We start from the raw sequence: 109,492 nt of genomic DNA, 5'->3' as shown, positions 1-109,492 counted from the left end.
CTCGATGTTTGATCCTGTCTGTTCTTTGACGGGAGGCCAGCATGATCGCGCGATTGAGTCCAATCATCCGCTACGAACGAGAGGTTAGCGACACACCGTGGACAGCCCTGCAGAGGTCTGCGCACCGAATGGACACCGAGCTTCCTCATGGCACCGAACTGTCCGCAACGGGCCTGTACTTGCCCGAAAAGCTTGATGTTGATCAGTGGACCAATGTTGGCCGAAAGCTGATGGCAATTGAGAAGGGTATTCAGTGGGCGCTCGGCGATTGGTGGGCATACGGACATCACGCCTATGGCGAGCGAGTGGCAAAGGCAAAGGGCCTTCCATATGCGACGGGGACTCTAATGAATTACGGGCGGGTCGCCCGCAAGGTGCCAACCTCATTACGAAATGAGGCTTTGAGTTTTAGTCACCATGAAGTGGTTGCGATGCTAGAGCCTGATCAACAAAAACGTTGGCTGCACCTAGCAGCCAGGAAGAACTGGCCCGTCGCTAAATTTCGGCGCCAAATCGACGAAGGCACAAACGACGGCGAGTCTGATCCTGCCCAAAACGCACGCATTTGGGCCATCCAATTCATTGATGAAGCCTCTCGCCCAATCATAAGTCGCTCCGCAATTATCAGGGATGCCGGCAACACCTTGCAGTCCCTCTCTGATGGCACTCTTGAACAGATGTCCAACGCAGCCCGAGACTCGGCCCAGCAATGGAGTTGTGTCCATCAAGCAATCGAACAATATCGCTTCTCGCGACGTGAAAAACCTGGTGTGCGCGAGCGTCTTCCAGGTGACAAAGTGAACAAGGCCCGTCGTCTCTCCGGGTGCCGGGAAGCTTCGGAATGACGACGGGCCTGCCTGGCGCGTCAGCGAAGGTCAATTCTGACCCCAGGCTCTGCGCTGTTTTCTCTACGCGGACACCTGCGCAGTGGCCCGCTGCTGGCCCCGGACGGGATCAAATTTAGGCCAGCACTATGCCCTCCCGGATGCAGCTAACGGGAGGGAAACTCGTCATGCGGCTGTTGCCCTGTTTCGGTCGACGACAAGGCCGAGTATCGCCCTCGGATCAGCTGTCGGACGTCGATCAATCGTCTGTCCCTGTTCTTCGGCCAATGAGATCAGGGCCTCTTCCTCGGTCTCCCGCTCGTAAAGCAGGTCTTTGATCTCTCGGAGCCGTTTGCCCTTCTGCTCTGCCGACAAGCTGAGTCTTGGCTTGGGCATTTGCTCAATGGCTTCATCGATCCGTTTCGTCAGCTTCTCCGGATATAGAAACGCCATGATCGCAGCTATGTCGGGCATCGGAACCGATGCATTTTCGTCGTAGACTTCGAAGCTGATCGCAAACTCATTATGTGTCGCGGTGATGCGCGGTCGCGCCGTCTGTGCATGACGGGCAATCCAATCCCGAGCCTTCGCGCGGATTTCCTCGACCGGGAGCCCGCACTGCTGAACCTGAAATCGTTCGGAAACAAGGTTCGCGATGTCACGTCGGACGCGGTCGACGGCTGCGACGAAGCTCTCGCCTCCTCTAGGACGAACCTTGATGTTTTTTGCGTCTGACAAGACTGCGTTGGCCGGGAGCATTCCGAGGTATCGACGGATTGCCGCGTTCACATCGCAGCATGAGCGATGCCGATCGGTATGCTCGTCTTTCCTCTCGCGAAGTAACGCAATCTCCTCCCGGACAGCATCGCCCCTGTCCCCGTCTGGATTGTTCATGATGATCCGTTCCAGCTCGCCAATCCTGCGAACCGTGGATGAGATCAGCGTCTGTGCCTGCTGCTCCGCGTCCTCCAATCGGAGGATTTTGAGCTGGGCTGCTTTTGGTAGTTTCGATCCGTCAGCCATATGGCCCCTCCTGTTTAGGCCCACCGCGCCGAGACGCGGCAGGCTTGTTGCTAGCTCTTCCAAGCGTTCTCTAGACGTCGGTTTCTCTGCTCGATCGCGTCATCCACCGACGCCAAGCGAGCTTGCTTCTCCGTGGTTTCCTGATCAGGATGACGCCAGGCATCCTCCATCCGGGAGCAACGGGCCTGATAGGCGGCGTCTAATTCCTCTTGTGCCGGAGGTGAGTCACCTTCCGCGTCACGCAGGGTGACGACGGATGGTGATGCTGGTGCGGCATCCATCAGGCGCATACCAACGACTAGCCGGTCGCCGTCCGCGATAACGCCGTCGAGGCGACGAACGCGTTTGCCGTTCCTGTCGTAAAGAATAGAGTCCTTAGTCATCGTATGCCTCTTAAGGTTAGAATGTTGCTGAGCATCTGAGCACTACGGCTCTGCACGGGATCGAGTTTGTCGCCGACGGTCGAAACCCAAGAAAGGTCGGCGATATATTTGTATTTGCGGATGCCCATGGACGTGAGGACGCCCGCGACCGCGTTGGCTACGTCGTCGTGACCGTTGGGGGCATGATCAATGCTGTCTTTTCCGGATCGGGCCGTGCGTCTCTCAAGCCCGCAGAGTTGGTTGATCAGCCGCTGACTATCGAGGAGATCGCATTTCTTCGACATCATCAGGGGCAGGAATTCCGAATAGATCGCGCTTTTCGGTTTCGCGGAGTGCTCGAATGTGATCCCGTGCCCCAGGAATTTCTCCCGGGCCCATTCGCCGGCGTAACGGTCTCCGGACAGATTCGCGATGCCATACGATTTCAGGAGGGTTGAATACTGCTCAACGATCGTCTCCGGTGAGAACGGAGGCTTGGCCTCTCGGATGACATCGAGGACGGATGTGCCCTTTTCCACGTGACCAATGGCCAATGTGAAGCTGTCCGAGCCCGATCCGCCCGCCGCATCCGCGAATGCGCGATACTTGAATTCCGGCATATAAGGCCGTTCCCGCTCGTCCGAGGTGACGGCTTCAACGGCTTCACGTGCAATGAAAGCTTCGACGTCGGAGCGGAATTGAGCTCCATATTCGGCAGAAGCCGAGACAGCATCGTCCTCGAAGGCTTGGGCCAGAAACGCAGGATCAATCTCGGGGTTCATGACGTCAGTGGCAGCCTGCCAGCTTAAGACACGAGGATCGTCCTTCCCGTGGTATTGCCGATGCATGTTGTACAAGACGCCCCGTCGGGCGTACGGGCTGGAAGCCAGCAACAGCATAGACGTCGGGATCGTTGCCATTCCGGGCTTGATCGCATTGACGACCTCGGCGTCCGGATTGGCCGAGTCGTCCGATTGCCAGAACGCAATTTCATCGCAGAGGGCTGCAACAACGGTGCGGCCCCGGACTGCGCGATATGACGAGGTGGTGATCTCGATTGAGATCGAATTGGACAATTCAAGCCCAACGTTGGTGTCTCGCTCGATCATCCGCGCGAGCATAGGGACCTTCTTGATAAAGCCCTTCACGTACCGGAGGATTACGCGGGCCTGCTCTTTATCTGCTGCGAGAACCTGGACGACGCCGAGCTCCCCTTCGTCGAGGTACTGGCGATAATCGTGGAAGCAGGCCAGCCAGACTGCAATCAATGCGAGGATGCGGGACTTACCTCCTCGACGCCCGATGACGAGCACAAGCTCCCGCATTTGCTGTGTCGGAGCATCCTTCCGTCCCGTGCAAGCCCGGTAGATCACGAGTTCCTCGCCAGACATGGGCAGACCGAACGCGGCTGCGATGAATGCACGCCACGCGATCCATGATGCTGGATTTTTAAAGAAGGGCTTGAAGAGCTTGGGGTCCGCGATCGCGTCTAGGAGTGTGAGACGATTTGATCTTGGTTGAGGCTTGAGGCGTGGTGCGGGTCTGGCATCCAGACGTTCCCGCACCAGCCTCTGCTTCATTCAAGCCGTTCCCTGTGTAGACGCGAGCCCCCGCGTTCAGCATACGCAAGAGGATCGTCGTGCTCGTCGCCATCCCGATCAGGGGACGCGTTGAACAAGCCGATCTTTTTCATCAGCCGAGATTGGGTGTTGCTGAGCCGTTGGTATTCGAGACGCTCATCCAACGTGGTCGAGCCCGTCTTGACGTAATCAGCTTCCGCATCCTCGAGCACACATTGCAGGAACGCGATACGTCGGATGTGATTTCGCGTTGCTTCGGAGACACGATCGGCTCCTCCGCAATCGTCGGTGTATCGATTGACAAGATCGACGAAACGACGTCCGCGCGGGGAGTCTGCCGGGACGCGTTCAGCAAACATCCTTCGGCCGGAAGAAACAGCCGATCGATTACGTCTCACACTGTGCTTCAGAGTCCCGTGCAATCTGCTCGTCCCGTGCCCGCAAAGACGCACGTTCCCACGTCGCGCGCTTGCATCGATTTTGGGCACGAAACGTAATCTCAGACCTGATCTCGTTGCAAGGGGGATGCCCAAATCGCCTGTTTTACTGCGCGGGCGAAAGCCACAACGTGATAACGAGTCATGAGAACTGCGCTCACTCGTCTCAAATCAGCATCCGGACGGATCGCGGAACAAATAAGATCAGGATACGAGTGCGGGTCTGCGTGCCGATTTGGACGTCATTCAATATTGCTTTTCGACGTCGTGGTTCGGATATAAAGGCGATCACGCTTGCGTCTCCGTCGCGAAAGATCATCCGGATCGACGAGAGCCAGATCGGGCTTTTGAAGTAGCCGCAGGACCTCGCGCATGTCTCTCCTCAAATTGGCGATTGTAGTGAGCGAGACGAAGTATCCCTCGCGTTGCAATGCATCTCGTATCTCCGCAGGCTTGATATCGACATGATCGATGACGAGGCGACGTATGATTTCCTTGATGTCGTTCGGATTGTCGTTCGGGCCAGCCGTGCCCTTTGTGGGCTGCTTTGATAGCTGGCTCTTCTTTCGGGCTGGATCGATGGGCTTGAATGTCGATCTCCTCAAGCCCACCTCCCCATGCTGTCGTCGTCGTTTGGCTCCCTTGCCTGCGAAGTCATAAAGTCCCTCGTCGTCACGTCCTCCCATTTTAGGCTCCTCTTCGGTAAGCTCTCAGCCGACTGGGGCTGGAGAGCAGGGATGATTTGGCTGGAATTATCTAAGGCGGTCATTGCGGGCTGGATCGCGTACGGTCTCGCGACCAGAACAAGCAGCCGATGGGCCTGGGCTGCCATATTCGTTTTGGCTGTAATTCTGGGACAACTGGCTGCGTTCGAGCTGGGCTATATCCTTGTCTCGGCTGAAATGTTCGCTTTGAAAGCTACTGACGTAGCTAGGACCGTGGTTATCCCATGGTCCTCAGCCATTTCGGCAGGCGTCGGATTGGGCTTTGCTCGTTCGCGTGTCAGCCGTTGATTTTCCGCTCCTTGGCGGGCTGTGGGGCGGCTTTCCCTTCCTCCGAGAATGATCCATCCCCTGTCCTTTCAAAAATCGCCCACGGACCCCAGCTTTCCGGCTGGCCGCGAAACGGGCTCAAGCGCATACTGTTGCATCATGAGTCGGATGGATCACAGGTCCTGCCGGTGTGGCGCCGTCTATCGCCGGACGGAGGCCATGGCTCCGTGTCGGGAGATCGCGAGCTTTGAATGCTCCATCTGTGGTGCGACGCTCGAAACGTGGAACTCCGCTTGGGTCCCGGTATACCGGCTTATCGTGGGGCCGATCATTAGCCTTGGGAACGATAGTTAAGCGGGCGCATTTCTTGGCATGCAACGTTACTTTTTCGATATCCGAGACGGCCGGACACTGGTTGTTGACGAAGAGGGCTTAGAACTGGCGGATGATCAGGCCGCCGAGGCCGAGGCTGCACGATCCCTAGCTGACATGGCCCGCGACAAGGTGCTGGCCGCAGCCTCTCATGTGCTCACGATCGAGGTCCGCACTGCGAAGGGCCCGGTGGCGACTGCACGTCTTCAATGGGAACTGCAGAAGCATCAGCGACCAAATTGACTTCCTCGTCATTCAACGAGGGCACATGGAACACTTCGAGGAGCTGAGACACAAAAGAGAGATGGCGAGGCGTCTGGCCTCTCGCGTTACTGATGTGACCACGTCCCAGCTGCTGACGGCGTTCGCGGAGGAAATCGGGCACAAGCTACAGGAGCTTCTATCGAGGGACCGACGCGGGCAAATCCACGCGAGAGCTCAGCAATTGTGGGAGGAAGCTGGTCGGCCTGAAGGACGCGATGTGGAATTTTGGCTCCAAGCCGAGCGCGAATTGATGGACAGGGGCGAACCTACAATCTCTCCCGAATAATGGATGGACGTATCGCAGGCTTGATTTTCCTAGGAGGGGGTAACAAAGAACGCAATTCCCGCACTGCATCATCGCATGCAACATCAGCAGAGGCCCAATTCAGGTCCCTCTCGAAATCTAAGCAATCCCATTTTTCCAGACGATCAAAACGATCCGGATAATGCTTCGCGTAGACAGAGACGTGATGTAGCCCAATCCGTCTGCTTAGTGCGCGGACGCGCATTTCAATGTAGGACGGGGCATCATCAGCATAGTTTTCGCACGTTGATGTAATTCCGCGCAGTGTGATCTCCTCCAATTTTGCTCGATGATCTTTGACGACGCAGTATTGCGTGAAAATCTGTTCGGGCTTGATGCTCAGGACGTCGATCGGCTCGAATATGCCCGCAGCTTGGACCGAGCGCTTTCGTTCCAGCCTGATCTCGACATGAATAGCATTGTCCTCCCCCGTGATGCTCGACGGTTTTGTGTTGTAGACGCAGAGATTGCGATAAGGCCGAGATTTGCGGCGTGAGATATAGATCGAATACGTTGTGCCCCCGTATTCGTATATCCAGTCCGAATGCCTCCGATGCCGGAGGTGCAGCAAGTTCTTCAGCACTTCGACGGCTCCGTCGTACGTACATCCGGTATAGAGCTGGATCAGATCGAATGCGATATGAAGTCGATAGAGCGAGAGATTGCGATCGATCTGAGCATACAGCTGCAATAGTTCGATGCAGAAGCGTGACGGCTGATTGATGATCAGTATGTGTCGCCAAACCAGCTCGGGATTTTTCCGATCCTTCTTTCTCTTCGGAAAGGCACTCCCGCTGTTGGCCTTGATCGCGCGGATGAAGGCAGGATGAAATTTGCGCGTTGACGACACTTCGATCGTGTCAACGTATGGAGCTGCAAGTCCGATCTTGAGGGCATTGTTCCTAAGCACTATCTGTGATAGAATGTCTGACATCGACGATCTTTCTTGATCGCTCGTTCATGAGCATGAGCTTTCGATGGCTTGGGTTCGTGATTTCATTGCGCAAACGAATGGCCTCGCGCTGCTGGCACAGTGCGGGGCCTTTGGCTTTTCTATTGCGCGCGCGCGTTTGCGGGGCTGCGAGGGGCAGCTATCGTCATGACATCGGCAAGGCGGTAGTACACACTGCGAGCAGCAGGATGCAGCCGTTTAACTTCGAGCGGCCCGCCACGATGATTTTCGAGCTTCTTCACGGTATCGACGTGACATCCGAGGATCGCGGCAGCTTCCTTGCGCGTGATCAGCTCGCGCTCCTCGGTGATTGGTCTGGGCCTATTGGGACCGCGTCGGCCCAGCCTTTCGCGGACAATCCTTCTCGAATTTTTCATGACGACATCCAATAGCTACCGCACCGCGCGTCGGAGAGACGCAACGCAATCGATGCACATTGCAGTACAGCGAGATCGTCCGAGGGCGATTAGATGCCATTGTCGGCGTGATCAGGCGATTATCAGTGTGATTGAACTATTCGACGCGATCAACAGGCTAAAGCCCTGACAATGCGAAGATATCGGGAATAAACGATGGTGGCAGATTTGCCGATTTTGCGGTAGAGAATTGAAAAATCAGGAAATTCCGCATTCGAGAGACGGCCAGAAAACTTTTTTGGAAGCAGATCGTTAGCTGGGCGCGATATGGGGCGGCTGGCTAGACGCGGGGGATCATCTCCCCTACGGCCGGGATCGAACGGCTCAGGAACCCGCCCCGCCGTGCTATGATCGTGTCGTACATATGAGGGGGACCACGTTTCCGGCCTTCGCCTCCAGAATGCGTCCGATCAAGGCTGCTAGTGTCGTGAGGGCTTGAGCCCGCTCCAGATCGTACGCATGCCGGTCGTAGACGCCTTGGACGCCGGGAATTGCGTGCCCCAGGACGCGCTCTGCAATGTCCGGACGGACTTTCGCGCGGGACATCAAGGATCGCGCGGTCCTTCGCAAATCGTGCAGAGTCCAATGAGGAATGTTGGGCATAATGTCGGCCATTGCTTTGTCTAACGCGGCCTTGCCGTCTCCGAACGCACTAAAACTCCCATGGTGCCTCGTCGGATCGGTTCTCTTCGTTTTGAACGAGGCCGGAAACACATAATTGTTCGTCCGAGTCTCTAGCTGGGCCTCAATGATTGCGATGGCCAACTTGGGGAGCTTTAGACGCGCAGCGTTCCCCTTCTCCCGTTCTTCCGTCGCAATCGTCCAGACGTCTCCCGAAAGATCATCCCAGCTCATGGTGGCGACTTTGATCCGACGTTGGGCCGTCAGGAGGAGCATCTTGGCAAGATTGCCGAACACGCCCTGCCCCTCACACGCTCTGAACAAGGCCCGGATTTCCTCGTCCGAGAGGATGCGATCCCGTGCCCGCTCGGAAGGGCTCTCGATGCGGGCCATGCCCTCTCGGATGGGAGAGGAATAGTCGTCATGGCCTACGGCATATTTCGACATCATCCGGCGCAATGTGGCCAGTGTAACGTCTGCGGCTCTTGGCCCGCGCGTCTCCTCAATGTCGTCGAGGAGACTGGAAACATCAGACCTCTTGATCGACTCAAAGGGCTTCTTTCCCCAAACAGGATAAATTTTCTCGACCATTTTGCGAATTTGAGGCCCTGATCGTCTTTTACCGTCCACATATCGTTTCAGATACCGTTCGGCGGCAACTTCAAACGTATCCGAACGGGCTGCGGCATTTTTCGTGCGCTCAGCGAGGATGGTCGTCCTGTTCGCCCTGAAATTGTCTGCTGCGTCCCGAGCGGCCTTGAGGCTGACGTGATCGGACGAGCCGGGCCGGAACTCACCCAGCTTTTCCGTCCGCATCGTGCCGCGCGATTTGTCATAGAAGGACACGAGCCAGGACTTCCGGCCAGTGCCGTTGATACGCAAGATCAGCCCTTGCTTCTTTTTGTCACGAAACGCGACCTGTTTCTCGCCCGGCCTCAGCCTGAGCTTCGCAATGCTGATCTCGGTGAACAAACGATGCCGATCGGCTTCGCCGGAACGATCCCGTTTCGCGGGAGATGGGCTTTGTGGATCGAGCATGCGGCCCCTGAGATTAGGTCTGAGATTAGGTTTTCGCGACGTCTGGACGATCACCGACGTTCGGTCCTAATCCTCAAGATCGTAATCTAAGGGCTTGATAAGGTGAAGGATTTGGTTCCAGCAATCATCGCTGATCATCGACCTTCATCGATACGCGATAGGACTTTTAATCACGGGGTCCTGGGTTCGAGCCCCAGCGCGCTCACCAAAGCAACAAGCATATCAGCGAGTTATGGGTTGCGCCCTAAGTGATGCGTCCCACGAGTTTCATATGGGACGACCTTCGAGAGAGCCACTTTCTTCTTCTGGTAAAATGGCTCTGCAGTCGGATGAAAGAGATCGAGGGAGACGCGCCAAGCGGATCCGCCAACCGGACAGCAAAGGCCATCGGCAACACTAATCAAAATCCGAAGGTGCTTTCGATCGACGGCGTCGGACCGTGCTTAACGAAAGCCAGGGCTGGCATCACGACGCGATTGCGGGGCAGCTGGCACAAAGGACAATGACGAGGTCAGCTTCGCTCACGATTCGGCTCAGCATTGGGGTGAACGGATCGCCTTGCCGCAAGGACGGACGAAGGTCGGTCGACGATCGACGGCCCAACATAGCCGTTCCGAGAAACTGCCAGATGGGTATTCGCTCGCGTTCTCAATATCTTAATTCGCTTCAACGATGCTGGCAGACAGAGGGAGCATAAGCGGAGCGCAGTTGTTCACAACGAGGCGCCTTTCGTAGCAGTGTCGAGACGCTAAAATATCCGTATAGGTTGTCCATTATGGCCAAGAGCGATCTCCTAGTCTCCCTGGTGCGCGCGGGCATTGCCGGCGATAAGCCCATGCTGCGCTCTACCGTCGAGGCGATCGTCGCTGACGAGCGCGCCAAAAGCCATCACGCGTATGCTGATCGGCTGGAACGCGCGTTGCAAACGGTTGCCGTTACTCCGCCCAGCTTGGCAACGTCATCGTCTCAACGCCAGACTACCGTGGCTGGGCGGGATACGATCCTCGAAGTCACACCACGTATATCTCTCGATGAATTGGTCCTGCCCTTGCCTGCTAGGGCGGAAGGCCTTCAATTGATTGAGGAGCACGTGCGCGCTGACGTGCTCCGAGCAAGTGGATATGAGCCGCGACATCGCATTCTTCTGTCTGGTCCACCTGGCAACGGCAAGACTTCCTTCGCAGAGGCGATCGCTGAAGGTCTTGCATTGCCGTTCTTCGTCGTCCGATACGACGCGCTAGTTGGAAGCTATCTAGGCGAAACGAACGCGCGCCTTCGTGCGCTGTTCGATTACGCACGTACTCAGCCCTGCGTTCTTTTCTTCGATGAGTTTGACGCGATCGGAAAGGAGCGTGGTGACGACCACGAAACCGGCGAAATAAAGCGGGTTGTCTCATTTTTGTTGATGCAGATCGACAAGCTCCCAAGCTACGTCGTCGCCATTGCCGCCACCAACCATGCCGAATTGCTTGATCGTGCAGTGTGGCGCCGCTTCCAGCTGAAACTTTCATTTCCAGCGCCGCAGATTGCGGAGATCGCACATTTCATCGAACGAATTTTCGTTAGTTGGCCGGACCGACCGTCGCTGACGGCCGAGGAATTGGCGAGGAAGATTGATGCGACATCGTATGCTGAAGTGCTCGACTTCTGTCAGAACGTTCGACGCAGGCAAATTCTCGGCCTCGGTGAGGTTTCCATCAACTCGGCGATAACCGCTGAACTCGAGAATTGGTCATCGAGAGTGAAACCAGAGAACATTTATGGCGGGCGATTCAACCAAACCATTGCTGCAGCTGACGCCAAGCAATCAAACCGCAAGGCCAAGAGGCAAGCCGCTAAAAATTCCGAGGCCGACTAAGTATTCTGTCGCCGCTCAGAACGCAGCCTTCGGGCCGCGCTTTCGACGCCTGGAGGAGGTGCTCGGTCGTGATCCGTTAGGCCTCACGCTTCGCGCGGATCCTTCCGCACTTGCCCCCGAGCGCCTACTCGTTTTTGAAGTCAGAGGCGCCGTAGCGAATTTTGCCAACGCAATTCGTAAAGTGCCGGGCCTCGAATTGATCGACGAGGAAGAGCTTGAAGGTGACGCTGAGGACGACACTCCTGAAGCCTATCTCCTGGTTCCGGATGCTGAGGCGTTAGCGAATATTTTGTCGCTGTGGACACGGTGGTCAACCAAACGAGAGTTAGGCACTGGGTTTACACCGTGGCGGGACGTCTTCGCAACGCTTCGCGAGATAAGAACCTGGGGGCCGGGCGATCGCGTTCAGGACGGCGATCAGGTCATCCTATTAGAAGAAATCGAAGGAACAAGCGATGACGCGAACCTAATCATCGAGATCGAGCTTGTGCTCCCGAAGAACTGGCGACTCGGGCTGAGCAAGCCGTGATCGATGCCATCGGAGCATCTGGCGGTACTATGGTTTCAAAATGCCGCATCTCGGACATTGCCTATCATGCGATTTTAGCTCGATTGCCCGTATCCGCTGTTCGCCAGATTGCGGAGCGATCAGAGCACGGCATTAGCGGCATGGACGCAGTAATGCACGTGCGACCGCAAAGCATCGTACTGCCTGAACCAGCGCAAGATGCCGCGCAGCCACCTGTTGACCGCGAGCCGACGCCAGCTAATGGCGAGCCCATTTTAGCCATACTCGACGGCGTTCCGGTTGCTCAGCACCCTCTGCTCCGTAATCGCCTCAACGTTGATGATCAGTTTGGCCTTGAGCCAGGCGCTCTAGTCGCCGACAGAGTCCATGGAACGGCGATGGCTTCTCTGATTGCCCATGGCGATCGTAACCTTGCTGAACCATCGTTAACACGCCGTTTGCACGTCGTTCCCGTCCTAGGAGCCGGCGATCAATTTCCCGAAGATCGATTGGTCGTCGACCTCATATACCAAGCCGTCACAGCGATGCGCCGTGACGCCGACCCGACCGCTTCATCAGTCCTAATCGTCAACTTATCACTTGGGAATGCACGAAAACCGTTTCAAGGTAAGCTATCGCCGTGGGCACGGCTACTGGATAGGCTCTCTCACCGATATGGAATTCTCTTCTGCGTAAGCGCTGGCAATCATCCGCAGCAGTTTGACGTGCCGCCCCATATGACGATGGCGGACTACGAAGCTACTTCTCAACCGCAGCGGGCCACACAAACGCTCACAGCTCTTTCGCAGCTCATCCCTTATCGGAGGCTGCTATCTCCTTCAGAGACCGTCAACGGAGTTACTGTCGGCGCGGCCAATATTGACGCGGTTACTTCAATAGATCGGCGACGCGGCGCGGCGGGCAAAGTTGACCCGTTCCATCCGATGCTCACGGCAAATCCATCAAGTGGCCTGGGCCCCGGCTTCGCGAACAGCGTAAAGCCGGACATTCTGATGCCGGGCTCGCGCGAGCATCTGACAATGGTTGCTAGCGGAGCAGGACTTTCCGTGCGGCCAACAGCTGGAGGGCGCCCGCATGGGCTGAAGGTGGCTGCGCCGCCGAATGGCGGTGTAACTAACTGGGAGCATTACACCTGCGGAACGAGCGCAGCGGCGGCCTTAGCGTCGCGTACCGCTCACAGAATCCACGATGCGTTGGAAGAAGAGTACGGCGAGCAATTCCTGTCTTTGACGCTTCACCAGCGCGCGGTCGTCATCAAGGCGCTTCTCATCCATACAGCGACTTGGCCGACGGACAGCGCATCACTCATCAAAAACGTGCTCGGCCCTCCCGATCCCAAGCAGCACGTACGTCAAAAAGATAATATTCGGCGCTTCTTGGGTTTCGGAATTGTCAGCGCAGAAGACGCAGTTTATTGCGCTTCCGATCGAGCGACCTTCTGGACAACGGGTACGTTGGGCTCCGAGAAACGTCGTTCGATCACCGTTCCCTTGCCTGCTTGCATGGGCGGGAAGGCTCGACCGCACGCCATACAGGCGACGCTCGCTTGGTTCACGCCAGTTCTCCCCGGTCGACAATCGTATCGGTCAGTTAAACTGTCACTGCTCGCTTCCGACGAACTAGGCGGGTTCCGTGTCGACCCGAGCAAAATTCAACCAGACACCAATCAGGCAGGTAAAGGTACTGTGTATTCCCGCCGCTGGGATGGAGAAAGAGCGCCAGTTTTGACCGCAACCTCGTCAGTTGAATTCATCGTTCAACGCGAACCCGATCGCGGAGCCAATATCGATGAATCGGTGCCTTTTGGGCTAGCGGTCACGGTCACGATGCCCGGTGTTGTTGAAATCTACGATCAAGCAAGAGCACGCATCGCACCGGCTGTGGCGGTTCGTCCGCGATAGGAACAACTGACTTGTCTACACCCCGCGACAAGAAGGTCTGTGGGGCCTTCTGGGAGAACCCGTCGATGCCGCCCTGTTCGCGGCGACGATGGGTCCTCAAAGATGATGTCATAGTCCCCCTGATGAAGATGTTGCCGATCGCCGTGCGGCTCACCTTGTCGCAAAAGCGTGCCAAATTCCGATAAACCCCAGTAGTCGCCCCGAGATGAACTCCCCGCAGCATCCGCCTATTGTGCCGTATCCCTCCAGGCATTTTGGCGATGGTTTGCGTAGCGAAAGACAGCCCGCCCGTTCTGATCTGCTCCAAGTGCGGACAGCCGATGACGTTTTTGGCCACGCTTCCCGCCATCCTCAATCTGCCTGCAGTCCATGCTTTCCAGTGCCGCCCCTGTCTGCGCGTCGACACCATTCCGCTGGCATAGCACTCGGCGCGTAAGTCGGTTTGAGCTCTTGCGAAACCCATCACTCGTTGCGATCACTCCGCTGCGATCCGCGATCGATTATCAGAGCAATCCTCAAAAGCCCGCGAAGTGACCGACCGACTTGCCTGCGATGGGTTTCGCAAGTGCTCAACGCGCTAATCTGAATCTCCCGAAGCTCAAGCAGTGCAACGCGTGTGCAACGCGAAGATTATCCCCGGCTTGGGAGGCGGGAACGGCACCATCTCTGCCAAGTTATCCCGCTACCGGAGGTAACTGAAGGAGGTAGACATGCCGGTATTCATACTCTGGGCCGTCCCTACGGTGCTCGTCATCGGCGGCGTCGGCTACTATTTTCTTCGCGTAGTTCACTAGTTGAGTATTTCGGCCACGCTCGAATGCTGATGACGGTTGCCAAAGTCTAGCCGGCATTGGCATTGCCGGAAGCCTAGCGTCGAGATCATTGCCCGACGCTGGGCGGCCGCGCGAGGCGCCTCTTTGGCCGATCGGATTTTGCCGACGATGATTTGAGTTTAGCTGTCCGGTGGATTGGTGCGGCCGGTTTGCGATCGGCGCTACGCATCTTTTGCATTTGCTCGGCCGCGATCACGCGGGAGCGCAAATTCTCTAACTCGGAAAGCCCGGAAGCAAGCTCGTCGAAACGCTGTTTCAGCACAGCGGTGTGATCACCAGTGCCCATTGTACGCCCCCTGGGCTACTCGAAGACCGACCGAGACAACCGGGAAAACCATGCAAGTCGGAAATGCGGTGGCGAAGGGACAGTTCCTATTGAAAATGCCGCGCCATAGTCGCAGCGGCGTGCACCTCAAAATGGCCGAGCGTCCCCATATCGCGAACGCGGAGAAGATCAACTTCACGGGATATGATCGATCGGTCGGGCTATCGCCAGTGACGGCCCCGGCCGTGGGGGGCTTCTGGGGTGGGGAGGCCGGGGCCGCTGGAGGTGCTTGTGACCTTTTTTGGGGAAGGCCAAAGCCACCGTAGACTAGGAAAAAGCGGCGATCATTTCTGTTCGCTTTCGTACATTGCCTGTACCGTTCCATTTGCGGGGAACGGAGCAATTGCCCAATGAAGGACTATCTGGCCCAGATCGAGAAACTTCGGAAAGATGCGGCCGAATGCGCCCTGATCCGCGATTTGGCAACCGATCCAGGCAAGCGCGAAGTGTTCGACCGGCTTGCAAGCCACCTCACGGTCCTGGCTGACCAAGTTGAAATGGCCATGCTTGAGCGAAAGACCGCGACTGCCGCGTCTCGGCCCTAGAAAGGCGCGCCGCTTATTGAAAGACGTGCCTGCGGAAGGCTGCGCCTGCCGATGCTGCGAGATTTTCCGAGCTTGCCGCTCGCCCAGCCCGATTCCAAAAACCCGCTGACAACCCGCCGGAAACGTGTAGGATTCACCAAAACCGGAGGAACGGCATGTTTGAAATCAACGGTTTCGACACGGCGGGCATCGTCAGTCTCAAGCGGCTGTCACTCGCCGCCGCCCTTAAGAAAGCCAAAGAGCTTACAGAGGACGGGTGCTGGGACGTTCAGGTCGTTGATCCCTCCGGCCGGGTCTACACTTCGTTTGAAGAGCAGGCCGCCTAGCCGCCCCGCCCTTCCGGGCCATTCGAACCATCATCAGCGCCCGTTCCGCGGCTATCCGCCTCGGCCGACGTTTGACGAGGCGTTGTTCAGCCAGCGCAGCGTTGCATCGTCGCTCCAGCCAGGGACGGCAAAGCGCGCCGGCGGACCAGCATTCGCGCGGGGCCGGTCCACCGCAGGCTGGCGTGCGCGAGGGTGATGCACCGGCGCGGCATTTGCGGAGGTGCACAGCGCCAGCAACAGACCCATGGCAAGCAGAGCGCGCATCGCAGCAACTCCAATCGAGCAATCGCCCGCTGTCATCTGATGCGCCGATCGGCTCACCACAACCGATTGCGGCTTCACAAGCAGGAGAGAAGCGCGGGCACCTGCGCTGGTGCAGGCAGCTCGCAACTGCCGCGCGCCATGCCATTGCCAGTCAACTCGTTTGGGAGCAGGCTCTCTCAAGGCGCTCAAGACGCCGCACAGGAGCGAACCATGAAGGAACACGGCCTGGATGGCCGCCACCGCGACAAGGATGGCGCGATCGGCAAGAAGCACGGCAACACGCTGGTCGGCACGTTGCGCAAGATTTACGGAAGGGGTTTTGCGGCCGGCTATCCCGATACGACTGAGCTCAGCGAGGTCCTGCTTCAGCTGAACGAGACGTCGCTGAGCCAGTTGCGTCGCGATCACGACACCGGGCATCTGCAGCACAAGATCGACCACGCCGCGAAGTGACGGACTGTCAGACCTGACGGCCAATCCCGGGGCAACCTCGGTCAATCCGGAAGTTGCGGTCGTCAGCTTTCCGGAGCGGCCGTCGCAGCCGGCACCGTCAGCGGAGCGCCTCCGACCGAAACGGGACCCAGGGGCTGTGCTTCGCGAACCATCCGCTTGCGCATCGCGGCGGACAGTCCGTAGCGCGCATGCGCTCTTCGAATGGACGAGGTGACGTCCGACGTCATCGCATTTTGCAGCGCATCGATCTTCGCCATCAGCGTGGATAGCTGCGAGGAGATCTTCCGCACGTCGACCCGTTCGTCTGTGATGCTCTGCCGCAGCGACAACAGCACCATTGAATCCTGCTGCAGCAAAACCGAGTTCTGGTCCGTTGCCTGATTGGTCTGTTGCAGCAACGCGGTGTGTTGCTGCTGGGCCGCCTGAATGTCCTTCAAGGCCGCGACGACCGGATCGGGTTTCGGCACGGACGCTTCCAGGCGCGGAAGCAGTTCCGCCAGGCTGCCGACGTTCAGCGACCGAAAATCGGACGGCGACGTGTAGATCGCCGCCGCGCCGTTGATGGCCAGGGCGCACACCGACAGGGCCAGGACCGATTTCCGGCTGGACTGCTTGATCGGAACTGAGGTTTCCTGGACCGCGGGTTCCTGCTCCGCTGCGGCAGCTGCAAGGGCTGCAGCGTCGAGCTCTTCAGCGAAGCTTGTCGTTTCGAAAGTCGCGGTCATTTGCATTGACCCCAGTGAGCGAGCAACAGGAAGCCGCCCCTGAACCGTCCTCGCGACGACCCCTTGTACGCAGCACCCTTACACAACTGTCTAGAATTGTGAGCATTTTGGATTAATTCCACGTTAGCGGCACGGCCGGCGGAGGGGCGCGGCGCCCCCCGCCGATTACGGGGCGGTCGCATATGGCAGCGATGACGCCTGCGGCCATCCTTCGACACGCCCGCCCTTGGCGGGCTCTCAGGATGAGGACCGGGTACGCGGCACTCGTTTTTTGCGAGCACCGGTGCAGCTGAGCCTCATCCTGAGGAGACCGCGAAGCGGTCGTCTCGAAGGACGAGGCGCGCGCGCAAAATGGTTGCGACCAGCGGTGCCGCCGGATTCAAAACACCTTGTGCCAGCAGCACTTAGCTACTGTGCATGGGGTTGTTTTCGCATTTTGATGCGCTCTCCCCCTCATCCAGCACTCCGAACAGCTCCTCCATCCGCTCGCAGATTACAAACCTCGTCCGATCGGGCTCGTAGCGCGTTTGCGCGACACAGTCGTTCGCCGCTCGACCTGGGCCTTGGCATCGAGCACCTTGTCTCCAGCTCGTGCGGCTCGCTGGTCTGAAAGGCTCGAGCCTCTCCCTGACTGAACATCCGAGCCAACGCCGGTGTTTCCCTGAGCCTGTGTTGCCGGCCGTAATCTGTTTTGGGAGGACGCCGAACCAGTGGCCTTTTGATCCTCGTTGCTCGTGCCGCTCCCAATCGCGCCGATCGGCAGGCCATTTTGAGCGTGACCAGCCCCGGCATTTCTCGCGGCCTGAGCTGCCGCCCGCGACCTCGCGGGCGTGGCGGGCTGAACGTTCGGATTGGTCGGTTGGCTGTTGGTGCCCAGATCTCCGCCGGGGGCAGTGTCCTTCGTCCCCATCCCCGCGGGTGCGGAAGGACCTGCATTGCCCGCACTCGTCCCCATTCCAGAGGGCGCCGAGCCGCCAGCGCCACCCGGCGCCGTTCCCATGCCCGCCCCTGCCGACCCGGCATTTGCGCCGCCTGCTTGCACCAGGGCCAACAGACACGAGCTTGCGACAATCGCGACAATAATCGAAGGAATGGCATGTGACATCGGACAATCTCCTTCGCCACGCCCCAATTAACTATAATGGTGGAACAGGGACTCCGCTACGAATTCGCAGTTGTTCGCGCTGACGAACGCGCGAGCCCTCACCCCTCGTCCAGCAGTTCGAGCAGCTCCTCGACCCGCTCGAACGGCGCGTCCTGCATCTTGGCATGATGGACCACGCGATCGCCATCGCGTTGCAACGACCGTCCCTTCGACTTCCGCAGGCGCCCGGGCAGGAACGTCGCGGCCGCAGCCTCGGGGCCAACGTCGAGGCGGATGATACCTCTGCGCTTGCACTCGAGCCTCAGCCTTGCTGCAGCGAAGAAGTCGCGCGCGACCTTCGGCTGCGGGCCGAAGCGGCGGGAGGTTTCCTCCTCGAGGTCTTCGAGGTCGTCCTCGTCCGTGCATCTTGCGGCGCGCGCATAGAGTTCGAGCCGCACCGGCTCGGACTGCACATAGGTCTCGGGCAGCATGTCCGCGACCGGCAGGTTCAGGTCAGGCACCCACACCGCCTGCCCCTCATCGAGCTTCTCAGAAGCCATCTTCAGGAGGTGGCTGTAGAGCACGGGCCCGAACACCTGGACGTGGCCGGATTGCTGCTCCGAAAACAGGTCGCCGGCGCCTCGCAGATCGAGGTCGCGCTCGCTGATGGCAAAGCCCGCGCCGGGCCGGCTGAACTCTTCGAGCACGGCCAACCGCTTCTCGGATTGTCCGGACTGCGTCTCGGTCAACAGATGGGCGAAGGCGCGGATGCCGCCGCGGCCGACGCGCCCGCGCAGCTGGTGCAGCTGGGCGAGGCCGAACTTCTCCGGCCAGCAGACCACGATGGTGTTGGCACGGGGAATGTCGAGGCCGCTCTCGACGATGTTGGTCGCGAGCAGCACGTCGGCCCTGCCCTCGACGAAACTCATCATGCGGTCGTCGATCTCGTCGGCCGCTAGTCTCCCGTGCAGGCAGACAATGCTTAAGTCAGGCGCCACCGCCTGCACCCGCGCCAGCATGGGATCGAGATCCTGGATGCGCGGACAGATCAGGAAACTCTGGCCGTGGCGGCGCTGCTCGCGCAGCAACGCGGAGGCAATCGCCGCGTCCGACAACGGCGCGATCCGGGTTGCGACCGGCAGCCGGTGCACCGGGGGCGAAGCGATCACGCTCAGATCGCGGAAGCCGGCCAGGCCCGCGGCAAGCGTGCGCGGGATCGGCGTCGCGCTCATCATCAGCACATGGACGTTCTTGGCGAGGCCGGAGAGCTTGGCCTTCTCGGCCGCGCCAAAATGCTGCTCCTCGTCGATGATGACGAGGCCGAGATCGTCAAACTTGACGTCCTTGCCACCGAGCGCCTGCGTGCCGATCACGACCTTGATCCGGCCGCTGCGCAGTCCCTCCTTGGTCTCGCGCAGCTCCGCGCCCGAGGTCGCCCGCGACAGATTTCCCACCTCGATGCCGAACGGTGCAAAGCGCTTCTGGAACGTTGCGACGTGCTGCCGTGCCAGCACTGTCGTCGGCACCGCGATCGCGACCTGCTTGCCCGACAGCACGACGGCGGCCGCCGCACGCAGCGCCACCTCGGTCTTGCCAAAGCCGACGTCGCCGCAGATCACCCGATCCATCGGGTGGCCGGAGGCGAGATCGTCCAGCACGTCGGCGATCGCCTTGGCCTGGTCGGTCGTCGTGAAGTAAGGGAAACGCGCGACGAACTTCTCGTAGGCCGATCCCGGCGGAACCAGCTTGTCGCCGCGCCGCTTGCGGCGCTGGCTGATGTGCTTGGCCAGCGCCTTGCCTGCCACCTGGATTTCGCGCTCGGCCTCACCGCGGCGGGCCCACCACGTGCTGCCGTCCGCCTTGTCGAGCGAAAGCTTGCCGAGCTCGGCCGCGTAGGGCCACATCAGGGCTAGATCGGGCGGCGGTACCAGCACCGCATTGTCGCCGGCGAACTTCAGGCGGATCATCTCCCGCATTGCGCCGCCGCCGGTGTTCACGGTCTGCAGGCCGTCGAGCACGCCGAGGCCGCGCTGGAGATGGACGACCACCGTCCCCTGCTCGGGCACATCGGCATGGTCAAACGCCGCGCTCCAGGCGCGCGCCATCGGCTGCGGATGATGCGCTCGGCTGCCGAGCACGTCGGACGCGGTCACGACAACGAGAGGCTTCTTCCCCGGCATGACGAAGCCTGCATCGAGATCGGCCAGCAGCGCCGCCTCGCCGCTGCGCCCGCGCGCCGCGTCGTCCCAATCTTCGCAACGCTGCGCCTTGAGGCCGCTCATCCGCTCCATCACGCGCAGATCGTCCTCATGCGCTGCGGCGAGGATCAGTCGCGATCCGGCCCGGCGCGTCTCCTCGACGAAAGCACGCAGCGCCTTCCTGGAGGATGTCAGCTTCGAAAACTCCGGGATGGTCTGGAAGGACGATGCGCGCGGCAACACCTTCATCCCCCGTGAGAGCTGCTTCCAGTCGCGCCGTCCGAGATATTCGCGCTCACGCTCCGCACGCGGCGCGGCCTCCTCGATCGTGTCAAACCAGCCGTCGGCATGCACCGGCACGCCCGCATCGGCGATCCATTTGGCGCGTCCGCAATAGTCGAACAGGCTCGCGCGCTTGCCGCGCTTGCCGGCAAGGCCAAGCCGCTCCGACATGGGATCGACGACAAGCTCCTCGGTCTCGAAGATGATCCTGTGCTCGTTCGGGTCGAACGCCACGATCCGCCTGATCGCGCGATCCGAATGCTCGATCCGGAACGGCCCCAGCGCCCCGGCTGGAAATATCTCGAAGGTCTGGCCGTGAAACAGCGCCCCACCCGGATAATCCGGCTCGTCGTCGAGGTCGTATCCGAGCGCTTCGAGGTGCGTCTCGAGATCCTGTTCGGAGAATGTGCCGCCCACCTTCAGGCTCACGCTCAGACGCGACAGGCTCGCCGGCGGCGGCAATCGCTCCATCACGGCTTCCGCCGTCGAGACCAGAAACAGCGGCTTCTTGGATTTCGCGAGGCGCCTCAGGACAGAGGCTCTGCGCCCTGCGAGTTCGTGCGACGGCTCGAGCTGATCGAACGGCAAGGTGTTCAATCGCGGAAACACCAGGACCTCGCACGACGGGTCGAGCGCGTGAATGACACTGCCGAGCCGCTCCGCCCTGTTCTCGCTCTCGGCGAGAAAAACGATGCCGCTGCGTCCGGACTGCGTCCATTGGGCAAGCAGATGGAGCGCCAGCACGCCGAGCGGCGACGAGGACGAGATCGCAGTGCGCTGCGCCTCTTTGCTCTTCCTTGACGACGTCTTGTTTGGCAGCGCCTTGCGTGGCGACGTCTTGTTCGCCGTTGTCTTGTTCGGTGACGTCTTGTTCGGTGACGCCTTCTTCGGCGGCGTCTTGGCCACCCGCGCCTTTTTGGTAAGCCTCACTTGAATCCGTTTCTGGTCGTAAGCCGTCGTCAACTGAACGCCAGCCGCCCTCATTCCGATTCGGCGACTTCTCGCCATGCATATGGGATTTGCCCGGTGAACGCACGCCTGGTGGCAACGTTCGGCGCGGCGCCGCGATCCCGACAATTTGGCTGTTGATCGAGCTCGGGCCGGAACTAGCGCGGCGCGAGATCTGCGTCTGTCGATGCGACGCTTGGCGCGATTGTAAACATTCTGCGCCCGGAGAGAAACGAAAAACCCCAGCGCTTGGAGCCACGCTGGGGCGTTTCGAGCAAAATGAACTGGTCAAGCAATGACGTCTTCATAGCAGCGATTTCACCGCGCGCTTGTGAACTGGTTCACACACGCCAAACAAACGACCTCGGTGAGACCGAGGTCGCCAACCTTTGTGGGGAAGGTTTACTCCCGGCCTGGGGGTTTTGGGGCTTGGGGATGGGCCGGGAGCCAGGATTCGACGTTTGTCGTGCCAAGTCGTTCCAAAGTCGCCGGCGGAGGTTCGCCCGCGCGGCCAATCACGCCGGAACGGGGTACCGCATTCCCCGGTTTGAGCGCGCACCCGTCGCGCGCTAGGATGCCTTCTTTTACGGAGGCTCATTTGAGATCACTCTTTTTCATCGCCGCCATTGCACTGCTTGCGACGGCTCCCGCACGCTCACAGCCGCTGGTCGATCCCAACAAGGTTGCTCCCGAATTCCGCGAGGCGGCCGAGAAGCGCCGGGCCGAGCAGTTGCGCCAGCGCGAATGCGCGCTGAAGGCGGATCTCGAGAAAGTGCTGCCCAGGGATCGCACCGCCTTTCTCAACCAATGCCTGGACACGATGGCGGCTAAGCAATAGCGGCGACCGTTTTCCAACCGGCTTGTTCCGCCACCGGCCTCGGCCGGCCGATGGCGCTTGCCCGCGCGGTCTGCGAGCATTTCGCCACGAAGGCATTCAAGCTTTCTTCAGACATTTGGGATCATCTGACGATCCATTTCCCAAAGTCATTGTTGTCCGCGCATGAGTTCAGTCCAGATTCAGTGCACGCGGTGCAAGAACGTGTTTCGCGATCGCGCCGGGCGGTTGCAGGACGGCTATTCCAGGCAATGTCCGAGCTGCGAAGTGGTGCTGTTCTTCGCCGAGGATTCCCAGCATCCCTTCGTCAAGCGCGCGATGCGCGATGCGCGCAAGGTCCGCAAGGAGATGCGCGAGGCCGACGCAGCGAAGTTAACTGCGCCCGAACCGCAGGGGCAGCAGTCGAGGAGGTTCGCCGGACGGACGCGATCGGCGGGACGCGAGGACTAGCTCACCTTCCGCCTCTGCTTCCTCGGAAACAGGCGGTCGCGGATATAGCGCGAGGTCGGCGTCAGACGGATGCCGCGCGGCTTCTGCCAGGCGGCGCGGTCGATCTCCTTTTTGTCGCCGATCGCCAGCCTGCCTTTGGCCGTCTTGGCAATGAAGATCGCGTCGCTCATCTTGCGACCGGAGCGCTTGTTCCTCGCCGTCACTTCCTTCCAGAGGCTGATCCTGCCGAGCTTCAGCTTGGGCAGCTCCTCCCTGATCTCCCGCCGCAGGCAGTCCTTGTCGGACTCGCGCGCGCGCTTGCGGCCGCCCGGGAACATCCACAGGCCGTCCGACCGGCGTCTGACCAACAAGACCTTACCGCGCCGCGCGGCAACCAGTTTGGAAGACTTCGCCATTGCTGCCGTCATTGAAACCAGAATCGTCCCAATCGTAACTTGTCTAGTCGAACAGACAAGTTCCCGGCACGTTTTGATCACAGGCCGCGATCCTTCGGGTCCTGGCGCGACACGGCGGAAAGATCGCGCCGATCGAGGCAAGATCAGCCCTCGGCCGTTCCCGCCCGATCCTCGGTCCTGATCCAGGCCATCATCATCTCCCAGGCCACCGACAGGATGATCGGCCCGATGAACAGGCCGACGATGCCGTGGGCCAGCGTGCCGCCGATCACGCCGACGAAGATCACGATGGTCGGCGTGGTCAGGCCACGCCCCATCACGAGCGGCTTCAACATGGTGTCGAGGAAGCCGACCACGACGAGAAACACGGTGAGCAACAGCGCCGTGGTGACGTCCTTGGCGGTCCAGATCCAGATGATGACAGGCAGCAGCACGAGGAAGGCGCCGATCTGCACGATCGAGAGCAGCAGCACGATGAAGGCGAGAAGGCCGGCGCTCGGCACCGCGGCGAGCTTGAAGCCGATGCCGGCGAGCAGCGCCTGCACGATCGCGACGCCGATCACCCCCTGCGCCACGGCGCGGATGGTCGCGCCCGCGAGCGACAGGAAATGCTCGGTCTGCTCGGGCACGATGCGAAACAGGAAACCGCGGCTGGCCGCGACCAGCCGCGGTCCATGTGGAAACAAAAAGCCGGCCACGAACACCGACACCAGGAACTGGAGCGTGCCGACGCCGGCATCGCCCGCGAGCGAAAGCAGCGGGCCCGCCAGCGGCTGGAGATACGGCGCTACCTCGCGTACCACCGCGCGGACGTTGGTGTAGGCCTGGTCCCAGAGCTCGTAGAGCAAGGGGCCGACCAGAGGCCACGATTTGAGCTGCTCGGGCGCGGCCTGAAGCGCCAGATCGCCGGTGCCGAGCTGATGCGCCAGCTCACGCACGCCGTCCACCGCGCTGATGCCGAGCCAGGTGGCCGGGCCAATGACGATGCCGAGCGTGATCAGGGTCAGGATCACTGCTGCGGTCTTGGGCCGGCCGCCGAGGATTTTTGCGACCCAGCTGAAGGCCGGATAGAACGCGACCGCGAGCACGCCGCTCCAGGCCAGGATCGGCACGAACGGGCGGATGATCAGGAAGGTCCAGATGATCAGCAGGGCCAGCAGGCCGAGCCGGATCACGAGCTGGATGACATCCTCTCCCGTCAGGAGCTGACGGAGACTTTTCACGGGCACTGCTTTCCTTGCGGCATGAACGCAACTTCCGGTGCTTGCGAGGTCTAGCCGTTATTGCCAGCAACGCATCCGGCGTCAAGGCGACTGGAACTGCCGGGGCCCACGATTAGGAACACATCGGGGCCATCCCGCATTCGAAAGACGATGACAGACCCTCCCGGAGAATCCGATGCACGCGCGGGAATGCACCGCGGCATCCGCTATTCCCTGAGGCCGAACGCCGCGCCGGGCTATTGGCAATATGCCTATGCGATCGGCGCCAGGGTCCGCTCCGGACGGGTGCAAGGCAGGCTGCGGCAGCTCGCGGTCAGGCGGGTGCAGATGCGCATCGACCGGGATATGCGGATTGGCAGTTGATCCGGCTGCGAGGCCGCGCCGATCTCGCATGGCCCGCCACGCGGCCGGGCTTGGCTAACGCCCGTTAACCGGATTTCCCCGCCCCGGTTTACGCCGCTGCAAACGCCCGTGACTACCGTGGGTCGAGGTCAACAAAAAGCATTCCGTCAAATGGCCAACAGCATCTGGACGATCGAAGAATTTACCTGTGCAGGTTGCGGCATGAACTACACCGCGACCAGGGAAGAGCACAGCGATTCCCACGCCGGCAGCTTCAAATGCAGCATCTGTAGCGGCGTGGTGCATGCCTGGTCGGGCAAGCATCATTTCTTCGGCTGGCAAGCCGTGAAGACACGGCCGCCCGTGTTCGGCAGGCGCTGGGCCGACGTCGAGTGGTAGGCTGTCCAGCCCTCTGATTGCGCCGTGCCGGTCATCCGGGGTGGAGGATCGGCCGAATTGCACCGGTACCGTTTGGACTCCGTTCACCGATCGCCGCTAGATCAGGACGGATCTTCCGCGCCGAACAGCAGACATGGCCGACCTCAACGCCGTCCTTACCAGGCTCAACGACCGCCTGCTCCGCCTCGAGGGCGAGCTGTTCGTGCTGCGCTCGCTGGCGCGCGCGACGCTGACGGCGGGCGACGACCATGCGGCGCGGATGCGCAAGCTGGTCGAAGCCGCAAAGATCGCGCTCGACGACGAGGCCAAGCGCCCCCTCGATAAGCCGACACGCAAATATGTCGATGCAGCCACCGCGCTGGTGGAGGAATTGCTGGTCGAGCCGACCCCGGCTCGGCCGCTGTTCACGGTGATCGACGGCGGCCGGCGCGACTGAGCACGCCCGCCTCAGCACGGCGATCGATTACCGCCCGTACATACCGGGAGCGCGTGCGCCGTTCGGAAAGCACTGTCCGCGCGAATAGTTGTAATCGTAGCCGTCGGGACAGAGCCCGCCGCGTCGTCCGTAGGCTTCGGAACGCCCGTAAGCGCCGGGCCCGTGCGCCCCGTTCGGATAGCAGCTGCCGTTCGAGTAATTGTAGTCGTAGCCGTGCGGACAGAGGCCGCCGCCGCGTTGGCGTCCGTAGTATTCGTGCGGCCCGGGATTCCGCGTGTAGACACCCGGCGCATGATAGTCGTTGGGGTAGCAGCGGCCGTTCGAGTGGTTGAAATCATAGCCGTCCGGGCATCGTCCGCCCGGAGCAGCCCTGAACTGAACTTGCTCCACCATGGGCTCAGGCGATGCCGCAGGCACGGTTGCAAATGCCAGCAGGCCGGCCAGCGCAAGCTCGATCATGACGTCTCCTCCAAAATCACGGGGACAAGCCTAGCAGGATTCGTGTCCCACGAAACGACCCGGGGATTGAGACATGGCCGGCCTGAACCATGCATGAACCGGTCTCGGACTGCGACGATGCGTCGTCCCCAATGCTCGCGAGAGTTCGCCTCGCCGCCTTCGCTAGACCGTTTTGGAATTTTCCGCCTTGAGCCGGCTGAGCCCGGCCTCGATGATCGCGATCTCCTCGTCGATCTGGCCGATCGGCAGACTGAAATCATAGCCGGACCTGCTCTTCAGATCGACCGCGAGCCGCTGCCTGTGCATCATCAACTCGTCGAGCCCGCGCCGGTTCTTCAGCCGCACATAGCTGTCGACGATCTGCTCAATTGCGCTCGGCATGAAATCTGTCCCGGCGAAAAAGGCCCGCGCGGCCCAAAAAGGCCGGCGGGACATTTTCGGTGTCGCGGTACGCAATACAAATCCGCGACGGATTCGTCGATACGCCAGGCTGGTTGAGATCGTGTTACCTTCGATGATTTCGTGATGCGTGGCACGAAAAGGCCGCTGGCGGTTACGCCAGCGGCCAAAGCCGGGTTCGAAAACGGATGCGGGTTGAAATGTCGCCAGCCCCGGTAGGCGCATATCTAGCAGCCGGCCGGAAATACCTCTGTTAAAAACCAAACACAGGAACCGGTTTTATCGCCTGCTTGCAGGCCCGTCGTGGCCGTGCGGCAACGCTAGTCCGTGACGCAGAAATAGGTGCGCGGATATCTGCGATAGGCGCCGTAGCGATAATACGGCCGGTACGCATAGCCGCGATAGAGCGCTGGCGGCTCCTCACCGTAATAGGCACCGTGATAGAAGTTGGTGACCGTCCCTCCGGCGCAACGATAGGCGTCCCAGGTCGGCCCCACGAACGGCGCGACCCCGGTCTCCGGCGGCACAGCAGGGTACGGCCCGCCGGCATGAGCCGGATGAGCTACGATCAGTGTCGCGAAAAGGAAAAGCCAGGCGCCTCGCATGCACTCGCTCCGAGCTGTGCAATGCACGTATGGAGCACCGGAACGGCCGCCTGCGCAATCGCGAAATCCGTCGCGCCCACGTCGGCACATTGTTGATAACCGGCGCAAACGCCGCGCGGGTGGTGACAGGGCGTCCGGACGTGTTATCGGGGGATGACGCAGTTGCGAGACCGGATTGGACACCCATGCGCATTACCCTCGTCGGCTCCCGCCATTTCGGCGTGACCACCCTGAACATGCTCCGGGAGCACGGCGTCTCGGTCGTCCGGGTCGTCGTCGCCGATGCCGAGGATCGGCTCGCCGCGACCGCCAAGGCGGCCGGCATCGAGGTCGCGGTCCAAGCCAATCCGAAGCTCGTGGTGGCCTCCGAGATTGCCCCCGATACCGACCTGATTATCACGGCGCACAGCCACGCCCGGATCGGCAAGGACGCGCTCGCCGCCACCAAGTTCGGCGGGATCGGTTATCATCCCTCGCTGCTGCCGCGCCACCGCGGCAAGGCCGCCGTGGAATGGACCATCAAGGAAGGCGATCCGATCGCCGGCGGCACGATCTATCATCTCGCCGACCGCATGGACGCCGGCGCCATCGCCGCCCAGGACTGGTGCTTCGTGAAGAAGGGCGAGACCGCCCGCGAGCTCTGGGAGCGCGCGCTCGCTCCGCTCGGCCTCAAATTGCTGGCCGACGTGATCGATTATGCCAAGGTCCACAAGGCGCTGCCGTCCAAGACTCAGGACGAGCAGTTCGCGACCTCTGCACCGAGTCTCGCCTGACGTTTACCCTTAACGTGAAGGGGTCTTGATTCCGCTTAGAAAATCGGAATCGGGAACGCAAATAAACCATTGTTTCCACAGGAACAATTTTCGATTTGGCATTGCAACAAATTTCCGTCACATTTCGTCCGAATAAGCGTCAGCATATCAGACAAATTCAAGGACGGAATTCATGCGTTTTGGTCGCATCGCGGCGTTCTGTGCCGCTTCAGTTTTGACCGGCACCCTCGCCGCTCCCGCCCTCGCCCAGAGCCCCTATGACGGCAACTGGCAGGTCGTCATCGTCACCAAGAGCGGCACCTGCGAGCCGACCGCAAGCTCCATGCTGACGGTTGCCGACGGCAGGATCACCGCGCCCGGCGCTAACGTTTCCGGCACCATCGGCAGCGGGGGACTTGTGAAAGTTTCGATCAATGGTGCATATGCCAACGGTCAACTCAGCGGCAACGCCGGATCGGGGAAGTGGAATGGAGCATCTGCAGGCATACCGTGCAGCGGGCGGTGGGAAGCATCGCGCCAATAAACCAATTGAGGCTCGCGCCCGGAACCGGCGGCTGCTGATCGCGGCCGCCGTTTTGTTTGCGGCAGCAATCGCCAACACCGAAAGCATGGCCCAGTCGGGCCCCTTCGCCGCGCTGGCGGGTACCTGGAGCGGCGGCGGCGTCGTCACCCTGGACGACGGCTCGACCGAGCGGATCCGCTGCCGGGCCAAATACGCCCCGATCGGACCGACCATGGAGATGTCGCTGACCTGCGCCAGCGACGCCTACAAGTTCAACCTCGGAGCCAACGTCAAGGCTGAGGGCGGCGCGATCGCCGGCAGCTGGTCAGAGGCCAGCCGCAACATCTCTGGCTCGCTTCAGGGCCGCGGTGCCAGCGGAAACTACGAGCTGGTCGCCTCGACCGCCGGCTTCAACGCCAACCTCTCGCTGAAGACGGCCGGCAACAAGCAGAACGTCTCGATCCGCGCGGACAGCCAGTTCCGCGGCGCCAACATCTCGCTGTCGAAGTAAGACCGTAGAGTGACACGGCAGTCGATCCGGCGAGCGCGCCGGGTCGATTTTTTTATGCGCCGGGCACGAACGCCGTGACCTCAATCTCGACCTTGGCCCGCTCGTCCACGAGGCCGCCGATATAGAGCAGCGTCGAGGGCGGGAAATTGCGGCCGAGCGTCTCCTTCCAGGCTGCGCCGATACCCACACCCGCGGCCTCGTATTCGCTGCGACTGGTCAGGTACCAGGTCAGGCGGACGATGTGCTCGGGGCCGGCGCCGGCCTCGGCCAGAAGCTTGATGATCCGCTTCAGCGCGGTCGCGACCTGCGCCGCCATGTCGGGCGCGTAATTGCCGGCCTCATCGCCGCCGGTCTGGCCGGCCAGAACCACCCAGCGGCCCGGCCCTTCCGTCACGACGCCATGAGAAAAACCGCGCGGCTTCTTCCAGTCGGCCGGCTGCAAGATTTGCATGAGCGAACATCTCCCTTTTCTTGTTGTTCAATGACGCCTTAGCACGCCGCCCTGCATCGCTGCATCCGCAGATTTGGCCGTTGCAAACGGCGGCGATGTCGTCGATACCGGCCGTCCTTTCACATTCCATCCTCCAGCACCCTGCCCCCAAACCCCTGCCCAATGAGCGCGACACCGTCCAAAACGATGGCTGCATTGTGGATGGCCGGCTGGCTGTCACTGATGCTGGTCATGGCGGTTGCCGGGCGCGAGACCACGCGCGAGCTCAACGTCTTCCAGATCATGGAGGTGCGTTCGGTAATCGGTTTCACGCTGCTCCTGCCGCTCATCTACCGCGCCGGCGGCTTCAAGGCGGTCGCGACCAAACGCCTGCCGCAGCATCTTGCACGCAATGGGGTCCACTATTTCGCGCAGCTCGGCTGGTTTCACGCACTGACGCTGATCGGAATCGGCCAGGTCGTGGCGATCGAGTTCACCATGCCGATCTGGACTGCGGTGCTGGCCGCAACGTTCCTGTCTGAACGCATGACGGTCTGGAAGATCGCCGCGGTCGTGCTCGGTATCGTCGGCGTCGTCATGATCGTGCGGCCCGCCACCAGCGAAATCAATCCGGGCCAGATGATCGCGCTCGGAGCTGCAATCGGCTTCAGCATCTCGATGATCCTGGCGAAGTCGCTGACTCGGACCGAGAGCGCCTTGTCGATCCTGTTCTGGATGATCATCGTGCAGATGGTTGTGGGCCTGCTGCCGACATTCGCCGTCTGGACCTGGCCGTCAGCCTACCTTTGGGGATGGCTCTTCGTCATCGGTATCTGCGGCACTTTCTCGCACTATTGCCTTGCCAGCGCGCTCCGATATGCCGACGCAACGATCGTGGTTCCCATGGACTTCCTCCGGGTTCCACTAACTGCGACGGCCGGCTGGCTGTTGTATTCCGAGCGGCTCGACGCCTGGACCGTGCTCGGTGCTGTGCTGATCCTGTGCGGCAATCTCCTGAATTTGAAGCCGGCGTCAGCGGTTCCTGCCCGCGCGCGGTGAACCTCGCGCTGCCTCGCGCGACAAAACAAAGCGGCCGTGTGATTTGGATCACGTTGGGAAGCATTCCCATCGTGCACATTCGGCCACACAGCAGCGGGTTGCACGCAACGGACCGCCGTTTCGGTGGCGCGAAGTCGGGCACTTCGTGTAGGTTCGTTGCCAAATCGTTGCTGCCTGCAATTCGATTCTGGGGATTTCAGAATGCGCTATCTCACCCTCCTCGCTTCGCTCATGTGCGTGGCACTGTCGGTCAGTGCCGCGAAGGCCGACCGTCGTGTCGCCTTCGTCGTCGGCAACGGCTCCTACAAGAACGTCGCACAATTGCCGAACCCGCCGATCGACGCCAAGGCGATGGCGTCGACGCTGCGCAATGTCGGCTTCGAGGTGATCGAAGGCTCCAATCTCAGCCGCGACCAGATGACGGAGAAGCTGCTCGACTTCGGGCGCAAGGCGCAGGGCTCCGACATTGCGCTGTTCTATTATGCCGGTCACGGCATCGCCGTCAGCGGCACCAATTACCTGCTGCCCGTCGACGCCGACATCAAGTCGGAGATGGACGTCAAGCTGGGCGCCGCCATCAACATCGACCTGACGCTCGAACAGACCATGGGCGATGCCAAGGTCAAGCTCGTCTTCCTCGATGCCTGCCGCGACAATCCGTTCGCCGCCAAGATCAAGTCGAACTCCGCGACGCGCAGCGTCAACGTACAGAGCGGTCTCGCCGAGATGAAATCCGGTGAAGGCACTCTCATCGCGTTCGCCACCGGCCCTGGCCAGACCGCGCTCGACGGTCAGGAGGGCAACAACAGCCCGTTCACCCGTGCGCTGATCGACAACATCACCAAACCCGGCATCGAGATCCAGCAGGCGATGACGTCGGTGCGCGCCCAGGTCAATGAAGAGACCCGCAAGGGTCAGCTGCCCTGGGGCCACACCAACCTGACCGGCTCGGTCTATCTCAACCAGGCTCCGACAACCCAGGTCGCCAACGCGGCGCCGACCGCTTCTGGCATCGTGCCGGCGGCGAGCGGCAGCTCGGACGGCGTCGAGCTCGAATATTGGCGCTCGGTGAAAGAGTCCAACAAGCCGGAAGAGCTCAACGCCTATCTCTCCGCCTATCCGAACGGTCAGTTCAAGGCGCTGGCGCTGGCACGCCTCGCGGCCATCAAGAGCGGCCCCTCGACCGCGACGCGCACCCTCAACGCCGGCGTAGATCCCGCGACCTTCACCGACGAGGCCACCCAGCTCACCGAGGATCAGATCGGCCTCGACAAGACCCAGCGCCGCGACGTGCAACGTCGTCTCACCGGGCTCGGCTTCGACACCAAGCAGACCGGCGTGTTCAGCGATGAGACCCGGACCGTGCTCAAGCGCTGGCAGGCCGCGCGCGGCTATCCCTCATCGGGTTACCTCAACAAGCACCAGCACAAGGCCCTGATCTCGGAGGTCCAGGCCGCCCCGCCGACCGCGAGCGACACCAGCCAGAAGGGGGCCCGCCGTGCCGCCGCGCCCGCAGGCAGCAGCGCACCGGCACCGGCTCCCCAGCGCAGCAATCCCGGCGATGCCGCCGGCGCGGCGTTCGTGGGTGGTGTCGTCGGTGGCATGATGGGCGGCATGTTCCGCCGCTGAGATGCGGTGAGATTGAAAACACAAAGCCCGGCTCGCGCCGGGCTTTTTCTTTGGTGCGAAGGTGTCGCTGCATGCTCCGTCGTTGCGAGGTTGGCTACTTCCCCGCGGCCTTGCGCAGCGCCTCGTTGATACGGTCCTGCCAGCCGGGGCCGCCCTCCTGGAAGAACTCCAGCACGTCCTGATCGATGCGCAAGGTGACCTGCTCCTTGATCCCCGGCGCCACGTTCGGCTTCGGCGGCGCCGCGGCGACCTTGGCCGTCACCTTCTTGAACGCCGCCTCGGCCTCGGTCCTGGCATCGCCGAGTGTGCGCGGGCGCCTCGGGGGTTGATCCGCCATGTCCTAGATTCCCTCAAACAGCGCTGTCGAAAGATACCGCTCCGAGAAGGACGGCACGATCGCCAGGATGGTCTTTCCCGCCGCTTCTGGCCGCTTGCCGATCTGGAGCGCGGCCGCGATCGCCGCGCCCGAGGAGATGCCGCCCGGAATGCCCTCGTGCCGCGCCAGCGCGCGCGAGGTCTCGATCGCCGTCGTCGAGTTGATCTTCACGATCTCGTCGATCACCGCGCGATCGAGGATGTCAGGGACGAAGCCGGCGCCGATGCCCTGGATCTTGTGCGGCGTATGCTGTCCGCCCGACAGCACCGGGCTCTCCTCCGGCTCGACCGCGACCACGCGAAGTGAGGCCTTGCGGGGCTTGAGCACCTGGCCGACGCCGGTGATCGTGCCACCGGTGCCAACGCCGGCCACGAAGAAATCGATATTGCCGCCGGTGTCGTTCCAGATTTCCTCTGCGGTGGTGCGGCGGTGCACCTCGGGATTGGCGAGATTCTTGAACTGCTGCGGCATCACCGAGTTCGGCGTCGTCTTCAACAGCTCCTCGGCGGCGGCGATCGCGCCCTTCATGCCCTGCGCCGCCGGCGTCAGCACCAATTCGGCGCCGAGAAAAGCCAGCATCTTGCGCCGCTCGATCGACATCGATTCCGGCATCACCAGCTTGAGGCGGTAGCCGCGCGAAGCCGCCACGAAGGCGAGCGCAATGCCGGTATTGCCGGAGGTCGGCTCGATCAGCACGGTGTCGGGCTTGACGATGCCCGCCTTCTCCATCGCGATGATCATGGCCGCGCCGATGCGGTCCTTCACGCTTGCGGCAGGACTGAAATATTCAAGTTTTGCCAAAATCGTGGCATTCACATCGTGCATGCCGGGCAGCCGGCGCAACCGCACAGTCGGTGTATTGCCGAATGCGTCGACGATCGAGTCATAGATCCGGCCGCGGCCGGGTTGGTGCGCTGCACTCGTGTTGGACGATGCGTCCATGATGAACTCCCTGTGACGACATTGCGCTTCTTACGCAGCTCATTCGCAGTTACGGATAGCCTGCGACGCCACGCAAGCGACAATTGCGGCACATGTTAAATACGCTGCATCGCAAAATCGCGTGAGCTTTAATTAGCAGAAAACCAACGCATTTGTGTTGCGACCTCGTCAACTGATTCTGCGTATGTTAGACTTAGGTCTCAAAGCAGAGAGGTCACCATGATGTCAGCAGCTGCTGAAGTGATGTCGACCGTAGCGCTAAGGCGTGATCCGCGTTGCAGCGAATTGCCGACCTGTCCCGTCTGCGCCGATTCCATGGTCGCCGCCGAAGCATCCGCCTACATCTCGGACCACGTCATCAGCTATCTCTGGACCTGCGACAATTGCGGCTACGGCTTCGTCACCAAGCACGCCGTGAAGCGTCGGTTCGTGTGCAACTAGCGCAGTTGCCCTAGCGCGGGGCGATATCGCCCCTCGCCCAGTCCGCACGCGTACGCTGATAGAACTCATCGAATTTTCCGTGTGCGATCGCGTCCCGGATGCCCTGCATCAGGAACTGGTAGTAAGCGATATTGATTTCAGACAGCAGCATCGCCCCCAGCGTCTCGCCCGCCTTGACGAGATGATGCAGATAGGCGCGCGCGCAGTTGCGTGCCGAGGGCCATGAGCTCTCCTCATCCAACGGACGCGGATCGTCGGCGTGGCGCGCATTGCGCAAATTCACCTGGCCGAAGCGCGTGAAGGCGACACCGTGCCGGCCATTGCGCGTCGGCATCACGCAATCGAACATGTCGATGCCGCGCTTGACGGCTTCGAGGATGTCGTCGGGCGTGCCGACGCCCATCAGATAGCGCGGGCGCTGTTTCGGCAGCAAGGGTGCGGTCTCGTCGATCATCGCTAGCATCACCGCCTGCGGCTCGCCGACGGCAAGGCCGCCGATTGCATAGCCATGGAAGCCGGTCGCGACGAGACCTTGCGCGCTCTCATGGCGAAGCTGCGGAATGTCGCCGCCCTGCACGATGCCGAACAGCATATTGCCGTCGGGGGCGCTCTCGAAGGCGCGCTTGCTTCGTTCGGCCCAGCGCAGCGACAATTGCGTCGCACGCTCGATGTCGGCGCGCTCGGCCGGCAGCCGCACGCATTCGTCCATCTGCATGGCGATGTCGGAGCCGAGCAAGCGCTGCACCTCGATCGAGCGCTCCGGCGACAGCTCCACCTTGGCACCGTCGATATGCGAGCGGAAGGTGACGGCGTTCTCGGTGACCTTCCGCAAGTCCGACAGCGACATCACCTGGAAGCCGCCGGAATCCGTCAGCATCGGCCCGTTCCAGCCGGTGAACTTCTGCAAGCCGCCAAGGGCTGCGATCCGCTCGGCGCTCGGACGCAGCATCAGGTGATAGGTGTTGCCGAGCACGATGTCGGCGCCGGCATCGCGCACCTCGCGCCAGTGCATGCCCTTCATGGCGCCGGCGGTGCCCACCGGCATGAAGGCGGGCGTGCGCACCACGCCATGAGGCGTGGTCAGGCGCCCGGTCCGCGCGGCGCCATCAGTGCCGAGCAATTCAAAGTGATTGGGAAGATCATGGTCCGGATTCATGGCCGTGCTTATTGCGTGTCGGCGAAGACCGATCAACCCACCCGCCGCACCCCGCAGCCGGCTATTGCCTCGGACTGGGACACAAATGGGCGCGAATATCGGCGTCGCCACCCTTGTTAAACAAAACGATACAGTGTAGTTTTATCTTGGGGGCTGGACGAGATGCCGCGGCGAATTTGCCGGCGGCGGTAAATGCGTGATCGCCAGCCACCGACAATGCCCTTCGCTTCCTGTTCGACTGATGTCGCCGGCCGCTCGCTTGACTGGATCAGGCAGACAGGCGGCCGCCCGGCCGGATTTCTGCTCCTGGCGTGCAGCCTGATGCTCGGCGCCTGTACCTCGCTGCCCCGCACGCCTTATACGGCCGCAGAAGCCAGCACCTCGCGCGTGCTCAAGATCGACGGCCTCAGGCGCTACGCCGACGAGCCCATCACCAAATTCAGCTTCGAGAAGGACACCAGCACCGCGACGAAGTCCTATCTGGCGCTCTCCGGCGGCGGCGCCGATGGCGCCTACGGCGTCGGCGTGCTCAACGGCTGGACCGCGGCCAGAACCCGTCCCACCTTCTCCGTCGTCTCGGGCGTGAGCACCGGCGGCCTGATCGCGCCGTTTGCGTTTCTGGGCTCGCAATACGACGACACGCTGAAGGAGGTCTATACCAGCGGCATCGCCGAGACCCTGTTGAATGATCCCAGCATCATGCGCGTGCTGTTCGGATCCGGCCTGTTCGGCAACACGAGGCTGCGCGAACTCGTCGCCCGCTATGTCGGGCCGGAGATCATGGCGCAAGTCGCGCGCGAGAATGCCAAGGGCCGAAAGCTCCTGGTGGTGACGACCGATCTCGACACCCAGCGCACCGCGATCTGGGACATGGGCAAGATCGCCGCGGTCGGCACGCCCGAGGCGCTCAAGCTGTTTCGCGACGTGATGGCGGCCTCCGCCAGCATCCCCCTGGTGTTTCCGCCGATCATGATCGACGCCGAGGGTCAGGGCCGCAAGTTTCAGGAGATGCATGTCGATGGCGGCGTGACCGCGCCGGTGCTGACGCTGCCGGAAGCCCTGCTTTTCCAGGGCAACCGCCTGCCCGGCAACGCGAAGATGGACATCTACATCCTCGTCAACAAGAAGATCGAACGCAATTTCGAGCTGGTCTCCAACGGCACCATCGATGTCGCCTCGCGCAGCCTGTCGGCGATCACCCAGTCGCAGACGCGCTCGATCATCTTCTCGACCTATGATTTCGCCAAGCGCAACCGCCTCGGCTTCCACCTCTCCTACATCGCGCGCGAGTATCCGGCGCCGCCGTCGGAAGGGTTCGACACCGCCTATATGCGGGCGCTCTACCAATACGGATATGAGAAGGCCGCTGCCGGTCAGGCCTGGAGCTCGACGGTGCCGTGAGCTTCCGGAGACGGAACGAGGCCCTGCCGAAACCGTTGACGATACGGCCAATTCGGCCAGATTCGCGATGACGCCTCCGCTCCTGCGCGATATAGAGCGAATGACGACCTTTAGAAACGCGCAGGAATCATTGGGCATGGGATTGACTGCGACCAGGACGAGACCAGCAGCGCCGCGGCGCGAGGTGCCGAAATCCCGCGGCGGCCGGCCGACGAAGACCGCCGCCATCGAGCGCGACCAGCGGCTGATCGAGGTCGCCACCCGCCTGTTCCTGGACCGCGGCTTCGACGCCACCTCGCTCGACGCGGTCGCGGAAGCGGCCCGGGTCAGCAAGCCCACGGTCTATTCCCGCTACGGCGACAAGCGCGGCCTGTTTGCCGCCGTGCTGAGGCGCGAGATTGCGCGCTGGCTTGCGCCATTGTCGGCCGCCGCCGAGACGCAGCTCTCCAGCGCCTCCGACATCTCGGTCGAGCAGCGCCTGGTCGAGATCGGGCGCGAGATGCTGACATTCACCTGCGGACCCGACGCCGTCGCCTTCAGCCGCATGATGACGTCGCAGGCCATCAACTTCCCCGACGTCGCCAAGCTCGGCAAGGAGGAAGGCTGGATGAAGGCCGTCGCCACCACGGCGCGCTTCTTCGAGCATCTGGTGGCGCAAGGTGCGCTCGACGTCGAGGACACCGACATCGCGGCGGAAGTGTTCCTCGACGTCGTCGTCGGTCACACCCACCGCATGGCGACGTTCGGGATGGCGCTCGAATTGAAGGTCGCCGAAAAGCGGATGCGCACGGCCATCAAGCTGTTCCTCGCCGGTGCGCTAGGGCCTGCCGACCGCGTCCAAAGCACCACCAAAGGCTCGCCGCGGCGACGCCCCCCGCGCTGACAATTCCGTGAGATTGCGCGCTTTCCCCATGGGAAACCGCCCGCGCCGTTGACCAAAATAAAACGATACGGTATGGTTTAGTTATAAGCGATACGGACCGCTTTTTTCACCAGCCCCAAAAGTGGCCCGTACCGCTGAGATCGCCGTACCGGGTACAGCCCGGTGCGGCGCTCCGCGGCCGGCCGATGCCCAAGGCCGGCCGCGAATTCTTTACGATCATCCGGCACACTCGCTGGCCGAGGGTTTCGAGCATGACGACAACCAAACGATGGACCTCGCGACTGTTTGTGATCGCCTTGCCTGCGCTGCTCATCGTCGCGCCTGCGCGGGCGATCGTGACCGCGGGTACGCCGACCGCCCTTCACAGCGACACAGATGGTGATGCCGAGGCCGACCGCCAAGCCGTCAGCCGTGAGATCGAGCGTTTCCGCAGCTCGTCGGTCTCGATCAGCCAGGCCATGTCGATCGCCGAAGCCCGGCACGCCGGCGCCACCACGGCGGATGTGAGTTTCGACGGGGCCGCCCGCGTGCCGGTGTATCGGGTGAAGACCCTGCACAACGACCGGATCTGGCGCCACACCATCAATGCTACGACCGGCGAGCTCGTCGGCGGCGAAGCCGCCCTCCCCCTCACTGAGCTCGACCACGACGATCGCGACAACCTCGCAGCGCTCGGTGCGATCAGGCACCGCCTCGCCGATGCCGTGCGCGTCGCCGAACGGGCCGCCTCGGGCAAGGCGATCAGCGGCGGGCTGGTGCGCGAACGCGGCCGGCTGAACTTTTCGATCGTCGTCGTCAGCGGCGACGACCTCAAGGAGGTCACCCTCGAGCCGCCGGGCGCCAAGACGAAATAGCGGCTGCCAAATAGCCGGAGTTCAGCCCGGCATCGACCGGGGCGAAAAGCCATTGACGGGCGCAAGACTCTCGCCCATAAGTCGCCGCCATGTTCACGACCACCAAACGCACGACCAAAACCACCACGGCCTCAGGGGCCCGGGGAGGCGTGCGCGCGTAGTCGTCGACTAAAACGCATCAGCTCTACCGAAGCCCCGCCCTCGATGGTCCGGGGCTTTTTTGTTGTCTAATTCGCAATTCAATGGAGGACAAAGTGAGTAACGATCCCGTCGTCGCGATTGTCGGCGTCACCGGTGCGGTGGGCGCCGAATTCATCGCCACCATGGACAAGCGCGGCTTTCGCGTCGGCAAGCTCAAGGCGCTGGCCAGTGCCCGCTCGGCCGGCAAGACGGTGTCGTTCCGCGGCCAGCCGGTCGTGATCAAGGAGCTGACCGAGCGCTCCTTCGAAGGCGTCGATATCGCCCTGTTCTCCGCCGGCGGCAGCATCTCCAAGAAGTATGCGCCGATTGCGGTGAAGTCCGGCGCGGTCGTGGTCGACAATTCCTCCGCGTTCCGCATGGACCCGAACGTGCCGCTGGTGATCCCCGAGATCAACGCGAACCGGATCCGCGACCACAAGGGCATCATCGCCAACCCGAACTGCGCCGCGATCACCGCGCTGGTGCCGCTGTGGCCGATCCACCAGAAGAACCGCATCAAGCGCGTCATCATCTCGACCTACCAGGCCGCTTCCGGCGCCGGCGCGGCCGCGATGGAGGAGCTCGTCGAATCCACCCGCGCCAATCTCAACGGGCAGGTCTATACGCCGAAGGTGATGCCGCACCCCTACGCCTTCAACCTCTTCAACCACAACACCGCCGTCGACCCTGACACCGGCTACAACGACGAAGAGACCAAGGTCATCAAGGAAACCCGCAAGATCTTCGAGGACGAGAAGATCGCGATCGGCGTCACCTGCGTGCGCGTGCCGGTGCTGCGCGCCCATTGCGAGGCCATCACCTTCGAATGCGAGAAGGAGATCACCGAGGATCAGGTCCGCGCCATCATGGCCGGGGCGCCCGGCGTGAAGGTGGTCGACGACCGCGTCAAGAACTACTTCCCGATGCCGATCGACGCCTCGGGTCAGGACGACGTCCTGGTCGGCCGCATCCGCAAGGACCTCAGCGATCCCTCAGGGCATTCGATCTCGATGTTCGTGGCAGCCGATCAGCTGCTCAAGGGCGCAGCGCTGAATGCGGTGCAGATCGCGGAGCTGTTGCCGCAGCGGGTGATGGCGTAGTCGATGTCTTAGCAACTGGTATCGTAGGGTGGGTAAAGGCGCGCAAGCGCCGTGCCCACCACTCTCACCCCCTATTCAAGAAAGACGTGGGCACGCTTCGCTTTGCCCACCCCACAGCGCCAGCGCTTAGCCGCGCGACCTGAAGAGCAAGCACGCATCGCCATACGAATAAAACCGATACCCGCTCGCAATCGCATGAGCATACGCCGCCTTCATCGTCTCCAGCCCCGAAAACGCCGACACCAGCATGAACAGCGTCGACTTCGGCAAATGGAAATTCGTCATCAAAATATCGACCGCGCGAAAGCGATAGCCGGGCGTGATGAAGATCGAGGTCTCGGCCGCGAAGGGCTGGATGGTGCCGTCCTCGCTCGCGGCGCTCTCGAGCAAGCGCAATGACGTGGTGCCGACGGCGATGATGCGGCCGCCGTTTTTCCGCGCGCTGTTGAGGCGCTCCGCCGTCTCGGCCGAGATCGTGCCCCACTCGGCATGCATCTTGTGGCCTTCGGTGTCGTCGACCTTCACCGGCAGGAACGTCCCTGCCCCGACATGCAGCGTGACCTGGTTGATGCCGACCCCGCGCGCGCGCAGCGCCTGCTCCAGCGCCGGGGTGAAATGCAGTCCCGCGGTGGGCGCCGCGACCGCGCCTTCGTTCACGGCGAACATGGTCTGGTAGTCGGCAAGGTCCTGATCGTCGGGCGTGCGCTTGGAGGCGATGTAGGGCGGCAGCGGCGGGCTGCCGAGATCGGCGATGGCCTGGTCGAGCGTGGGCCCGTGGAACGAGAACGACAGCGTCACCTCGCCCTCGAGGCCCTTGGCCTCGACCTCGGCGTCGAGATGGCCGAGCAGGCAGACCTTGCCTTCATTGCCGAAGCGGATGCGATCGCCAGCTGTGAGCTTCTTCGCGGGCTTCACCAGCGCCTGCCAGCGCGAGCCGTCGAGCCGCTTGATCAGCGTCGCCTCGATCTTCGGCTCGGTCTCGCGGCCGATGCGGCGGCCCTTCAATTGCGCCGCGATCACCTTGGTGTCGTTGACGACGAGCTGATCGCCCGGCTTCAGCCATTGTGCGAGATCGGCGATGGTCTGGTCGCGCAGCGCGCCGTTCTCCACGACCAGCATCTTCGCGGAGTCGCGCGGGCTCGCCGGGCGCAACGCAATGCGCTCGGCGGGCAGGTCGAAATCGAACAGGTCGGTGCGCATGTCGGGCTCAGCGCCGTGCCGTCACGCCTCATCCTGAGGAGCGCGGAACGCGCGTCTCGAAGGATGAAGGCCCGGCTGCATCAGCTCGGCCTTCATGGTTCGAGACGGCGCTTCGCGCCTCCTCACCATGAGGGAAAACGCTTACTCAGCGTCCGCCGCCATCCGCGCCTTGACGATCTTGTCGGGGTTCTGCACGGGCTCGCCGCGCTTGATCTTGTCGACGTTCTCCATGCCCTCGGTGACCTTGCCCCACACCGTGTACTGGTTGTCGAGGAAGCGGGCGTCGTCGAAGCAGATGAAGAACTGGCTGTCGCCGGAATCCGGGTTGGCGGCACGCGCCATCGAGGTGGTGCCGCGCACATGCGGCTCCTTGTTGAACTCGGCCTTCAGCTTCTTGCCCGAGCCGCCAGTGCCGGTGCCCTGCGGGCAGCCGGTCTGCGCCATGAAGCCGTCGATCACGCGGTGGAACACGATGCCGTCGTAGAATCCCTCCCGGACCAGTTCCTTGATGCGCGCGACATGACCGGGCGCGAGGTCGGGCCGCATCTCGATGGTGACCGGGCCCTGGGTGGTCTCGAGGATCAGGGTGTTTTCGGTGGCGCTCATGCTCGTCTCTCTTGAGTTGGAGGTGAAGTCTTGTCAGGCGTTTTGCGGCTGCGGAACTGGATCGCGAATGGACGTCCCGCGGCGGCGCCGGCCATTGCCTCGGTAAATGGCATCGGCGTGCAGCGTTGCAACGCCTCCATCACCGCGATCCGGTATTGCAGCCGGTCATTGTCGGAGGCCTCCGCGGATTCATAGGAGATCCTCGGATGGCCCAGAATGTCGCCGGACCGGTTAAAGCTCACGACGACGGTGATGTCGAGTGGGCGAGCCTTGGCGGCCGGCGGTGGTTTCCAGCAGGTGCGCAGATGCCGGAAGATATCCTGGATGGTATTGACCTGCCTATCCTCGGCGGCCGCACTGGACACGCCAAGCAACAGCACCGCAGCAACCAGCAGGAGCTTGTCGCCACAGCGCGCCATCGCCCTCTCCTATTTGATGTCGGAGGCGACCTGCACCTTCACCATCTTGTCGGGATCGGTCACGGCGCCGCCGGCCGAGCCTGGAGGAGCCTTCTTCAGCTTGTCGACGACGTCCATGCCCTGCACGACCTCGCCGATAACGGTGTACTGGTTATCGAGGCTGCCGCCGTCGGCGAACATGATGAAGAACTGCGAGTTGGCACTGTCGACGCTGTCGCCGCGCCGGGCCATGCCGACGATGCCGCGGGCGAAATGCACCTTGGAGAATTCCTGCTTCAGGTTCGGATATTTCGAGCCGCCGGTGCCGTTGAAGTTCTGGCCGTCGCCGGTCTGCGCCATGAAGCCGTCCATGACGCGATGGAACGGCACGTTGTTGTAATAGCCCTCGCGCGCGAGCTGCTTGATGCGCTCGGCATGCTGGGGCGCGATATCGGTGCGCAGCTTGATGACGATGCGGCCCTTGGTGGTGTCGATGACGATGGCGTTGGCCTTGTCGAGATTGGCCGGCAATTGCTGCGCCACCGCCGGCACCGCGAACAGAAGCGCGGCAAGGACTGCGAGAATTCGGATCATGACAACTCCGGATCAGAGAGAAAAGGAAACGCGCCGTTATGCGGCGAATTTTGCCTTGAGCTGGGCCGCAACCTGCGGCGGGACGAAGGTTGAGACGTCCCCACCCATGGCGGCGATCTGGCGCACCAAAGTGGCGGTGATCGGGCGGACCATGGGAGACGCCGGCAGGAAGACCGTATGGACCTCGGGCGCCATGGCCTCGTTCATGCCGGCGAGCTGCATCTCGTAGTCGAGGTCGGTACCGTCGCGCAGGCCCCGAATCATGATCGTCGCACCGTGCTTGCGCGCTGCGGTCACCGACAGATCGTCAAACGTCACGGCTTCGAGCACGCAGCCGGCCTGGGCCGCCACCGGCCCGCAGACGTCGTGGAGCATCTTCAGCCGCTCCTCGGTCGAGAACAGCGGCTTCTTGCCGGGGTGGACCCCGATCGCGACCACGAGCCGGTCGCACAAGGAAACGCTGTGCCGGACCACGTCCAGGTGGCCGTTGGTGATGGGGTCGAAGGAACCTGGGTAGAAGGCAATGCGCGGCATGACCCCCTCCTACCCCGCCCGGCCCGGCCCGGCAAGCCGGGCCGGTTCCCAGCCGTTTCCGGCGAAATATCCCGCCGGCCGCGTCGGCAATGGCCGGTTTGTTTCGTCCTGAGAGCGACCACGAAACAAAGCGGCGCGGACACGAAACCATTTCCCGTGCCGGCGAAGACGTCCGGAAACTGGCCATGGTTACTAATCCGGCCAACGAATGACGGGCCGCACACTGGGCGTAGGCGGCCGCATCACAGGGGACTGTCAAATGATCAAGGCTCTTTCAGCGATCGCTCTGTCTGCGTGTGTCGCCGCCGCCCTTACCCTCCTGCCCGGCTTTGCCCCGAGCGTCGAGGCCAGCGTGCCGCAGCCGCTGGCCAAGAGCGACCGGCTCGATATCCGCGCCATCGGCAAGGACTGCTCGCAGCAGGCCTGGCCGAATTTCGAAGCCTCCTGCCTGCGCAAGGCCGGCACCAAGGCGAATGTCCGCGAGGCTCGCCTCGTGACCGCCAACCGCACCCCGTAGGCTGGCCTGTCAGCTTCACGTCACATAATCCCGATGGAGTTTTGCGACGTCTCGTCGCAGACTGCGTTGCTCGCGCCCGCCGGAATGGCCCGTCGGGCGCGATCCCATCGGGGGGTTGCCATTGTCCAGTACGCCCGCTGTCGTTTCCGGCCACCATCCTGATCCGCTACCGCTTGCCATGACCATGGGCGCCCTCGGGGTGGTCTATGGCGATATCGGTACCAGCCCGCTCTATGCCCTGAAGGAAGCCGCCAAGGCGGCTGCCCATGGCGGCACACTCAGTCACGACGCTGTCCTGGGGATTGCCTCGCTGATCCTCTGGGCCCTGCTGCTGATCATCTCGCTGAAATATGCGCTGCTGATCCTTCGCGCGGACAATCGCGGCGAAGGCGGCATCGTCGCGCTGCTGGCGCTGCTCCATGCCCGCCACGCCCAGCCAGGCACATGGCGCGCCCACCTCCTGGTGGTCGGGCTCGTCGGCGCTGCCCTGCTCTATGGCGACGGCGCGATCACGCCGGCGATCTCGGTGCTCTCAGCCATCGAGGGCCTCAAGGTCGACGCCCCCTCGCTTGCGCCGGCCGTGGTGCCCGTGACCGTCGCCATCCTGATCGGCCTGTTCATGATGCAGAAGCAGGGCACCGGCTTCATCGGCCGCATCTTCGGGCCGGTGATGCTGGCCTGGTTCGTCGTGCTCGCGGCGCTCGGCATCCACGGCATCGTCAAGGCGCCGGCGGTGCTGGTGGCGCTCAGCCCGCTCTACGCCTTCGACTTCCTGATCCACCAGGATTTCCACATCTCGTTCGGAATTCTCGGCGCGGCCTTTCTCGCGGTGACCGGCGGCGAGGCCATGTACGCCGACATGGGACATTTCGGCCGCCTGCCGATCCGCCTCGCCTGGTTCGCCATCTGCCTGCCCGCGCTGGTGCTGAACTATTTCGGCCAGGCCGCGCTCTTGATCACCGATCCCACGATGATCGAGAACCCCTTCTTCCAGCTCTGTCCCGACGCCCTGCACTATCTGCTCGTCGCATTCTCGACGGTCGCGACCGTGATCGCCTCGCAGGCGATCATCTCCGGCGTGTTCTCGCTGACCCAGCAGTCGATCCAGCTCGGCTTCCTGCCGCGCATGCTGATCCGTCACACCACGAGCGACGCGATCGGCCAGATCTACGTGCCCCTGGTGAACTGGCTGCTTGCGGCTGCGACGCTCGGGGCGGTCCTGAGCTTCGGTACGTCGGACGCGCTTGCCGGCGCCTACGGCATCGCGGTGTCGCTGCTGATGGCGATCACGACGCTGCTCGCCGCGCTGGTCGCGATCCAGTGGGGCTATTCGCCCTGGCTCGTGGTGGCCGTGAACGGCGCCTTCTTCGTCATCGACGTGATCTTCTTCTCGGCCAACTCGATCAAGCTGTTCGAGGGCGGCTGGTTTCCGCTGCTGCTCGCCGGCCTCGTCGCCTTCATGATGCTGACCTGGCGCGCCGGCGTGAAGCTGGTCGAGGCCGCGAGGGGCCGGCTGCGGCAGCCCGAGGAAGATCTGATCGAGACCGCCGTGAACAAGTGCAGCGCAAGGCTGCCCGGCACCGCCGTGTTCCTGGCCTCCGCACCGCGCGGCGTGCCGCTCGCGCTCACCCAGTTCGTCAGGCACAACCGCGTGCTGCACGAACGCGTGCTGCTGGTCACCGTGCTGATCGAGGAGCTGCCGCACATCGCGGACGAAGAACGTGCCGAGGTAATCGAGATCATTCCCGGCATCACCCGCGTGATCCTGCATTACGGCTTCATGCAGAACCCGACGATCTATGAAGGCCTGAATCTCGTCTGCCGCCAGAGCAAGCTGCCCGGCATCGACCTCTCCGACATCACCTATTACGTCGGCCGCGAGACCATCATTCCCAGCGAGGACGTTCCGGGCATGTGGGTTTGGCGCGAAGGCGTGTTCGCCTTCCTCCAGCGCAATGCCGAACGCTCGGCTGCGTTCTTCGGCGTGCCGACCAAACAGGTGGTGGAGTTCGGCACGGAGCTGGAGATCTAGCGGCGAATGGCGAATAGAGCGTAGCGAGTAGAAATCACTCCATTCGCTATTCGCCACTCACCATTCGCACTATTCGCCGTTCGCTCCGTTCCCGCTCTCGGCCTCTTCCGTGATGTGCTCGACCGAGACGACGTGCTCGTCCTCGGCGGTGTCGAACACGATCACGCCTTGCGTCGAGCGGCCGGCGATGCGGATGCCTTCGACCGGGCAGCGGATCAGCTGGCCCTTGTCGGTGACCAGCATGATTTGATCGGCATCCTCCACCGGGAAGGACGCGACCAGATTGCCGTTGCGGTTGTTGACGCTCATGGCGACGATGCCTTTGCCGCCGCGGCCGGTGGTGCGGTACTCGTAGGACAGGGTTCGCTTGCCATAGCCGTTGACGGAGACGGTCAGCACGACCTGCTCCTGCGCCGACATCTCGGCGTAACGCTCCTGCGCGAGCTGGAAGCTGCCGGAGGTCTCCTCGGCCTCGGCGTCCGCGGCGGCATCTTCGCCCGCAGCTTCGCCGGCGACCGCGCGGCGCATCTTCAGGTAGGCCGAACGCTCATCCGAGGTGGTCTCGACATGGCGCAGGATCGCCAGCGAGATCACCTTGTCGCCTTCGCCGAGCGCGATACCGCGCACGCCCATCGAGGTGCGCCCGGTGAACACGCGCACGTCGGGGACCGGGAAGCGAATGCACTGGCCACCGGCAGCGGTCAGCAGCACGTCGTCGCGCTCGGTACAGATCTGCACGTCGACGATCGACTCGCCGTCGTCGAGCTTCATGGCGATGATGCCGGAGCGGCGGACGTCGACAAAGTCTGACAGCTTGTTGCGGCGGACATTGCCACCTGTCGTGGCGAACATCACGTCGAGCTCGCCCCAGGTGGATTCGTCCTCCGGCAGCGGCATGATGGTGGTGATGCGCTCGCCCTGCTCCAGCGGCAGGATGTTGATCAGCGCCTTGCCGCGCGCGTTCGGCGCGGCCATCGGCAGACGCCAGACCTTCTCCTTGTAGACCTGGCCGCGCGAGGAGAAGAACAGAACCGGCGTGTGCGTGGAGGCCACGAACAGGCGGCTGACGAAATCCTCGTCGCGGGTCTGCATGCCGGCGCGGCCCTTGCCGCCGCGGCGCTGGGCCCGATAGGCCGACAGCGGCACACGCTTGACGTAGCCGGCGTGGGACACGGTGACGACCATGTCCTCGCGCTGGATCAGGTCCTCGTCCTCGACCTCGCCTTCCTGCTCGATGATGACGGTGCGCCGCGGGGTGGCGAACTCGGCCTTCACCTCGGCAAGCTCGGTCTTGATGATGCCCAGCACACGCTCGCGCGAGCGCAGGATGTCGAGATAATCGGCGATCTCGCCGGCGAGCTTGTCGAGCTCGTCGCGGATTTCATCACGGCCGAGTGCCGTGAGGCGCTGAAGGCGCAGGTCGAGAATGGCCCTCGCCTGCTCCATCGACAGCCGGATCGTGCCGTCCGCGCTGATGCGGTGACGGGGATCGTCGATCAGGGTCAGCATGTCCTCGACGTCCCGGGCCGGCCAGTCGCGCGACATCAGGGTGTCGCGCGCAGTGGTCGGGTCCGGCGAGGTCCGGATCACGCGGATCATTTCGTCGATATTGGCCACCGCGATCGCCAGACCGACCAAAATATGGGCGCGATCGCGCGCCTTGGCGAGCAGGTACTTGGTGCGGCGCGTGACGACCCGCTCACGGAAGTCGACGAAGATCGCGAGCAGGTCCTTCAGATGCATGATCCGCGGACGGCCGCTGTCGAGCGCCACCATGTTGACGCCGAAGCTCGTTTGCAGCGGCGTGAACCTGTAAAGCTGATTCAGCACCACATCCGGCACGGCGTCGCGTTTCAATTCGATGACGACGCGGTAACCGTCGCGGTCCGATTCATCGCGCAGGTCGCCGATGCCCTCGATCTTCTTTTCCTTGACCAGCTCGGCGATGCGCTCGACCATCGTCGCCTTGTTCACCTGGTAGGGAATCTCGGTGATGATGATCGCCTCGCGCTCCTTGCGGATGGTCTCGATCGCGACCTTGCCGCGCATGACGACCGAGCCGCGGCCGAGGTGATAGGCGGCGCGGATGCCCTGCCGCCCGAGAATGACGCCGCCGGTCGGGAAATCCGGTCCCGGCACGATGTTGATGAGCTCGTCGATGGTAAGCGCGGGGTTGTCGATCAGCGCAACGCAGGCGTCGATGACCTCGCCGAGATTGTGCGGCGGGATATTGGTCGCCATGCCGACCGCGATGCCGCCGGCGCCGTTGACGAGAAGGTTCGGGAACTTGGCCGGCAAGACCGACGGTTCGGTCTCGTTGTTGTCGTAGTTCGGCTGGAAGTCGACGGTGTCCTTGTCGATGTCGGCCAGCAGAGCCAGCGCGGCCTTGGTCAGGCGCGCTTCGGTGTAACGATAGGCGGCCGGGGGATCGCCATCGACCGAGCCGAAATTGCCTTGGCCGTCGATCAGCGGCACGCGCATCGAGAAGTCCTGCGCCATGCGGACCATGGCGTCGTAAATCGACTGGTCGCCGTGCGGGTGATACTTACCGATGACGTCACCGACCACGCGGGCGGATTTGACGTACTTCTTGTCGGGCGTGTGCCCCTGCTCGTTCATCGAGAACAGGATGCGGCGGTGCACCGGCTTCAGACCGTCCCGGGCATCAGGCAGCGCCCGCGCCACGATCACGCTCATGGCGTAGTCGAGATAGGACTTCTTCATCTCCTCGAAGATGGAGACGGGGCGAATATCCGAGGGTTGCCCCGGCTGGTCGCCGGGCTTGTCGTCGTCGTCAGCCAAGGGGGAATCCGGTGAGGTTTTATCTGGGAATCATATAGCGCATCGAGCCCCTGATAACCACCCTTGCAGGCTTCAGGGAAGCGCTTTTTCCGCTTATTTTTCCAATAACTTACGGCCTTAAGGGGAGCGTTTCGGGGGGACCTGGAACAGGCCTTCCGAAATCGCCTCTGGGACCTCGTCAATCGCGCGACCAACGCGCCCCCTCGAGGTGTTTGGCCCGGCGCAATCCGAGTTCAACCCAAACATGAAGCGGGCCCGGAAATCCCGAGCCCTTTCTGCCGATTAGTAAGGCTTGCTGACACGAAATGGGAAGCGCCGCTCAGCCGGCCAGCGCCCCCCCCGATCGTCCGGTCCGTGCTCAGAACGGTAAAGTGTAGGAAGGACTGTCAACTGTGTGTGTTAGTCGTTGATATGACACCGAAAACCGTTCTTCGTCCAAGGGGTTTGTCAACATTGGCGGACTACGGACGGGCCGAATGCCGCATCAACTTCGGCTGAGCCGCTCGCGCAAAAACTCTATAAAGCGCTGCGTCTTCGCGGGCAGCAGTCGGGTCTCGGTGATCGCATAGATCGTGCTCGGCGCGCTGTGCCACCCAGGCAAAATACGCCGCAAGCGACCATCCGCCAGGTCCTCGGACACAATCTCTTCCGGCATGAAGATGATGCCCATATCCAGCGTCGCGAGACGGCGGATCATTCCGACGCTGTTGAGGCTGAAGCGACCATCGATATCGACCACCTCCGTCCGCGTCCCGTGGTGCAGCGTCCATGTGGTCGTCTTCATCATGCGCAGACACTGGTGACGCGAGAGATCCGCCGGCTCCTTGGGCTCGCCGCACCGCTCGAGATAGGCCGGAGAGGCATAAAGATTGGCCGACAAGCGCGCCAGCGGCCGCGCGATCAAATGGGACGGCTCGGACTCGCCTACCCGGATCGCAAGGTCGAACGGCTCCGTCACCAGATCGACGCGCCGCGGCGTGAGATCGAACTCGAACGTGATGTCGGGATATCGTTGGGCAAATTCTGTGATCAAGGGCGCGAGATAGGTGTTCGCGAAGTCGACCGGCAGCGAGACGCGCAACAGCCCGCTCGGTTGCGCCAGCATCTCGCCCAAGTGCTCATGGGCCAGACGGGCTTCCTCGACGATCCGCTTGCTGCGCTCGAAATAGATCTGACCGGCCTCCGTCGGCTCGATCCTGCGGGTGGTTCTGTGCAGAAGACGAAGCCCGATCTCCTTCTCCAGCAAGCCGATCCGTCGGGACAACGTCGAGTTCGGAATTCCGAGCGTTTCAGCTGCGCCGCGAAAGCTTCGCGCCTTCACGACCTCGACGAACAACGCCATGTCGTTGAGAAGTTCCATTCTATTATGCCACTAATGGATCAATCCTTTCCATTACATAGGATTTATTCCACTTAATGGAAGGCCCATTTCCTTATCACCCCATCGATAAGGAGTTTGAGATGACCCCGGTTTTCGACCCCGTTCGCGTAGGTGCCCTCGACCTTCCCAACCGACTTGTCATGGCGCCCATGACCCGTTCGCGCGCTGATGCGGCTGGCGTCCCCAGTGCGCTTGCAGCCGACTATTATTCCCAGCGGGCCGGCGTCGGCCTGATCGTGGCAGAGGGCACCCAGCCATCGGACGATGGACAGGGCTACATGACCACTCCGGGCATCTACACGGCCGAACATGTCGCCGGCTGGAAGAAGGTGACGGATGCCGTCCACGCCAAGGGCGGCCGCATCTTCATCCAGCTCATGCACGCCGGGCGCATGTCGCATCCGGACAACACGGCCCATCATCGCCAGGGCGTTGCGCCTTCGGCCATCGCGCCCGGGGCCCCGATGTTTACGCCGACGGGCATGCAGAACATTCCGACGCCCCGTGCCCTCTCGACCGAAGAAGTGCGCGCCACCGTCGATGACTTTCGGAACGCCGCACGGCACGCGATCGCTGCAGGCGCCGACGGCGTCGAGATCCACGGCGCGAACGGCTACCTCGTCCAGCAATTTATCGCGCCCAGTTCGAACGTCCGAACCGACGAATATGGCGGCTCGATCGAGAACCGCGCCCGGTTCGCCATCGAGGTCGCGACCGCGATCGCCGACGAGATCGGAGCGGACAAGACCGCGATCCGACTGTCTCCGGGCATCACGATGTGGGGGATCGACGAAGGCGCTGACGGCCCCGCCCTCTATCGCCATCTCGTCGCCAGCCTCGACAAGCTCGGCCTGGCCTACCTGCACGTCATGCACCAGGGCAACGACGACCTCCTGGCCGACCTGCGGAAGCTCTGGAGCAACAAGCTGATCGTGAATCGGCCGGGACGGCCGCGCGAGCGGATCGGCTCCGACATCTCCACCGGTCTCGCCGATCTCGAAGCTTACGGCCAGCTTGTCCTCGCCAATCCGGATTTCGTCGAGCGTCTGAAATCGGTTGCGGCCATGAACGAAGCTGACCGCAACACGTTCTTCGGCGGCGGCGCCGAGGGATACACCGACTATCCCACTCTCGACACCGCCGCGCTCGCCTTGAGCGGTTTTGGATCACACACTTAGAGGACAAGCAGCATGAAAAGCGCAGAACTCGACAAGAACCTGCCGTTGAAGCTGCCGCCGGCCGAAGGCCTGGAGCTCGGCGGCACGAACATCACGGTAATCGGCGGTACGGGCGGTATCGGCCGAGCGCTCAGCCGGCGACTCGCGTCCAATGGGGCGCAAGTGATCGTCGTCGGTCAAGCCTTCCGCGACCAGAACGTGCCGGGCATCTCGTTCGTCAAGGCGGACTTGAGCTCGATCAAGGAAGCGAAGCGCGTGGCGGCCGAACTCCCCGTCGAGTCCGCGGACATCGTGATTTTCACGACCGGCATCATGGCCGGACCGAAACGAGAGGTCACGGCGGAGGGCATCGAGCGCGATCTCGCGGTGAGCTATCTGAACCGCTTCGCCATGCTCGACGAGATCGCGCCCCGACAGGGCAAGGACCGCGCACAAAGCGGTGTGAAGCCGCGCGTCTTCATCATGGGCTTCCCTGGCACAGACCAAAAGGCCGTCGTCGAGGACCTGAATTCCGAGCGCGCATACAAGCGCTTCTCCGCGCACTCGAACACCGTCGCCGGCAACGAAGTCTTGGTGCTCCAAGCCGCCAAGCGCTATCCCCGCATCGACTTCTTCGGCCTCAACCCCGGCTTCGTGAAAACGAACATCCGCGCGAATCTCTTCGGGTCGCGGGCGCTCCTCGGCGTGATGGAATGGTTGACCGGGTTCATGACCATCGCTCCGGAGACCTACGCCGACCGCATGGCGCCCCTGCTGGTGTCGCGGGAGCTCGAGGGTCGCAGCGGCGCCATGTTCAACAACAAAGCCCAGGCGATCCTGGCAAGTCCATCCGCGAAGGATCCGAAGCATGCGGAAGCGCTGACCGCAGCTTCCCTGCAGTTGGTGGCTCGCGCGATCTCCAGCCAGGCAAAGGGAGGATAGCGATCATGACCAACTCCAAGGCTCGTCTGGTCGGCCTGAACCACATCGCCCTCGAAGTGGGGGGACGTCGAGGCGGCTCTCGAATTCTATGGAAGCATCTTCTCGTTCGAGCTCCGGGGCAGCCACAAGGACGCGCATGGACGCATGGACATGGCGTTCATCGACATGGGCGACCAGCTTCTGGCCTTGAGCGGCGGCCGGACCCAGCCTCCGGACACCGGTCGACATCCGTCCCCTTCGGGTTTTCGACCGCTTCGCCGTCACGTCCTTCTTCCAAGGACTCGATGCGTAAGCTGATTTTACCTTTGCGGTGGAATCGGCCATCCGGACCCTCGGCACGCGAACACCTACGGCACGCAACGATGCTAACCCGATGGTCGGCCTGATCCCCCCGGAATGCCCTCTGATTCCCGCAGAACGTCGTCGTCGCCTGCACGGCGGAAGGGCCGCGCAGGCCGAGAACCGAGTGCGGGATGGCTCGGCGCACGGTCGCCGATGCTTCAGCACGTCTCTACGCCGACGAGGGCGGGTACGAATGGCATCTCTGGATAAGTCCGCCGAGGAAACGGGGCCGGCGGGCACTTCGTGAGGATTGGGTCGACCAATGGAAGCCGGACTGCCCGGGTCTAATGGACCCGGATTACCCGCGCGACACTCGGTGACCGGGCGCGATCGCGGCCAGGAAGACGGGCTCCTCTTCCTTCTTCAGCCCCTCGTTCATCGGGTTGCTGCGAACCTTGATTCCGTCGGTCATGCTGACGACGAAGTCCGCCAGCCGTGCGCACATCTCCGGCAGGACCACGTCGTCGGGGCGCCGGCGCATGATTATCTTTACTCGACTCGTCGTGCGCAAGGCATTGAGTCCGCAAAGCAAGCGCGCTGGACTTTACGGGAATGTCTTCCTTGGTTCTAGCAAGCGGCGCGAGTTTACATCTCGGCCACTTGCAAATGGTGACATGCCATTGAAAGGACTGCTGAAAATCTGCCTTAGTTTACAGATTTTCGCTTCCTCAGTTCTAGAACGGGATGTCGTCGTCCATGTCGCTGTTGCGGCCACCGCCGCCGGCGGCCACGGGACGGCGCGGTGCGCTGCTGACGGGTCCGGAGGAGCCGAAATCGCCGCCCGGCTCGTCGCCGAAGCTGCCGCCTCCACCGCCGCCACTGCGGCCGTCGAGCATCGTGAGCGTCGAGTTGAAGCCCTGGAGCACGACCTCGGTCGAGTACTTCTCGACGCCGCTCTGGTCGGTCCATTTGCGGGTCTGGAGCGCGCCCTCGATGTAAACCTTCGCGCCCTTCTTCAGGTACTGCTCGGCGACCTTGCAGAGCCCTTCATTGAAAATCACGACGCGGTGCCACTCGGTCTTTTCCTTGCGCTCACCGCTGTTCTTGTCGCGCCAGGTCTCGGAGGTGGCGATGCTCAGATTCGCGATCGGCCGCCCGTCCTGGGTGCGGCGGATTTCAGGATCCTTGCCGAGATTTCCAACCAGAATGACCTTGTTGACGCTTCCCGCCATCGCCGCTCTCCACTCCGAATGCCACTGAATTTCCTAAGGCCGAGCGCGCTGCCCGCGTTCCTCTGCGCCCTGTTAAGGCGACCCTATACGCTTGCAGGGGCTGCTCAGCCCGTCACCCCCAAGGTTATCCCCACATATAGCACCGACCGGCGATCCGTTCCAGATTTGTTCCTGCAGAAATCGCCGCCAAATGTGGAGACGGGATGGCGTCTAAATGGCGCTGTGATGGCAATTGGGATGGAACCAAATCGGGTTCCCGTGAACGGTAAAAACCACTTAACATTCATTAAGTTAGAGGTAGGTCGATTACACCCAACTGTTGCACTCCGGGCACGGACTCTGCCGCAGAATCGAGCTATCGTCGTGCCTGGAATTGATGCAATGGGCCTCGCGCCTGATAGTCCGCCTTGGGGAACTCAAAAGGCGGACACGACTGGGGAGATTACAGTGAAGAAGATTCTGATTGGCTTTGCCGGCGCGGTTGCGCTGACCCTCTCGGCTCCGGCCGGTGCTGCCGACCTTGCAGCCCGTCCCTATACAAAGGCCCCGGTCGCGCCGCCCGCTCCGATCTATACCTGGACCGGCTTCTACCTCGGTGTGCAGGGCGGCGGTGCCTGGGGCCGCAGCGACGAAACCTTCTTTGGCGGTCCGAATACGGCGCTGTTTGCTGGAAGTCAGAACTACGACACCACCGGCGGCTTTGTCGGTGGCGTGGTGGGCTACAACTGGCAGGCGGCCAACTGGGTGTTCGGCATCGAGGGCGACTATCATTGGGCTGACATCAACGGTCGTTCTGCCGAGATCAATGCCGGCCTCGGCGACACCTATTTCACGAGAATCCGTGGCTTCGGCGACATCAAGGGCCGTCTCGGCTACTCGACCGGCCCCGCTCTCTTCTTCGTCAGCGGCGGCGCTGCGGTCGGCGACATTCAGCATCGCTACGATGGCATCCCCGGAAACGTCTTCATCCAGAACAACACCCGCTGGGGTTGGACCGTCGGCGCCGGCGCGGAATACATGTTCGCTCCGAACTGGTCGGCCAAGGTCGAATATAACTATATCGACTTCGGCAAGAGCACGATTCAGTACAGCCCCGTCGTGACCAACCGGTCCGAGTGGACCGATACCGTCCACACGGTCAAGGCAGGTGTGAATTATCACTTCAACTGGGGTGCGGCCGGCGTCGCGCGGTACTGATATCCCTCTGACATCGTTGAAGTCTAAGGCCGGCCTCGCGCCGGCCTTTTTCGTTTGGCGCGACATGAGTGGAGGCAATAAGTCAGTAACCATCACCTTTTCGACCGATGTGGCTTTTCGGAGACACAACTTGCGGCTTTAGTGGTGTAAGCACGGCGTTAGTTGGGCCGTTGAGTCCGCTGCCCTTCCGGTCAGGAAGGCAACAACAGAAACTGGGACTGGGATTAGTTGAAAATGAAGAAGGTTTTGTTGGCTTCGGCCTGTTTGTTCGCTCTCGCTGCGCCCGCTTCGGCGGCCGACCTCGCAGCCCGCCCCTACACCAAGGCTCCGATCGCTCCGGCAGCTGCCGTCTACAACTGGACCGGCTTCTACCTCGGTATCGTCGGTGGCGGCGCCTGGGAAAACGCGTCCGGCGACCCGAAGATGAAGGGTGGCTTCGTCGGCGGCACCGCCGGCTACAACTGGCAGGCCGGCAACGTCGTGTTCGGCATCGAGGCCGATGGTTCCTGGGCTGACGTCAGCGCCTCGGCGACCGCTCTCGGCATCACCGTGTCGTCCAAGACCGACGCGCTCGGCACCGTCCGTGGCCGCATCGGCTGGGCCGTCAACAACGTGCTGTTCTACGGCACCGGTGGTTACGCCTGGATCGACAACAAGGTCAGCGTCAGCGCGCTCGGCGTGACTGTCTCCGACAGCAAGTTCCACTCGGGCTGGACCGTCGGCGCCGGCGTCGAGGCGTTCTTCGCTCCGCAGTGGTCGGTCAAGGGCGAGTACCTCTATCGCAGCCTCGGCGGCGAGACCTACTTCTCCGGTCTCGGCGCTCCGATCACCACCGGCACGCTCAACTTCCACACCGTGCAGGTCGGCGTGAACTATCACTTCGGCGCCCCCGTGGTCGCCAAGTACTAAGCTACACTTCAACGCCTCGCGTTACGAAAGGCCGGCCTTGCGCCGGCCTTTTTGTTTTTTGCGCGCCAACCGGCTCGCTCGCGTTTTCGCAGAGATGTGGCGCCCGGGTGACACAACCTTTGGCTTTAATGGTGTAAACCAATGACATTAGTCGGGTCATAGGTCCGCTGGCTCTTCCGCTTTCCGGAAGGTCAGAACGAGGAACGGGAACTGGGGAATGGATATGAAGAAGCTTTTGCTGGCTTCGGCCAGCTTGTTCGCACTCAGCGCGTTGGCACCGGCCTCGGCGGCCGATTTGGCGGCCCGCCCCTACACCAAGGCTCCGGTCGCGCCGATCGCGATGTACAATTGGAGCGGTTTCTACATCGGTATCAACGGCGGCGGCGCCTCGAGCCGCAACTGCTGGGACGTCAACAATATCTTCGGTGTTGCGGGTCCGGACACGGCTGAAGGCTGTCACAATGCGACCGGCGGCGTCGTCGGTGGCCAAGTCGGTTATCGCTGGCAGTCGGCCAACTGGGTGTTCGGCCTCGAAGCTCAGGGCGACTGGGCCAACCTGAAGGGCTCGAATACGAGCTTGGTGCTTGGACCGCTGGTCAACCAGTCCAAGATCGATGCGATTGGCCTGTTCACCGGCCAGGTCGGCTATGCCTGGAACAACGTGCTCTGGTACGTGAAGGGCGGTGCGGCCGTCACGCACGCCAAATATAACGGCCTGCTGGGCGGCGTCGTCCTCGATAGCGCGAGCGAGACCCGCTGGGGCGGCGCGGTCGGCACCGGCATCGAATTCGGCTTCGCACCGAACTGGTCCGTGGCGATCGAATACGACCATCTGTTCATGGGCAAGCGCAACAACTCGTTCACGATCCTCGGCGTCAACGACCGCATCGACCGTATCAAGCAGGACGTCGACATGGGCACCGTCCGCCTCAACTACACCTTCGGCGGCCCCGTGGTCGCCCGGTATTGATCTGAAGTCCTGATCGCTACCGACGTCGCATCGTCACGAAAGGCCGGCCTCGCGCCGGCCTTTTTGTTTTCGCGGCACCTTGCCGCGAAGTTCCGCAAAGCCCCTGCTGCCAGATGCCGCCAGCGCGCCAACATTCCGTTGACGATTCGCAAGTCCCACTGGAAATCCGTCTCCGTTCTTCCTACGTTCGCTGACAACCCCATCGGCGCCGATCCCGGTTCCGGGCGAGCGCGCCTTTTTTATTGGCGCGGTCGCGCACCCATGGGATTCCTTGAGGGCAACTCGGATGGATGAAGTGATCAAGGCGAAGCGCCAACAACAGAACGCGGGCTCCAGCCTGCGCGCAATTACGATCCGTGGCGCGCGCGAGCACAACCTCAAGAACATCGACGTCGAGATTCCCCGCGACAAGCTGGTGGTGTTCACCGGTCTCTCCGGCTCCGGCAAATCCTCACTCGCCTTCGACACCATCTACGCCGAGGGCCAGCGCCGCTACGTCGAATCGCTGTCGGCCTATGCGCGCCAGTTCCTCGAGATGATGCAGAAGCCTGACGTCGACCAGATCGACGGCCTGTCGCCGGCGATCTCGATCGAGCAGAAGACGACGTCGAAGAACCCGCGCTCCACCGTCGGCACCGTGACCGAGATCTACGACTACATGCGCCTGCTCTGGGCGCGCGTCGGCGTGCCCTATTCGCCGGCCACGGGCCTGCCGATCGAGAGCCAGACCGTCTCGCAGATGGTCGACCGCGTGCTCGCGCTGCCCGAGGGCACGCGCCTGTATCTGCTCGCGCCCGTCGTGCGCGGCCGCAAGGGCGAGTACCGCAAGGAACTCGCCGAATGGCTCAAGAAGGGCTTTCAGCGCGTCAAGATCGACGGCACTTTCCATGAGCTCGCCGAAGCGCCGACGCTCGACAAGAAATTCCCGCATGACATCGACGTCGTGGTCGATCGTATCGTGGTGCGCGCCGACATCGGCCAGCGCCTCGCCGAGAGCTTTGAGACCGCGCTGAAGCTCGCCGAAGGCCTCGCCGTCGTCGAATTCGCCGACGCGCCGGCGGCGGCTCCCGCCGAAGAGAAGAAGAAGACCGCCAAGATCCACGACAAGAGCGGACCCGAGCGCATCCTGTTCTCGGAAAAGTTCGCCTGCCCGGTCTCCGGCTTCACCATTCCCGAGGTCGAGCCGCGCCTGTTCTCGTTCAACAACCCCTACGGCGCGTGTCCGGCCTGCGGCGGCCTCGGCATCGAGCAGCATGTCGACGAAGACCTCGTCATTCCGGACAAGGAGCTCGCCATCGGCAAGGGCGCGATCGCGCCCTGGGCAAAATCCTCCTCGCCCTATTACGTGCAGACGCTGACCGCGCTCGGCAAGCACTACAAGTTCACGCTGACCACCAAGTGGAAGGACCTGGCCAAGAAGACGCAGAACGCCATCCTCCACGGCTCCGGCGAGGACGAGATCAAGTTCTCCTACGAGGACGGGGTGCGCTCCTACGACACCAAGAAGCCGTTCGAAGGCGTCATCACCAACATCAACCGCCGCTACCGTGAAACGGAAAGCGAGTGGGCGCGCGAGGAGCTGGCGAAGTATTTCCACGACGTGCCCTGCGAGGGCTGCAAGGGCTTTCGGCTCAAGCCCGAGGCGCTCTGCGTCAAGATCGGCGGCAAGCACATCGGCGAGATTTCCGAGCTGTCCGTGAAGGGCGCCGGTGCATGGTTCGAGACCGTGCCTGAGGCGCTGAACGCGCAGCAGAACGAGATCGCCGGACGCATTCTCAAGGAGATCCGCGAGCGCCTGACCTTCCTGCTCGACGTCGGCCTCAACTATCTCACTTTGTCCCGCTCCTCCGGCACGCTGTCCGGCGGCGAGAGCCAGCGCATCCGCCTGGCCTCGCAGATCGGCTCGGGCCTGACGGGCGTGCTCTACGTGCTGGACGAGCCCTCGATCGGCCTGCACCAGCGCGACAACGCCCGCCTGCTCGACACACTCAAGCGGCTGCGCGACCTCGGCAACACCGTGATCGTGGTCGAGCATGACGAGGACGCTATCCTGCTCGCCGACCATGTTCTCGACATCGGCCCCGGCGCCGGCATGCATGGCGGCAACATCATTGCCGAAGGCACGCCCGCCGAGATCATGCGCAACCCGAAATCGCTGACCGGCAAGTACCTGACCGGCGAGCTCGAGGTCGAGGTGCCGGAGCGGCGCCCGCCGAACCACCGCCGCACCATCAAGGTGGTCAACGCGCGCGGCAACAATCTCAAGAACGTCACCGCCGAAATTCCGCTCGGCCTGTTCACCGCCGTCACCGGCGTGTCCGGCGGCGGCAAGTCGACGCTGCTGATCGACACGCTCTACAAGTCCATCGCCCGCAAGCTGAACAATGCCAGCGAGGGCGCGGCCCCGCACGACCGCATCGAGGGCCTCGAGCACATCGACAAGATCATCGATATCGACCAGTCGCCGATCGGCCGCACCCCACGCTCCAACCCCGCGACCTACACCGGCGCCTTCACGCCGATCCGCGAATGGTTCGCCGGCCTGCCCGAATCCAAGGCGCGCGGCTACGAGCCCGGCCGTTTCTCCTTCAACGTCAAGGGCGGCCGCTGCGAGGCCTGCCAGGGCGATGGCGTCATCAAGATCGAAATGCACTTCCTGCCCGACGTCTACGTCACCTGCGACGTCTGCAAGGGCAAGCGCTACAACCGCGAGACGCTGGAGGTCCTGTTCAAGGGCAAGAGCATCGCCGACGTGCTCGATATGACCGTCGAGGAAGCTGCCGAGTTCTTCAAGGCAGTGCCGCGCGTGCGCGAGACTTTTCAAACCTTGCACCGCGTCGGCCTCGATTACATTCACGTGGGCCAACAGGCGACAACACTCTCGGGCGGTGAAGCGCAACGCGTCAAATTGGCAAAAGAGCTGTCCAAACGCGCCACCGGCCGCACGCTTTACATCCTGGACGAGCCCACCACCGGCCTGCATTTCCACGACGTCAAAAAGCTGCTGGAAGTGCTGCACGAGCTGGTCGCGCAGGGCAACACCGTCGTCGTGATCGAGCACAATCTCGAAGTCATCAAGACCGCCGACTGGGTCATCGACCTCGGCCCCGAAGGCGGCGACGGCGGCGGCGAAATCGTCGCCTGGGGCCCGCCCGAAGACATCGCGAAGGCGCCGCGGAGCTACACCGGCAAGTTTCTGGAGCCGGTGTTGAAGAAGGCGAGGAAGCCGAAGCGAAGGAGCACGAGCGAGGCGGCGGAGTAGCAACGTTGGATCAAAGCGGTCGGGCGCGGATGAGTGAAGGTAATTGCGCCACTGCTCTTCCCGCGAGACCGTAAGTTACGCGTCGTAACCAACGAACTGGCAGACTCCAGAGAAGGACCGACATGTCCGCAGGCCTTGTGCAGACCTACCGCGCCTTCGCCCACAACAATGCCTGGGCCAACCATCGGCTGCTCTCGGCTTGCGACGCGCTGTCCCAGGCTGAATTCGAAGCCCACCGCACCGGCTTCTTTCCGAGCCTGCAGCGCACCCTGAACCATATCTATGTCATCGATCTCTTCTATATCGATGCACTGGAGGGTGGCTGGCTCGGACCGGCGGCCTGGAAAAACGAGGTGCCGTACCCTTCCCCTGCCGCGCTGAAGCCCGCTCAAGCTGCGATCGACAAGCGGCTGATCGCCATCTGCGATACGCTGACGCCAGCACGACTCGATGACATCGTGAAGATCAATCGCGACACGCAGGTGCAGACCGAGCGCCGCGACCGGCTCCTGATGCATCTCTTCCAGCATCAGATCCATCATCGCGGACAGGCGCACGCCATGCTGTCCGAGACGGCCGTCGCCCCGCCTCAGCTCGACGAGTTCTTTGCCGAGGGAGAAGCCCCGCTCCGGGCCGCCGAGTTCGCTGCGCTTGGCTGGACCGAGGAGACAGTGTGGAAGTCCTAGCGGCGTAACATCATCTTGGATCTCGACAGCGCTTGGCGACAGCTTTCCGCGGTTCCAGCTTGCATTTTCACGGAGCCAAGAAGCTCTAAGCCGCCCTTCCCTGGACGCCAGCGCAATTACCTCCATGTCACTCAGACTGGCAGCGAATTCGGCGACGCAAAGGCTTGGGCCGCCCGGATATCGTCAACCGTAAGCCGCGGGGGCTCCGACATGATGGCCTCGATGGTCATGCCCGCGCCCAGCTCGCGCAACACCAACTCGACCGGCACACGCGTTCCGCGGATCACGGGCTTGCCGTCCATGATCTCCGGGTTGATTTCGGTCCGCTCGTGCCGCATGGCTGTCCTCGAAGTCCGCCGAATAATAGTACGTCCGATCTTTCTTGTTAGCGAACTCCACCCTCAGCTCATGCCCTACGCCCTCGCCATCTTCGATCTCGACGGTACGCTGGCCGACAGCTTTCCGTGGTTCCTGCGCACCGTCAACGACATCGCCGACCGCTTCGGCTTTTGCCGGGTGCGGGATGAGGACATCGAGGAGCTGCGGCATGCCTCGACGCGGGAGATCCTCTCCCGGCTCGAGGTGCCGCTTTGGAAGCTACCGGCAATCGCGCGGCATGCTCGGCGGCTGAAGGGAGAGGCAGCTAGCGAGATATCGCTGTTTGCGGGCGTCGAGGCGATGCTGCGGACGCTGGCGGACAACGGCGTGCAGCTCGCGCTGGTGACGTCCGACAGCGAGGCCAATGCGCGCGAGAAGCTTGGCGAGGCCGCCGCGCTGTTCTCGCATTTCGACTGCGCAGCGTCGTTGTTCGGCAAGCCCGCAAAATTTCGCCGGGTCATCCGCCGCGCCGGCGTGGAGCTGGGCCAGGTCATCGCGATCGGCGACGAGGTCCGCGACATCGAGGCGGCACGCAGCGTCGGGATTGCCTGCGGCGCGGTGTGCTGGGGCTATGCGGCACCGGCAGCGCTGCGGGCGCTGGGGCCGGATCATGTGTTTGGGCGGATGGACGAGATTGCGGACGCGGTGTGCCGCCATCGTAGGGCGGATTAGCGAAGCGTAATCCGCCGATCGATCGTCGATGCAAGATGGCGGATTACGCTTCGCTAATCCGCCCTACACACCCTACTCCGTCCTCCGCAAGAACGCCCCGAACGCGCGCGGGCCGTCGCCGGTCTTGATCTCGCCGATCACCTTCAGATCAGTCGCGTCGATGATGTTTAGCGTGTTGCTCTCCCAGCACGCGACGACGACGCGCTTGCCGTCGGCGGTCGCCGCGATGCCTTCGGGATAGTCGCCGACATTGATGCGCTTGATCGGCTTCAGGCTCGCCAGATCGAACACGCTGACGGTGCCGCCATATTGGTCGGTGACGAAGCCGCGGCCTAGCGTCAGCGCCACCGCATAGGGCCGCATGCCGACCGGCACGCGGCCGATCTCGCGCGCTTCTGCAATATCGATCACGGAGACGTCGTCGGAGCCGACATTGGCGGTATAGGCGCGCTTGCCCTCAGCATCGATGGTGACGCCGAATGGTCGGGTGCCGACCTTGATCGTCGCCTTGCGCTGGCGTGTCGTCGTGTCCACGACCGAGACGCTGTCGTCGTCGCGGTCGGCCGAGAGCAGCAGCTTGCCGTCAGGCGTCACCGCAAGGCCCGACGGCGAGGCGCCGACCGCAATGCTGGCCATGACGCTGCGCGAGGTCGCATCGATCACCCGCACCGCCGCCGCGTACCAGTCCGCGACATAGACGGTCTTGCCATCGGGCGCCACCGCAATGCCGAGCGGTCCGCCGCCGACCTCGATCCGCCCCGTCACCTGCCGCGCGGCCGCGTCCACCACCGTCACCGCCTTGGCATCGGGGCTCGTCACATAGGCAAACCGCCCGTCGGCGCTGACGGCAACGCCCGCCGGCTTGCCGCCGATCGGGATGATCGCGACGCCGCGCGAAGTGGCGAGATCCACGACCATCAGATCGTCGCTGAGCTGGTTGGTGACGAACGCCTCCTCGGCAGCGGCGCTGCCGAGGCAGGCATGACAAAGGCTGGCGGCGAGCGCCGCCAGAACCAGCATCCGCACGATCAGCTACCGCTCTCGATCTTCTTCTTCAGGGCTTCGAGGCCGGTCTTGTAGAGCCCGCTCACGGCCTTCACCGAGGCCTCGTCGCTCAGCTCCGGCGGCGGATCGTTGTTGGGAAAGCCGCGGTAGAACGCCCCGGTCCATTCCAGCTTGGACTTGCCGTCGGAAGCCGGCGACACCGTCAACGTCGAGGAATAATTGGTCACCGGCAGCACCTTCACGTCGACCTTGGTAATCCGGTACGAATAGCTCATCATGTCGGGTTCGTATTTGTAGAGCTCCTCATCGACAGTCGCCCCGCCCGTCAGCGTCAGTTGGCGCGTTGCGCCGATCTCGTTGCCCTTCTCGCCGGTGGTCTTGGTGACAGGCGGAAGCCAGCCCATGTCCTGGAAGTTGCGGATCGCGGCCCAGACCTTGTCCTGCGGCGCGTTGATCTCGATGGATTCCCGCACCTTCTGCCGGGTCGGCCCATGCGCCCAGGCCGCCGGTGAAAAAACCGGACCCAAGGTCGCCGTCAAGCCTGCCGCCCCAACCACAGCCAGCGCCGCAGCCATGGCCGTGCGCCGTCCAATCGTCACCCTCATCTCGTTTCCTCATACGTCCAGTTGATCGTGCGCGACTTGGAATGCGCGCTGCGGCCATCCTAGCGTATTTTGGGGCCGAGGGGAGACCGGTTCGTGGCGCCGTTGCGGCGGAGCTTGGTACGCCCCACAAGCTGTTGCGCTTCCTGGCGGGCAAAACACCCATAGAAGGGTCAACGCCGCCGAATCGAAATATTTCTCTTTATCAGAACTTCGGATTATCGTATAGACGATTATCCCAACCCGGCCGAGGGGCGCATCGCGATCGTCACGACACGCGGGATGGGACGTGGTGGACGCAGGCGGCGTCGGCGCGAAGGTGGTTGCAGGGCGGGTCACACCGTGAGCAAGGACTAACGCGCACACGACCGGTGCAGCCTGCGTACGGCAAAATCGTGTGGTCCTGGCGCCCGGGGTCTGTGCGCCAAGTGTTGCGGTGATGTTGCGGCCCGACCGGGCGCGCGCATCAGCCATCCGCAAGGCGACGGGGGCAATAGTGCATCGCTCCCCGGGGAGAGCACGACATAAGCCGTAAAGCCACTGCGCAGGGAAGGCCGGATGTTTGGCTTCACCTGTATGCCGCTGTGCAGCTTTTTTAAAGCACACGCTTTCGCACAGTGGACCGCGGGTGCCAGCCGGCACCCGGCCTTCCCTGCGCCCTCGGCGTTCTCGAGGGCGGCAAGTGAAGCAAAAGCTCGGGCAGATCATGCCGCGAGAAGGAAAAGGTGTGCGTGTGATCTGGATCGGCTTGCGAAACGAATTCGACGCTGGTGGCCCGAACGCAGCGCAGCGCGCCGCGTCTTCGCGGCGTGGTGCGCTGCAGAGCCGGGGCCCCTTTCGCAGCGACATGCGCGGCTTCTGGGTCCCGGCTCTGCGCCGCAACGCCATAAGCGCGTTTACGCGCGTCTTCGACGCGCTATGCGCGTTGCAGCTTGTCCGGAACACGAGAGTGGAGGATGCAGCAGCTCCACACACCGTCATTGCGAGCGCAGCGAAGCAATCCAGAATCTTTCCGCAGAAGCACTCTGGATTGCTTCGCTGCGCTCGCAATGACGAAGGAGAGAGAGCGGCGATCGCGTCTTCGATCATTCCCCCAGCGTCGCCTCGACGAACCCGTGCGGATCCGAACAAAACTCGCGCATCAGCTGGTAGTGATCCGTCGCCTCGACCGTCACCGGCTCCAGCCCGTATTTCCCGAGCCGCAGCAGCCGCGCATTCGGGTAAGCCATCAGCATCGGCGAGTGGGTCGCCATGATCACCTGGCAGATCCGGGAATCCTCCATGCGTCGCAGCAGCTTCAAAAACTCGATCTGGCGCGCCGGCGAAAGTGCCGATTCCGGCTCGTCGAAGATGAAGATGCCCTGGCGCTGACAGCGCTCCTCGAAAAAGCGCAGGAAGCCTTCGCCGTGGGAGTGCGACAGGAAATCGGGACCGACCTGGCCGGCATCACGCGCGGCCTTGTCCAGATATCGCGCGACCGAGAAAAAGCTCTCGGCACGAAAGAACCAGCCATTGCTGATCTTCGGCAGCCAGCTCGCGCGAAGCGCCTTGCCGAGTTGGCCGCCCATCTTCTCGCGCGCCTCGGAATGGTCGACCGGCATATACCCCTTGCCGCCCCCGGCATCGTCGTAGCCGGCGAGCGATGCGATGCCCTCGAGGATCGTCGACTTCCCGGTGCCGTTCTCTCCAACGATAATCGTGATGGCGGCGTCGAAACTGAGCTCGAAATCATCCGGGAAGATGGGCAGGCAAAACGGATATGCCTTGCGATCGTGAACTTTCGACGGGTCGAGCCAGACCCGCTTCAGATACGGCGCCGGCAGGTTGATCGTGCGATGACCTCGCCGGCTCATAGCCGCATCTCCGTCCGTTCCGCCACCGGCATTCTAGGTCGGAACGTAACGGGAACAATAGTGCTACGCAAGTGGCAGGAAGCTCCCGGCGCGGCCCCGGTCGCGGCTAGTCCAGCGCCTCCAGCACCAGCTCCATCGTCATCAACACGGGGTTGTCGCCGCGGACCAAGCGCCCCTCGGCGATGCCGCCGGTGTAATCGAGCAGGGCGACGTCGAGCGCCGCTTCCAGCGCGCCGGCGGCATCGGGCACGATCAGCCCGGTCGTTACCGCAAGCTCGGTCGCAAACGGCTCGGTCACGCCGCCATGGCTGAAGCGCGCGCCGATGGTCGAGCCGACGCCGCCATGGATCTTCGCGCGCCCGATGCCGTGCGCGCGGCAGAATTCTTCGAGGGAGCCAGCAAAATCCTGATTGGGGCGCAGCCGCAGCGCGAAGGCGCGGCTCATGGCGCGTGCGCCGCTGCGCGCGGCCGCCACCGGCCCGAACAGCTTGAAATTGGTCTCGGGATCGGGCTCGGCGGTGAACATCGCGCCATCGAGGCCGAAGGCTTCGACCTCGAACGGCTCGGCGACAACAGTCTCGTCCGGCAGCATGTGGCCACCGCTCGACTTGCCGCCTGCCTCCGTCCACAGCCCGTGGCAGTGAAAGAACGGCGCCCCGTCGCGCGTGCCGAGCGTCATGGAGCCGACCCTCGTGCGCGTCACGCCGCCGGGCCGGTACGTGTCGCTGTAGAACGCCGCGTTCTCGCCGGTCGTCGACAGCGCCGGCATGACATAGGCAAACGGCCCGAGCGCGCCGTTCCGGAAGTTGAGCACGCCGCTCTTAAAACCTTCGGCCGCAAAGCCGCGCCGCGCGGCTTCCAGCAGCGGCAGACCTGCCGGAAGCGTGAATGAGAAGGCGCGCCCCCTCGCCTCCACCCATTGAATGCGTTCCGCGATGGGCGCGCCCGGCTGCTTGATACTCCGCATCACCTGCGCTCAGCCCGCCTTCGTCTTGTCGAGATCGAGCAGCCCGCGCGCCTCGAGCTCGTCGCGCACCATGCGCTTCGGCACCTTGCCATAGCCGGATTTAGGCAAAGCCTCCCAGAAGAAGAACCGCTTCGGCATCTTGTACCGCGGCACCTTCGGCGAGAGGAACGCCGCCATTTCGGCTTCGCTCACCGCCTTCTCGCCTTCGCGCGCCACGCAGACGGCGACGCCGACCTCGCCCCAGGTCGCATCGGGTACGCCGAGCACGGCGACCTCGCCGACCGCGGGATGCGTCAAGATCTTCTCCTCGATCTCGCGCGGATAGATGTTGGAGCCGCCGGAGATGTACATGTCGGAGGCGCGGCCCGTGATGTAGACGAACCCCTCCTCGTCCATGTGGCCGAGGTCGCCGGTGCGAAACCAGCCGTTGCGGAACGCCTTCGCATTGGCATCAGGGTTGTCGTAATAGCCTGCGAGCACCGCAGGTCCGATCACGCAGATCTCACCGCTCTGGTTGGCCGCGAGCTCGCGGCCCTCGTCGTCCTGGATCGAGACCTGCATGCCGGTGCGCTCAAAGCCGCAGGTGCCGATCTTCGCGTGCGGGCCGTCCTCGGGATCGTGCAGCGCTGCCGGCAGCACGGTGATGTTGCCGGTGACCTCGCCGAGGCCAAAATACTGCACGATGACCTTGCCGAGCTTCTTCAGCGCGGTCTTCTGATCCTCGCGATACATCGGCGCGCCCGCATAGATCACGTGACGCAGCGAGGAATGATCGTATTTGTCGATCGCGGGGTGCTCGACCATCATCTTCAGGATCGTCGGCACCGTGAAGAGATTGGCGACCCGATGAGTCTCGATCAGGCGGAACGCCTCGTTGATGTCGAATTTCTCGGTGGGCAACAAGACGGTGCAGACGCCGCGCGCGGTCTGCACCAGTTGATGCACGCCGGCGCCATGCGACAGCGGCGCCACCACCAGCGAGGCGTCATCCTCGGTGACGCCGGGCGTCAGATCGGCGAGATGGTTGGTGATCACAAAGCCCATCTGGCCGTGGGTCAGCACCGCGGCCTTGGAGCGGCCGGTGGTGCCCGAGGTGAAGAAGAACCAGCAGGGATCGTCGTGTTCGACGGCGACATTCGCGACATTGGCGCCGGCATGAGCGGCAATGGCCTCAGCAACCGAGCGCTCGCCGAACGCGCCTTTGCCGTCGACGCTCCAGGTGAACTCGAGCGCGCCGCCTTTCACGGCCGCCGCATGCTCGGGAAAATCGACATGGCACAGAAACGCCTTCGCGCCGGAGGCCTCTGCGAGATAGGTGACCTCGTCCGGCATCAGGCGGAAATTGGTGGGCACCCAGACCGCGCCGAGCCGGAACGCGGCGAACATCGAGAAGAACATCTCGTCGCCATTCTTGGAATGGACCAGGATACGGTCGCCCTTGGCAATGCCACGCGCGGCGAGCGCCGCCGCCAGCGCCGAGACCTGCGCGTCGATCTCGCGCCAGCTCCAGGATTTGTCCCCCCAGACGAAACCGGGACGCGCGTCATGCCGCCGGGCATTCTGGGTCAGCATGTAAGCGAGATTCATGACGCGGCGCGACATGCGCAGGGGCTGCATGGGGTTTCCTCTTCGAGGGCGGACGGCGCGCTGGCCGCCGGCTCATTGCAGCCCATTTATCGCCATCGCCAGCGCCCCTGCAAGGCCGCCGGATGCACGGCTCCCCTACGGCTGCTTGAACGCAAACGGCGTCGCCGTGATCGCCTTCTGCTTGGCGCAGGTCTGCGGGCCAAAGCCGCCGCAGAAGCTGCCATGAAGATCGAAGCGGACGGTGCGCGCAGCGCCGCGCTTCATCGGCGGGGCCATGATCTTGTATCGGAGGACATAGCCGTCAAACACCGGGCGAACGTTGCCGTCCGGCAGCGTCACCAGGATGTTGATGACGCAGCCGCCAGTTCCGCAATAGGTCGTCTCGCGATCGCCGCATTTGGTGTCCTGGAAATCGACGATGTAGTCGTCGCGGCCGTCACCGGTCAGGTCGATCTTGCGCACCGTATCAGGCGCAAAGGTCACCTCGCCACCGTCCTGGCTGGTGCATTCCTCATTGGCGTAGCGCAGCGCCTTCTGCACGCCGGGCGGATAGTCGGAGGGATCGAACGGCTTTGCATCCTCCGCGCGCGCGGCGGAGACGAACAGAGCGAGCAGAAGCATCAAATAGCGCATGCGCGTTTGTCGCCGGCGCGGCCGCAACCGTTCAGGGAATCTTAAACATGATCGGCGCACCCTCGCTCAGTTCTCGCGTACAGAGTGCCGCATCATGGTCAAAGCGCCCGCCTTCCTCCTGTTGTCGCTGGCGCTCGCCGGATGTGCCGTGGCGCCACAGGCGCATCTTGCCTCCGATCCCGCGTTCAAGCCTGCACGTTATGCCTGGGATGGCGCCGGCGAGGATCCCAATCGGCCGCGGGCAGCCGCACAGCCAGCGCGGACCGCGGACCGATCCGAGCAGAACGGCTCGCAAGCCGGGCTTCAGCCCCGCTCGAAGGAATGGTGGCAGGCGCAGGACGGCAGCGAGGCCGAGCAGGATGCCAGGGTCAACCGCTCCCTGGTCATCTGCCAGGGATGCCTGCGCCCGCCGCGGCAGCCCGAAGATTCCAGGCTCGCCAAAGCGGCTGATTGAACCGAACGACCTCAACATCGGAAACCGGCCGGCGCGACCGTGCGTTATGACTTGGTGCGCGAGGCTGGCAGTTAGAGGGTCGACAACATGAGCAACGTCATCAACAACAAGGACCATTGCCGCTACGAGCTCGCGGTGGAAGGCCATCTTGCGACCGAGCATTACAAGCTCGATGGCAACGTGATCACCTTCGAGCACACCGACGTGCCGAAGGAGCTCGGCGGCAAGGGCGTCGGCTCAAAACTGGTGCAAGGCGCTCTCGACCAGGTCCGCGCGGCCGGATTGAAGCTGATCCCGCAATGCCCGTTCGTGAAGGCATGGATCGAAAAGCATCCAGACTATTCCGACCTCGTGGCGAGGTGAGAGCACAGGCCCGCCGCCCGTAGCCAGCGGGCCTGCCGACATCCACGGCCTATCGTCCGTGCTTGAGCATGTCCTGATCATTCAGATCCCAGTCCTGCCACAGCTGAAGTATGCCCAGCAGCACCACCGCCGCGCCGAGGCTCGTGTGGTAGATGCGGAGAAAGCCGTCAGCGGAATAGCCGAGGGCGTAAGGCGAGGCGATGAGCCACAGTCCGACGAGGATCGTCGTCACCTCTTGCCAGCGCTGCAAGGCGACATATTCGAGCTGGCTGATGCCAAATACGATCAGGCCGATTGCGACCGTATTCAGGATCGCCGTCGGGTGCCCGGCAATCGCCGGATCCTGGATGGGAAACCACGGCGAAGCCACGATGAGCGCGCCGAGCAGCATCCCGCACCAGTCTTCCCATGTTCGATGAGTATTCAAGAAACCAAAGTCCGACATCGTAACCTCCTGCAAAGAGGCATACGTCTGCGGCTGGCAATCATGACACTCCGAATGTCTAGCGACCCTGCCGGCCGCATTCGGGCGTATGTCCTTAAGAGGACGTGGGAGCCGCCGTGGAACTTGCAAGAGTGGCGCCGGTAATTATTGGAGCTGGCGTGGTGTTCGCCAGCGATGACGTCTCATACTGCAGTGCAGCTACAGGCACGCGCGTTTGCAGATATCTGCCGTGCGGCAGGCTCCCCTGGCCGCGCCTTGCCAGGGACGGGGACGGGCTCCTAGATCAACGCGTCAGACGCACGTCGGAAGGATCTTGCATGGTGGCATCGGTACGGGACAACAAGGACAGGAGCCGCTTCGAACTCGATGTCGGCAGCGAGGTCGCCTTCGCCAATTACCGGCTGACCCCGACGGCGGTCATCATCACCCACACCGAGACGCCCCGCGCGCTGCGCGGCCGCGGCATCGCCTCCGAACTGATCAAGGGCGCGCTCGATTTGATCCGGCGCGACGGCCGCAAGGTGATCGCCGGCTGCGGCTTCGTGGTCGACTATCTCGACAGGCATCCGGAGGATGCGGATCTGGTCGCCTGAAAGCAAAAGGGCCCGCGAGATCGCGGGCCCCTGCGGCACGACCGGCGTTCGGTCAGTGCTTGCGGTCAGTGCTTGCGGTCAGTGCTTGATCTCAGGCGGCAGCTTGCCGCCATTGGCGGCGAGCTTGGACATCACCTGCTTGTGCAGCCAGACGTTCATGCTGGCCGAGTCATTCATGTCGCCGCTGTAGCCGAGCTCCTTGGCGAGATCCTTGCGCGCAGCGAGGCTGGAATCGATGTCGAGCGCCTTCATGAGGTCGACGATCGAGGTACGCCATTCCAGCTTCTCGCCCTTGTGCGCGGCCACCGCCTTGTCGACGATCGCCGCCACATCGACCGCGGCCATCGGCGCGGAAGCCGGCGCTCCCGGCGCGGCCCCTGCGGGCGCGCTGCCCGGCGCTGCGCCACCGGCGGGCGCGGCGGAAGCCGGCTGGCCGCCGAAGATCGCGCTCATGATTTTCCCGAAAATGCTCATGTCTGCTCCCCGAAAAGGATCCGTTGGAAGGGCCTTGAGTGGCACTTATAGACCAAGTTACTACGTAGCGCCCGCGAAGTTCTGCGAACCACCACGCAGCATCAGCTTATCTGCGGCGAAATGACGGCCGAATGACATCGTCGAGGTTGCGATGCGGCATCGAATTTCACCCAAGCGTGAGGGACAGGACTCGGAAATGGGCGTACGGTTGCAGTTCAGTTCGCGACGCCATCCGGAATTCTCTGGTCGGGATCGCGGGACTTAAGAGAATGGCGGCCGCTCGCGCCGTTTGCCGGCGCCGAATTCGGCCGCTCGGCAAGGGAGCTAGCGACCATGGCCACACTCTACCAGGGCAATGTCCCCACGATGGCCCAGCCCGCGGATGCGGCTGGACCGGTGATCCGAACCATCCAGCTGTCCGATCTGCACGATGCGCTCAGGCGCGGCTGGGAAGATTTCAAGGCCGTGCCGAGCCACGCCATCATCCTCTGCGTGATCTACCCGGTGCTCGGCCTCGTGCTCGCCCGCGTGGTGATGGGCTATTCGGTGCTGCCACTGCTGTTTCCGCTCGCCGCCGGCTTCGCGCTGATCGGCCCCTTCGCAGCGCTCGGTCTCTACGAGCTTTCCAGCCGGCGCGAACGCTATGAGGAAGCCAGCGCGTGGGATGCGATGGAGGTGCTGCGTTCGCCCTCGTTCGGAGCGATGCTCGGCCTCGGTACGTTGCTGCTCGCGCTGTTCGTGACCTGGGTTGCGACCGCGCAGGCGATCTATGTTGCGGCGTTCGGCTATGAGGGCGTCACCGGAATCTCGGACTTCATGACGCGCGTGCTGACGACGCAGCAGGGCTGGTGGCTGATCGTGGTCGGCTGCGGCGTCGGTTTCCTGTTCGCGCTCGCCGCGCTCTGCATCAGCGCCGTGTCGTTCCCCTTGATGCTGGATCGCCATGCCGGCGCGTTCGAGGCGATGAGCACCTCGCTGCGCGTGGTCGCGAGGAACCCGGTGCCGATGGCGGCCTGGGGCCTGATCGTGGCGGTGCTGCTCGCGCTCGGCACCATTCCAGCCTTCGTCGGCCTCGCCGTGGTGATCCCCCTGCTCGGCCATGCCACCTGGCATCTTTACCGCAAGGTGATCGTCTCGGAGCCCGGTGCACGTCCGGTGCCGCCCCCGCCGCATCGTCCGCGCAAGCCGGCTGCCGACTTTCCCGCCAACCTCTTCCCCTGGCGTAACAGGACGGACGCCTGACGATATCGTGACATGCGATCCTGCCCTGGTTCGGGCAGGATCGCGGCCTGTCGCACGCCTTGCTTTGGCCGCGGTTCCGACCGAGATTGCGCCGGCCGGCCAGATCGCTTCACGGAATTCATTACCTCGAATGACCTCGACGATTTCTCGTCTCGCTCTCGCAGCCTTCGCCCTCTCCGCGTCAATCCTGTCCGCCCAGCCAGCGTTCGCCGCGGTTGCCTGCGGCTCGGGTAATTTCGATGCCTGGCTTGCGGACTTCAAGACCGACGCTGCGGCCAAGGGCATTTCACAACAGGCCATTGCATCGGGTCTCGCCGGGGTGACTCTGGATCAGAGCGTGCTCAACCGCGACCGCTCGCAAAAGGTCTTCGCCCAGACCTTCGAGGAATTTTCCGGCCGCATGGTGCCGCCGCGCCTGGAGCGCGGCTCCAACAGGATGAAGCAGTACGGCTCGGTGCTGTCACGCATCGAGCAGACCTATGGCGTTCCCGGCGAGGTCCTGGTCGCGATCTGGGGCCTGGAGACCGATTTCGGCGTCAACACCGGCAAGTTCGCCACGATCCGGTCGCTCGCATCACTGGCCTATGATTGCCGGCGCGCCGAGCAGTTCCGGGCCGAGCTGCTCGACGCCCTGCGCATCGTCCAGCGCGGCGATCTCGCGCCAGCCGAGATGAAGGGCGCCTGGGCCGGCGAGCTCGGCCAGACCCAGTTCATGCCGTCGTCCTGGATGAAATACGCCGTCGATTTCGACGGCAACGGCAAGCGCGACCTCCTGCACAACGCGCCCGACGTGCTCGCCTCCACCGCCAATTATCTTGCCGGCTATGGCTGGCAGAAGGGCAAGGATTGGCAGCCGGGCAGTCCGAATTTCGCAGTGCTGCAGCAGTGGAACAAGAGCGAGGTTTATTCCAAGACCGTCGCCTATTTCGCCACCCAGCTGGCGCGCGCCCCTTAAGTGGGTCGCCCAAACGCGTGGGGCCGATCGCCCGGCGACCGGCCCTCTCTCGTGCGTTTGCCTACCCGTTTACTTGCCCATGGTGGCGTGCATCGCCTTGTTCAGATGCGCGCCGCACGCACCCATTTTGCCGTTGAGCAGGGAGTCCTGAGCCGCCGCGATCTCCTTCTGCGCGACGAACTTGCTGTCACCGTCGGCCATGTTCTCGATCGCGGTCTCCGTCTTCTCCAGGTTGGCCGAGCTACAACCGCCCGCTGCGTGCTTGGCGGCCTGGGCCGGCGCGACGGCGAACGCGACGGCGGCAATTGCGATAACCCCGAGTAACTTCGTCATGATGTTACTTCCTTCTCTTGTTCTTGAAGCAGGACCAGCGACATTGCCGGGTTCTGCGACATGACTTTCCCCCGGACGCGGCAACTTGCCGCAATAAATTCCCCGCGAGAATTGCGTGATGTTGCGCGCCACGCAGAGCCGCATGCGAAATTTCTGATTTTCATTACATCCCGGTAATCATCGCCACACGCTCGGCGTGTGTGCGCTGCGCTATCGTGGGTGCGAATGGGCGGTTCCGCTGCATTCCCGTCGCCAAATCTGCTCCGGCTAAGCCTCTAGGACCATTTCGGGGCTGACAAGAAGTGAACTTAAATTCAAATCGGCGAGATCCTTCTCATGCGAATCACGCATGCCGGACTTGGGTATAGAAGCTGCCGACCGACTTGCCGGCGACGGGCACGCAACCTATTTCGGCTATGATCGATATCAAGCCGACTTCCCTTAAATCCGTGATTTCACGGGAGCTTATTGCTGGATTCCGCCCATACAGCCCAAGCCTTGGGCGGGACTGGCGAGAGGTTAAGCGTTCCTTACTCACGGTATGCGCTACTCGCTTAGCTGCATCGCAACATCGGAACTTTCGCACTGCACCACTCTCACCTATATTCATTTCAACGATGCAGCCCGGGCAAGGGCTGAATCGAACTACAGGAGACTACCAATGCTGCTCTCGCTCATCCGCATGATCCAGGCCTTCCGGGACTATCAGCGCAATGTTGCCGAGCTGTCCCAGCTCAGCGATCGCGAACTGGCCGATATCGGCCTCGATCGCTCGGACATCCCGCGCGTTGCCGCCGGTCAGTACCAGGGCTGATATCGTTTCAGCCCTTCCACCGGAACGGACCGATAGCGCCCGCCTCGTGCGGGCGTTGTCGTATCTAGCGGCAGAAAACTCCATCTCGGCGATTCCACTCCCCGCCGAAAAGCGCTACCTGTCCGCCCCATGACAGGACCTCAATCCAACATCGTGCACGTGATCGGCGCGGGCCTTGCCGGCTCCGAAGCCGCCTGGCAGGTGGCCAAGGCTGGCGTGCCCGTGGTGCTGCACGAGATGCGGCCGACCCGCATGACCGAAGCGCACCGCACCGACGGGCTCGCCGAGCTCGTCTGCTCCAATTCGTTCCGCTCGGACGACGCCGCCAACAATGCCGTCGGCCTGCTGCATGCCGAAATGCGCCGGCTCGATTCGCTGGTCATGCGTGCAGCCGACGCCAACCAGGTGCCTGCCGGCGGCGCGCTCGCCGTCGACCGCGACGGCTTCTCCGCGGCCGTCACCAAAGCGCTGAACGACCATCCCCTGATCCAGATCGCCCGTGGCGAGGTTGCAGGCTTGCCGCCGGCCGATTGGAGCAACGTCATCGTTGCAACCGGCCCCCTCACCTCGGCAGCGCTCGCCGATGCCATCCGCGAGCTGACCGACGAGAACGCGCTCGCCTTCTTCGACGCGATCGCGCCGATCGTGCACCGCGAATCCATCGACATGTCGGTGGCCTGGTTTCAGTCACGCTATGACAAGGTCGGCCCCGGCGGCACCGGCGCGGACTACATCAACTGCCCGATGACCAAGGAGCAGTACGACGGCTTCGTCGCCGCGCTCATCGCCGGCGAGAAGACCGAGTTCAAGGAGTGGGAGACCAACACGCCCTATTTCGACGGCTGCCTGCCGATCGAGGTGATGGCGGAGCGCGGCCCCGAGACCTTGCGCCACGGTCCGATGAAGCCGGTCGGCCTCACCAATCCCCACGATCCCACGACCAAAGCCTACGCGATCGTGCAGCTGCGCCAGGACAACAAGCTCGGCACGCTCTACAACATCGTCGGCTTCCAGACGAAACTGAAATACGGCGAGCAGCAGCGCATCTTCCGCACCATTCCCGGGCTGGAGAAGGCCGAATTCGCCCGCCTCGGCGGCCTGCATCGCAACACCTTCCTCAACTCGCCAAAACTGCTCGACGGTCAGCTGCGCCTGCGCGCACAGCCGAGGCTGCGCTTCGCCGGCCAGATGACGGGTTGCGAGGGCTATGTGGAATCGGCCAGCGTCGGCCTGATCGCCGGTCTCTATGCAGCGGCGGACGCGCGCGGCGAGACGCTTGTCAGCCCGCCTGGCACGACCGCGCTCGGATCGCTGCTCGGCCACATCACCGGCGGCCATATCGAGACCATCGAGCCCGGCACACGCTCGTTCCAGCCGATGAACATCAATTTCGGTCTATTCCCACCGCTTGCGACCGCGCCGACGAAGAAGCCCGACGGCACACGCCTGCGCGGCAACGAGAAGACGGTGGCCAAGAAGCAGGCGATGAGCGCACTGGCACTCGCCGATCTCGATCGCTGGATCGCCGATCATTTGCGCATTGCCGCAGCCGCGTGAGTTCAAGATGAGCCTCCCCAAAGACGACGCCGCGACGCTCTCGGCGCGCTGGACCGAGGGCGTGCTGCTCAAGCGCGACGTGTTCTCGACCGTCGAGCGCGGGCGCTTCCGTGGCGAGAGCGGCGAGGTCGATGCCGTGCTGCGCCGGCTCGACGAGGTGCCGTGGTGGTCGTTCCTCCTGGCGCGCCATCTGTTCGCCCGCGAGAAGCACGCTCTGGCGCTCGCCAAAGGCCTCAACGTTGGACCGGAGCTGCTGTGGGCCGGACGCCGTGCGCTGGTGCGCGGCTTCGTCGACGGAGTCGCTTTGCATCTGGCCAAGCCGCATGGCGACCTCGCCTATTTCCGTTCGGCCAAGGCGGCCCTGCGCCGGCTGCGCCGCGCCGGTATCTGCCACAACGATCTTGCCAAGGAACAGAACTGGCTGGTCGGCCGCGACGGCCTCGCCTATGTCACCGACTTCCAGCTCGCCGCCTGCTTTGCACGGCGCGGCCGGCTCTATCGCATCCTCGCCTATGAAGACCTCCGGCATCTGCTCAAGCACAAGCGCTCCTACGCACCTGAGGCGCTGACCCCGCGCGAGCGAAAGATCCTTGCGAAGAAGTCATTCGCCGCCAGCCTGTGGCTTGTCACCGGCAAGAAGGTCTACCGCGCGATCACGCGCGGCCTGTTCAACTTCACCGACCGCGAGGGCGGCGGCCGCAGGCTCGTGAACGACGCGCCGGTGCTGACCGAGCTGATCCGCAAAAATCCAGCCGTGCGCGACACCGCCATCGTGGCTTTCGCGGACCGCCGCTCCGGCGTCGGGCTCTATGCCTTCGTCGAAGCCGACCAGGCCACGCTCGAAGGCCAGTTGCGGAACGAGCTTTCGGCCGCCAAGGGGCCGAAACCGCCGGAGCACATCCAGGTGGTGCACGCGCTGCCGCGCGATGCCAGCGGCAAGCCGCGCACAGAGATCCTGCAGCTGGTTGCCATGAACCAGCTCGACCTGATCGAGCCGATGATGAAGAACGACCAGGACCGCGCCTTCTTCAAGGACATCCTGGAACAGCGGAAGAACCTGCGCGACCGCTTCAATTTCGAGGCGGACCTGCCAGCGAGCTGACGGGCGGTCTCGCCTTGAAGCGTCCACATTGGCGATAGAGAAGCGGTCGGACAAGGCAGGCTCGGCGGGGTCATGGGCACTCGGGGGACGATGATGCATCGCGTGGTGGGCGGCCTGATTGCCGGCCTTCTGCTGCTGGCGGCCGCGCCCGCAATGGCCGAGACCCCGGCCGAGCTGATCTCCAGCTTCCGCCTCAAGCACGGTGAAGTTCGCGTCGTCCGCGATTCCACCCTCGACCGCATCGCCATGGACCAGGCCCGCGCGATGGCGGCGAAAGATGACCTCAGTCACGACGCGCTCGGCCCCTTCAACCGCCGCGTCGCGCCCGCCGGCGCAGGCCGCGCCGCCGAGAACATCGCCTACGGCTACGACAATTTCGAGAAGACCCTGGGACAGTGGATCGACTCGTCCGGGCACCGCAAGAACCTGTTGCTGCACAACGCCTCCCGCGTCGGCATCGCCAACGCCAAGAATGCCAGCGGCAAGCGCACCTACTGGGCCATGGTGATCGCGGGCGATTATGAGCCGAAGGGCAAGGGCAAGAAGAACAAGGAGCCCCTCGTTGCCGTGAAACGAGAGGCGGCGCCTGCGAGCAAGCCCAAATCGAGCAACTGCCACGTCAAGCTGCTCGGCCTCTGCATCTGATGCGAGCCAAAGCCATCTTGCTCACGTTCGGCAACGCGCCTAATTCATGCACGAGATCGCAAGAAGCGGAGGGCGTGAGTGATCGACCTCGACCAAATTCGTGCCGAGACGCCAGCCACTAGCCGGCTCGCCTATCTCCACAACGCTGGCGCCGCGCTGATGCCGGCGCCGGTTGTCGCGGCGATGAAGGAACATATCGATCTGGAAAGCGAGATCGGAGGCTATGCGGCCGCGGATCGCGAGACCGACCGGCTCGAAGCGGTCTACGGCTCGGTGGCGCGTCTGCTGAATGCCGCGCCCGACGAGATCGCGCTCGTGGAGAACGCGACGGTCGCCTGGCAGATGGCGTTCTACGCGCTTCCGTTTCGCAAGGGCGACCGGATCCTGACTGCCGAGGCGGAATACGCGGCGAACTATGTCGCCTTTCTTCAGGTCGCCAAGCGTACAGGCGCGACCATCGACGTGGTGCCGAGCGATGCCAGTGGCGAGCTCGATGTCGAAGCGCTCGACCGCATGATCGACGAGCGGGTGAAGCTGATCGCGATTACCTGGGTTCCGACCAATGGCGGGCTGGTCAATCCGGCAGCGGCGATCGGCGAGATCGCACGGGCGCACAATATTCCCTATCTGCTCGACGCTTGCCAAGTGGTCGGCCAGATGGCCGTCGACGTCGAAGCCATCGGCTGCGACATGCTGTCGGCCACGGGTCGCAAATTCCTGCGCGGCCCGCGCGGTACCGGATTTCTCTACGTTCGCCGCGCGATGCTGCAACGGCTCGAGCCGCCGATGATCGATCACTTCGCCGCGCCCTGGGTCTCGCGCGATGAATATCGGCTTCGCGACGATGCACGCCGCTTCGAGACGTGGGAGAACAATTACGCGGCCCGGCTGGGCCTCGGCGCCGCCGTCGACTACGCCCTGGAGATCGGCATCGCTCCGATCGAACTACGCTGCCGCATGCTTGCCGGCCGTCTTCGCAGCGGTCTCGCGGCCCTTCCCGGCATCACCACTCGCGACCTCGGACGCGCGCCGGGCGCCATCGTCAGCTTCACGCTGGACGGGCATGAAGCGGACGCCGTTGTCGCCAGTGCCGCTGCAGCAGGCATCACGATCGGCGCTTCAGATCCATCGAGCACGCGTATCGATGCCGAACTTCGCTCCTTGCCGCATGTCGTGCGGGCATCGCCGCATTATTACAACACGGAAGCCGAGATCGATCGGTTGATCGCTCATCTGGCGGATCTGGCGGCACGGTAGCAAAAAGGCCGACGCGGCCGGGCCGACCTTGAAGTCGGTCCACCGTCGCGCCGTCTGGGCTTCAAGCTCTTGTCGTCAGCGCCGAGAGTTGGTCGGTATCGAAGCGGGCGCGTAGCTCGCTGATGGCTTTCGCATCCGGGGGACCACTTGCCGTCAGCTTCGCCAGCTCCTCGAAGTAATGCTCGTGTCCCGGCGGGGATACGGTCATGAGCACGCGCGCGGGCTTCTCGCTCGCGTTGGTGATGTTGTGGGGAACACCGGGAGGAATGAAGAGGAAGGTCCCTGGGGTTGCCCGGACAATCTCATCCCCGACGAACCATTCACACTCGCCTTCGAGCACGTAGAAGGTCTCTTCCTGAACACGATGAACGTGCCGGCCGGTGGCGAATCCTGCCGGAATTGTCCAGTCGAACATGCTCGTATGCCCAGTGTCCTCGCCCGTCACCAGGAAGGCCATTGGTTGGCCGCGCAGCGTGACCCCCTCGGTCTCGCCGAGCCTGCGGATGACGTGTTTCGCGGTCATGTACACCTCCATCGCTGTTGCAGCGTTCCTCACGGCTCGCGCGATGGTGGTCCCGTCCAGCCGGAAAGTCGCGAAGCCGTTCGGAAAACGTTGCAAAAAACCTGCGAAATGTGGCCTTCTTCGGCGATGGCCACGATCCTTGAATTTGGTCCCTTTCGGCTCGATGGCGATGCGGGGATCCTGTTCCACGGTGCTGAGCCGACCGCTCTCGGCCAGCGCGCAGTGCTGCTCCTGGCGCTCCTCGTCCGGCAGGCTGGTGTGCCGGTTTCAAAGGATGCCTTGATCGAGGCGGCCTGGCCCGCCCAGGCCATCGAGGACAGCAATCTGACCGTCCAGATCGCGGCGGTGCGGCGCACGCTGGCCGACATCTCCGGCGAGGCGCGTTGGATCGAAACGCTGCCGCGCCGCGGCTATCGCTATGTCGGTCCGACCGTGACGAAGTCCGATCCGGGTCCCGCACGAACACCGCAAGCGCCGTTGCTGTCATTGCCCGACAGGCCGTCGATCGCAGTGTTGCCTTTCACGAACTTGAGCGGCGATGCGGCGCAGGACTATTTTGCCGACGGGATGGTCGACGACATCATCACCGGCCTCTCGCGCATCAACTGGCTGTTCGTGATCGCGCGGAATTCCACATTCGCCTACAAGGGCCGCGCGGTGGACGTGAAGCAGGTCGGCCGCGAACTTGGCGTACGCTACGTGCTGGAAGGCAGTGTCCGCAAGACCGGCACGCTGGTCCGCATCACCGGCCAGTTGATCGATGCGTCGACTGGCATGCACGTCTGGGCCGAGCGATTTGACCGCCGGTCCGAAGACGTCTTCGCCCTCCAGGACGACATCGCATCGTCGACCGTCGGTGCGATCGCGCCCAGCCTGCGGCGCGCCGAAATCAACAGGGTCAGGCGCAAGCGGCCGGACAGCCTGGATGCCTATGATCTCGTCCTGCGCGCCCAGCCGGACGTCGATTCCGGCATGCCGGCCCAGGTCACCCAGGCGCTCGTGCTGCTCGAACGTGCGATCGCGCTCGAGCCTGCGTATGCGCTTGCGCACGGCAATGCGGCGATGTGCCATCACTGCCTGTTTCTTAGAGCCGGTTTGCAGGAGACCAATCGCGAGGCCTCGATCCGCCACGCTCGCTCGGCCATCGCTCACGGCCAGGATGATGCGCCTGCTCTCACGCTCGCGGGCTTTTCGATTGGCATGGACGGGCACGATCGCTCCGCAGCCTTCATCGCGTTCGAGGCCGCGCTCGCCATCAGCCCATCATCGGCGCTGACCTACATCCTCGGCAGCGTCATGCTCGGCTGGGGCGGAGAGGCCGACCGGGCTATCGAATGGAGCGAACAAGGCCTGCGGCTCAGTCCGTTCGATCCCTGGGCTTTCGCCGCATTCGACGCGCAGGCGATGGGGCACTTCCATCGCGGCCGATATGAGGAGGCGTGCCGCGCCGCTTACCGCTCGGTTCAGGCCAATCCTCTCCACAGCATTACCCATGTGCAATTGGCCGCGGCGCTGGCAAAGCTTGGACGATTGCGGGAGGCGAAGGCGGCGGCCACGCGGGTGCTGGAGCTGCACCCGACGTTCCGCTATGGCCGTCAATTTCAGGGCGTCAACTGCGCGCCAGCGCTCGCTTCCTCGCTCGGAGATGCCCTCCGCGTCGCAGGCCTTCCGGAGTAGCGCCCAGCCCGGCCTGGCGTCTCAACGTGCCCTATGTGCAGCGCGCGCTTAGTCCGGATGCGCTGAGCTTTGCCATCACCTCGTCGAGATGGGCGCTGTCGCGGGTCTCGATGACGAGTTGCAGGAGCGTGGCCTTGGCCGGCAGGTCGGAGAAGGTCCGCTGGTGCGAGACCTCGATGATGTTGGCGCCGGCTTCGGCCAGGAGGGCCGCGACGGCGGCCAATTGCCCGGGTCTGTCAGGAATGTCGAGCGAGAGCTGGGTCAACCGCCCCTCGCGCGCCAGCTCGCGGGTGAGGACGGATGCGATCAGTCGCGTGTCGATATTGCCGCCGCTCAGTACGAGGCCGACCTTCTGGCCGGCAAAGCGGGTCGGATCGGACATCAGCGCGGCAAGGCCGGCGGCGCCGGCGCCCTCGACGACTGTCTTCTCGATCGAGATCAGGGTTGCGACCGCTCGCTCGAGCTCGGCCTCGTTCACGAGCGCGATGTCGTCGACGAGGCGGCGGACGATTTCGGTGGTGATCTTGCCGGGCGATTTCACCGCGATGCCTTCGGCCAGCGTGTCGCCCCGCGCCGGCAGATTGCCGTCATGGATAGCGTTGTACATCGAGGGATAGAGCCAGGCCTCGACGCCGAGGATTCGCAGCGAAGGCTTGATCGATTTCGCCGCGATGCCGATACCGCTGATCAGGCCGCCGCCGCCGATCGGCACGACCAGCGTGTCGAGCTCCGGCACGGCCCTCATCATCTCCAGCCCGACTGTGCCCTGCCCCGCGATCACCAGCGGATCGTCGTAGGGGTGGACGAAGATCATGCTTCTGGCTTCGCCGTGGCTTCGCGCGAACGCGGCCGCCTCCTCCAGCGTCGCGCCCGTGACGACCACTTCAGCGCCATGATGCCTGGTGTTCTCGACCTTCACCATGGGCGTGCCCACCGGCATGACGATGGTGGCGGGGATGCCGAGCCGTTTGGCGTGATAGGCCACGCCCTGCGCGTGGTTTCCGGCCGACATCGCGATCACGCCCCGCGCGCGCTCCTCCGGCGTCAGCGCGGTGAGGCGGTTGAGCGCGCCCCGCTCCTTGAACGAGGAGGTGAACTGAAGGTTCTCGAATTTGAGCCAGATCTCGCAGCCGCAGATGCTGCTCAGCGTGCGGCTGTAGCTGCAGGGCGTCTCGACGACGGCGCCCCTGATCGTCTCGGCTGCGGCAGCAATGTCGCTTGGGGCGACCGGCAGACCGCTGAGATCAAAGGGCGAGATTGGGGACAAGTCAGCCATAGGACAGCATAGGCCATTTGGCCGGCTCAGGCGATAAGCCGGCCGCTATTTGGTAAACTCACGCGACCGCGAAGCCCGCCACAGCGCCCACAGCGTGCGCAGTCGGGACGATTGCTGCGGCTTGAACGGATTGCGCCCCGGTTGCGACAGCAGCTTGAGGTCGGCCCGCACAAGTCCAAGCGGCAAAAATGCTGCCCGAGCCGCTGCCGGCACCTCCGCCAGCAACGACAGGGCCGTAGCCAGATGCTGCCTCGCTTCGCCCGCGAGCTGCTCCAGCACGGCACGCAAATTCGGCATCTCCTTGCCGGCGAACACATCCTCCATGTTGCAACCGTGGCTCGCTAGCAGCTGCTGCGGCAGGAACAATTGCCGGTGGGCGGCATCGCGCGGCAGGTTTGCAATGACCTGGACGATGCCCTGCGCCAGCCCGGCATGACGGGCGAGATGCTCGGTGGCTTCCGAGGGCGGCGCCAGAATCTGCGCCGCCAGAGCGAACAGCGCCGATGAGGTCGCGGCCAGATAGCCTTCCAGCGCCGCCATGGTCGGCATCGGATCATTGTAGAGGTCGAATTGGTGCTCGTCGACGAGCAGCGACAGCGGTTCGACCGGCAGGTCGAAGTCCCGGATCGCGCGCAGCAGCTCCGCCGCCACCGGATTGCCCTCGGCGCTGCCGTGCACCAGGCCGGAAAACAGATCGGTCCACCATTGAAAGCGGATTTCGCCGGGCAAGGGCTGGCTCACCTGATCGCGGACGCGGACGATCTCGACATTGAAGGCATAGAGCGCCAGCAGCGCGCGGCGCTCTACGGCGGGCGCGAACAGCGTCGCGGCATAGCGCGGAAAGTCATGGCTGCGCACGAGATCGGCGCAGAAAGTGACGGAATCGGGCGGCGGCGCGGCGCTGCTCATGTGCTGTTCATGACACCGCGATCAGCGCAGCGGCAACCCGCCGCCGTTCGCCGATCATGATGTTGTAGGTGCGCACCGCAGGACCGGTCTGCATCGTATCCAGCACCACCCTCACCGCCTTGAGCGCCTGCCGCAGCGCCGGCGGCGGCAGCCAGACCCCGGTTCCGGTGCCGATCAGGAGCGTGTCGATGCTGTTGGCGGCCGTGAAGACCCGGTCCAGCGAATAGCGGTCGATCTTCTGGGGATCCGTCACGTCCCAGGCCCAGATCGCGTCGGGCAGGCACAGCAGCGAGCCCCGATGCGACATGCCGGCAAAGGCGAAGCCGCCCTTGCCATAGGCCTCGATCGGCGCCGAGCGCGGGAAATGCGGTGCGTTGGGATCGCCGGCCATGAGCTTCGTCCGAATGGGCTTACTGCCCTCGCAAACGCCTGCGAGGGCATGCGGTTCGGATCATGCCTTGCTTTTCTTCGCCGGCGTAGCAGTATCGGGCGCATCCTCGCGATGCTCGCCGACGCCGAGATAGATCAGGATCGGCGCCGCGATGAAGATTGAGGTGTAGGTGCCGACCAGCACCACGCCGAACATCATCACCGCGGTGAAGCTGTGGATGGCATGACCGCCGAACAGGAGCAGCGCCAGCAGCGCCAGCGTCACCGTGAAGTGGGTGATGATCGAGCGCGACAGCGTCGAGTTGATGGACTCGTTGAGCAACTGCGGCATCGGCATCTTCTTGTAGCGGCGCAGCATTTCACGGATGCGGTCGTAGATGACGACGGTGTCGTTGAGCGAATAGCCCAGAATGGTCAGCAGCGCGGCGATGCTGGTCAGGTCGAAATCGACCTGGCTGATCGACATGAAGCCGATCGTAAGCACGATGTCGTGCACGTTGGCGATCATGGCGCCAAGCGCGAACTGCCATTCGAACCGGAACCAGAGATAGATCAGGATCGAGACGATCGCGAGCATCAGGCCGAGCATGCCGAACGCCAGCAGCTCGCCGGAGACGCGCGGGCCGACCACTTCGACGCGGCGATACTCGACGGAATCGCCGAGCGCGGAACGAACCTTCTGCACCGCCTCCTGCTGCGCGGCATCGCCGCCCGGCTGCTCTGCGACGCGGATCAGGACGTTCGCGGCATCGCCGAACTGCTGCAACTGCACTTCGCCGAGACGCAATCCATCCAGCGTCGTGCGCATCGCGGCGATGTCGGCGGCGCCCGACTTCGCCCTGACCTCCAGCAGCGTGCCGCCGCGGAAGTCGATGCCGAAATTCAGGCCATGGGTGAAGAACAACGTGATCGCGACGATCGACAGCGCCGCCGAGATCGGGAAGCTGATGCGGCGGAAGCGCGTGAAATCGAAATGCGTTTCGTCAGGGACGATACGCAGCGACGGCAGTAGGCCGAGCGCGGCAACCACGGTGAGGACGGCAATGAGGACGCCGAGCCCGATGAGAACGGTGTGAGTCACGATCAGGCTCCTAGATCGGCACGCTCTGCGGCCGCTTCCACCGCACCCACCAGGCGACGATCAGCCGCGTCAGCGTGAAGGCGGTGAACACCGTGGTGATGATGCCGATGCCGAGCGTCACGGCGAAGCCGCGCACCGGGCCGGTGCCGATGTAGAACAGCACCGCGGCGGCAATGAAGGTTGTGATGTTGGAATCGAGGATGGTCGCGAGCGCCCGCTTGAAGCCGGCATCGATCGCCGAGATCGCGTTGCGGCCGCCGCGCAGCTCCTCGCGGATGCGCTCGTAAATCAGCACGTTGGAGTCCACGGCGATGCCGACGGTGAGCACGATGCCGGCGATGCCGGGCAGCGTCAGCGTGGCGTTGAGCAGCGACAACAGGCCGAAGATCATGGCGACGTTGATGGCCACCGCGATGTTCGCGAACACCCCGAACAGCCTGTAGGTCAGCAGCATGAAGATGATGACGAGGATCGAGCCGACGTAAGCCGCGAGTTCGCCCTTCTCGATCGAGTCCTGGCCGAGGCCCGGACCGACGGTGCGCTCCTCGACCACGGTGAGCGGCGCCGGCAGCGCGCCGGCGCGCAGCAGGATCGCCAGATCGTTGGCCGATTGCACGGTAAAGCTGCCGGAGATCTGGCCCTGGCCGCCGGTGATGGGCTCGCGGATGACGGGCGCCGAGATCACCTTGTTGTCCAGAACGATCGCGAACGGCAGCCCCACGTTCTCCTGCGTGGCCTGCGAGAATTTGCGCGCACCGGAAGTGTTGAACTTGAAGCTGACGACCGGCTCGCCCGTGCGCTGGTCGAAGCTCGCCTGGGCGTCGGTCAGATCGCCACCGGCGACCAGCACCTGCTTCTTGACCACATAGGGCGTGGGCGGTGGCGATGCGCTCATCAGGAGCTCGGATTCCGGCGGCAACCTGCCCGCTTGCGCCTGATCCGGCGGCACGGAGGTGTCGACCATGCGGAATTCCATCTTCGCGGTCTTGCCCAGCAGCTCCTTCAGGCGGGTCGGGTCCTGAAGGCCGGGGACCTGCACCAGGATGCGGTCATTGCCCTGGCGCTGGATCACGGGCTCGACGGTGCCGAGCTCGTTGACGCGGCGTTCGACGATCTGGATCGACTGCTCGATGGTCTTGCGCAGGCGATCGAGCATTGCGGCCTGCGGGACGCTCAGGCGGATCACCCCGCCGCCGGCATCAGTCACCTCGAGGTCGCGCTGACCGCTGGATCCCATCAGGCCGCCCAGCGGCTGAGACAGTTCACGCAGCTTGGCGAGCGCAGCCTGAGCGTCAGTTTCCTTGGTGATGCGAACCTCGACCGCGTCGTTGCGCACGGTCACGCCGCCGGTGAAGCCGATCTTGGCATCGCGTAGCGTGCGTCGAACGTCGTCGCGGACCTGGTCGAGCCGTTCCTTCTTCACGTAGTTGGAATCGACCTCGAGCAGCAGGTAGGAGCCGCCCTGGAGGTCGAGGCCGAGCACGAGCCGGCGCTGTGCCCAAGCGGGCCAAGTCTTGACCTGGGCCTCGGGGAAGAAGTTCGGGACCGCGCAGAGGCACACGATCAGCGCCGTCAGGATGATCCCGAGCGCCTTCCACCGCGTGAAATACAACATTGACTGGACCTGTCAGATCAGGAGACTTGAGATGCTCGCGGACGCGCTCACTTCGAGGCGGCGTCGTCCTTGGCGGCTTCCTTGCTATCCTTGGATTCCTTCGCCGGCTCGCCCTTGGCGCGCACGCCCGAGATCATCTGGCGCATCTGCCGCACGCGCACGCCGTCGGAAATCTCGAACTCGATCTGGTCGTCGTCGACGACCTTGGTGACCTTGCCGACGAGGCCGCCCGAGGTCACGACGGTGTCGCCGCGGCGGATATTCTTCACGAGGTCGGCGTGGTCACGGACCTTCTTCTGCTGCGGACGCAGAATCAGGAAGTACATGATCACGAAGATCAGGGCGAACGGCAGCAGCGACATCAACATGCTGTTGGTGTCGCCGGCGCCTGCGGCCTGGGCATACGCAGGGGTAATCAGCATTCGGACGATCCTCGTGAGAACGGGGGAAAGCCGGTCAGGCCCTCAAAGGCGACCGGCTCGGTCAAATTCGCGCGGACTATAGCGGCCATTGCCCCAATTGCAACGCTGCCAGACTGCCCTTTTGACCCACCTTGCGGTGCGCCGTCAGGCCCGATAAGGCTGCGTTCTCAGGAACTTCGGACATGCCCAAAAACCTTAGCAAAAGCCCGGCCGGCAAAGGCCCCCGCACCCCTGCCCGCAAGTCTGCCCCCGTCGCGGCAAAACGCCCCAAGGGAGCCGTCAAGGCAGCCCTCAAGGCGGCCCCAGACCTCTCCCAGGAGCGCATGGTCCGCGCGCTGGAGACCATTGCGGCGCACCTGTCCGCCCAGGGCAAGCCGGCCCTCGAACGCGAGTCGTTCAAGCAGGCCGATGCCTATGTCTGGCACCCCGACGGCCGCCTCGCCGCAGTGCCGCGGGTCAGCCGCGTCGAGCTGTTCCTGCTGAAGGGCGTCGACCGGATGCGCGACATCCTGATGGAGAACACCGAGCGCTTCGCCAATGGCCTGCCCGCCAACAACGCGCTGCTCTGGGGCGCGCGCGGCATGGGCAAATCGTCGCTGGTCAAGGCAGCGCACGCCAGCATCAATGCGGAGCGCAAGCCGGCGGACAGGGTGAAGCTGATCGAGATCCACCGCGAGGACATCGAAACGCTGCCGATGCTGATGGAGAAGCTCCGGGACGCCAGCTTCCACTTCATCGTGTTCATCGACGACCTCTCCTTCGACGGCAATGACGCGTCCTACAAATCGCTGAAGGCCGTGCTCGAGGGCGGCATCGAGGGCCGGCCCGAGAATGTCATTCTCTACGCCACCTCGAACCGCCGCCATCTGCTCGCGCGCGACATGATCGAGAACGAGCGCTCGACCGCGATCAATCCCGGCGAAGCCGTCGAGGAGAAGGTGTCACTGTCGGATCGCTTCGGCCTCTGGCTCGGCTTCCACCGCTGCAGCCAGGACGAATACCTCGCCATGGTGCGCGGCTATTGCAGCCATTTCGGCATTGAGGTCGACGATGAGGCACTGGAGCGCGAGGCGCTGGAATGGTCGACCACCCGCGGCTCCCGCTCGGGCCGCGTCGCCTGGCAATTCGTGCAGGAGCTGGCGGGACGGCTCGGCGTGAAGCTGACGGCGAAGTAAGGCAACTCTAGCTCAGCCCGAACTGTCATTCCCCGCGAAAGCGGGGAATCCAGTACGCCGCGGCTTACCCGCTCAACAATGACTGCCCCTGGAATACTGGATCGCCCGGTCAAGCCGGGCGACGACAGTGTGCTCGTAGTGATGGCTTGGCCCTACTCAGCGGGCCCTCGCCTCACGCCCCGTTCAGGAATTGAAGCGGGTCAACCGGGCTCGATCCCTTGCGGATCTCGAAGTGGAGCTGCGGCGACGCCACCTCCCCGGATTGACCCGACTTGGCAATGACCTGACCGCGCTTGATGGTATCGCCGCGCTTCACCATCAGCTCACTCGCATGGGCATATGCGGTGACGTAGCCGTTGGAGTGCCGAACCAGGACCAGATTGCCGTAACCTTTCAGCTCATTGCCGGAATAGGCGACGACGCCGTCTTCGGCCGCCTTGACCGGCGTCCCCTCGGGCACCGCGAGATTGATGCCGTCATTGGACTTGCCGTTGGTCTTGGCGCCGTAGGTCGTGACCACCTTGCCGCGCACCGGCCAGCGGAAGGTCGGCAGCGCACTGGTGGTCTCGGCAGCCTTCGCCGGAGCCTCGGCGGGCTTCTCTTCGACATTGGCTGTGGCCTGGGCCAGGCGAGCGCTCTGCATCGGCGCAGCGACAGCCGCCATCTTGGTGGCGGGTGCCGGAGCGGCAGCAACCGGCTGGAGCGTCCCGACAACCGGAGCAGCCCCGACGGGAGCCGCCGCAACCGGCGCCGCGAGGGCAGCGGTCTTGGCACCGGGCACGGTCAGCTTGGTGCCGAGCTTGAGCTTGGCCGACGGATCGAGGCCGTTGGCACGGGCGAGCTCAGCCGACGAAATATGGTTCTTGCGGGCGATGCTGGCGAGCGTGTCGCCGTGGTTGACGAAGTGGGTGCTCGGCGGCGCAGCAATGGCCGCAACCGGCTTGGCTGCAGGCGCCATCGCGGGAGCTGCTGCGATAGGAGCCAACGCGGGCGCGGGTGCAGCGGCGGTGGCCGGATGCGGGATGATCAGCTGCTGGCCGGGCGAGAGCGAACGCGGCCCCTTGTAGCCATTGGCAGCGAGGATCGCCTGCGGCGTGACACGATAACGCTTGGCGAGCACGTCGAGCGTATCGCTGGTGCCGACGATGATCTTGGTGCCTCCGGCCGGCTGAGCCGCGGCAACGGAGCGTGGCGGCACGGTGGCCGTGGTTTCAAGATGCGGCTGCGCCGGGGGCGCGTAGGAGCTGACGCCGCGCCCGCCTCCGGACACGCCACCACCACCTGTGACGGGATAGGATTGCGGTGCGGACACCGCCGGCGGCGGCAAGGGCTGCGACTGATAATAGCCCGGCTGTGTCTGCGGCCGCGAATATTGCGGCAGCTCGCGCTGCTGCGGCGGCGGGGCCTGCTGCACCGAACCGGTCTGCTCAGAAGAGAAGGGGTTGGAGAAGTTCGACTGGGACAGCCGCGACGACATGTCGGCGCTGCACCCTGCGAAGCTGAAGGAGATCAGCGCCAGCACCGCGACCTGCGGTACGCGGCGCGAGTAAAGCAACTCGGCGACGACGGACATGGTTACTCACTCGTACGCAACAGAACTGGTGTTTTAAGTAAACACGCGCCGAGTAAATAACGGCTTAACCCTCCCAATAAGATGTTGGCCGCGCAGCCGATCCGGAAATCTACAGCTCCCGCGCCACCCCGGGCAGTGCCGGCACGAAGCGGACCTCGACGAGTTCCTTGCGCTCGATCCCGGCTTTGGTGCGGGTCAGGCGGACCAGCGTCTGCACGCCCTGATGCGGGCCGACCGGCGCGATCAGGATTCCGCCGACCTCGAGCCGCTCGACCAAATTGTCCGGAAGCTGCTCCACTGCGGCGGTGACGATGATGCGGTCGAACGGGCCGATATTGGGCGGCAGATTGAGCCCGTCGCCGAGCATCACCTCCACATTGTGACAGTTGAGCTTTTCGAGCCGGGCGCGTGCCGTATCGGCAAGCTTGCGATAGCGTTCGACGGTCAGGACCTGGCCGGCGAGCCGCGACAGCACAGCGGCCTGATAGCCGGAACCTGCCCCGATCTCGAGCACGCGGTGCCGCTTCTGAAGCTGGAGCTGCTCGGTCATGTAGGCCACGACGAAGGGCTGGCTGATGGTCTGCCCGCAGGCGATCGGCAGCGCGCTGTCACGATAGGCGCCGTCGCGATCGGCCTCGTCGACGAAAAGCTCGCGCGGCACCTCCTCCATGGTTCGCAGCACCGCCTGATCGCTGATGCCCCGACGCCTCAGCGTGAGCTGAAACATCATTTTTTCCGGCGGATGCTGATCGGGGGTCATTGCCTGCTTGTGCTGTCTTGCCGGGGCCGGTGGACGTTAATCCCGGGCGCAGGAATCGTGTTCCTGCTCAGGAACCCATGATAACCTTCGCCTGGAGCATTTGACCACAAATTGGCTTGCCACGGGCGAGCCGCGATGACCATTTTCAGGTATCCGTTCGTCGAAACGCGCATTGCGTCAATTCGTGTTATCTGCGAACGTTTTTGGCGATGGGCAAGGGACTCAACTATGACCGCGACAGGGCTTTCCGGCCGCTCTGTATTCCTCGTCGAGGACGAGGTGATGATCAGGATGATGGTCGCGGACATGCTCGAAGAGCTCGGCTACAAGGTCGCAGCTGAGGCCGGCGACATCACCGAGGCCATGCGGCTCGCCCAGGCGACCGAGTTCGACATCGCCATTCTCGACGTCAACGTCAACGGCAAGGTCATCTCGCCGGTCGCCGACGTGATCAAGGCGAAAGGCTGCCCGTTCATCTTCGCCACCGGCTACGGCTCCTCCGGCCTACCCGAGCAGTACCGCGACCGGCCGGCGCTCCAGAAGCCGTTCCAGCTCGACGCACTCGGCAAGACCATCGAAGCCGCACTTCGCGGCGGCTAGGATATTTCCGTAGCCCGGATGGAGCGAAGCGCAATCCGGGAATCTCGTCACGAGCGATACGGCCCCGGATTTCGCTTCGCTCCATCCGGGCTACAGGCGCTTAACTCAGCGTCGCGCTGAGCTCTTCCGAAAACGCTTCGTTGGTGCGGTCGAGCCTGAGCGGCGTGACCGAGACGTAGCGCTCGCGAAGCGCCGCCAGATCGGTGCCGTCTGCCGGCGTGTCCATCATCGCGGCGCGCTCGAAGCCGATCCAGAAATAGGGATTGCCGCGGCCGTCCTGGCGCTCGTCGATTCTGAGGAAACCGAGATTGCGCTTGCCCTGGCGCGTGACGCGGATGCCCAGCACATCCTCGGGCGCGCAGGACGGGAAGTTGACGTTGATGACGGTGTCCTTCGGAATGCCCGCGGCAATCACCTTGCGCAGGATGTCGGGCCCGAATTTGCGTGCGGTGTCCCATGGCGGGCGCTCGCGGGTCTCGACGCTGAACTCCTGCGACAGCGCGAATGACGGCAACCCCAGGATGGTGCCTTCCAGCGCGCCGGCGATGGTGCCGGAATAGACCACGTCCTCGGCGACGTTGCGGCCCTTGTTGACCCCGGACAGCACGACGTCGGGCAGCTTGGCACCGAGGATATGGCGCGCGCCCATGATGACGCAGTCGGTCGGCGTGCCGCGCACGGCAAAGTGCCGCGGGCCGACTTCGCGCAGGCGCAAGGGATCGTTCAGCGACAGCGAATGCGACACGCCGGACTGGTCGAGCTCGGGCGCCACCACCCAGACGTCGTCGGACAATGCGCGCGCGATCTCCTCCACGACCTTGAGGCCGGGGGCATGAATGCCGTCGTCATTGGTGCAGAGAATGCGCATGCGAAGGGTCGATTCCAAAAAGCGGGGTCTGAGCCGTCTTATCCGGCTCCGGCCCATCAGGCAAACCGGCTGATCAGAGGTTCCCGGCCACGTCCTACCGGCGGATGCGCCATTGCGGCAGGAAGCGCGCCAGCCGCCCCTCCGCACGCAGACTCATCGCAGGTACCGCCGGACTGACGACGGCAGCCTCGATCACGCCGAGCGCCTCCAATTGCGCAACGAACGCATCCGGCTCCGGCGTCTGCGGAAAGCGTTCGCGCGCCACCGTCAGCGCGTTGTCGAAGTCGGCAGCATTCACACCCGGCTTGGCCCGCCGGCTCTGCACGAGATCCTGGTCCCAGAGCCGCGCGATCTCGATGTCGAGCACGCCGCGCAGGCGCTGATCCACGGCCTGAATCCCGGCCCCCGTCACCGCCCATTGTCGGCCGACCCAGAAGATGTCGCGGTGCAAGGCCATGAACGGTGGGTTCGCGTTGTCGAGTGGCCGGCAGGATAGCCGGCCGCCCGATCTTCGCAACCGATCGTTTCCAACATTTCAGACGGGCAACGCGATTCTCGTCTTGACGCGTTTTCTTGACGCAAACCGGTACCCACTTCGCCCGAAAACGCTTTAGTCGTGCCCGATGACCTTCACGCCGCCCATATAGGGCTGCAGCACGTCGGGGACTGCGATCGAGCCGTCCTCCTGCTGATAGGTCTCCATCACGGCGATCAGCGCGCGGCCGAGCGCGGTGCCCGAACCGTTCAGCGTGTGGACGAAACGCGGCTTGCCGTCGGGACCGCGCGAGCGCGCATCCATGCGTCGTGCCTGGAAGTCGCCGCAGACCGAGCAGCTCGAGATCTCGCGGAATGCCCCGCCCTCGCCCTGCCCCGGCATCCAGACCTCAATGTCATAGGTTTTTTGCGACGAGAAACCCATGTCTCCTGCGCAAAGCGTCATCACGCGATAATGCAGGCCAAGTCTCTGCAACACCTGCTCGGCGCAGGACAGCATGCGCTCCAGCTCGTCCTTGCTCACCTCCGGCGTCGTGATCGAGACCAGCTCGACCTTGGTGAACTGGTGCTGGCGGATCATGCCGCGCGTGTCACGCCCGGCAGCGCCCGCCTCGGCGCGGAAGCACGGCGTCAGCGCGGTGAGGCGCATCGGCAATTGCTTCTCGTCGAGAATGGATTCGCGCGCGAGGTTGGTGAGCGAGACTTCGGCGGTCGGAATGAGGCCGAGGCGCTCTGTCCTCAGCCGCTCCTGGTCGGGCGAGGCAAGGAGCTCGCCTTTGATCGCCCAGAACTGATCATCCTCGAATTTCGGCAATTGTCCGGTGCCGAACATGATCTCGTTGCGCACCAGCAGCGGCGGATTGATCTCGGTATAGCCGTGCTCGTCGACGTGCAGATTCAGCATGAACTGGCCGAGCGCGCGTTCGAGCCGCGCCAGTCTCTTCTTCAGCACGACGAAGCGGGCGCCGGAGAGTTTTGCCGCCGCCTCGAAATCCATGTCACCGAGCGCGGTGCCGAGATCGTCATGCAGCTTCGGCGCAAAGCCGTAGTTGCGCTTGTTGCCGAACACGTGGTGCTGCACGTTGCCGTGCTCGTCGACACCATCGGGCACTTCGTCGAACGGAATGTTCGGGATTGCGGACAGCTCTTTGGTCAGCTCCTCATCGGCGGCTTTCGCGGCGGCCTCGAGCTGCGGCATCGTAGTCTTGAGCTCGGCGACCTCGGCCATCAGCTTGGCCGCGCGCGCCTCGTCCTTGGCCTTCTTGGCGTCGCCGATCTCCTTCGACGCCGCGTTGCGCCGCGCCTGCGCCTGCTCGGACGCCAGGATCGCCGCGCGCCGCGTCTCGTCGATCGCGAGCAGCGAGGCCGACAACGGCTTCAGGCCGCGCCGGGCGAGGCCGGCGTCGAAGGCTTGCGGATTGTCGCGGATCGATTTGATGTCGTGCATGGCTGTGATCCTGGATCAGCGCGTAAACAGTCAACGTCAAATGTTGCCAGTTTACATTGGCGCGCGCCTCCCCCTAGCACAGCTCTCATCGCCCGCGAAAGCGGGCGATCCAGTATTCCAGAGACGGGAGTGATTCCTTGGTAGGCCGCGGCGTACTGGATTCCCCGCTTTCGCGGAGAATGACAGCGATGGTGTGGCGGCCTCTACTCCGCCGGATTGGCCGGCGTCGACACGTCGGTGCCGGTGGCGGTCTGCGCCGCGGCGGCGGCCTTCTTCTCCACCATCGCCACCGCGATGATCGAGCCCTCATAGAGCGCCATCAGCGGAATCGCCAGCGAGCACTGGCTGATCACGTCGGGCGGCGTCAGCACGGCCGCGATGACGAAGGCCATGACGATGAAATAGCGCCGCTTCTCGCGCAGCATCTTCGAGGTGATGATGCCGATGCGGCCAAGCAGCGTCAGGATCACCGGAAGCTGGAACGCAATGCCGAAGGCAAAGATCAGCGACATCATCAGCGACAGATATTCGCCGACCTTCGGCAACAGCTCGATCTTTGCGGTCTCGTCGCTGCCGAGTTGCTGCATGCCAAGCGAGAAGCGCGCCAGCATCGGGAACACAACGAAATAGACCAGCGCCGCACCCAGCACGAAAAAGAACGGCGTCGCGACCAGATACGGCAGGAAGGCCTGCTTCTCATGCTTGTAGAGCCCGGGCGCCACGAACATGTAGACCTGCCCTGCCACGATCGGGAACGAGATGAAGGCCGCGCCAAACATCGCCAGCTTCAGCTGGGTCAGGAAATATTCCAGGAACGCGGTGTAAATGAGCTTGGCGTTTGCGGGATCGCCGACGGCCAGGACATATGGCCATACCAACACGTTGAATATCTGCTTGGCGAAGAAGAAGCAGAAGATGAACGCAATGCCAAAGCCGAGCAGCGCCTTGATCAGCCGCGAGCGCAGCTCGATCAGATGGTCCATCAGCGGGGCTTTGCTGGCCTCGATATCGGCGTCGGTCATGACGCTTTGACGTCCTTGATCGCTTCGGATGGCGCGGTGTCCTGCCCAACCGGCGCCTGCTCGACCTCACGGGTAATCGCAAGTGGCTCGTTCGCAGCCGCATGCGCCTCGGCTTCCATGAAGGTCGCGGGCGTCGGCGCTTCCGGTGTCGTTGGTGTCGTCGGCGGTTCGATGGCAGTTGTGGTCGGCGTCTCCGCCGGCTTATCGAGCGCATCGACGCGTAGCGCGTCACTGACGTCCTTCTGGAGCGAGGTCAGCGGATTGTTACTGGTGAAGCCGGTCGCGGCTTCCTTGACCTCGTCGAAGCTCTTCTTGAGGTCGGCCATTTCGGCCTCGCGCATCGCTTCCTGGAACTGGCCCTGGAATTCGGCGGCCATTTTGCGGGCCTTGCCCATCCACTGGCCGACCATGCGCAGCACGCCCGGCAGCTCTTTCGGGCCGATGGCGATCAGGGCCACGACCCCGATCAGGACCAGTTCACTCCACCCGATGTCGAACATGAGGTCTTCCGTTCACGCGAAGCCGCAGCCGGCCCAATCCCTTGCGCGCAGGATCGGGCCGCACCCCGCGTCTCGCATGCTTCTTCCGGCTCAGACGGCCTTGCTGCCGACGTCGGACCGCGCCGCGGTCGGTGCATTATTGTGCTCGATGGACTTGGCCGGCTCGGGCTTCTCGGCGGGCTTGTCGTCGTCCTGCATGCCCTTCTTGAACGCCTTGATGCCCTGCGCCACGTCGCCCATCAGATCCGAAATCTTGCCGCGGCCGAACAGCAGCAGGACCACTGCGATCACCAGGATCCAGTGCCAAATGCTGAGTGAACCCATCCTGCAACCCTCCAAACGCGCATGGCCGGGGACCCGGCCGATCTTCACCGAAACCTAGGCTTGGCAGGTCTCAAAAACAAGGACCTAGGCAGCGCCAATTCGCTGTTGGCACTACGTAATCTTGCTAGTGTTAACCGGTCGCAGGGCACCGGTAAAACGCCAAGGCCTCACTCTTCGGTGCCGCCTTCGCCGCCACCCTCATTGCCGCCTTCCGGGGTCTCTTCCGGGCTCTCGGGCTCGACCGCAGGCGCCAGCGCCAGATCGAGGTCCTCGCCCGGTTCCAAGGGATCCTCGTCCTCGCGAAGCTGCGGGTCGTCCGACGGCGTCGGCACGCTGAATCCGGTCGGCAGGCGCGAATCCAGGAGGCCCGTGCCCTTCAGCTCCTCGAGGCCCGGCAGATCGCCGAGCTGTTCCAGGGTGAACTGCGACAGGAAGTCCTCGGTGGTTCCGAAGGTCAGCGGACGGCCGGGCGTCTTGCGGCGGCCGCGCGGCTTGATCCAGCCGGTCTCCAGCAGCACGTCGAGGGTGCCCTTCGAGGTGACGACGCCGCGGATCTCCTCGATCTCGGCGCGCGTCACGGGCTGGTGATAGGCGATGATCGCCAGCACCTCGATCGCCGCGCGCGACAGGCGGCGCGTCTCGGTGCTCTCCCGCGTCATCAGCCAGGCGAGATCGCCGGCCGTGCGGAAGGTCCATTTGTTGGCAACGCGAACGAGATTCACCCCGCGCAAGGCGTAGTCGGCCTGCAATTGCTCGAGCGCGGCCTTGACGTCGACGCCCTCGGGCATCCGCTTGGCCAGCGTCGCGGTATCCAGCGGTTCACTCGAAGCAAACAGCAGCGCTTCCAGCAGCCGCAATTCCTCGGGACGTGCCTGGGATTCGTTCTCCATCGGCTCGGCCTCTTCTACCCGCACTTCAGCCAGGCTTGCCATGGCAGCTTCTCCTTCTTGCACTTAACCGACCGGCGCATCAGGCGCAGGAGCTGCGTCCGGCACCGGTTTGGGGCGCCCCTTCCGGAAATAGATGGGCGCAAACGCCTCTTTCTGGTTCAGCTCGAGCTGACCTTCGCGAACCAGTTCCAGCGCGGCGGCGAAGCTCGAGGCGAACACCGTCGCGCGCTGGGTCGGATCGGCGACGTGCCGGACCAGGAAGTCGTCGAGCACGCCCCAATCGTCCTGCTCGCTGATGCTGCCGACCAGCCGCTCCAGCGTGGCGCGCGCCTCGGCGAGCGACCACACCGTGCGCTTGGCCAGATGCACGCTCGCCAGCACGCGCGACTGGCGCTGCGAGGCGTAGGCGGTGAGCAAATCGTACAGCGTCGCCGTGTATTTCGGATGCTTGATCTCGGCGATCTGCTCAGGCTCGCCGCGCGGGAAGATGTCGCGCAGCAATTGCTGCCTGTTCATCAGCCGGTTGGCGGCTTCGCGGATGGCCTCCAGCCGGCGCAGGCGGTTGGCGAGCGCGGTCGCCATCTGCTCGGCACTCGGGCCTTCCGCGCTCGGCGGCTCCGGCAGCAGCAGGCGCGACTTCAGGAAGGCGAGCCATGCCGCCATGACGAGATAGTCGGCGGCAAGCTCGAGCCTGATCTTTCGCGCGGCCTCGATGAAGTGGAGATACTGGTCGGCCAGCGCCAGGATCGAGATCTTGGCGAGGTCGACCTTCTGCTGCCGCGCCAGCGCGAGCAACAGATCGAGCGGACCCTCATAGCCCTCGACGTCCACCACCAACGCCGGCTCACCCTCGGCAAGCTCTGCGGGCCGCCCGGTTTCGAAAGATAGAATTTCTGCGGTCATGCGGATGCCGTGTTTGCCCGTGCGATCAATGCGTCCAGCTCAGTGCGTGCGGCGACGCGGTCGAGCGGTTGCGGCGCCTTGCGCGCGGCGAGCGCGGCGTTCGCCCGCTCCAGCGCCCGGCCCGACAGCTCCGGTGTCTGGCCGGCGACCTCGCGCATCTCCTCGATATTGCCGTTGCAATGCAGGGCCATGTCGCAGCCGGCCGCGAAGATGGCGCGGGTCCGCTCGGCGATATTCCCCGACAGCGCGTTCATCGACACGTCATCACTCATTAACAAACCCTGGAACCCGATTGCGCCGCGAATCACGTCAGCAATCATTGTCGCAGATGTCGTCGCCGGATGGGCGGGGTCGACCGCGCTAAACACAACATGTGCAGTCATGGCCATCGGCAGGTCCGAAAGCGGCTTGAATGCGGCGAAGTCGGTCCGTTCCAGCTCGTCCCTGGGCGTATCGACCGTCGGCAGCTTGAAATGGGTGTCGGCAGTGGCCCGGCCATGGCCGGGGATGTGCTTGAGGACCGGCAGCACGCCGCCCTGCTCCAGGCCCTCGGTGACAGCGCGGGCAATCGCCGCAACCTTGCCAGGCTCGGTGCCATAAGCCCTGTTCCCGATGACGGCATCGGCGCCCTCGACCGGCACGTCGGCCAGCGGCAGGCAATCCACGGTTATGCCGAGATCGGCAAGATCGGCTGCGATCAGACGGGCGGACAGGCGCGCCGCGGTGAGCCCAAGTGCCGAATCAGTGTCGTACAAGGTCGAGAAAACGGCGCCCGGCGGATAGACCGGCCAGTGCGGCGGACCCAGGCGCTGCACCCGTCCGCCCTCCTGATCGATCAGGACAGGCGCGTCGGCGGCACCCGCCGCCGTCCGCAATTCCGCAACCAGTGCAGCGACTTGAGCTGGCGTTGCGACATTGCGCTTGAAGAGGATGAAGCCCCATGGGCGCTGCTCGCGGATAAACTCCCGCTCGACGGCGGTCAGTTCCGTTCCGGATACACCGGTAATGAAGGCCCGCGTGCTCATAACGGCCGATTAACCCTGACCCGCGAGGGGGTCAAGGAAACGGCCGTTAATTCCTCTGGACGAAGCAGGCAGACAAGCCAGCAGACTTCAGGCTGTTGCAGGCGTGCGTCGCTTCCTCGGCCGAACCATAGGGCCCAGCGAAGGCGCGGTAGACGACGCCCTTGCCCTTGTCGCTGAGGTCGACGCGCTTGATCACCGGCGAACGGGAGCCGAGCACGCTGCCATACTTGCTCTGAAGCACGCGGTACGACGCGGCGGCGCTATCCTCGCTCTGCTGCGAGGAGACCTGCACGACGTAGCCACCACCGCCGCTGCTGGCGGGCGCGATTTGCGTCGGGGTGGTCGCAGCCATCCGCTGCGGCGGTTCGGCCGCTGGGACCGACTGCGGCGCCAGCGACATCGGCTGGTTGGCGCTGGCATTGGCAGAGGTCGGCGGAGTGCGCGGCGCGGCCGGTGCAACGGGTGCAGCAACTGGCTTCGGCCCCGCCGTGGGCCTGGCGGCAGCGGCCGATTGCGGCGTGGCGCTATCGGTCTGATCGCCCTTCACGGCGACAGTCCTGATCGCGCGCGGCGAATTGTTCGGCATCGTGCCGTTGCTTGAGGTCGCGCTGGTGCTCGGTAGCGGCACCGCAGACGGCGACACGCTCGCGACCGACGGCGGGTTCGCATTCTGGTTCAGCGGCGGGAACACCACGCGGGGACCGCCCGCCTTGGCGTTGACGTCGACCGGCGCTTCTTCGCGCGGCACGATCTTCTCGGTGCCATCGCCGCTCACCATGCGATCCGGCACCTTGGCCGAGGAATCCGTCGGCGCGGGCACGATCTTGGTCGGAGTGTTGTCGGCCTTGATGATCGGCGGCTCACCGCTGCGGGGCGAGCCGACATAGGTCTTGTAGGCGAAGGCGGCGCCGGTGCCGACCACGGCAAGCGCCAGGATCGCCGCGACCGTCATCATGCCGCCGCGCTGCTTCTTGGGCTCTTCGAGCTCCGCATCGGGATAGTCGCTCTGATACGCGTAGGGATCGTCGGGATAGGCCGGCTCGCGCTGATAGTCCTGCTCGCCTGCCTCCAGCCGGCCGTAGAGCGCATCGTCGTAACGCGCCGGATCGGGCTGCTGATGCGGCTCCTGATAGGCCTGTTGCTGGTAAGCCTGATCCTGCTGCTGGTAGGCCTGATCCTGGTAGGCTTGCCCCTGGTAGGGCTGCGCCTGATAGGCGTGATCCTGATAAGCCTGCGGCTGAAGCTCAGGCTCGGGCGCGGCGGGCTGGGCTGAATAGCGGTGCAACGGATGAACCGGGTTTACGGACACGGGATAGTCGGGCTCGGGAGCTGGCGCCGGCTGCGGCTGCACGTTGGCGCGCCGCATCCATGAGGGCGGCCCGGGCTGCGCCGGCGGAGCCTGCTCGGCGTAGTCCTGCTGATAATCGTCTTGCCGATCCTCTTGCCGATAGTCGTCGTCCTGATAGCTCTGTGCGGGCGCGGGGGCTGCCGGCGGATGCGCGCCGGGCCGCCCTTGAGCTGCGAACGGATCGGTCTGTCCGATCAGGCGGGCGAGCTCGGCCAAGGGATCGCTCTCCGCCTTGCCATGCTGGGCGCCACCGCGACCGTAGTCATCGGAGGGAAACGGTCTGTCCTGATATCGTTCGGCCATCGTGATGATGCGTCCCTTCGGGAAAGCCGCGCGCCCCTCGACCAAGGCACGGCTTTCGACCCACAAGGCTTTCAACCAAGTCTAAGCGATCCGGCTTCTGCCGGTTACCCCAGATATTCCCCTTAAGTAGTTCGCCCCAAACTACCGCATCTCGTTCGGAGCATGGACGCCGAGGATGGCGAGGCCCGATGCCAGAACCGAGACGACGCCCTGGACCATGGCCAGTCGCGCCTTTGTAAGCTCTGCATCATTATTGATAATGAAGCGTAAATAGGGCAAATCGCGCCCCTTCGTCCAAAGTGCATGAAATTCGCTGGCTAAATCATAGAGATAAAAGGCAATTCGGTGCGGCTCGTGGGCCGCGGCTGCGGCTTCCAGCATGCGCGGAAATATTGCGAGCCGCTTGAGCAGGTCGAGTTCGACCGGGTCTGACAGCCGTTCCACCGCCGACTCAGCGAGCCAGGCGATCCGCTCTCCGGCATCCTCCGGCAGTTCCGGGAACACCTCCGCTCTCGCGTTGCGGAAGATCGAGTGGCCACGAGCGTGGCCGTACTGGACGTAGAACACCGGGTTGTCGCGCGACTGTTCCATGACCTTGGCGAGGTCGAAGTCGAGCACGGCGTCGTTCTTCCTGTAGAGCATCATGAAGCGGACGGCGTCCTGGCCGACCTCATCCACCACCTCACGCAAGGTGACGAAGTCCCCGCTCCGCTTGGACATTTTCACCGGCTCGCCGTTGCGCAGCAGCTTGACAAGCTGGACGATCTTGACGTCGAGCGAGCCCTTGCCTGACGTCGTCGCCTTCACCGCCGCCTGCATGCGCTTGATGTAGCCGCCATGGTCGGCGCCCCAGACGTCGATCATCTCCGCAAAACCGCGGTCGAACTTGTTCTTGTGGTAGGCGATGTCGGCGGCGAAGTAGGTGTAGGAATTGTCCGACTTGATCAGCGGACGATCGACGTCGTCGCCGTAAGCCGTCGCCTTGAACAGCAGCTGCTCGCGGTCTTCCCAATCCTCGACCGGCGCGCCCTTCGGCGGCGGCAGGCGGCCTTCGTAGACGTCGCCCTTGGCCTTCAGGAAATCGATGGTCTCGGCAACCTTGTTGTTGCCGGTCTCGATCAGCGAGCGCTCGGAGAAAAACACATCGTGGCGGATGTTGAGGGCGGCGAGATCGTCCTTGATCTCGTCCATCATCATCGCGATCGCCTTGGCGCGCACCGTCGGCAGCCATCCGGCCTCGCTCATCGCGAGGAGCTTGTCGCCGTGCTCTTTCGCCAGCGCCGCGCCGACCGGCTTCAGATAGTCGCCCGGATAGAGCCCTTCCGGAATCGGACCGATGTCCTCGCCGAGCGCCTCGCGGTACCGCAGGAACGCGGAGCGCGCGAGCACGTCGACCTGGGCGCCGGCGTCGTTGATGTAATATTCGCGCGCGACGTCGTGGCCTGCGAACTGGAGCAGGCTCGCCAGCGCGTCGCCAAACACGGCGCCGCGGCAATGACCGACATGCATCGGCCCGGTCGGATTGGCCGAGACGTATTCAATATTGACCTTAGAGCCGCCGCGGACGCGGCCGTAATCGGCGCCCTCGCGCAGCACAGTCCGCAGCGCCTCCGCCCAGGCGGCCGGCCTCAAAGTCAGATTGATGAAGCCGGGACCGGCGACATCGACCTTGGCGATCAGCGCGTCGGCACGCAGCCGCTCGGCGATCTGCTCGGCGAGATTGCGCGGCTTGGCCTTTGCCTCTTTCGCCAGCACCATGGCGGCGTTGGTCGCCATGTCGCCATGGGAGGGATCGCGCGGCGGCTCGACCACCACGCGCGCGAAATCGATGCCCTCGGGCCAATTGGCTTCCGCCGCCAGCGTGCGGCAGGCGGCGTGCACGCGTGCAAGCACGTCGGCGAACAAATGCAGTGCTGAGGATGTGTCGGGCATGGCCGCCGCCTAACGCAAATCCGGGGTCGAGTCAAAAAGCCGCTGGTGCTCGGTCAGGGCGAAACGGTCGGTCATTCCGGCAATGAAATTGCCGATCCGGCGGGCCCGGTCACCCTCATTGTCCGCCTCCGCCCCCAGCAGCCATTCCGGCGGCAGCTCGCTAGGGGATTTCAGGTATTTCGCGAACAGGTCGAACAGGATCTGCTCCGCCTCCCCCATCACCCGCATCACCCGCTTGTGACGGTACATGTGCTGATAGAGGAAGGTCTTGATGGCGGCCTCCTCCTCGGCGACCTCGGCCGGAAATGCGACCAGCGCCCAGCTCTGCTGGCGGACATCCTGGGCCGATTGGGGCTTCACCGCGGCGAGGTTCTTCTGCGCCTGCGCGAACACCGCACCGATCAGGTGTGAGATCAGCTCGCGCACGAGCTCGGCACCGCGCCTGAGGTCTTCGAGATCGGGATAGTGCGCTGAGGTCTCTGCGATGATTTCAGCTGTGAGCGGCATCACCTTGAGATCGTCGAGATGGAACAGGCCGGCACGCAGGCCGTCGTCGATATCGTGGGCGTCATAGGCGATGTCGTCGGCGATGGCGGCGACCTGCGCCTCCAGCGAGGCGAAGCTCCACAATTCGAGGTCGTAGGTCTTGATATAGTCGGCGATGCCGACGGGAATGCCGTGCTCGCGATAGCGACCGACCGGCGCGCCGCTGCGGTCGGTCAGCGGACCGTTATGCTTGACGATGCCCTCCAGCGACTCCCAGCTCAGGTTGAGCCCGTCGAAATCAGGATAGCGATGCTCGAGCGAAGCGACGACGCGGAGCGTCTGGGCGTTGTGGTCGAAGCCGCCAAAGTCCTTCAGGCAGGCGTCCAGCGCCCGCTCGCCGGCATGGCCGAACGGGGGATGGCCGAGATCGTGGGCCAGCGCCAGGGTTTCGGTGAGATCCTCGTCCAGCCCGAGCTGCCGGGCCAGCGCACGGGCGATCTGCGCCACCTCCAGCGAATGGGTCAGCCGGGTGCGGTAGTGGTCACCCTCGTGGAACACGAACACCTGGGTCTTGTACTTCAGGCGGCGGAACGCGGTGGAATGGATCACCCGGTCGCAATCCCGCCGGAACGGGCTGCGGGTCCGGCTCGGCGGCTCCGCGACCAGCCGGCCGCGGCTGCGGTCGGGATCGCAGGCATAGGGCGCATGGGGGGCAGCCATTCCGACGGACACGACGAATTTAGTCCCTATCCATTTGATTCTGCGTATCCTTGCACTTAACTATGCCGGACGCGGGATACCAAATGAATTGGGCAAGTGAACCTGCCAAGTGAACCTGGTATGACCGCGGGACTATCGGAGACGAGCCATGACGACCGACGTGACCATCAGTGACCGCGCCGCACGCCGGATTGGGGAGATCCTCAAGGGCGAAGGCTCTGGCGCGATGCTGCGCATCTCGGTCGAGGGCGGCGGCTGCTCGGGTTTCCAGTACAAGTTCGACATCGACCGTGCGCGGACCGACGACGATCTCGTGATCGAGCAGGACAATGCGGTGGTGCTGGTGGATTCGGCCTCGCAGCCGTTCCTGGCGGGATCGCAGGTCGATTTTGTCGACGATCTGATCGGTGCCTCGTTCCGCGTCAACAATCCGAACGCTACTGCGTCCTGCGGCTGCGGGACCAGCTTCTCGGTCTGACCGCTTACGCGCCTGTTATCTGCTTCTCCTCGTCCGTCCATTCCATCTCGACCGGCATCAGCTCCGGCTGGAGCGGCGCGTCCTCCGTCATCACGTGCCCGTCGAGCGCGCGCAGCAATGCCGCGACCAGCGCCGGCTTGCGCAGCGGCTTGGCGAGGAAGTCCGACATGCCCGCCTCGCGGCAGATCCTGACGTCCTCGGGGAAGGCGTTGGCGGTCAGCGCGACGATCGGCAAAGCTTCGTAGCGCCCGCCTTGCGCGCGGATCGCGCGGGTGGCCGCGAGCCCGTCCATGTCGGGCATGCGCACGTCCATCAGCACCACATCGTAATTGCCTTCGGATGCTGCCGCGACGGCCTCAGCGCCGTCGGTGACGACGCGCAGCTCGACGTCGAAGGCCCCCAACATCTTGCTCACGACCATGCGGTTGACCGCGTCGTCCTCCGCGACCAGCACCTTCAGCGGCCGATCGAGACCGGCGATACGGGCCTGGAGCTCGTCGGCCTCCTCGTGGCCGGCCGTCTGCTCGGAGACCTGCGCCTGGCTCCAGGGCAGCACCAGCGTGAAGCGGAAGGTCGATCCCTCGCCCGGCGTCGAGGTGACGCCGATGGTGCCGCCCATCTGCTCGATGATGCGCCGAGAGATCGCAAGGCCGAGGCCAGTGCCGCCGAAGCGGCGGCTGATCGAGGCGTCCGCCTGGGCGAAATCGCTGAAGAGCTGGCCGAGCTTTTCGGGAGCGATACCGATGCCGCTGTCGGTCACCGTCCATTCGACGGTCGCCAGCAAATCGCGGCGCGCCTGGCAGGTCGCCGAGATCGTCACCTCGCCCTCATCGGTGAACTTCACCGCATTGGACGCGAGGTTGAGCAGCACCTGGCGGATGCGCGCGACGTCGCCGCGCAGCGTCGGCGGCAGGTTCGGGTCGAGTTCCAGCTTGACCGTCAGCCCCTTGCCCTTGGCGCTCGCGCGCACCACGGTCGCGACCGCCTCCACCAGCGCCTGCGGGGCGAAGTCGATCACCTCGAAGGTGAAGCGCCCGGCCTCGAGCTTGGACAGGTCGAGGATGTCGTTGAGGATGCGCTGGAGATTGTCGCCGGACTCGCGGATCGTGGTGACCGCCTCGCGCTGCTCCGGATCGAGCCTGGTCTCGAGCAGCATGCTGGCAAGCCCGAGCACGCCGTTCATGGGCGTGCGGATCTCGTGGCTCATCACCGCGAGGAAGTCCGACTTGGCGCGACTCTCGGCCTCCGCCTTTTCCGCGCGCCAGCGTTCGGTCACGTCGCGCCCGAAGCCGCGATACCCGAGGAACTGTCCCTCGCGGTCATAGGCCGGCTTGGCCGTCAGCGACCACAGCCGCGCCTCGCCGCCGGCGACGACCTTGAGGTTCATCTCGTGCAGCGGCTCGTTCTGCTCCATCAGGCCGACGACGTTGTAGGCCGCGCTCTTGTCCTCCGGGCACAGCATGTCGAGCACGTCGGCGAAATGCGATCCCTTCAACAGCGGCAGCGGCAACTGAGCGACGTCCGCGAAGCGCTCGGGCACATCGACCAGATGCCCTTCGGCATCGGTCTGCCACAGCCAGTCGCTGGCGTTCTCCTGAAAGTCTTTCAGCAGCAGCGAGATGATCTCGGTCTGGCGTTCGAGTTCGAGCTGGGCCTTGAGATTGCCGAGGAACAGATTGCCCTGCGAGACGATGCTGCGCGCCATGAAAAATGCGAACAGCAACAGGAACACCGCCGTCACCAGATACGGCCCGGCGCCGCAGAGCAGCATCGCACCGGCGCAGGCGGTCGTCATGGTGGCGAGATAGACGAGGCCGGCGCGCGGGAACGTCGACAGCGTGAAGGCACCGCCCGACATCATGCCGACCATCAGGCAGGCCAGGATCAGCTGGCTGGTCGGCTCGATGCGGCTGAACAGAGCGAGCGGCAGCGCGCCCCAGATCGCGGCGAGCAAGACCGCCTGCCGCAGCATCCGCCGCGCGGCGCGAGGCGAGGCCTCCTGCGGCGGGTTCTGATGCGACCGCCGCCAGGCGCGCACCGCGAGCGAGGCGGTGGCGGCGAGCGTCAGGCCCCAGATTGCGAGGAAGTCGTTCCAGCCCCTGCCCCAGAACAGGATCAGCACGATGGCGACGTTCAGCATCGTCACCGCCATCGTCACGGGAATCAGCCGCGTCACGGCGTCGATCTGCTTGGCGCGGATTCGGCGGATCTCGCGCTCGCTGAGATCGGCGGTCAGCCCGTCCTCAATCTCGAAGCCGCCGAGCCAATACAGGAACGCGCCGATCAGGCCGTCACGCGGCTCGGTTCGCTTCATCGGTTTGTCCGGCCATCCCATTCGTGGAACCTTTTGACGATCAATGGCCTGCCGCCTGCTTAAGGCGGGTTAATTTTGTGGGAGATTTTGCGGCGTCCTTGACGGGCGCGTTTGCAGTTTGTTCTAACCATGGCCCCTGCCCGGAGCCCGCCGACATGACCATTAGAGTTGCCACCTGGAACGTGAACTCGGTCCGGCAGCGGATCGACCTTCTCCTGACCTGGCTGAGGGAGTGCCAGCCGGACATCGTCTGCCTCCAGGAGATCAAATGCGTCGACGAGGCCTTTCCGAGGCTGGAGATCGAGGCGCTCGGCTACAACGTCATCACCCATGGGCAGAAGACGTTCAACGGCGTCGCGCTGCTCTCCAAGCTCCGGTTCGACGAGACCAAGTCGGGGCTTGCCGGCGACGACGAGGATGCCCATGCGCGCTTCCTCGAGGGCGTGGTGACGCTGAAGTCGGGCGTGCTGCGCATCGCCTGCCTTTATCTGCCCAATGGCAATCCGGTCGGGACGGAGAAATATCCCTACAAGCTCAAATGGATGTCGCGGCTTCTTGACTATTCGAAAGAGCGCCTCAAGACCGAGGAGCCGCTGATCCTCGCCGGCGATTTCAACGTCATCCCGCACGCCCGCGACGTGCATAATCCGGCCGCCTGGACCGAGGACGCGCTGTTCAAGCCGGAGACGCGGGAGAGCTTTCAGTCCCTGCTCGGCCTCGGGCTGACCGATGCCTTGCGAGCCGTCACGGATGAGCCCGGGCTTTACACCTTCTGGGATTACCAGGCCGGGGCCTGGCAGAAGAACCAGGGCCTGCGGATCGACCATCTGCTGCTGTCGCCGCAGGCCAGCGACCGGCTCGCCAATGTCGGGATCGACAGCTATGTGCGCGGCTGGGAGAAGCCGTCGGACCACGTGCCGGTGTGGGCGGATCTGGATCTGGAGGCGGCGTAGGCCGGGGCCCCGAGGTGGTGGGTTACGCTTCCGACGTTCCGCGTTGAATCAGCGAGGATGTCGTCGCTAACCCACCCTACGGCACCGAGGTTGCCGAGCTACTCCCGGCGGCCGCCCTGCACCCACTGTTCCAGCATTTGCAGGCACATGGCGCGGTCGTCGTCGGAGGCCTTGGCGAAGGCGCGGCTGTAGCTTTCCTTGATCCAGGTCTCGTCGGCGCCGGCGCTGTCACGCGCCAGCGTCAGCCACATCAGGCCGCGCGCGGCCTGTCGCGGCAGACGGTCGCCGTTGAACAGCATCTGGCCGAGCAGCGCCTGGGCCTCGTGCTGGCCCTTCTGCGCGGCAAGGCCGAGCCAGCGCGCGCCATAGCGGAAATCCTCACGCGAGGCGTCCGGCGTCTTCAGATAGAGCCGGGCGAGATCGTATTGCGCGTCAGCATTGCCGAAATAGGACGCAGCATAGGAGAACATCTCCCGCGCCCGCTCCGGGTCCGACTTGACCTTCGAGTTCGGGATGCCGCTCAGATAATAGCGGCCGAGCGCGACGAAGGCGTTGGCCACGATCTGCGCCTGCGGTGCCGACGGGCTGTCCTCGGCATGCGCATTGGCGATCCGGCTGAAATATTCGAAGGCGCGCAGATCGTCCTGGGCGACGCCGTCGCCATTGGCGTACATGCGGCCGAGCTTCCACTGTGCGATGGGGTGGCCACCCTCGGCGGCATATTGCAGCGCACTGAGCGAGGTCTCCTGAGGCACAGTCGCCGGCGCGACCTTACCGCGCGCGGTCACCGCAGTCCCCGGCAAGGTGGTCACGACCGGGATGGTCGCGTCCTTCGGGTTGACCGGAGCCCCGTCGAAGGCAAGCGCCGGGGCGGCCAGCGCACCGGCCCCCAACACAAACGCAACTATGGCACGCCTAGATGTCCGCATAGCACTGTTTCTCGTGCGCGCCGCCCGGATGGGTCACTGCCCCCCCGACCGCTGGTCCAACCTGTTGAGCATACTTCCAGAGCGCACCTGACGTGTGGTTAGTCGCGCGAGCGGTCCATTTGGTCTTGCGCTGGGCCAGCTCGGCGTCGCTCAATTTTACGTTAAGGGTACCGGCGACCGCGTCGATCTCGATGATGTCGCCGTCCTCGAGCAGCCCGATCGGGCCACCAATGGCAGCTTCCGGCCCGACATGGCCGATGCAGAAGCCGCGGGTGGCGCCGGAGAAGCGGCCGTCGGTGATGAGCGCGATCTTGCCGCCCATGCCCTGGCCGGTCAGCGCCGCGGTGGTCTGGAGCATTTCCCGCATGCCGGGGCCGCCCTTCGGCCCCTCGTAGCGGATCACGATGACTTCGCCTTCGCGGTAGGTGCGCTTCTGGACCGCCTCGAAAGCATCCTCCTCGCGGTCGAAGCACCTGGCCGGACCGGTAAACCTGAGGTTGGACATTCCCGCGACTTTCACGATCGCACCTTCTGGCGCCAAATTGCCCTTCAGACCGACCACACCGCCAGTGACGGTGATGGGCTTGTCTGCCGGGTGCACCACGTCTTGGTGCGGATTCCACTTCACGCTCTTGAGGTTGTCGGCGATCGTGCGGCCTGTGACGGTAAGGCAATCACCGTGCAGGAAGCCGTTGTCGAGCAGCGTCTTCATCAGAAGCGGTATGCCACCTACTTCAAACATGTCTTTGGCGACATAACGACCACCCGGCTTCAAATCCGCGACATATGGTGTCTTTTTGAAGATTTCGGCTACGTCGAACAGGTCGAACTTGATGCCACACTCATGCGCGATCGCCGGCAGGTGCAGCGCAGCATTGGTCGAACCGCCCGAGGCTGCGACCACGGCGGCGGCGTTCTCCAGCGCCTTGCGGGTGACGATGTCGCGCGGCCGGATGTTTTCGGCGATCAGGTCCATCACCTTCTCGCCCGCGGTCATGCAGAAGGCGTCGCGGATTTCATAGGGTGCCGGAGCGCCGGCCGAGTAAGGCAGTGCGAGGCCGATCGCCTCGGACACGGTCGCCATGGTGTTGGCGGTGAACTGCGCGCCGCAGGCACCCGCCGAGGGGCACGCCACGCGCTCGATCTCGTCGAGATCCTCGTCCGACATGGCGCCGACGGAGTGCTTGCCGACGGCCTCGAACATGTCCTGCACGGTGACCTGCTGCCCGCGGAAAGTGCCGGGCAGGATCGAGCCGCCATAGATGAAGATCGAGGGCACGTTGAGACGGACCATCGCCATCATCATGCCCGGCAGCGACTTGTCGCAGCCGGCAAGCCCGACCAGGGCGTCATAGGCATGGCCACGAACGGTCAGCTCGACGGAGTCGGCGATGCATTCGCGCGACGGCAGCGAGGAGCGCATGCCGTCATGGCCCATGGCGATGCCATCGGTCACGGTGATGGTGCAGAACTCGCGCGGGGTGCCGCCGGCCGACGCCACGCCCTTCTTCACCGCCTGCGCCTGGCGCATCAGGGCGATGTTGCAGGGAGCGGCCTCATTCCAGCAGGAGGCAACGCCAACGAAAGGCTGGTGGATCTGCTGGGTGGTCAGACCCATGGCGTAGAAATAGGACCGATGCGGCGCGCGCGCAGGGCCTTCCGTCACGTGACGGCTCGGCAGCCTCTGCTTGATGTCGGTCTTCGCGTCCATCGCAAACCAGTTTCCTCGGTCAACCCTTTCAGACCCGAAAAATCAGAGCCAAGATTTGAATCGACCTTGGGATTTCTCGTCGCCTTCGAAGACCGCCGCTACCCCTAAAACATTAGAGCGATTTTATTCATGCTCGGGTGTGGCCAAAAAGCGGCGGTGATGCGAACCACCAGTGATGACGGTTAAATCGGAACCGGGTGTTGCGTAGACAGCACAATCGTTACCGGGAAGACACGGGGTGGACTACTGAAATACCCTCGGAGGGAGGATGATCCACAACTTCAGATTTTGTATCGGCAACAACACTTCCGAATTGCTCCGCGAGGCGGTGACCGCGCGCGGGTGAGTCGGGGCGCGCTGCTCATCAACGATTCCTCCCTCGTGTCCCGGACAAGCCGCAACGCCTCTTAGCGTTGCGGCGCAAAGCCGGGATCCAGAAAGCAACAGGGCGCGATGCGGATGGATGGGCCCCGGCTCTGCAGCGCACCGCTGAAGGAGCGCTGCGCTGCGTCCGGGGCACGAGAGCGGAGTTATGACGCACGCTTTCTCCACGCCGTCATTGCGAGGAGCCCTTGCGACGAAGCAATCCAGAATCCCTCCGCAGAGAGACTCTGGATTGCTTCGTCGCTTCGCTCCTCGCAATGACCGCGTATGAGGTGACACCCTGGTTCTCCAAGTGACGCCGTCATTCCCCGCGAAGGCGGGGAATCCAGTACGCTGCGGCTTCTCGGTTCAATCACAACTGTCTCTGGAATACTGGATCACCCGCCCCAGTGCGCAAGTGCGCACAAGGCGGGCAACTGAATGTGTGGATGCACACGCCTTCTCGTCCTCGCGGCGCATTCGCCCGAGCTTTGCTTGGTCGCTCCACCCTCTAAAGCCAAGAGGGCGCAGGGAAGGCCGGGTGCTGGCTCGCACCCGCGGTCCGCTGCGCGAAATGCACACGCAGAAAGAACCGCACAGCAGCATACAGGT

At 63.6% G+C, this 109,492-nt stretch carries 115 protein-coding genes; 51 read left to right on the top strand and 64 right to left on the bottom strand.

The genetic code is table 11. The features are described 5' to 3' along the window. The first annotated feature begins 41 nt into the window (after nt 1-41). Nucleotides 42-845 (top strand): hypothetical protein, encoded by an 804-nt coding sequence (locus tag GA0061098_RS26430; RefSeq protein ID WP_091963464.1) that lies wholly within the window; start codon nt 42-44, stop codon nt 843-845. 165 nt (nt 846-1,010) lie between these two features. Here GA0061098_RS26430 and GA0061098_RS26425 read toward each other — a convergent pair whose 3' ends face one another. The 5 genes from GA0061098_RS26425 to GA0061098_RS26405 form a co-directional block, all read right to left on the bottom strand. Further along, nucleotides 1,011-1,847: a hypothetical protein gene (locus GA0061098_RS26425; RefSeq protein ID WP_129590939.1), complete on the bottom strand. Its 837-nt coding sequence runs from the start codon at nt 1,845-1,847 to the stop codon at nt 1,011-1,013. 50 nt (nt 1,848-1,897) lie between these two features. Continuing rightward, nucleotides 1,898-2,230, bottom strand: coding sequence for a hypothetical protein (locus tag GA0061098_RS26420; protein ID WP_091963458.1), 333 nt, complete (start codon nt 2,228-2,230; stop codon nt 1,898-1,900). After that, nucleotides 2,227-3,789, bottom strand: coding sequence for a terminase large subunit (locus tag GA0061098_RS26415; protein ID WP_208610682.1), 1,563 nt, complete (start codon nt 3,787-3,789; stop codon nt 2,227-2,229). Before GA0061098_RS26415 ends, GA0061098_RS26420 begins: the two co-directional genes overlap by 4 nt. Then, a complete protein-coding gene (locus tag GA0061098_RS44030) occupies nt 3,786-4,148 on the bottom strand; it encodes a hypothetical protein (protein ID WP_129590938.1) in 363 nt (120 codons plus the stop codon). The genes GA0061098_RS26415 and GA0061098_RS44030 overlap by 4 nt, the downstream gene beginning before the upstream one ends. 320 nt (nt 4,149-4,468) lie before the next feature. After that, nucleotides 4,469-4,912: a hypothetical protein gene (locus GA0061098_RS26405; protein WP_129590937.1), complete on the bottom strand. Its 444-nt coding sequence runs from the start codon at nt 4,910-4,912 to the stop codon at nt 4,469-4,471. A gap of 51 nt (nt 4,913-4,963) precedes the next feature. On the opposite strand from GA0061098_RS26405, the gene GA0061098_RS44025 reads away from it, so the two are divergent. The 3 genes from GA0061098_RS44025 (at nt 4,964) to GA0061098_RS47270 (ending at nt 6,140) form a co-directional block, all read left to right on the top strand. Then, entirely contained in the window at nt 4,964-5,239 is a 276-nt protein-coding gene (locus tag GA0061098_RS44025; RefSeq protein WP_129590936.1) for a hypothetical protein, read from the top strand. Between the two features lie 351 nt (nt 5,240-5,590). Beyond that, the gene (locus tag GA0061098_RS26395) at nt 5,591-5,833 is read left to right on the top strand and encodes a DUF6894 family protein (protein WP_091963444.1); all 243 of its coding nucleotides are present in this window, start codon (nt 5,591-5,593) and stop codon (nt 5,831-5,833) included. Continuing rightward, nucleotides 5,742-6,140, top strand: a complete 399-nt coding sequence (locus GA0061098_RS47270; protein WP_347337540.1) for a DUF2934 domain-containing protein — start codon at nt 5,742-5,744, stop codon at nt 6,138-6,140. The genes GA0061098_RS26395 and GA0061098_RS47270 overlap by 92 nt, the downstream gene beginning before the upstream one ends. On the opposite strand, the gene GA0061098_RS26385 is transcribed toward GA0061098_RS47270, so the two are convergent. From GA0061098_RS26385 to GA0061098_RS26375, 3 genes are all read right to left on the bottom strand, one after another. Then, nucleotides 6,121-7,092, bottom strand: coding sequence for a hypothetical protein (locus GA0061098_RS26385; protein WP_091963441.1), 972 nt, complete (start codon nt 7,090-7,092; stop codon nt 6,121-6,123). The genes GA0061098_RS47270 and GA0061098_RS26385 overlap by 20 nt on opposite strands. Nucleotides 7,093-7,211: 119 nt before the next feature. Next, nucleotides 7,212-7,487: a hypothetical protein gene (locus GA0061098_RS44020; protein ID WP_129590935.1), complete on the bottom strand. Its 276-nt coding sequence runs from the start codon at nt 7,485-7,487 to the stop codon at nt 7,212-7,214. 384 nt (nt 7,488-7,871) lie between these two features. Next, on the bottom strand, nt 7,872-9,185 hold the full coding sequence (locus GA0061098_RS26375; protein ID WP_091963435.1) for a tyrosine-type recombinase/integrase: 1,314 nt from the start codon (nt 9,183-9,185) through the stop codon (nt 7,872-7,874). A 775-nt stretch (nt 9,186-9,960) separates the two neighbouring features. Between GA0061098_RS26375 and GA0061098_RS26370 the strand changes: the two genes are divergently transcribed. The 3 genes from GA0061098_RS26370 to GA0061098_RS26365 are packed head-to-tail and all read left to right on the top strand — an operon-like array spanning nt 9,961 to nt 13,473. Beyond that, on the top strand, nt 9,961-11,043 hold the full coding sequence (locus tag GA0061098_RS26370; RefSeq protein ID WP_091963432.1) for an AAA family ATPase: 1,083 nt from the start codon (nt 9,961-9,963) through the stop codon (nt 11,041-11,043). Then, nucleotides 10,946-11,572, top strand: coding sequence for a hypothetical protein (locus GA0061098_RS45670; protein WP_208610684.1), 627 nt, complete (start codon nt 10,946-10,948; stop codon nt 11,570-11,572). The genes GA0061098_RS26370 and GA0061098_RS45670 overlap by 98 nt, the downstream gene beginning before the upstream one ends. Then, on the top strand, nt 11,569-13,473 hold the full coding sequence (locus tag GA0061098_RS26365) for a S8 family peptidase (RefSeq protein ID WP_208610681.1): 1,905 nt from the start codon (nt 11,569-11,571) through the stop codon (nt 13,471-13,473). Before GA0061098_RS45670 ends, GA0061098_RS26365 begins: the two co-directional genes overlap by 4 nt. Before the next feature lie 879 nt (nt 13,474-14,352). On the opposite strand, the gene GA0061098_RS44015 is transcribed toward GA0061098_RS26365, so the two are convergent. Beyond that, entirely contained in the window at nt 14,353-14,592 is a 240-nt protein-coding gene (locus GA0061098_RS44015) for a hypothetical protein (protein ID WP_129590934.1), read from the bottom strand. 389 nt (nt 14,593-14,981) lie between these two features. Here GA0061098_RS44015 and GA0061098_RS26360 point away from each other — a divergent pair, with 389 nt between their 5' ends. Together GA0061098_RS26360 and GA0061098_RS45170 are read left to right on the top strand one after the other, a co-directional pair. Continuing rightward, nucleotides 14,982-15,176, top strand: coding sequence for a hypothetical protein (locus GA0061098_RS26360; RefSeq protein ID WP_208610680.1), 195 nt, complete (start codon nt 14,982-14,984; stop codon nt 15,174-15,176). 155 nt (nt 15,177-15,331) lie between these two features. Continuing rightward, nucleotides 15,332-15,502, top strand: a complete 171-nt coding sequence (locus tag GA0061098_RS45170) for a hypothetical protein (RefSeq protein WP_165637612.1) — start codon at nt 15,332-15,334, stop codon at nt 15,500-15,502. A gap of 51 nt (nt 15,503-15,553) precedes the next feature. Here the strand turns inward: GA0061098_RS45170 and GA0061098_RS26355 are convergent, their stop codons facing one another. Further along, the gene (locus tag GA0061098_RS26355) at nt 15,554-15,766 is read right to left on the bottom strand and encodes a hypothetical protein (RefSeq protein ID WP_091963429.1); all 213 of its coding nucleotides are present in this window, start codon (nt 15,764-15,766) and stop codon (nt 15,554-15,556) included. Nucleotides 15,767-15,976: 210 nt separating this feature from the next. On the opposite strand from GA0061098_RS26355, the gene GA0061098_RS26350 reads away from it, so the two are divergent. After that, nucleotides 15,977-16,219, top strand: coding sequence for a hypothetical protein (locus tag GA0061098_RS26350; RefSeq protein ID WP_028144537.1), 243 nt, complete (start codon nt 15,977-15,979; stop codon nt 16,217-16,219). A gap of 62 nt (nt 16,220-16,281) precedes the next feature. Here the strand turns inward: GA0061098_RS26350 and GA0061098_RS26345 are convergent, their stop codons facing one another. After that, on the bottom strand, nt 16,282-16,950 hold the full coding sequence (locus GA0061098_RS26345; protein ID WP_165637611.1) for a hypothetical protein: 669 nt from the start codon (nt 16,948-16,950) through the stop codon (nt 16,282-16,284). Between the two features lie 1,197 nt (nt 16,951-18,147). Continuing rightward, nucleotides 18,148-21,252, bottom strand: coding sequence for a DEAD/DEAH box helicase (locus GA0061098_RS26335; protein WP_091963698.1), 3,105 nt, complete (start codon nt 21,250-21,252; stop codon nt 18,148-18,150). A gap of 778 nt (nt 21,253-22,030) precedes the next feature. Here GA0061098_RS26335 and GA0061098_RS26330 point away from each other — a divergent pair. Next, complete coding sequence (locus tag GA0061098_RS26330; protein ID WP_091963420.1) at nt 22,031-22,294, top strand: hypothetical protein; 264 nt, start codon at nt 22,031-22,033, stop codon at nt 22,292-22,294. 162 nt (nt 22,295-22,456) lie between these two features. Then, nucleotides 22,457-22,741 carry a hypothetical protein gene (locus GA0061098_RS26325; protein ID WP_091963418.1) on the top strand — a complete coding sequence of 95 codons (285 nt, stop codon included), beginning with the start codon at nt 22,457-22,459 and terminating at the stop codon, nt 22,739-22,741. Here GA0061098_RS26325 and GA0061098_RS26320 read toward each other — a convergent pair. Next, nucleotides 22,738-23,136: an NUDIX hydrolase gene (locus GA0061098_RS26320; protein ID WP_165637610.1), complete on the bottom strand. Its 399-nt coding sequence runs from the start codon at nt 23,134-23,136 to the stop codon at nt 22,738-22,740. The genes GA0061098_RS26325 and GA0061098_RS26320 overlap by 4 nt on opposite strands. Nucleotides 23,137-23,279: 143 nt before the next feature. Beyond that, nucleotides 23,280-24,365, bottom strand: a complete 1,086-nt coding sequence (locus GA0061098_RS26315) for an AI-2E family transporter (protein WP_091963412.1) — start codon at nt 24,363-24,365, stop codon at nt 23,280-23,282. Between the two features lie 144 nt (nt 24,366-24,509). Between GA0061098_RS26315 and GA0061098_RS44010 the strand changes: the two genes are divergently transcribed. The 3 genes from GA0061098_RS44010 (at nt 24,510) to GA0061098_RS26305 (ending at nt 25,536) form a co-directional block, all read left to right on the top strand. Beyond that, a complete protein-coding gene (locus GA0061098_RS44010) occupies nt 24,510-24,722 on the top strand; it encodes a hypothetical protein (protein ID WP_129590933.1) in 213 nt (70 codons plus the stop codon). Between the two features lie 150 nt (nt 24,723-24,872). Next, on the top strand, nt 24,873-25,100 hold the full coding sequence (locus GA0061098_RS26310; RefSeq protein ID WP_091963410.1) for a hypothetical protein: 228 nt from the start codon (nt 24,873-24,875) through the stop codon (nt 25,098-25,100). Between the two features lie 133 nt (nt 25,101-25,233). Beyond that, entirely contained in the window at nt 25,234-25,536 is a 303-nt protein-coding gene (locus GA0061098_RS26305) for a hypothetical protein (RefSeq protein WP_018317940.1), read from the top strand. Between the two features lie 27 nt (nt 25,537-25,563). On the opposite strand, the gene GA0061098_RS26300 is transcribed toward GA0061098_RS26305, so the two are convergent. From GA0061098_RS26300 to GA0061098_RS26290, 3 genes are all read right to left on the bottom strand, one after another. Further along, nucleotides 25,564-25,995, bottom strand: coding sequence for a hypothetical protein (locus GA0061098_RS26300; RefSeq protein ID WP_091963407.1), 432 nt, complete (start codon nt 25,993-25,995; stop codon nt 25,564-25,566). 162 nt (nt 25,996-26,157) lie between these two features. Continuing rightward, the gene (locus GA0061098_RS26295) at nt 26,158-26,376 is read right to left on the bottom strand and encodes a hypothetical protein (RefSeq protein ID WP_091963404.1); all 219 of its coding nucleotides are present in this window, start codon (nt 26,374-26,376) and stop codon (nt 26,158-26,160) included. A 338-nt stretch (nt 26,377-26,714) separates the two neighbouring features. Beyond that, nucleotides 26,715-26,999, bottom strand: a complete 285-nt coding sequence (locus tag GA0061098_RS26290; protein ID WP_091963402.1) for a hypothetical protein — start codon at nt 26,997-26,999, stop codon at nt 26,715-26,717. Between the two features lie 185 nt (nt 27,000-27,184). Between GA0061098_RS26290 and GA0061098_RS26285 the strand changes: the two genes are divergently transcribed. From GA0061098_RS26285 to GA0061098_RS26275, 3 genes are all read left to right on the top strand, one after another. Then, a complete protein-coding gene (locus GA0061098_RS26285) occupies nt 27,185-27,772 on the top strand; it encodes a formyltransferase family protein (RefSeq protein ID WP_091963399.1) in 588 nt (195 codons plus the stop codon). A 172-nt stretch (nt 27,773-27,944) separates the two neighbouring features. Further along, nucleotides 27,945-28,295 carry a hypothetical protein gene (locus GA0061098_RS26280; protein WP_091963396.1) on the top strand — a complete coding sequence of 117 codons (351 nt, stop codon included), beginning with the start codon at nt 27,945-27,947 and terminating at the stop codon, nt 28,293-28,295. Next, nucleotides 28,240-28,785 carry a hypothetical protein gene (locus GA0061098_RS26275; protein ID WP_165637609.1) on the top strand — a complete coding sequence of 182 codons (546 nt, stop codon included), beginning with the start codon at nt 28,240-28,242 and terminating at the stop codon, nt 28,783-28,785. Before GA0061098_RS26280 ends, GA0061098_RS26275 begins: the two co-directional genes overlap by 56 nt. A 52-nt stretch (nt 28,786-28,837) precedes the next feature. Here the strand turns inward: GA0061098_RS26275 and GA0061098_RS26270 are convergent, their stop codons facing one another. Next, nucleotides 28,838-29,236 carry a RidA family protein gene (locus GA0061098_RS26270; RefSeq protein WP_091963390.1) on the bottom strand — a complete coding sequence of 133 codons (399 nt, stop codon included), beginning with the start codon at nt 29,234-29,236 and terminating at the stop codon, nt 28,838-28,840. A 162-nt stretch (nt 29,237-29,398) separates the two neighbouring features. Here GA0061098_RS26270 and GA0061098_RS26265 point away from each other — a divergent pair, with 162 nt between their 5' ends. Together GA0061098_RS26265 and GA0061098_RS26260 are read left to right on the top strand one after the other, a co-directional pair. After that, nucleotides 29,399-30,274, top strand: coding sequence for a DMT family transporter (locus GA0061098_RS26265; protein WP_091963387.1), 876 nt, complete (start codon nt 29,399-29,401; stop codon nt 30,272-30,274). Nucleotides 30,275-30,475: 201 nt separating this feature from the next. Beyond that, nucleotides 30,476-31,903 (top strand): caspase family protein, encoded by a 1,428-nt coding sequence (locus GA0061098_RS26260; RefSeq protein WP_091963384.1) that lies wholly within the window; start codon nt 30,476-30,478, stop codon nt 31,901-31,903. A 94-nt stretch (nt 31,904-31,997) separates the two neighbouring features. Here GA0061098_RS26260 and GA0061098_RS26255 read toward each other — a convergent pair whose 3' ends face one another. Next, nucleotides 31,998-32,240 carry a BrnA antitoxin family protein gene (locus tag GA0061098_RS26255; protein ID WP_028144522.1) on the bottom strand — a complete coding sequence of 81 codons (243 nt, stop codon included), beginning with the start codon at nt 32,238-32,240 and terminating at the stop codon, nt 31,998-32,000. Between the two features lie 3 nt (nt 32,241-32,243). Further along, nucleotides 32,244-33,221, bottom strand: coding sequence for a cysteine synthase A (gene cysK, locus GA0061098_RS26250; RefSeq protein ID WP_091963381.1), 978 nt, complete (start codon nt 33,219-33,221; stop codon nt 32,244-32,246). A gap of 222 nt (nt 33,222-33,443) precedes the next feature. On the opposite strand from cysK, the gene GA0061098_RS26245 reads away from it, so the two are divergent. Beyond that, nucleotides 33,444-33,662, top strand: coding sequence for a hypothetical protein (locus GA0061098_RS26245; RefSeq protein WP_091963695.1), 219 nt, complete (start codon nt 33,444-33,446; stop codon nt 33,660-33,662). Nucleotides 33,663-33,672: 10 nt separating this feature from the next. On the opposite strand, the gene tgt is transcribed toward GA0061098_RS26245, so the two are convergent. Then, nucleotides 33,673-34,818, bottom strand: a complete 1,146-nt coding sequence (tgt, locus tag GA0061098_RS26240) for a tRNA guanosine(34) transglycosylase Tgt (RefSeq protein ID WP_091963378.1) — start codon at nt 34,816-34,818, stop codon at nt 33,673-33,675. A gap of 192 nt (nt 34,819-35,010) precedes the next feature. Here tgt and GA0061098_RS26235 point away from each other — a divergent pair, with 192 nt between their 5' ends. The 4 genes from GA0061098_RS26235 to GA0061098_RS26220 all read left to right on the top strand — a co-directional run bounded on the left by GA0061098_RS26235 (nt 35,011) and on the right by GA0061098_RS26220 (nt 39,236). After that, the gene (locus GA0061098_RS26235) at nt 35,011-36,219 is read left to right on the top strand and encodes a patatin-like phospholipase family protein (protein WP_091963375.1); all 1,209 of its coding nucleotides are present in this window, start codon (nt 35,011-35,013) and stop codon (nt 36,217-36,219) included. A gap of 136 nt (nt 36,220-36,355) precedes the next feature. After that, nucleotides 36,356-37,102: a TetR/AcrR family transcriptional regulator gene (locus GA0061098_RS26230; RefSeq protein WP_165637608.1), complete on the top strand. Its 747-nt coding sequence runs from the start codon at nt 36,356-36,358 to the stop codon at nt 37,100-37,102. A gap of 251 nt (nt 37,103-37,353) precedes the next feature. Continuing rightward, nucleotides 37,354-37,956: a PepSY domain-containing protein gene (locus GA0061098_RS26225; protein WP_165637627.1), complete on the top strand. Its 603-nt coding sequence runs from the start codon at nt 37,354-37,356 to the stop codon at nt 37,954-37,956. Nucleotides 37,957-38,198: 242 nt separating this feature from the next. Beyond that, entirely contained in the window at nt 38,199-39,236 is a 1,038-nt protein-coding gene (locus GA0061098_RS26220; protein WP_091963366.1) for an aspartate-semialdehyde dehydrogenase, read from the top strand. A gap of 126 nt (nt 39,237-39,362) precedes the next feature. Here the strand turns inward: GA0061098_RS26220 and queA are convergent, their stop codons facing one another. From queA to coaD, 5 genes are all read right to left on the bottom strand, one after another. Beyond that, the gene (gene queA, locus GA0061098_RS26215) at nt 39,363-40,436 is read right to left on the bottom strand and encodes a tRNA preQ1(34) S-adenosylmethionine ribosyltransferase-isomerase QueA (protein WP_091963364.1); all 1,074 of its coding nucleotides are present in this window, start codon (nt 40,434-40,436) and stop codon (nt 39,363-39,365) included. A gap of 141 nt (nt 40,437-40,577) precedes the next feature. Continuing rightward, on the bottom strand, nt 40,578-41,042 hold the full coding sequence (locus tag GA0061098_RS26210) for a peptidylprolyl isomerase (protein ID WP_018317921.1): 465 nt from the start codon (nt 41,040-41,042) through the stop codon (nt 40,578-40,580). Beyond that, nucleotides 41,039-41,461, bottom strand: coding sequence for a hypothetical protein (locus GA0061098_RS26205; RefSeq protein ID WP_091963361.1), 423 nt, complete (start codon nt 41,459-41,461; stop codon nt 41,039-41,041). The genes GA0061098_RS26210 and GA0061098_RS26205 overlap by 4 nt, the downstream gene beginning before the upstream one ends. 9 nt (nt 41,462-41,470) lie before the next feature. After that, nucleotides 41,471-42,034, bottom strand: a complete 564-nt coding sequence (locus tag GA0061098_RS26200) for a peptidylprolyl isomerase (protein WP_028144511.1) — start codon at nt 42,032-42,034, stop codon at nt 41,471-41,473. Between the two features lie 36 nt (nt 42,035-42,070). Beyond that, nucleotides 42,071-42,568 carry a pantetheine-phosphate adenylyltransferase gene (gene coaD / locus GA0061098_RS26195; RefSeq protein WP_091963358.1) on the bottom strand — a complete coding sequence of 166 codons (498 nt, stop codon included), beginning with the start codon at nt 42,566-42,568 and terminating at the stop codon, nt 42,071-42,073. 259 nt (nt 42,569-42,827) lie between these two features. Here coaD and GA0061098_RS26190 point away from each other — a divergent pair, with 259 nt between their 5' ends. Together GA0061098_RS26190 and GA0061098_RS26185 are read left to right on the top strand one after the other, a co-directional pair. Further along, the gene (locus GA0061098_RS26190) at nt 42,828-43,085 is read left to right on the top strand and encodes a hypothetical protein (protein ID WP_018317917.1); all 258 of its coding nucleotides are present in this window, start codon (nt 42,828-42,830) and stop codon (nt 43,083-43,085) included. Nucleotides 43,086-43,263: 178 nt separating this feature from the next. Then, the gene (locus GA0061098_RS26185; RefSeq protein ID WP_091963355.1) at nt 43,264-45,117 is read left to right on the top strand and encodes a potassium transporter Kup; all 1,854 of its coding nucleotides are present in this window, start codon (nt 43,264-43,266) and stop codon (nt 45,115-45,117) included. 69 nt (nt 45,118-45,186) lie between these two features. On the opposite strand, the gene gyrA is transcribed toward GA0061098_RS26185, so the two are convergent. Continuing rightward, a complete protein-coding gene (gyrA, locus tag GA0061098_RS26180) occupies nt 45,187-47,919 on the bottom strand; it encodes a DNA gyrase subunit A (RefSeq protein WP_091963352.1) in 2,733 nt (910 codons plus the stop codon). Between the two features lie 484 nt (nt 47,920-48,403). Continuing rightward, nucleotides 48,404-49,279, bottom strand: coding sequence for a LysR family transcriptional regulator (locus tag GA0061098_RS26175; protein ID WP_091963350.1), 876 nt, complete (start codon nt 49,277-49,279; stop codon nt 48,404-48,406). A gap of 101 nt (nt 49,280-49,380) precedes the next feature. Between GA0061098_RS26175 and GA0061098_RS26170 the strand changes: the two genes are divergently transcribed. The 3 genes from GA0061098_RS26170 (at nt 49,381) to GA0061098_RS47265 (ending at nt 51,696) form a co-directional block, all read left to right on the top strand. Further along, a complete protein-coding gene (locus GA0061098_RS26170; RefSeq protein ID WP_165637607.1) occupies nt 49,381-50,478 on the top strand; it encodes an alkene reductase in 1,098 nt (365 codons plus the stop codon). A gap of 45 nt (nt 50,479-50,523) precedes the next feature. Then, nucleotides 50,524-51,399 carry an SDR family NAD(P)-dependent oxidoreductase gene (locus GA0061098_RS26165; RefSeq protein WP_245323585.1) on the top strand — a complete coding sequence of 292 codons (876 nt, stop codon included), beginning with the start codon at nt 50,524-50,526 and terminating at the stop codon, nt 51,397-51,399. 96 nt (nt 51,400-51,495) lie between these two features. After that, on the top strand, nt 51,496-51,696 hold the full coding sequence (locus GA0061098_RS47265; RefSeq protein ID WP_347337541.1) for a hypothetical protein: 201 nt from the start codon (nt 51,496-51,498) through the stop codon (nt 51,694-51,696). A gap of 343 nt (nt 51,697-52,039) precedes the next feature. Here the strand turns inward: GA0061098_RS47265 and GA0061098_RS26155 are convergent, their stop codons facing one another. Next, complete coding sequence (locus tag GA0061098_RS26155) at nt 52,040-52,222, bottom strand: hypothetical protein (RefSeq protein WP_091963341.1); 183 nt, start codon at nt 52,220-52,222, stop codon at nt 52,040-52,042. Nucleotides 52,223-52,415: 193 nt separating this feature from the next. Further along, a complete protein-coding gene (locus tag GA0061098_RS26150) occupies nt 52,416-52,913 on the bottom strand; it encodes a single-stranded DNA-binding protein (protein WP_091963338.1) in 498 nt (165 codons plus the stop codon). 447 nt (nt 52,914-53,360) lie between these two features. Between GA0061098_RS26150 and GA0061098_RS26145 the strand changes: the two genes are divergently transcribed. The 5 genes from GA0061098_RS26145 (at nt 53,361) to GA0061098_RS26125 (ending at nt 59,937) form a co-directional block, all read left to right on the top strand. Beyond that, nucleotides 53,361-54,110 carry an outer membrane protein gene (locus tag GA0061098_RS26145; RefSeq protein ID WP_091963335.1) on the top strand — a complete coding sequence of 250 codons (750 nt, stop codon included), beginning with the start codon at nt 53,361-53,363 and terminating at the stop codon, nt 54,108-54,110. Nucleotides 54,111-54,344: 234 nt separating this feature from the next. After that, complete coding sequence (locus tag GA0061098_RS26140) at nt 54,345-55,019, top strand: outer membrane protein (RefSeq protein ID WP_091963333.1); 675 nt, start codon at nt 54,345-54,347, stop codon at nt 55,017-55,019. A 223-nt stretch (nt 55,020-55,242) separates the two neighbouring features. Then, nucleotides 55,243-55,989 (top strand): outer membrane protein, encoded by a 747-nt coding sequence (locus tag GA0061098_RS26135; RefSeq protein ID WP_091963692.1) that lies wholly within the window; start codon nt 55,243-55,245, stop codon nt 55,987-55,989. A 286-nt stretch (nt 55,990-56,275) separates the two neighbouring features. Further along, nucleotides 56,276-59,251: an excinuclease ABC subunit UvrA gene (gene uvrA / locus GA0061098_RS26130; RefSeq protein WP_091963330.1), complete on the top strand. Its 2,976-nt coding sequence runs from the start codon at nt 56,276-56,278 to the stop codon at nt 59,249-59,251. 122 nt (nt 59,252-59,373) lie between these two features. Beyond that, nucleotides 59,374-59,937 carry a DinB family protein gene (locus GA0061098_RS26125; RefSeq protein WP_091963327.1) on the top strand — a complete coding sequence of 188 codons (564 nt, stop codon included), beginning with the start codon at nt 59,374-59,376 and terminating at the stop codon, nt 59,935-59,937. 131 nt (nt 59,938-60,068) lie between these two features. On the opposite strand, the gene GA0061098_RS26120 is transcribed toward GA0061098_RS26125, so the two are convergent. Continuing rightward, complete coding sequence (locus GA0061098_RS26120) at nt 60,069-60,275, bottom strand: DUF433 domain-containing protein (protein WP_091963324.1); 207 nt, start codon at nt 60,273-60,275, stop codon at nt 60,069-60,071. Between the two features lie 70 nt (nt 60,276-60,345). Between GA0061098_RS26120 and GA0061098_RS26115 the strand changes: the two genes are divergently transcribed. Then, on the top strand, nt 60,346-60,987 hold the full coding sequence (locus tag GA0061098_RS26115; protein WP_091963321.1) for an HAD family hydrolase: 642 nt from the start codon (nt 60,346-60,348) through the stop codon (nt 60,985-60,987). A 72-nt stretch (nt 60,988-61,059) separates the two neighbouring features. Here GA0061098_RS26115 and GA0061098_RS26110 read toward each other — a convergent pair whose 3' ends face one another. The 6 genes from GA0061098_RS26110 to GA0061098_RS26080 all read right to left on the bottom strand — a co-directional run bounded on the left by GA0061098_RS26110 (nt 61,060) and on the right by GA0061098_RS26080 (nt 67,634). Continuing rightward, nucleotides 61,060-62,013: a YVTN family beta-propeller repeat protein gene (locus GA0061098_RS26110; protein WP_091963318.1), complete on the bottom strand. Its 954-nt coding sequence runs from the start codon at nt 62,011-62,013 to the stop codon at nt 61,060-61,062. 2 nt (nt 62,014-62,015) lie between these two features. Next, complete coding sequence (locus GA0061098_RS26105) at nt 62,016-62,597, bottom strand: SRPBCC family protein (protein ID WP_091963315.1); 582 nt, start codon at nt 62,595-62,597, stop codon at nt 62,016-62,018. A gap of 1,082 nt (nt 62,598-63,679) precedes the next feature. Further along, nucleotides 63,680-64,447: an AAA family ATPase gene (locus tag GA0061098_RS26095; RefSeq protein ID WP_091963312.1), complete on the bottom strand. Its 768-nt coding sequence runs from the start codon at nt 64,445-64,447 to the stop codon at nt 63,680-63,682. Nucleotides 64,448-64,553: 106 nt separating this feature from the next. Beyond that, nucleotides 64,554-65,414 carry a PCC domain-containing protein gene (locus GA0061098_RS26090; protein WP_091963309.1) on the bottom strand — a complete coding sequence of 287 codons (861 nt, stop codon included), beginning with the start codon at nt 65,412-65,414 and terminating at the stop codon, nt 64,554-64,556. A 9-nt stretch (nt 65,415-65,423) separates the two neighbouring features. Then, complete coding sequence (locus GA0061098_RS26085) at nt 65,424-67,031, bottom strand: acyl-CoA synthetase (protein ID WP_091963306.1); 1,608 nt, start codon at nt 67,029-67,031, stop codon at nt 65,424-65,426. Nucleotides 67,032-67,136: 105 nt separating this feature from the next. Continuing rightward, a complete protein-coding gene (locus tag GA0061098_RS26080; RefSeq protein ID WP_091963303.1) occupies nt 67,137-67,634 on the bottom strand; it encodes a hypothetical protein in 498 nt (165 codons plus the stop codon). A gap of 94 nt (nt 67,635-67,728) precedes the next feature. Between GA0061098_RS26080 and GA0061098_RS26075 the strand changes: the two genes are divergently transcribed. Then, the gene (locus GA0061098_RS26075) at nt 67,729-68,088 is read left to right on the top strand and encodes a hypothetical protein (protein ID WP_091963300.1); all 360 of its coding nucleotides are present in this window, start codon (nt 67,729-67,731) and stop codon (nt 68,086-68,088) included. Between the two features lie 87 nt (nt 68,089-68,175). Next, nucleotides 68,176-68,451: a GNAT family N-acetyltransferase gene (locus tag GA0061098_RS26070; RefSeq protein WP_091963297.1), complete on the top strand. Its 276-nt coding sequence runs from the start codon at nt 68,176-68,178 to the stop codon at nt 68,449-68,451. Between the two features lie 49 nt (nt 68,452-68,500). Here GA0061098_RS26070 and GA0061098_RS26065 read toward each other — a convergent pair whose 3' ends face one another. Continuing rightward, nucleotides 68,501-68,896: an SPW repeat protein gene (locus tag GA0061098_RS26065; protein ID WP_091963689.1), complete on the bottom strand. Its 396-nt coding sequence runs from the start codon at nt 68,894-68,896 to the stop codon at nt 68,501-68,503. Nucleotides 68,897-69,213: 317 nt separating this feature from the next. Here GA0061098_RS26065 and GA0061098_RS26060 point away from each other — a divergent pair, with 317 nt between their 5' ends. Then, nucleotides 69,214-69,489, top strand: a complete 276-nt coding sequence (locus GA0061098_RS26060; protein WP_091963294.1) for a GNAT family N-acetyltransferase — start codon at nt 69,214-69,216, stop codon at nt 69,487-69,489. A 78-nt stretch (nt 69,490-69,567) separates the two neighbouring features. Here GA0061098_RS26060 and GA0061098_RS26055 read toward each other — a convergent pair whose 3' ends face one another. Then, on the bottom strand, nt 69,568-69,963 hold the full coding sequence (locus tag GA0061098_RS26055) for a DUF3597 domain-containing protein (protein ID WP_165637606.1): 396 nt from the start codon (nt 69,961-69,963) through the stop codon (nt 69,568-69,570). Nucleotides 69,964-70,296: 333 nt separating this feature from the next. On the opposite strand from GA0061098_RS26055, the gene GA0061098_RS26050 reads away from it, so the two are divergent. After that, complete coding sequence (locus tag GA0061098_RS26050; RefSeq protein ID WP_091963289.1) at nt 70,297-71,205, top strand: DUF2189 domain-containing protein; 909 nt, start codon at nt 70,297-70,299, stop codon at nt 71,203-71,205. Between the two features lie 130 nt (nt 71,206-71,335). Further along, complete coding sequence (locus tag GA0061098_RS26045; RefSeq protein ID WP_091963287.1) at nt 71,336-72,160, top strand: lytic murein transglycosylase; 825 nt, start codon at nt 71,336-71,338, stop codon at nt 72,158-72,160. Nucleotides 72,161-72,229: 69 nt separating this feature from the next. Here the strand turns inward: GA0061098_RS26045 and GA0061098_RS26040 are convergent, their stop codons facing one another. After that, the gene (locus GA0061098_RS26040) at nt 72,230-72,493 is read right to left on the bottom strand and encodes a hypothetical protein (protein WP_091963283.1); all 264 of its coding nucleotides are present in this window, start codon (nt 72,491-72,493) and stop codon (nt 72,230-72,232) included. 661 nt (nt 72,494-73,154) lie between these two features. Between GA0061098_RS26040 and GA0061098_RS26035 the strand changes: the two genes are divergently transcribed. The 5 genes from GA0061098_RS26035 to GA0061098_RS26015 all read left to right on the top strand — a co-directional run bounded on the left by GA0061098_RS26035 (nt 73,155) and on the right by GA0061098_RS26015 (nt 77,868). Beyond that, on the top strand, nt 73,155-73,307 hold the full coding sequence (locus tag GA0061098_RS26035) for a DUF1127 domain-containing protein (protein WP_007590701.1): 153 nt from the start codon (nt 73,155-73,157) through the stop codon (nt 73,305-73,307). A 129-nt stretch (nt 73,308-73,436) separates the two neighbouring features. Beyond that, entirely contained in the window at nt 73,437-74,864 is a 1,428-nt protein-coding gene (gene trmFO, locus GA0061098_RS26030; RefSeq protein WP_091963280.1) for a methylenetetrahydrofolate--tRNA-(uracil(54)-C(5))-methyltransferase (FADH(2)-oxidizing) TrmFO, read from the top strand. 7 nt (nt 74,865-74,871) lie between these two features. After that, a complete protein-coding gene (locus tag GA0061098_RS26025; protein WP_165637605.1) occupies nt 74,872-75,966 on the top strand; it encodes a serine/threonine protein kinase in 1,095 nt (364 codons plus the stop codon). Nucleotides 75,967-76,059: 93 nt separating this feature from the next. Continuing rightward, nucleotides 76,060-76,611 carry a CAP domain-containing protein gene (locus GA0061098_RS26020; RefSeq protein WP_165637604.1) on the top strand — a complete coding sequence of 184 codons (552 nt, stop codon included), beginning with the start codon at nt 76,060-76,062 and terminating at the stop codon, nt 76,609-76,611. A gap of 78 nt (nt 76,612-76,689) precedes the next feature. Beyond that, nucleotides 76,690-77,868 (top strand): aminotransferase class V-fold PLP-dependent enzyme, encoded by a 1,179-nt coding sequence (locus GA0061098_RS26015; RefSeq protein ID WP_091963271.1) that lies wholly within the window; start codon nt 76,690-76,692, stop codon nt 77,866-77,868. Nucleotides 77,869-77,929: 61 nt separating this feature from the next. Here the strand turns inward: GA0061098_RS26015 and GA0061098_RS26010 are convergent, their stop codons facing one another. Next, nucleotides 77,930-78,391: a cupin domain-containing protein gene (locus GA0061098_RS26010; RefSeq protein ID WP_091963686.1), complete on the bottom strand. Its 462-nt coding sequence runs from the start codon at nt 78,389-78,391 to the stop codon at nt 77,930-77,932. Between the two features lie 126 nt (nt 78,392-78,517). On the opposite strand from GA0061098_RS26010, the gene GA0061098_RS26005 reads away from it, so the two are divergent. Further along, entirely contained in the window at nt 78,518-80,068 is a 1,551-nt protein-coding gene (locus tag GA0061098_RS26005) for a winged helix-turn-helix domain-containing protein (RefSeq protein WP_091963268.1), read from the top strand. Nucleotides 80,069-80,099: 31 nt separating this feature from the next. On the opposite strand, the gene GA0061098_RS26000 is transcribed toward GA0061098_RS26005, so the two are convergent. The 6 genes from GA0061098_RS26000 to yajC are packed head-to-tail and all read right to left on the bottom strand — an operon-like array spanning nt 80,100 to nt 85,761. Continuing rightward, a complete protein-coding gene (locus tag GA0061098_RS26000; RefSeq protein ID WP_091963266.1) occupies nt 80,100-81,344 on the bottom strand; it encodes a threonine ammonia-lyase in 1,245 nt (414 codons plus the stop codon). A 45-nt stretch (nt 81,345-81,389) separates the two neighbouring features. Next, nucleotides 81,390-82,253 carry a phytoene/squalene synthase family protein gene (locus GA0061098_RS25995; protein ID WP_091963263.1) on the bottom strand — a complete coding sequence of 288 codons (864 nt, stop codon included), beginning with the start codon at nt 82,251-82,253 and terminating at the stop codon, nt 81,390-81,392. Nucleotides 82,254-82,260: 7 nt separating this feature from the next. Next, the gene (locus GA0061098_RS25990) at nt 82,261-82,644 is read right to left on the bottom strand and encodes an Mth938-like domain-containing protein (RefSeq protein ID WP_091963261.1); all 384 of its coding nucleotides are present in this window, start codon (nt 82,642-82,644) and stop codon (nt 82,261-82,263) included. A gap of 60 nt (nt 82,645-82,704) precedes the next feature. Continuing rightward, nucleotides 82,705-83,724 carry a protein translocase subunit SecF gene (gene secF / locus GA0061098_RS25985; protein ID WP_091963258.1) on the bottom strand — a complete coding sequence of 340 codons (1,020 nt, stop codon included), beginning with the start codon at nt 83,722-83,724 and terminating at the stop codon, nt 82,705-82,707. A gap of 10 nt (nt 83,725-83,734) precedes the next feature. Then, complete coding sequence (secD, locus tag GA0061098_RS25980; RefSeq protein ID WP_091963256.1) at nt 83,735-85,339, bottom strand: protein translocase subunit SecD; 1,605 nt, start codon at nt 85,337-85,339, stop codon at nt 83,735-83,737. Nucleotides 85,340-85,386: 47 nt separating this feature from the next. Further along, nucleotides 85,387-85,761: a preprotein translocase subunit YajC gene (gene yajC, locus GA0061098_RS25975; protein ID WP_014495068.1), complete on the bottom strand. Its 375-nt coding sequence runs from the start codon at nt 85,759-85,761 to the stop codon at nt 85,387-85,389. A 182-nt stretch (nt 85,762-85,943) separates the two neighbouring features. Here yajC and GA0061098_RS25970 point away from each other — a divergent pair, with 182 nt between their 5' ends. Further along, a complete protein-coding gene (locus tag GA0061098_RS25970) occupies nt 85,944-86,936 on the top strand; it encodes an ATP-binding protein (RefSeq protein ID WP_091963253.1) in 993 nt (330 codons plus the stop codon). A 172-nt stretch (nt 86,937-87,108) separates the two neighbouring features. On the opposite strand, the gene GA0061098_RS25965 is transcribed toward GA0061098_RS25970, so the two are convergent. Next, nucleotides 87,109-88,509: a LysM peptidoglycan-binding domain-containing M23 family metallopeptidase gene (locus GA0061098_RS25965; protein ID WP_091963250.1), complete on the bottom strand. Its 1,401-nt coding sequence runs from the start codon at nt 88,507-88,509 to the stop codon at nt 87,109-87,111. A gap of 109 nt (nt 88,510-88,618) precedes the next feature. Then, nucleotides 88,619-89,269, bottom strand: a complete 651-nt coding sequence (locus tag GA0061098_RS25960; protein WP_091963247.1) for a protein-L-isoaspartate(D-aspartate) O-methyltransferase — start codon at nt 89,267-89,269, stop codon at nt 88,619-88,621. Between the two features lie 228 nt (nt 89,270-89,497). Between GA0061098_RS25960 and GA0061098_RS25955 the strand changes: the two genes are divergently transcribed. After that, nucleotides 89,498-89,869, top strand: a complete 372-nt coding sequence (locus GA0061098_RS25955; RefSeq protein ID WP_008547195.1) for a response regulator — start codon at nt 89,498-89,500, stop codon at nt 89,867-89,869. Between the two features lie 100 nt (nt 89,870-89,969). On the opposite strand, the gene surE is transcribed toward GA0061098_RS25955, so the two are convergent. The 12 genes from surE to GA0061098_RS25895 all read right to left on the bottom strand — a co-directional run bounded on the left by surE (nt 89,970) and on the right by GA0061098_RS25895 (nt 102,132). Next, nucleotides 89,970-90,737, bottom strand: a complete 768-nt coding sequence (gene surE / locus GA0061098_RS25950) for a 5'/3'-nucleotidase SurE (RefSeq protein ID WP_104461594.1) — start codon at nt 90,735-90,737, stop codon at nt 89,970-89,972. Between the two features lie 94 nt (nt 90,738-90,831). Next, nucleotides 90,832-91,194 (bottom strand): hypothetical protein, encoded by a 363-nt coding sequence (locus tag GA0061098_RS25945; protein WP_091963241.1) that lies wholly within the window; start codon nt 91,192-91,194, stop codon nt 90,832-90,834. 153 nt (nt 91,195-91,347) lie between these two features. Further along, nucleotides 91,348-92,679 (bottom strand): serine--tRNA ligase, encoded by a 1,332-nt coding sequence (gene serS, locus GA0061098_RS25940; protein WP_091963238.1) that lies wholly within the window; start codon nt 92,677-92,679, stop codon nt 91,348-91,350. A gap of 203 nt (nt 92,680-92,882) precedes the next feature. Next, a complete protein-coding gene (tatC, locus tag GA0061098_RS25935) occupies nt 92,883-93,701 on the bottom strand; it encodes a twin-arginine translocase subunit TatC (protein ID WP_091963235.1) in 819 nt (272 codons plus the stop codon). Beyond that, nucleotides 93,698-94,201 (bottom strand): Sec-independent protein translocase protein TatB, encoded by a 504-nt coding sequence (gene tatB / locus GA0061098_RS25930; RefSeq protein ID WP_091963232.1) that lies wholly within the window; start codon nt 94,199-94,201, stop codon nt 93,698-93,700. Before tatB ends, tatC begins: the two co-directional genes overlap by 4 nt. Before the next feature lie 90 nt (nt 94,202-94,291). After that, complete coding sequence (locus tag GA0061098_RS25925; RefSeq protein ID WP_028145381.1) at nt 94,292-94,525, bottom strand: twin-arginine translocase TatA/TatE family subunit; 234 nt, start codon at nt 94,523-94,525, stop codon at nt 94,292-94,294. Nucleotides 94,526-94,692: 167 nt separating this feature from the next. After that, nucleotides 94,693-95,457 (bottom strand): SMC-Scp complex subunit ScpB, encoded by a 765-nt coding sequence (gene scpB / locus GA0061098_RS25920; protein ID WP_165637603.1) that lies wholly within the window; start codon nt 95,455-95,457, stop codon nt 94,693-94,695. Between the two features lie 21 nt (nt 95,458-95,478). Then, entirely contained in the window at nt 95,479-96,318 is an 840-nt protein-coding gene (locus tag GA0061098_RS25915; RefSeq protein WP_018317872.1) for a segregation and condensation protein A, read from the bottom strand. Next, entirely contained in the window at nt 96,315-97,343 is a 1,029-nt protein-coding gene (nagZ, locus tag GA0061098_RS25910) for a beta-N-acetylhexosaminidase (RefSeq protein WP_091963227.1), read from the bottom strand. The genes GA0061098_RS25915 and nagZ overlap by 4 nt, the downstream gene beginning before the upstream one ends. A gap of 46 nt (nt 97,344-97,389) precedes the next feature. Then, complete coding sequence (locus GA0061098_RS25905) at nt 97,390-98,994, bottom strand: SPOR domain-containing protein (RefSeq protein ID WP_091963682.1); 1,605 nt, start codon at nt 98,992-98,994, stop codon at nt 97,390-97,392. A gap of 141 nt (nt 98,995-99,135) precedes the next feature. Beyond that, nucleotides 99,136-100,926, bottom strand: a complete 1,791-nt coding sequence (argS, locus tag GA0061098_RS25900; protein WP_091963224.1) for an arginine--tRNA ligase — start codon at nt 100,924-100,926, stop codon at nt 99,136-99,138. A 9-nt stretch (nt 100,927-100,935) separates the two neighbouring features. Further along, entirely contained in the window at nt 100,936-102,132 is a 1,197-nt protein-coding gene (locus GA0061098_RS25895) for a deoxyguanosinetriphosphate triphosphohydrolase (RefSeq protein ID WP_165637602.1), read from the bottom strand. A gap of 148 nt (nt 102,133-102,280) precedes the next feature. On the opposite strand from GA0061098_RS25895, the gene erpA reads away from it, so the two are divergent. Further along, nucleotides 102,281-102,610 carry an iron-sulfur cluster insertion protein ErpA gene (gene erpA, locus GA0061098_RS25890; RefSeq protein ID WP_038949166.1) on the top strand — a complete coding sequence of 110 codons (330 nt, stop codon included), beginning with the start codon at nt 102,281-102,283 and terminating at the stop codon, nt 102,608-102,610. A 4-nt stretch (nt 102,611-102,614) separates the two neighbouring features. Here the strand turns inward: erpA and GA0061098_RS25885 are convergent, their stop codons facing one another. Then, complete coding sequence (locus GA0061098_RS25885) at nt 102,615-104,945, bottom strand: hybrid sensor histidine kinase/response regulator (protein WP_091963218.1); 2,331 nt, start codon at nt 104,943-104,945, stop codon at nt 102,615-102,617. A 134-nt stretch (nt 104,946-105,079) separates the two neighbouring features. On the opposite strand from GA0061098_RS25885, the gene xth reads away from it, so the two are divergent. Further along, the gene (gene xth / locus GA0061098_RS25880) at nt 105,080-105,877 is read left to right on the top strand and encodes an exodeoxyribonuclease III (protein WP_091963215.1); all 798 of its coding nucleotides are present in this window, start codon (nt 105,080-105,082) and stop codon (nt 105,875-105,877) included. A 98-nt stretch (nt 105,878-105,975) separates the two neighbouring features. On the opposite strand, the gene GA0061098_RS25875 is transcribed toward xth, so the two are convergent. Beyond that, nucleotides 105,976-106,806, bottom strand: coding sequence for a tetratricopeptide repeat protein (locus tag GA0061098_RS25875; protein ID WP_091963212.1), 831 nt, complete (start codon nt 106,804-106,806; stop codon nt 105,976-105,978). After that, entirely contained in the window at nt 106,793-108,517 is a 1,725-nt protein-coding gene (ilvD, locus tag GA0061098_RS25870) for a dihydroxy-acid dehydratase (protein ID WP_091963208.1), read from the bottom strand. Before ilvD ends, GA0061098_RS25875 begins: the two co-directional genes overlap by 14 nt. Nucleotides 108,518-109,492 lie beyond the last annotated feature (975 nt).

The sequence above is a fragment of the Bradyrhizobium shewense genome, assembly GCF_900094605.1.
In the GTDB taxonomy this organism is placed as follows: domain Bacteria; phylum Pseudomonadota; class Alphaproteobacteria; order Rhizobiales; family Xanthobacteraceae; genus Bradyrhizobium; species Bradyrhizobium shewense.
This window is presented reverse-complemented; position numbering and strand designations above follow the sequence as displayed.

Excerpts from the sequence above, each read along its gene's own strand:
- GA0061098_RS26430 (WP_091963464.1), top strand. The coding sequence starts at position 42 with ATGATCGCGCGATTGAGTCCAATCATCCGCTACGAACGAGAGGTTAGC.
- GA0061098_RS26425 (WP_129590939.1), bottom strand. The coding sequence starts at position 1,847 with ATGGCTGACGGATCGAAACTACCAAAAGCAGCCCAGCTCAAAATCCTC.
- GA0061098_RS26420 (WP_091963458.1), bottom strand. The coding sequence starts at position 2,230 with ATGACTAAGGACTCTATTCTTTACGACAGGAACGGCAAACGCGTTCGT.
- GA0061098_RS26415 (WP_208610682.1), bottom strand. The coding sequence starts at position 3,789 with ATGAAGCAGAGGCTGGTGCGGGAACGTCTGGATGCCAGACCCGCACCA.
- GA0061098_RS44030 (WP_129590938.1), bottom strand. The coding sequence starts at position 4,148 with ATGTTTGCTGAACGCGTCCCGGCAGACTCCCCGCGCGGACGTCGTTTC.
- GA0061098_RS26405 (WP_129590937.1), bottom strand. The coding sequence starts at position 4,912 with ATGGGAGGACGTGACGACGAGGGACTTTATGACTTCGCAGGCAAGGGA.
- GA0061098_RS44025 (WP_129590936.1), top strand. The coding sequence starts at position 4,964 with ATGATTTGGCTGGAATTATCTAAGGCGGTCATTGCGGGCTGGATCGCG.
- GA0061098_RS26395 (WP_091963444.1), top strand. The coding sequence starts at position 5,591 with ATGCAACGTTACTTTTTCGATATCCGAGACGGCCGGACACTGGTTGTT.
- GA0061098_RS47270 (WP_347337540.1), top strand. The coding sequence starts at position 5,742 with ATGTGCTCACGATCGAGGTCCGCACTGCGAAGGGCCCGGTGGCGACTG.
- GA0061098_RS26385 (WP_091963441.1), bottom strand. The coding sequence starts at position 7,092 with ATGTCAGACATTCTATCACAGATAGTGCTTAGGAACAATGCCCTCAAG.
- GA0061098_RS44020 (WP_129590935.1), bottom strand. The coding sequence starts at position 7,487 with ATGAAAAATTCGAGAAGGATTGTCCGCGAAAGGCTGGGCCGACGCGGT.
- GA0061098_RS26375 (WP_091963435.1), bottom strand. The coding sequence starts at position 9,185 with ATGCTCGATCCACAAAGCCCATCTCCCGCGAAACGGGATCGTTCCGGC.
- GA0061098_RS26370 (WP_091963432.1), top strand. The coding sequence starts at position 9,961 with ATGGCCAAGAGCGATCTCCTAGTCTCCCTGGTGCGCGCGGGCATTGCC.
- GA0061098_RS45670 (WP_208610684.1), top strand. The coding sequence starts at position 10,946 with ATGGCGGGCGATTCAACCAAACCATTGCTGCAGCTGACGCCAAGCAAT.
- GA0061098_RS44015 (WP_129590934.1), bottom strand. The coding sequence starts at position 14,592 with ATGGGCACTGGTGATCACACCGCTGTGCTGAAACAGCGTTTCGACGAG.
- GA0061098_RS26360 (WP_208610680.1), top strand. The coding sequence starts at position 14,982 with ATGAAGGACTATCTGGCCCAGATCGAGAAACTTCGGAAAGATGCGGCC.
- GA0061098_RS45170 (WP_165637612.1), top strand. The coding sequence starts at position 15,332 with ATGTTTGAAATCAACGGTTTCGACACGGCGGGCATCGTCAGTCTCAAG.
- GA0061098_RS26355 (WP_091963429.1), bottom strand. The coding sequence starts at position 15,766 with ATGCGCGCTCTGCTTGCCATGGGTCTGTTGCTGGCGCTGTGCACCTCC.
- GA0061098_RS26350 (WP_028144537.1), top strand. The coding sequence starts at position 15,977 with ATGAAGGAACACGGCCTGGATGGCCGCCACCGCGACAAGGATGGCGCG.
- GA0061098_RS26345 (WP_165637611.1), bottom strand. The coding sequence starts at position 16,950 with ATGCAAATGACCGCGACTTTCGAAACGACAAGCTTCGCTGAAGAGCTC.
- GA0061098_RS26330 (WP_091963420.1), top strand. The coding sequence starts at position 22,031 with ATGCCTTCTTTTACGGAGGCTCATTTGAGATCACTCTTTTTCATCGCC.
- GA0061098_RS26325 (WP_091963418.1), top strand. The coding sequence starts at position 22,457 with ATGAGTTCAGTCCAGATTCAGTGCACGCGGTGCAAGAACGTGTTTCGC.
- GA0061098_RS26320 (WP_165637610.1), bottom strand. The coding sequence starts at position 23,136 with ATGGCGAAGTCTTCCAAACTGGTTGCCGCGCGGCGCGGTAAGGTCTTG.
- GA0061098_RS44010 (WP_129590933.1), top strand. The coding sequence starts at position 24,510 with ATGACAGACCCTCCCGGAGAATCCGATGCACGCGCGGGAATGCACCGC.
- GA0061098_RS26310 (WP_091963410.1), top strand. The coding sequence starts at position 24,873 with ATGGCCAACAGCATCTGGACGATCGAAGAATTTACCTGTGCAGGTTGC.
- GA0061098_RS26305 (WP_018317940.1), top strand. The coding sequence starts at position 25,234 with ATGGCCGACCTCAACGCCGTCCTTACCAGGCTCAACGACCGCCTGCTC.
- GA0061098_RS26300 (WP_091963407.1), bottom strand. The coding sequence starts at position 25,995 with ATGATCGAGCTTGCGCTGGCCGGCCTGCTGGCATTTGCAACCGTGCCT.
- GA0061098_RS26295 (WP_091963404.1), bottom strand. The coding sequence starts at position 26,376 with ATGCCGAGCGCAATTGAGCAGATCGTCGACAGCTATGTGCGGCTGAAG.
- GA0061098_RS26290 (WP_091963402.1), bottom strand. The coding sequence starts at position 26,999 with ATGCGAGGCGCCTGGCTTTTCCTTTTCGCGACACTGATCGTAGCTCAT.
- GA0061098_RS26285 (WP_091963399.1), top strand. The coding sequence starts at position 27,185 with ATGCGCATTACCCTCGTCGGCTCCCGCCATTTCGGCGTGACCACCCTG.
- GA0061098_RS26280 (WP_091963396.1), top strand. The coding sequence starts at position 27,945 with ATGCGTTTTGGTCGCATCGCGGCGTTCTGTGCCGCTTCAGTTTTGACC.
- GA0061098_RS26275 (WP_165637609.1), top strand. The coding sequence starts at position 28,240 with ATGGAGCATCTGCAGGCATACCGTGCAGCGGGCGGTGGGAAGCATCGC.
- GA0061098_RS26270 (WP_091963390.1), bottom strand. The coding sequence starts at position 29,236 with ATGCAAATCTTGCAGCCGGCCGACTGGAAGAAGCCGCGCGGTTTTTCT.
- GA0061098_RS26265 (WP_091963387.1), top strand. The coding sequence starts at position 29,399 with ATGAGCGCGACACCGTCCAAAACGATGGCTGCATTGTGGATGGCCGGC.
- GA0061098_RS26260 (WP_091963384.1), top strand. The coding sequence starts at position 30,476 with ATGCGCTATCTCACCCTCCTCGCTTCGCTCATGTGCGTGGCACTGTCG.
- GA0061098_RS26255 (WP_028144522.1), bottom strand. The coding sequence starts at position 32,240 with ATGGCGGATCAACCCCCGAGGCGCCCGCGCACACTCGGCGATGCCAGG.
- cysK (WP_091963381.1), bottom strand. The coding sequence starts at position 33,221 with ATGGACGCATCGTCCAACACGAGTGCAGCGCACCAACCCGGCCGCGGC.
- GA0061098_RS26245 (WP_091963695.1), top strand. The coding sequence starts at position 33,444 with ATGTCAGCAGCTGCTGAAGTGATGTCGACCGTAGCGCTAAGGCGTGAT.
- tgt (WP_091963378.1), bottom strand. The coding sequence starts at position 34,818 with ATGAATCCGGACCATGATCTTCCCAATCACTTTGAATTGCTCGGCACT.
- GA0061098_RS26235 (WP_091963375.1), top strand. The coding sequence starts at position 35,011 with ATGCGTGATCGCCAGCCACCGACAATGCCCTTCGCTTCCTGTTCGACT.
- GA0061098_RS26230 (WP_165637608.1), top strand. The coding sequence starts at position 36,356 with ATGGGATTGACTGCGACCAGGACGAGACCAGCAGCGCCGCGGCGCGAG.
- GA0061098_RS26225 (WP_165637627.1), top strand. The coding sequence starts at position 37,354 with ATGACGACAACCAAACGATGGACCTCGCGACTGTTTGTGATCGCCTTG.
- GA0061098_RS26220 (WP_091963366.1), top strand. The coding sequence starts at position 38,199 with ATGGAGGACAAAGTGAGTAACGATCCCGTCGTCGCGATTGTCGGCGTC.
- queA (WP_091963364.1), bottom strand. The coding sequence starts at position 40,436 with ATGCGCACCGACCTGTTCGATTTCGACCTGCCCGCCGAGCGCATTGCG.
- GA0061098_RS26210 (WP_018317921.1), bottom strand. The coding sequence starts at position 41,042 with ATGAGCGCCACCGAAAACACCCTGATCCTCGAGACCACCCAGGGCCCG.
- GA0061098_RS26205 (WP_091963361.1), bottom strand. The coding sequence starts at position 41,461 with ATGGCGCGCTGTGGCGACAAGCTCCTGCTGGTTGCTGCGGTGCTGTTG.
- GA0061098_RS26200 (WP_028144511.1), bottom strand. The coding sequence starts at position 42,034 with ATGATCCGAATTCTCGCAGTCCTTGCCGCGCTTCTGTTCGCGGTGCCG.
- coaD (WP_091963358.1), bottom strand. The coding sequence starts at position 42,568 with ATGCCGCGCATTGCCTTCTACCCAGGTTCCTTCGACCCCATCACCAAC.
- GA0061098_RS26190 (WP_018317917.1), top strand. The coding sequence starts at position 42,828 with ATGATCAAGGCTCTTTCAGCGATCGCTCTGTCTGCGTGTGTCGCCGCC.
- GA0061098_RS26185 (WP_091963355.1), top strand. The coding sequence starts at position 43,264 with ATGACCATGGGCGCCCTCGGGGTGGTCTATGGCGATATCGGTACCAGC.
- GA0061098_RS26175 (WP_091963350.1), bottom strand. The coding sequence starts at position 49,279 with ATGGAACTTCTCAACGACATGGCGTTGTTCGTCGAGGTCGTGAAGGCG.
- GA0061098_RS26170 (WP_165637607.1), top strand. The coding sequence starts at position 49,381 with ATGACCCCGGTTTTCGACCCCGTTCGCGTAGGTGCCCTCGACCTTCCC.
- GA0061098_RS26155 (WP_091963341.1), bottom strand. The coding sequence starts at position 52,222 with ATGCGCCGGCGCCCCGACGACGTGGTCCTGCCGGAGATGTGCGCACGG.
- GA0061098_RS26150 (WP_091963338.1), bottom strand. The coding sequence starts at position 52,913 with ATGGCGGGAAGCGTCAACAAGGTCATTCTGGTTGGAAATCTCGGCAAG.
- GA0061098_RS26140 (WP_091963333.1), top strand. The coding sequence starts at position 54,345 with ATGAAGAAGGTTTTGTTGGCTTCGGCCTGTTTGTTCGCTCTCGCTGCG.
- GA0061098_RS26135 (WP_091963692.1), top strand. The coding sequence starts at position 55,243 with ATGAAGAAGCTTTTGCTGGCTTCGGCCAGCTTGTTCGCACTCAGCGCG.
- uvrA (WP_091963330.1), top strand. The coding sequence starts at position 56,276 with ATGGATGAAGTGATCAAGGCGAAGCGCCAACAACAGAACGCGGGCTCC.
- GA0061098_RS26125 (WP_091963327.1), top strand. The coding sequence starts at position 59,374 with ATGTCCGCAGGCCTTGTGCAGACCTACCGCGCCTTCGCCCACAACAAT.
- GA0061098_RS26120 (WP_091963324.1), bottom strand. The coding sequence starts at position 60,275 with ATGCGGCACGAGCGGACCGAAATCAACCCGGAGATCATGGACGGCAAG.
- GA0061098_RS26115 (WP_091963321.1), top strand. The coding sequence starts at position 60,346 with ATGCCCTACGCCCTCGCCATCTTCGATCTCGACGGTACGCTGGCCGAC.
- GA0061098_RS26105 (WP_091963315.1), bottom strand. The coding sequence starts at position 62,597 with ATGAGGGTGACGATTGGACGGCGCACGGCCATGGCTGCGGCGCTGGCT.
- GA0061098_RS26095 (WP_091963312.1), bottom strand. The coding sequence starts at position 64,447 with ATGAGCCGGCGAGGTCATCGCACGATCAACCTGCCGGCGCCGTATCTG.
- GA0061098_RS26090 (WP_091963309.1), bottom strand. The coding sequence starts at position 65,414 with ATGCGGAGTATCAAGCAGCCGGGCGCGCCCATCGCGGAACGCATTCAA.
- GA0061098_RS26085 (WP_091963306.1), bottom strand. The coding sequence starts at position 67,031 with ATGCAGCCCCTGCGCATGTCGCGCCGCGTCATGAATCTCGCTTACATG.
- GA0061098_RS26080 (WP_091963303.1), bottom strand. The coding sequence starts at position 67,634 with ATGCGCTATTTGATGCTTCTGCTCGCTCTGTTCGTCTCCGCCGCGCGC.
- GA0061098_RS26075 (WP_091963300.1), top strand. The coding sequence starts at position 67,729 with ATGGTCAAAGCGCCCGCCTTCCTCCTGTTGTCGCTGGCGCTCGCCGGA.
- GA0061098_RS26070 (WP_091963297.1), top strand. The coding sequence starts at position 68,176 with ATGAGCAACGTCATCAACAACAAGGACCATTGCCGCTACGAGCTCGCG.
- GA0061098_RS26065 (WP_091963689.1), bottom strand. The coding sequence starts at position 68,896 with ATGTCGGACTTTGGTTTCTTGAATACTCATCGAACATGGGAAGACTGG.
- GA0061098_RS26060 (WP_091963294.1), top strand. The coding sequence starts at position 69,214 with ATGGTGGCATCGGTACGGGACAACAAGGACAGGAGCCGCTTCGAACTC.
- GA0061098_RS26055 (WP_165637606.1), bottom strand. The coding sequence starts at position 69,963 with ATGAGCATTTTCGGGAAAATCATGAGCGCGATCTTCGGCGGCCAGCCG.
- GA0061098_RS26050 (WP_091963289.1), top strand. The coding sequence starts at position 70,297 with ATGGCCACACTCTACCAGGGCAATGTCCCCACGATGGCCCAGCCCGCG.
- GA0061098_RS26045 (WP_091963287.1), top strand. The coding sequence starts at position 71,336 with ATGACCTCGACGATTTCTCGTCTCGCTCTCGCAGCCTTCGCCCTCTCC.
- GA0061098_RS26040 (WP_091963283.1), bottom strand. The coding sequence starts at position 72,493 with ATGACGAAGTTACTCGGGGTTATCGCAATTGCCGCCGTCGCGTTCGCC.
- GA0061098_RS26035 (WP_007590701.1), top strand. The coding sequence starts at position 73,155 with ATGCTGCTCTCGCTCATCCGCATGATCCAGGCCTTCCGGGACTATCAG.
- trmFO (WP_091963280.1), top strand. The coding sequence starts at position 73,437 with ATGACAGGACCTCAATCCAACATCGTGCACGTGATCGGCGCGGGCCTT.
- GA0061098_RS26025 (WP_165637605.1), top strand. The coding sequence starts at position 74,872 with ATGAGCCTCCCCAAAGACGACGCCGCGACGCTCTCGGCGCGCTGGACC.
- GA0061098_RS26020 (WP_165637604.1), top strand. The coding sequence starts at position 76,060 with ATGCATCGCGTGGTGGGCGGCCTGATTGCCGGCCTTCTGCTGCTGGCG.
- GA0061098_RS26010 (WP_091963686.1), bottom strand. The coding sequence starts at position 78,391 with ATGACCGCGAAACACGTCATCCGCAGGCTCGGCGAGACCGAGGGGGTC.
- GA0061098_RS26005 (WP_091963268.1), top strand. The coding sequence starts at position 78,518 with ATGGCCACGATCCTTGAATTTGGTCCCTTTCGGCTCGATGGCGATGCG.
- GA0061098_RS26000 (WP_091963266.1), bottom strand. The coding sequence starts at position 81,344 with ATGGCTGACTTGTCCCCAATCTCGCCCTTTGATCTCAGCGGTCTGCCG.
- GA0061098_RS25995 (WP_091963263.1), bottom strand. The coding sequence starts at position 82,253 with ATGAGCAGCGCCGCGCCGCCGCCCGATTCCGTCACTTTCTGCGCCGAT.
- GA0061098_RS25990 (WP_091963261.1), bottom strand. The coding sequence starts at position 82,644 with ATGGCCGGCGATCCCAACGCACCGCATTTCCCGCGCTCGGCGCCGATC.
- secD (WP_091963256.1), bottom strand. The coding sequence starts at position 85,339 with ATGTTGTATTTCACGCGGTGGAAGGCGCTCGGGATCATCCTGACGGCG.
- yajC (WP_014495068.1), bottom strand. The coding sequence starts at position 85,761 with ATGCTGATTACCCCTGCGTATGCCCAGGCCGCAGGCGCCGGCGACACC.
- GA0061098_RS25970 (WP_091963253.1), top strand. The coding sequence starts at position 85,944 with ATGCCCAAAAACCTTAGCAAAAGCCCGGCCGGCAAAGGCCCCCGCACC.
- GA0061098_RS25965 (WP_091963250.1), bottom strand. The coding sequence starts at position 88,509 with ATGTCCGTCGTCGCCGAGTTGCTTTACTCGCGCCGCGTACCGCAGGTC.
- GA0061098_RS25960 (WP_091963247.1), bottom strand. The coding sequence starts at position 89,269 with ATGACCCCCGATCAGCATCCGCCGGAAAAAATGATGTTTCAGCTCACG.
- GA0061098_RS25955 (WP_008547195.1), top strand. The coding sequence starts at position 89,498 with ATGACCGCGACAGGGCTTTCCGGCCGCTCTGTATTCCTCGTCGAGGAC.
- surE (WP_104461594.1), bottom strand. The coding sequence starts at position 90,737 with ATGCGCATTCTCTGCACCAATGACGACGGCATTCATGCCCCCGGCCTC.
- GA0061098_RS25945 (WP_091963241.1), bottom strand. The coding sequence starts at position 91,194 with ATGGCCTTGCACCGCGACATCTTCTGGGTCGGCCGACAATGGGCGGTG.
- serS (WP_091963238.1), bottom strand. The coding sequence starts at position 92,679 with ATGCACGACATCAAATCGATCCGCGACAATCCGCAAGCCTTCGACGCC.
- tatC (WP_091963235.1), bottom strand. The coding sequence starts at position 93,701 with ATGACCGACGCCGATATCGAGGCCAGCAAAGCCCCGCTGATGGACCAT.
- tatB (WP_091963232.1), bottom strand. The coding sequence starts at position 94,201 with ATGTTCGACATCGGGTGGAGTGAACTGGTCCTGATCGGGGTCGTGGCC.
- GA0061098_RS25925 (WP_028145381.1), bottom strand. The coding sequence starts at position 94,525 with ATGGGTTCACTCAGCATTTGGCACTGGATCCTGGTGATCGCAGTGGTC.
- scpB (WP_165637603.1), bottom strand. The coding sequence starts at position 95,457 with ATGGCAAGCCTGGCTGAAGTGCGGGTAGAAGAGGCCGAGCCGATGGAG.
- GA0061098_RS25915 (WP_018317872.1), bottom strand. The coding sequence starts at position 96,318 with ATGACCGCAGAAATTCTATCTTTCGAAACCGGGCGGCCCGCAGAGCTT.
- nagZ (WP_091963227.1), bottom strand. The coding sequence starts at position 97,343 with ATGAGCACGCGGGCCTTCATTACCGGTGTATCCGGAACGGAACTGACC.
- GA0061098_RS25905 (WP_091963682.1), bottom strand. The coding sequence starts at position 98,994 with ATGGCCGAACGATATCAGGACAGACCGTTTCCCTCCGATGACTACGGT.
- argS (WP_091963224.1), bottom strand. The coding sequence starts at position 100,926 with ATGCCCGACACATCCTCAGCACTGCATTTGTTCGCCGACGTGCTTGCA.
- GA0061098_RS25895 (WP_165637602.1), bottom strand. The coding sequence starts at position 102,132 with ATGGCTGCCCCCCATGCGCCCTATGCCTGCGATCCCGACCGCAGCCGC.
- erpA (WP_038949166.1), top strand. The coding sequence starts at position 102,281 with ATGACGACCGACGTGACCATCAGTGACCGCGCCGCACGCCGGATTGGG.
- GA0061098_RS25885 (WP_091963218.1), bottom strand. The coding sequence starts at position 104,945 with ATGGGATGGCCGGACAAACCGATGAAGCGAACCGAGCCGCGTGACGGC.
- xth (WP_091963215.1), top strand. The coding sequence starts at position 105,080 with ATGACCATTAGAGTTGCCACCTGGAACGTGAACTCGGTCCGGCAGCGG.
- GA0061098_RS25875 (WP_091963212.1), bottom strand. The coding sequence starts at position 106,806 with ATGCGGACATCTAGGCGTGCCATAGTTGCGTTTGTGTTGGGGGCCGGT.
- ilvD (WP_091963208.1), bottom strand. The coding sequence starts at position 108,517 with ATGGACGCGAAGACCGACATCAAGCAGAGGCTGCCGAGCCGTCACGTG.